Source organism: Sphingopyxis sp. Soil_C_28, assembly GCF_057657055.1.
Genome location: NZ_JBDGJE010000002.1, coordinates 978409 through 1065575, shown reverse-complemented (window position 1 = coordinate 1065575; position 87167 = coordinate 978409). Strand labels below are relative to the sequence as shown.

Here is an 87167-nt window from a genome sequence, read left to right as displayed (position 1 = left end):
GACGAAAGCGAACCCCCGAACTTGCCGACGGCAGTACGAATCGGGGCGACAATGGCGGCGCGGCGCAGGGGCATGTCTTGGGGTCTCCGGTTAGACAGAAGGGGACGGGCCGGCGTCGATCAATTCGCCGCCGCAAATTCGCGCAGCATATGCTTGGCGATCTGGAGTTGCAGGATCTGCGTCGTGCCTTCGTAGATGCGATAGATGCGCGCATCGCGGAAGAACCGTTCGGCATCATATTCGGCCAGATAGCCCGCGCCGCCATAGACCTGCACGCACGCATCGACGACCCGGCCGCACATTTCCGACGCGAAAACCTTGAACGCGGCGGCTTTGCGCAGGACATTCTCGCCCGCATCAGCGCGGCGGGTGACGTCGGTCATCATGCACTCGGCGGCGTAGATATCGATCTCGCTCTGCGCCAGCATCTGCTGGATCAGCTGGAAGTTGGCGATCGGTTCGCCGAACGCCTTGCGCTCGGTCGCATAGCGCACCGCGCTGCCGAGCGCGCGGCGCGCATAGGCCGTCGCCGCGGCGCCGACCGACATGCGACCATTGTCGAGGCTCATCATCGCATAGGCAAAACCCTTGCCCAGCTCGCCGCCGAGCAGCGCTTCGCCGCCGACGCGGACATCCTCCATGATCACGTCGGCGATATGGCTGCCCGACTGGCCCATCTTCTTGTCCGGCTTGCCGATTGTCACGCCAGCGATGTCGAGCGGGACGAGGAAGGCGGAGACATGGGCGTTCTTCGGCAGATTTTCCTTGCTCGTCCGCGCCATGATCAGGCCGATTTTCGCGAAAGGCGAGTTGGTGATGTATCGTTTCGTGCCGTTGAGCACCCAGCCATTGTCGGTCTGCACCGCCGTCGCCTGCAGCCCTGCCGAGTCCGATCCCGAGCCGGGCTCGGTCAGGCCGAAGCAGGCGATCTCGCCCGACGCGATGCGCGGCAGCCATTCGGCCTTTTGCGCATCGGTTCCGCCATTTTTCAACGCCGAGGCGACCATGCCGATGTTGATCGAGATGATCGAACGGAACGCCGGCATCGCATAGGAAAGCGTGTGGATGGTCCGGACATACTGGCTGACGTTCATGCCCGCGCCGCCGAATTCTTCGGGGATCGTCAGCCCGAACAGGCCCATGTCGCGCATTTCGGCGAGGATGTCGGCGGGAATCTGATCGGTCTCGATGATCCCCTGTTCGGCCGGGATCAGGCGATCGCGCACATAGCGTTCGAGCTGCTCGATAAACTGGTCAAAAATGTCTGCGTCCATGCCGGGATTGCTCATGGTTTTCTGATCCTCAAATCGGGTCGTAAGGAAAGACGTGCGCCGACACCTCGTCAGCCCGCGCGAAATCGGGGCGGAATGCCGGGATCAGCTCATCGGCGATCGTATCGGCCGTCCAGCCTTCAAGCTTCGCCATCGAGCGGATCGGGCGCGGCTTCGAGAAGAGAAGTATCTCGTTCTTGCGAACGCTGAATATCTGGTTCGTCACGTCTTTGGCGCGGTCGGAGGCGAGATAGGCCACGAGCGGGGCGATCTTGTCGGCCGACATTTCCTGGAGACGCTTGACGCGCTCCTGCTGCTCGGGCGTTTCGGCGGGGATCGACGAAGTCATGCGGCTCCACGCAAAGGGCGCGATACAGTTCGAGCGCACGCCGACGCGCGCCATGTCGAGCGCGATCGATTGCGACAGCGCAACGACGCCCAGCTTCGCCGCCGAATAATTGGCCTGACCCAGATTGCCGATCAGCCCGCTGGTCGAGGTGAAGTGGATGAAGCTGCCCGACTGCTGCTCGCGAAACCAGGGCGTCGCGGCCTTCGACACGTTGAAGACGCCGGTGAGGTTGACCTCGATGACGCTCTTCCAGTCCTCATAGCTCATCTTGTGCCAGATGGTGTCGCGCAGGATGCCGGCGTTGTTCACGACGGCGTCGATGCGGCCGAAGCGCTGTACCGCATCCTCGATGATGCCCGCCGCCTCCCGTGGATCGGCGACATTGCCAAAGTTCGCGGCCGCCTGGCCGCCCGCCGCGACGATATCGTCGGCGGTCTGCTGGGCCGGCGCCGCATCCCCGCCTTCGCCGGCCTGTGCTACACCCGGATCATTGACGATGATCGCCGCACCCTCGGCCGCGCAATGCAGCGCGAGTTCACGCCCGATCCCGCGGCCCGCGCCGGTGATCGCGACAACCTTGCCATCCAAAATCCCGCCCATGCGACTCTCCGTCAAATTCTTGAAACGGCAATAAACTCTCTTGGTAAAGACTTCAACATTTGGAATTGCAATTTCATATATATGAAATATGATCACAATCATGACCGGCCCGATACGTTCCGTCTCGCAAGCCTTTGCAATCCTTCGTTTGCTTGCGGATGAGGATGCGCTCACGCTGTCGGACATTGGAAGATTGATCGGAACCAGTCCGTCCAGTTGCTTCAACCTACTGAAAACGCTCGAGGCAGAGCGCGTTATCGAACGCGATCAGTACACGAAGCGGTATCGCCTCGCCCCGCTATGGCGGCATGCTGATGCCCTGCACGATACCTCGGCCGCGCGGCTGGTAGACCGGTCAGTTCCCCTGCTTGGCCACTTCGCTCAGACGAACGAGGTCGCCGTAGGCCTATGGAAAATTGTCTCCCGCGACCGCATGCAACTCGCCGCTCGCGCGGAAAGCGACGCGGGCGTGAGGCTTATTCTTGCCAATGATCAGCGCCAACCACTCGGAGCTGGCGCGGCCGGACGAGCGCTTGCAGCGGCTCAGCATGTCGACAAGGTCGAACTCGCCCGACGCTTCGGATCGGTGCGGTGGCAATCTGAACTCGCGATCGAAATCTATGCGAGCCAGGTGGACGAAGCGAAGACGAAAGGATTCGCGGTCGACCGTGGTTATGCACATCGCGGCGTCATCACGGTCGCGACGGCGCTCGCCGATATCGCGCCCGGCTTTTGCATAACTGCTTCTTTTGTCGCCGGATCGCGAAGCGAGCGCGAATTGGAAACCCTCGGCGCCGCTCTTTCCAAACTCGGCGGAGAAATAATCCTCCGGTCGGCATGATGCCACTATCGACCAGCAATGTTGGCGCACAAGCGGCTGTCGCTGGCCGAAGAATGTCGTTCCCTGCCGAATTTCGGCTTAGAGCCCAGCAAGCAGGTTCCTGAATTGGCTCTCATTCAACGGTCCATCCTCCGTCGATCACGAGACTTGTGCCGGTCATCAGAGCGGATGCACCGGACGCAAGAAAGAGAACTGCACCCATCAAATCCTCGACCGAGCCGATTCGTCCCAATGCTATCTTCGAAAGAACAGATTCTCGAAACACCGCGCTTTCGAACATCGGGTGCGTCATCGGCGTTTCAATAAACGTCGGCGCGATGGTGTTAGACCGGATACCATGCAGCGCGAGATCGAGGGCGAATGCTTTGTTCATCCCCTCCATTGCCCATTTGGACGCGCAATAGAGCGACCGATTGGGGCCGCCCACATGTCCCATCTGGCTGCTCATGTGAATCAGGCTTCCGCGGATACCCTGATCGATCATCGCGCGTGCGCAGTGCTGCGCTACGAAGAAAGCAGATTTGACGTTGAGGCCGAGCACGGCGTCATAATCGGCTTCGCTCACCTCCCACATCGGCATCGGCCGATTGGTGCCAGCATTGTTGACGAGAATATGAAAAGCTGGACGCAACGAGAAGAAGGCTGCCACCGCATCCAGATCGCTAACGTCGAGCTGCGACGCAGCCGCGCCACCGCCGATTTGCGCGGCTGCCACATCGATTTCGTCTGAAGTCCGCGCGAGCAGGACGACTTCGGCACCCGCGTCAGCGAGCGCCGTTGCAGCCGCCAGGCCGATCCCTCTGCCCGCGCCCGTCACGAGCGCGCGCCGGCCATCGAGGCGAAAACTCGGTGTCTTGGGCAGCATCACGCGACGGGCTCGGCCCGGCCCGCATAAGGGACGTCGCGACCGCCGAAGCGGCGTACCCGGATGTTCGCCTGCTCGCCGTGCCCTGCAAAGCCCTCAAGCGCACAGAGGCGGCTGCAATATTCGCCGATCATCGCCGACGCCTCGTCGGTGAGGACCTTCTGATAGGTACAGGTCTTGAGAAATTTCCCGACCCAGAGACCGCCGGTATAACGCGATGCCTTCTTCGTGGGCAGCGTATGGTTGGTGCCGATCACCTTGTCGCCAAAGGACACGTTGGTTCGCTTGCCGAGGAACAAGGCGCCATAGTTGGTCATATTGGCGAGGAAATAATCGGGATCGGCAGTCATGACCTGCACATGCTCGGATGCTATCTCGTCGGCGATGCGCACCATCTCGGCGTCGTCTTCGGCGATGATGACTTCGCCGAAGCTTTCCCAGGCGCGCCGCGCGATCTCGGCGGTCGGCAAGATACCGAGCAAGCGTTCGACTTCGCGCATCGTTTCTTCGGCGAGCGCGCGGCTGGTCGTCAGCAGCACGGCCGACGGCTGACCTCGGGCCACGCGCCGAAGGCCAGCGTCCGGTATCGCCCGAGATATTTGTAATTCATCCGCCAAAGCTTGCTTCCGTCCGGGCGAACGAGCAAAACGAGGCCGTCTCCATCGGTAAGTTTGTAGTCGCGATCAGGCGGTTTGGCGTTGGTGACAGTGGTAGCAAAGAGTCGATTCATGGGAGTATCGCCCTTCGAAAAGGGGCGGAACGACACCCTCCAGGATACCCTCTTTGTTCCCGATTGGTGCCGTATTCGCCCGGATTTGGTCGGACGACCATAGCAGGAAAAACGGCTGAAATCAGCCGTTTTTCAGACGTTCTCGGATGTCCTCGGAAGAACAAATGGTGCCCAGAAGAGGACTCGAACCTCCACGACCTTGCGATCGCCAGCACCTGAAGCTGGTGCGTCTACCAATTCCGCCATCTGGGCACGGGGTAGGAGCGGGCGCTTAGCGGGGCGTCTATCGGCTTGTCAACTGCAGTGCGGAGGCCGACGCGCATTTTATCGCAAAGCTGCGGGTTTCGCGCCCGAAAGCCGCCTTCGCCCCTTGCCCCCCTTTCCGCTTCGCGGCATGGGGAAGGCGTGCGGCGCGCCCTGCGCCCGCGAAAGAATCGATCACAGGCGGATGCAAATGCAGAAATTCGACGGACAATTGATCACGGTGCTGGGCGGCGGCGGCTTCCTCGGCCGCTATGTCGTGCAGCGACTGCTCGCGCGCGGCGCCCGGGTCCGTATCGCACAGCGCGAACCCCGCGCCGCGACCTTCCTGAAACCGCTCGGCGGGCTCGGCCAGACACAGTTCGTTGCCGTCGACGTCCGCGATCCCGCCAGCGTGGCGCGTGCGGTGCAGGGCAGCGACGCCGTGATCAACCTCGTCGGGGCATTCGACAATATGCAAGCAGTGCAGGCCGACGGCGCGGGCCATGTCGCCGCAGCGGCCAAAGCCGCCGGGGTCGCTACGCTCGTCCATGTCTCGGCAATCGGCGCCGACCGCGAAAGCGCCTCGGCCTATGGCCGTAGCAAGGGCGATGGCGAGGCGGCGGTGCGCGGCGCGTTTGCCGACGCCGCGATCCTGCGTCCCTCGATCATCTTTGGCCGCGAGGATCAGTTCATCAACCGCTTCGCCGCGATGATCCGCATGGCCCCCGTCGTCCCCGTGATCGCGCCCAACGCGAAGTTCCAGCCGGTGTATGTCGGCGATGTCGCCGATGCCGTCGTTGCGGCGCTGGGCCGCGATGCCGCGGGCAAGATTTTCGAGGTCGGCGGACCACAGGTGCTGACGATGGGCGAACTGCTCCGCTGGATCGCCAATGCGACCGGCCGTTCGCCGCTGTTCGTCGATGTACCCGACTTCGTTGCTTCGACGCTTGCTTCGGGCTTCGGCTGGGCGCCCGGGGCGCCGATCACCAAGGATCAATGGCTGATGCTGCAGCATGACAATGTCGTGGCCGGCGGTTCGCCCGGTCTGGCCGACCTCGGCATCACGCCAACCTCGCTCGCCTCGGTCGCCGATGGCTGGCTCGTCCAGTACCGGCGCCACGGCCGCTTCGCCCAGACCGCCTGATTCCGCATCATGGGTATCTGGCTGACCGCGATCATCCTCGGCATTGTCGAGGGATTGACCGAATTCCTGCCTGTCTCATCGACGGGCCACCTCATCCTCGCGACCGAGCTGCTCGGCTATGACGCGTCGCGCTGGGCGATTTTCAACATCGCAATCCAGCCCGGCGCGATCCTCGCGATCGTCGTGCTGTACCGGAAATTATTCTGGGAGATGTTCACCGGCTTTTTCCGTCGCGATCCGGTCGCGATCGCCTTTGTCCGCAATCTCCTCCTCGCCTTTTTCCCGGCGGTCATCCTCGGCCTCGCCTTTGGCGATTATATCGAGCTGTTGCTTGAGAACGCCGTCGTCGTCGCCTGGGCGCTGATCATCGGCGGCTTTGCCATCCTGCTCGTCGAGCGTTTCGCCAAGACGACGGACGTTGGCGGGGTGGCGAATGTATCGGCGCGGCAATCGATCCTCGTCGGGCTCGTCCAGTGCATCGCGATGATCCCGGGGGTCAGCCGGTCGGGCGCGACGATCCTCGGCGCGATGTCGTTCGGGGTCGATCGCAAGACCGCGGCCGAGTTCAGCTTCTTCCTCGCGCTCCCCACTCTGACCGGCGCGACGGTGCTCCAGCTGTTCAAGCATCGCGATGCGATTACGACGAATGACCTCGGCCTGATCGCTGTCGGCTCGCTCGTGTCTTTTGTCGTCGCATGGGCGGTGATCAAGGCGTTCCTCGCCGTCGTCACGCGCTACGGCTTTGCACCCTTCGCCTGGTATCGAATCATCGCAGGGGTCGCCGCGCTGATCTGGCTCGGCATGAGATAGGGCCGAAAAGATACTAATCGACGAAAGATAATTGCGCAAACCCATTTTGATCCAGATTCGACCTCCATTTTAGGTTAGTATTTCTGTCCTATCTCGCAATTTGCTCGTGACACGCCCATTTGGCCCATGCAATCCGCCCTTCCAGAAGGGGATATTGCATGGCTTCCGATCGCATGCTCCAGTTTGTGGAGCGTGAACAATCCTATCCGGACAAGCGCTCCGCCGAAGAACGCGCGCACGACTTTCGCGAGATCGCCGAGCGCTATGCGGCGCCCGACGCCGACGCGCAGGCGGCGCGCTGCTCGCAATGCGGCGTGCCCTATTGCTCGGTCCATTGCCCGCTGCACAACCATATCCCCGACTGGCTGCGCCTGACCGCCGAGGGGCGGCTGCGCGAAGCCTATGAGCTGAGCAACGCAACCTCGACGATGCCCGAGATCTGCGGCCGCATCTGCCCGCAAGATCGCCTGTGCGAAGGCAATTGCGTCATCGAATTTTCGGGCCATGGCGCGGTCACGATCGGCAGCGTCGAGAAATATATCACCGACACTGCGTGGGCCGAGGGCTGGGTCGAGCCGCTGCATCCGGGCGCCGCGACCGGCCAGTCGGTCGGCATCATCGGCGCCGGCCCCGCAGGGCTGACGGCAGCCGAATATCTGCGCGTCGCGGGGCATGAAGTCCATGTCTATGATCGCCACGATCGCGCCGGCGGGCTGCTGACCTATGGCATCCCCGGTTTCAAGCTGGAGAAGGAAGTGGTGATGCGCCGCATCGACCGTCTGGTCGAAGGCGGCATCCAGTTCCACCTCGGCTTCGATGTCGGCGGCGACGCAACGCTAGACGCGCTGCGCCAGAAGCATGACGCGCTGTTGATCGCGACCGGCGTGTACAAGGCGCGCGAAATCAATGTTCCGGGCAATGGCGCCGAGGGCGTGATCGCCGCGCTCGACTATCTGATCGCATCGAACCGCAAGAGCTTTGGCGACGCGGTTCCCGCGTTCGACGATGGCCGCCTCAATGCCGAGGGCAAACATGTCGTCGTCGTCGGCGGCGGCGACACCGCGATGGATTGCGTGCGCACCGCGGTGCGGCAGGGCGCAAAGTCGGTGAAATGCCTCTATCGCCGCGACCGCGAGAATATGCCGGGGTCGCTACGCGAAGTGTCGAACGCCGAGGAAGAAGGCGTCGAGTTCGTCTGGCTGTCGGCGCCCGAAAGCTTCACCGCCGACAAGAGCATCAAAGAGGTCGCGGTTGCGGGCATGCGCCTCGGCGCCCCCGACGCGAGCGGCCGACGTAGCCCCGAAGCCGACCCGGGCCGCAAATTCGATGTGCCCGCCGACATGGTGATCAAGGCGCTGGGCTTCGATCCCGAGGAGTTGCCGCACCTGTTCGGTTCGCCCGACCTGTCGGTGACGCGCTGGGGCACTTTGCGCGTCGATCATCAGACGATGATGACCAGCCTGCCGGGGGTTTTCGCCGCCGGCGACATCGTCCGCGGCGCCAGCCTGGTCGTCTGGGGCATCCGCGACGGCCGCGATGTCAGCGAACAAATGGCAAAGTGGTTGAAAGCCAAGGCGAAAAGCGAAAAGAAGGCGGCATGACCAACAGGGAAGGAATTTTCATGATGCCGACGTTCAAATCGATTCTGCTCGCTGGAGCGATCGCGATCGCACCTGCAAACGCTTTTGCCGCGCCGAAGGAGGCTCCGGTGGCAGAAACCGTCTCCACGCCCGCCGAAGAGCAGGCATCGAGCGAGTATGACAGCGAAGCCTCTGCCGAAGCCGCAAAGGCCAAGATGCAGAAGGAAATGGACGAGGCGATCGCGCTTGTCGAAAAGATGTTCGACACGAGCAGCCTGCCGCCGATCGAGCCCGCCCGCCTGACGCTGGCGCAAAAGACGATGGGTGCGTTGATCCCTGCCGGCAGCCTCGAGAAGATGATCGATAATCTGTACGGCAAGATGTTTAAAACGATCATGGGCGAGTTCGGCGGCCAATCCGACCTGATGCTCTCGATCCAGACCGGCGTTGAAAGCGACCAGATCGCAAAGCTGGACGAAGCGACCAAGGGGAAGGTCGCCGATATGTTCGACCCGCACCGCAAGGAACGCGAAGACCAGATCACCAAAGTGATCAAGCCGCTGATCAGCGAGGTGCTGGGCGACATGGAACCGCCGATGCGCGAAGGCATGTCGAAAGCCTATGCGCGCAAGTTCACCGCGGCGCAGCTCACCGACCTCAACGGCTTCCTCGCGACCCCGACCGGGACGCTCTATGCCAATGAATGGATGGCGTTGCAGGCCGACCCCGAAGTCATGGTTGCCGTGGTCAAGGCGGTTCCGCCGCTGATCACCAAATTCATCGACCGCGCGCCCGAACTCGAGAAGGATTTCAAGGATCTGCCGAAGGAAAAGCAGCTTTCCGACTTCGACGACAAGGAACTCGCCAAGCTCGCCAAGCTGATGAAGGTCGATGTGAAAGTGCTGAAGGAACAGCGCGACATGTGGAAGACCGACAGCGTCGAAGCAACCGACGCGGTCGCGGCCGAGGCCGCTGATGATTATGCGATCGACGCGGCGGCCGATGCGGCGACGGCAGCAGCGGACGCAGCCGACTACGCCACCGACGCGGTTGCCGATCCCGCCTATGACCGCAGCAACTGGTCGGCGGCCGATGTGAAGCGCGTCGAAGACCTCGAGACCGCGTATGAAAACGCTTCGCTCGCTGCGCAGCAAGCCGCCGAGGAGGCCGCAACCAACGCGCGCGGGCGGCTGGGCCGGCCCGACAGAACCGAATGAACAAGTGGCACCCCTTAGTGGCGTCAGCCGCCCTCGCGCTGGTATTTGCGTCGCCGTCCTTTGCTTTGGCAAAAGAGGGCGACGTGACTGTGGGGATCGACAAGAAGCAGACCCTCGCGGATCGTCTGGCAGTAATACTGAACAGCGAAAAGGCAATGATCGGCGATAGCGGCGATGACGCGAAAGCCCGTCAATTCGCGCTCGATCTTTTCGGTAGTCACGCGGAAATGGCGGAGCTGGAAGCCAGCGCGCCGGGCGTAACGACGGAACTGATCGACAAGTTGATGCCGATCATCAACCATTCGCTGCGCGTCAGATTACCCGAACTTCAACGTCGTCAGTCGGCGCTTTATGCCGAAACCTTCGACGAAGCCGATCTGGCCTTCCTGATCCGCTTTTACGAATCTTCGACGGGGCGCAAACTGGTCGCGCTGACCATCGATAACCTGCAGACCCAGAATATGGTAAAGTCAGCGAAACAGTCAGATGACTTTACGATTGCATCAGACGCCGTGGTCGCCGACCTTCAATCGACCGCGCGTGCAATCACGCCTCAGTTCGATGAATCGGACAAAGCCATGTTGCTCGAACTCGGACGATCGAGCGTCGCGCCAAAGCTGCAGGCGATAGCAAAGCGTACGCAGCAAATCGGCCTCGACTGGCAGAATGAATATCTTCCTGACGAAGAAGAACAGATCATGACCCTGATGGAATCTATTGTAGCGCGGCGATTGGAAGCAACGGAATGACCCACTACCCCACCCCCGAACACGCGCGGCTCGAAGCCGACGGCATGTATCGCCCCGATATGGAATCCGATGCCTGCGGCGTCGGCATGGTCGCGGCGACCGATGGCAAGGCCTCGCGCCGCGTCGTCGAGGCGGCGATCGAAGCGTTGCGGGCCGTCTGGCACCGCGGCGCGGTCGATGCCGACGGCAAGACGGGGGATGGGGCGGGCATCCATGTCGATCTTCCGGTCCGCTTCTTCGACGATGCGATCGCGGCGTCGGGCCACAAGGTGCGCCCGAACCGCCTCGCCGTCGGCATGGTCTTCCTGCCGCGCACCGATCTGGGCGCGCAGGAAGAATGCCGCACGATCGTCGAGGCCGAAATCATCGATGCGGGCTTTACCATCTATGGCTGGCGTCAGGTGCCGGTCGATGTGTCGGTGATCGGCGACAAGGCGCAGCGCACGCGCCCCGAGATCGAGCAGATCATGATCGCCGGCCCCCTGCCCGACGAACAGTCGCTCGCCGAGTTCGAAAAGCAGCTCTATCTCGTCCGCCGCCGCATCGAGAAAAAAGTGATCGCGGCGCAGATCGCCGACTTTTATATTTGCAGCCTGTCGGCGCGCTCGATCATCTACAAGGGCCTGTTTCTTGCCGAGAGCCTGGGCGATTTCTTCCCCGACCTCATGAACAAGCTGTTCGAAAGCCGCGTCGCGATCTTTCACCAGCGCTATTCGACCAACACCTTCCCGCAATGGTGGCTGGCGCAACCGTTCCGCTGCCTCGCCCATAATGGCGAGATCAACACGATCCGCGGCAACAAGAACTGGATGAAGAGCCACGAGATCAAGATGGCGAGCCTCGCGTTCGGCGAGCATAGCGAAGACATCAAGCCGGTGATCCCGGCAGGCGCCAGCGACACCGCCGCACTCGACGCGGTGTTCGAAGCACTGTGCCGCGCCGGCCGCGATGCGCCGACCGCCAAGCTGATCCTCGTTCCCGAGGCGTGGACGACCGAGTGCGACGTCCCCGACAACCACCGCGCGATGTACTCCTATCTCGCCAGCGTGATGGAGCCGTGGGACGGCCCCGCCGCGCTCGCGATGACCGACGGCCGCTGGGCGGTTGCGGGCATGGACCGCAACGCGCTCCGCCCGCTGCGCTACACGCTGACCGCCGACAATCTGCTCGTCGTCGGCTCCGAAAGCGGGATGGTGCTGCTGCCCGAAGCGAGCATCCGCAAGAAGGGCCGCCTCGGTCCCGGGCAGATGATCGCGGTCGATCTGGAAGAAGGCGTTTTGTACGAAGATCTCGCGATCAAGGACAAGATCGCCGACGCGCAGGATTACCGCTCGCGCGTCAAGGGTTTCCGCACGATGGCCGACCTGCCCAAGGGCGGTAAGTCGAGCCTGCCGACTTTCGAGCGCGCCGAACTGATCCGCCGTCAGGTCGCTGCTGGCCTCACCATGGAGGATATGGAGCTGATCCTCTCGCCGATGGTCGAGGACGCCAAGGAAGCGATCGGGTCGATGGGCGACGACACGCCCCTTGCGGTTATCTCCGACAAGCCGCGCCACGTCGCGCAATTCTTCCGCCAGAATTTCAGCCAGGTCACCAACCCGCCGATCGACAGCTTGCGCGAACGTCACGTGATGAGCCTGAAGACGCGCTTCGCCAACCTCGCCAATATCCTCGATGAAAAGGGGCAGAGCGACCATGTGCTCGTGATCGACAGCCCCGTGCTTGTCGGCGACGACTGGGACCGGTTGCGCGCCTATTTCGGCGACGCCGTCGCCGACATCGATTGCACCTTCCCCGTCGGCGGCGACGCCGCGACCTTGCGCGAAGCGATCGCGCGCGTGCGCCGCGAGGCAGAGGATGCCGTGCGCGCGGGACGCAGCGAATTGTTCCTGACCGACCAGTCCATCGGCGAAGGCCGCGTCGGCATGGCGATGGTGCTCGCCGCCGCCGCCGTGCACACGCACCTCGTCCGCAAGGGGCTGCGCAGCTACGCCTCGATCAACGTCCGCTCGGCCGAAGTACTCGACACACACGCATTTGCTGTGCTCGTCGGGGTCGGCGCGACGACGGTCCACGCCTATCTGGCCGAGGCCGCAATCGCCGACCGCCACGCGCGCGGATTGTTCGGCGGCGAACTGTCGCTGGGCGACTGCCATTTGCGTTTCCGCAAGGCGATTGACGACGGGCTGCTCAAGATCCTCGCCAAAATGGGGATCGCGGTGATCTCCAGCTATCGCGGCGGCTATAATTTCGAGGCGGTCGGCCTGTCGCGCGCGCTCGTCAATGACCTGTTCCCCGGCATGCCGGCGAAGATTTCGGGCGAAGGCTATCAGTCGCTGTTCATCAACGCGACCGAGAAGCATGAGGCGGCGTTCGACAAGCGCGTCACCACCCTGCCGATCGGCGGTTTCTATCGTCAACGCGCGGGCGGTGAGGCGCATGCCTATTCGGCGCAGCTGATGCACCTGCTGCAGACCGCGGTCGCGACCGACAGCTATTCGACCTATCTGCAATTCGCGCGCGGGGTCGCCGACCTGCCGCCAATCTATCTGCGCGACCTGATGGAGTTCAACTATCCGGCGCAGGGCATCCTGCTCGACAGCGTCGAGGCGATCACCGAGATCCGCAAGCGCTTCGTCACCCCCGGCATGTCGCTCGGCGCACTGTCGCCCGAAGCGCACGAAACGCTGGCGATCGCGATGAACCGCATCGGCGCGAAGGCGGTGTCGGGCGAAGGCGGCGAAGCAAACGAACGTTATCGCCCCTACCCCAACGGCGACAACGCCAACAGCAACATCAAGCAGATCGCGAGCGGCCGCTTCGGCGTCACCGCCGAATATCTCGGCGCGTGCGACGAGATCGAGATCAAGGTCGCACAGGGCGCCAAGCCCGGCGAAGGCGGCCAGCTTCCGGGCTTCAAGGTCACCGAATTCATCGCGCGCTTGCGTCACGCGACGCCCGGCGTGACACTCATCTCCCCGCCGCCGCACCACGACATCTATTCGATCGAGGATCTCGCGCAGCTCATCTATGACCTGAAGCAGATCAACCCGAAGGCGCGCGTCTGCGTGAAGCTCGTCAGCTCGGCGGGCATCGGCACCGTTGCCGCGGGCGTCGCGAAAGCGCACGCCGACGTCATCCTTGTCGCGGGCAACACCGGCGGCACCGGCGCTTCGCCCCAAACGAGCGTCAAATATGCCGGCACGCCGTGGGAAATGGGCCTGTCCGAAGTCAATCAGGTGTTGACCCTCAACGGCCTCCGCCACCGCATCCGGCTGCGCACCGACGGCGGGCTCAAGACCGGCCGCGATATCGTCATCGCGGCGATCCTCGGCGCCGAGGAATATGGCATCGGGACTTTGAGCCTCGTCGCGATGGGCTGCATCATGGTGCGCCAGTGCCACAGCAACACCTGCCCCGTCGGTGTCTGCACGCAAGACGAAAAGCTGCGCCAGAAGTTCACCGGCAGCCCCGAGAAGGTCATCAACCTGATGACCTTCATCGCCGAGGAGGTCCGCGAAATCCTCGCCAAGCTCGGCTGCCGCAGCCTCGACGAGGTGATCGGCCGCACCGAACTGCTGCGTCAGGTCAGCCGCGGCGCCGAACATCTCGACGACCTCGATTTGAACCCGATCCTCGCCAAGGTCGACGCACCCGACGACCAGCGCCGCTCGCAGGGGCCGCACTTCCGCAACCCGGTACCCGACAGTCTCGACGCGCAGATCCTGGGCGATGCGAAACCATTGTTCGAGCGCGGCGAGCGCATGCAGCTGACCTATAATGTCCGCAACACGCACCGCGCCGTCGGCACGCGCCTGTCGGCCGAGGTCACCGCGCGCTTCGGGATGAAAGGCCTCGCCGATAATCATGTGCAGGTTCGCCTGCGCGGGACTGCGGGTCAGTCGCTCGGGGCCTTCCTGTGCAGCGGAATCACGCTCGAAGTGTTCGGCGACGCCAACGACTATGTCGGCAAGGGTCTGTCGGGCGGTCGCATCATCGTGCGCCCGACCGTCTCAAGCCCGCTAGTCAGCCAGCACAACAGCATCATCGGCAACACCGTGTTGTACGGCGCGACCGCGGGCACGTTGCTCGCGGCGGGTCAGGCCGGCGAACGCTTTGCGGTCCGCAACTCGGGGGCGAAGGTCGTCGTCGAGGGCTGCGGCGCCAATGGCTGCGAATATATGACGGGCGGCACCGCGGTGATCCTTGGCCCCGTCGGATCGAATTTCGGCGCGGGCATGACCGGCGGCATGGCGTTCATCCTCGACACCGACGGCCAGTTCGAACGCCGCGCCAATGCCGAATCGATCGTCTGGCAGCGGATCGACAGCGTACACTGGGAATCGGTGGTGAAGGAACTGGTCGAAGACCATGCCAAGGCGACCGGCAGCAAATGGTCGAGCGAAGTGCTCGCCGACTGGGACCGCTGGCAGGGTCAGTTCTGGCAGGTTTGCCCGAAGGAAATGCTCACCCGCCTCGCGCATCCGTTGAGCGATGCCGAAGCCGAGGTGGTTGCGGCGGAATGACTTCATCGTGGTGGCGGTGCGGCTCGTCGCACTACCATGCGTCGTTCAGCGCAGTGAAAGCGTGACCTCTCTAGGGACGTGAGCTTTGATGAACCATGCGTCCTTTGAAAGGATGGAAGTCATGCCCCGCATTGCCCTGATCGCCCTCCCCCTTCTCGCGCTTGCCGCGCCACTCCCGGCTACCGCCGCCGATGGCGCGATGCAGGACACCGTCGCGACCCTCAACGACCCGGTGGCGCAGGACCGGATGGCCGACACGATCACGGCGATGGTCGGCGCGCTGATGCAGATGGAGGTCGGCCCGCTCGCCAAGGCCGTGGCGCAGATCGATCCCGAATCCGACGCAGCCTATATTCCGCCCGATGCGACGCTTGGCGACATGACCGGCCGCGATCCCGAATATGCCGAGCGCATGGGCGCCGACGTGCGCGCTGGAACGCGGATGGCGGGACACGCCGCCTCGGCGCTCGCGGCTTATGCGCCGGTGCTCAAGGACATGGCGCGCGACTTTGCGGCGCAATGGGAACGCGAGCGCGACGCGGCCCGCCGCTGACGCTTAATCCACAATCCTTGGGCCAGCGCGCGCCATAGCCGTTGCGCGCGGCGCCCCGCTGCCGCTATGCCGGGGGCATGTGGCAACTCTACCAATTCCCGCTCTGTCCCTTTTCGCGCAAGGTCCGCCTTTTGTTGGGCGAAAAGGGCGTCGGTTATGAATTGGTGCGCGAATCGCCATGGGAGCGCCGCGACGAATTCATCGATCTGAACCCGGCTGGCCGCACCCCGGTGATGGTCGATCAGGCGCGCGGCCAGGTGCTGATGGACAGCATGGCGATCGCCGAATATTTCGAGGAAACCGTCGAAGGCAAGGCGATGATCAACGGCACGGCCGCCAGCCGCGCCGAAATCCGTCGGCTGACTTCATGGTTCGATCATGACTTTTACTATGAAGTCACCGGGCCGCTGCTGTTCGAGCGTATGCAAAAACGCATCGTCCACCGCCAGCCGCCCGACGGCGGCGCGCTGCGCGAAGCGATGAAGGCCGCGAACAATCATCTCGACTATGTCGATTATCTGATCGACCACCGCACCTGGCTGGCCGGCGCAACGATGAGCCTCGCCGACCTGACCGCGGCGGCGCATATCTCGGTCGCCGACTATCTGGGCGGGATTGACTGGACGGGGCATGAGCAGACCAAGGGCTGGTATTCGGGCCTGAAATCACGCCCGAGCTTCCGCCCGCTGCTCGCCGAGCGGATGGAAATCGTGACGCCGCCGAAATATTATGAGGACGTCGACTTCTAACCGTCACCTTCGCGGGGGCGACAAATTACGCGGCAAAGCTCAGCGCCCCGGCCACCGCGCCGCAACCAGATAGTTGAGCGCTTCACTTCCGCCGAGCTTGAAGCCTTTCGCCGGCGACGGCGACAGGCCAGTGCGGTCTATGACCTCCAGCCCCGCGCCTTCGAGCAATTCAGTCAGTTCCTCAGGCCTCAGGAACTGGTCCCAATCGTGCGTCCCGCGCGGCACCGCGCCGACGCGCTCGGCGGCTTCGACGAGCAGCAATTTCGACAGCGCCGTACGGTTCGGGGTCGACAGGATCATCAGTCCGCCGGGCCCCAGCCGCGCCGCGAGTTCGCCGATAAAGGCCGCGGGGTCGGTGACATGCTCGACGACTTCCATCGACGTGACGAGATCGAAGGTCGCGGGCGGCAGCGCGGCGAGTTCGCCGGCGAAATATTCGATTGCCAGCCCCTGCCCCGCCGCATGGTTACGCGCGGCTGCGATATTTTCCGGCGCCGCATCAACTCCGGTGACTTGTCCGCCCATCCGCGCAAGCGGTTCCGCGAGCAGCCCCGCGCCGCACCCGACGTCGATGGCGCGGCGACCCGCCAGTGCATAACGCTCGCGCGCATCGACATGCCAATGCGCATCGATCTGCGCGCGGATATAGGCGAGGCGCACCGGATTGAGCTTGTGCAGCATCGCCGAAGACCCGTGCGGATCCCACCAGTCGGCGGCGAGCGCGCCGAAATGGGCGGCTTCGTGCGGGTTGATCGTGGCAGCACTCATGCCCTGCGATGTGGCACCGCGCCTCGCGCCATGCAAGAAATTCTATCCGCCGCATATAAAGCCGGTCTTGCCATCGCCTTCCCCCTTCCGTAACGACGCGAGCGCCGCAGAAATGCTTGGAAAAGTTGCGGCCGAAACCAGTTCAGGAAAGCGGGGCGACATGGCGCGGATCGTGATGAAATTCGGGGGCACGTCGATGGCGGGCACCGAGCGGATTCGCACCGTGGCGAAACTCGTCGCGCGCGAAGTGGCGAACGGCAACGAAGTCGCGGTCGTGGTCTCGGCAATGGCTGGCGAAACCGACCGCCTCGTCAATTTCTGCCGCGAGGCAAACCCGCGTTACGACCCCGCCGAATATGACGTTGTTGTCGCCGCGGGCGAGCAGATCACCTCGGGCCTGCTCGCGCTGACGCTGCAGGCGATGGGCACCCCGGCGCGCAGCTGGCTCGGCTGGCAGCTCCCGATCCGGACCGAGGAAGCGCACGCCCGCGCACGCATTTCTGACATCGACACCGGCGCACTGGCCGCCGCGATGGCCAAGGGCGAAGTCGCGGTGATCCCGGGCTTCCAGGGCCTGATGGACGATGGCCGCATCTCGACGCTCGGCCGCGGCGGGTCGGACACCAGCGCGGTCGCCGTGGCTGCGGCGCTGAAGGCCGATCGTTGCGACATCTACACCGACGTCGACGGCGTCTACACGACCGACCCGCGCATCGTCGCGCGCGCGCGCAAGCTCGACTATGTCACCTATGAAGAAATGCTCGAACTCGCGAGCGTCGGTGCGAAAGTGCTCCAGACCCGCTCGGTCGGGCTCGCGATGAAAGAGGGCGTGCGCGTGCAGGTCCTCTCGAGCTTCGTCGAGGGCGATGAGGCTCCCAAAAAAGGCACGATGATCGTCAGCGACGAGGAAATAGAGGAACATCAGATGGAACGGCAGCTGATCACCGGCATCGCCCATGACAAGAATGAAGCGAAGATCATCGTCACGCGCGTGCCCGACAAGCCCGGCGCGGTCGCCAATATCTTCGGCCCGCTCGCCGCGGCGGGGATCAACGTCGACATGATCATTCAGAATGTCGGCCGCGAAAAGGGCGAGACCGACGTGACCTTCACCGTTCCCGCCACCGACCTGCTGCGCTCGATCGACCTGCTCGAAGCCGCGAAGGACAAGATCGGCTTCAACCGCATCATCAGCGACGACAAGGTGGCGAAAATCAGCGTCGTCGGCGTCGGCATGAAAAGCCACGCCGGGGTCGCGAGCACGATGTTCCGCGCGCTGGCCGACCGCGGTATCAATATTCAGGCAATCTCGACCAGCGAGATCAAGGTCAGCGTGCTGATCGACGAGGACGAGACCGAACTCGCGGTGCGCGTGTTGCACACCGCTTACGGGCTCGACGCCGACTAAGCCTATTCGGCCGCCGCTGGTTGCAGCGCGCCGCCCGCGCGGCTGCGCCGTCGCGCCTGCCCGATGAAATGCACCACCGCGATGTGGACCGCGAACAGACCGAACTTCGACGCCAGCGGGAATATCCCGACGAACAGCGGCCACCAGGCGGTGAAGAAGATCGCGACGACGAGGTTGAGGCCTGCGCTGGTGAACATCAGCGCCGCCCAGATCATGCCGAACCGGTCCATGACATCGCCGACCAGCGCCAGCTGTTCGGGCAGGATATAGCGATTGAGCCAGCCGCGACGCAGCATCACCGTCCCGACCACCAGATAGACGATCGTGGGTTTGGCCATCACGAAGCGCGGGTCGCCGGTGAAGAGCGTCGCCGCGGCGGTGAGCAGAACCGATGCCAGGCTGATCCACTGCAGCGCCGCGACCTTCTTGCCGCGCAGCAGTTCATAGCCGACGACCGCGATCGCAACCACAGTGCCGGCAATCGTTGCAGGCACGATCCCCGCACCGGCGACCAGCAGCACCGCAAAGACGATGACGCCGAGCGAATCAAACAGCATCGGCCCGAGAGCATGGAGCAAGGTTTTCATCGGAATGTCCTTTCCGGCTCAATGTTTCCACTGTCAATATTGACGATCGCTCCGGGGCGAGTCAAGCCGAAATTGACAGTGGAAACATTGCGCGGTTAAGCAAGGCCATGACCAAGCCCTATCATCATGGCGATCTGCGCGCGGCGCTGCTCGTCGCGGCCGAGGATATCGTAAACCGCGACGGCGTTGCCGGCCTGACATTGCGCGGCGTGGCGCGCGAGGTCGGCGCGTCGCACGCGGCGCCCAAAAATCATTTCGACGATCTCACGGGACTGGTCAGCGAGCTGGCGGCGGTCGGCTTCGATCGCTTCGCCGATCGTATGCAGTCCGCAGCGGCGCAGCACGCCGATCCCCAGGACAAGCTCAACGCGATCGGCCGCGCTTATGTCGAATTCGCGCTCGCCGATCCGGGGCTATTCCAGCTGATGTTCCGCGGCGAGCGGCTCGACAAGACGCGCCCCGCGTTGAACGAAGCCATGTTGCGCGCCTTCGCCACGCTGACCGGATCGGTCGCGGCGACCCACGCGGGCGACCCCGACGCCGAACGCGCCACCCGCGCCCACGCCGCGCGCGCGTGGAGCATGGTCCACGGCTTTGCGATCCTGCTGCTCGACGATCGCCTCAATCCGTTGCTCGACGCCGACGCGCCGCGCAAGGACGCGCTGGCGCTGCTCGACGACATGCTGGCGATGGACTGACCTCCTAGCGCAGCCACACCTTCGCCGTCACCGACAGGCCCGGGCGCAGCTGCGTCAGCGCCGCCTGCCCCGCATCGAGCCGGATACGCACGCCGACGCGCTGGACGATCTTGGTGAAATTGCCCGATCCGGGTTCGAAGGGCAGCAAGGTGAACTCGCTCGCCGATCCGGGCGCGAGGCTTTCAATCGTCCCGGTCAGCGGATCGCCGCCCAGCGCGTCGACCTTGACCTCGACCTTCTGCCCCGGCCGCATCTCGCGCGTCTGGGTTTCCTTGAAATTGGCGACGACATAGATCGAGCGCACGGGGACGACCGAGAGCAGCCGCGAGCCCGGCTGGACATAGTCGCCGACCTGGATGCGGCGATTGCCGACGACGCCATCGATCGGCGCGACGACCAGCGTATGCCCGCGATCGAGCTTCGCGAGCGCGAGTGCGGCGCGCGCCTTTGCCGCCGCCGCTTCGGCCGCTTTTACCTGGGCCTGCAAGATCGGTCCGCGGGCGCGGGTTACCGACGCCTCTTCGATGCTGGCGCCCAGATCGGCGCGCGAGCGTTGTGCTGTCGACGCGGCGCCCACCGCGGCCGCGTCGACCCGTTCGGCATCGCGCTTCGTCACAAATCCTTCGGCGACCAGCGTGTTGTAGCGCCGTCGATCGGCGGCCGCCCGCGCGGATTCGGCATCGGCCGCCGCGATCTGCGTGTTGATCGACCGGATATGCGCCGCCGCGAGCCGCTGATCGGCACCGAGCGAAGCGAGCGTCGCGCGCGCCGTTGCAACCTGCGCATCGGCGTCGGCAACCGCTGCTTCGGCCGCCAGAACCTGCGTTTCATAGTCGCGCACGTCGATGCGCACGAGCGGATCGCCCGCCGCGACCGCCTGATTGTCGCGCACCAGCACCGCGGTCACCAGTCCGCCGACGCGCGGCGCGACTTCGCTCGCGTCGGCCTGCAGATACGCATTGTCGGTCGATTCCGACGTGCGCGGTGCGGTGAGCCACCATATGCCCGCCGCGGCGATCAACAGCGCGATCAGCCCTGCCACCCCGGCCTTGCGCGGAACCGCAAAGCGCTTCTTGACGGGCGCGTCGACCTGGATCGTCACCGGCGCGTTCACTGGCTCAGCACCAGCAGCGTCGAGGTCGCGGTGGCCAGCACACGCCCCGCCTCGTCGGTGATCTTCGCTTCAGAAAAAGCAACGCGGCTACCGATCGATATCACCCGTCCCTCGGCGCGAACCTTGCCGGTCTGGCCCGTCATCGGCTTCAAATAGCTGGTCTTGAGTTCGAGCGTCGTCATCGCCTGATCGTCGGCAAGCCGGGTCACCACCGCGATTCCGCAAGCCGAATCGAGCAAGGTCGCGGCATAACCGCCGTGGACGAAGCCCATCGGATTGAAATGTTCGGGGCCCGGAACACCCTCGAAAGCGGCCCAGCCCTCACCCGCATCGACCAGTTGGAAGCCCAGCGTCTCGCCGATCGGCGGACGGCCGCCCGAGGCGATCAGCCCCTGCACCTTTGCGAGCGTCATTGTGCGATCTCCAGTCCGTAACGCGCAACAATGCTCGCATGCGTGTCGCTCAGCATCGCGTCGGACAACCCCGGATCACCGACAGCGCGGGCCAGCGCAACGCCGCCGACGAGCTGCGCGAGCAGCGCATGCGACTCGGCTTGCGGATCGGGATAACCAAGCGTTGCCAACGGCCCCGCAAGGCGGCTCACGATCCCCTCGACCCCCGCGCCGAAACGTTCGCGCGTCGCGGGCAGCGATCGCGCAAAATCGCCCGACAGCGTCGGCAGCGGGCACCCCCGGTCGCGGCTGTCGCGATGCGTGGGCGACAGATAGAAATCGACATAGGCGCGCAGCACCGCGCGCGGATCGCCCGCCGCATCGATCCGCTCGGTGCGTTTACGCGCATCGGCGAACATCGCCCCGATCGCTTCCTTAACCAGCGCGTCTTTCGACGGAAAATGCGCGTAAAAGCCGCCGTGGGTCAGTCCCGCGCGCGCCATGATCCCCGACACCGCGACATTGTCGGGGCCCTTGGCGCGAATTTCCTTCGCCGCCTCTTTCAAAACGCGCTCACGCGTTTCTGCCTTGTGAGTTTCCGAATAGCGCACTTGTCGACTCCCTTTATATGACGCATATAATATAAAGACGACAGGAGACAAGACCCATGGCCTCCATCCCGCTTTCCCCCACTGCCGCAGACGCGCCGTTCAACCCGGCGGCGATGCCCGATGCGCGCAAATATCTGATCTTCGCGGTGATGGCGTTCGGCCAGTTCATGGCGCTGATCGATATCCAGATCGTCGCCGCATCGCTCAACGAGGTCCAGGCCGGGCTCAGCGCCGGGCCCGACGAAATCAGCTGGGTGCAGACCGCCTATCTGATGGCCGAACTCGTCATGATCCCCTTCTCGGCCTTCCTCGCGCAGGCGCTGTCGACGCGCTGGCTGTTCGCGACATCGGCGGGGCTGTTCACGATCGCCAGCATGCTCTGCGGGCTCGCGTGGAACATCGAATCGATGATCCTGTTCCGCGCGGTGCAGGGTTTCGTCGGCGGCGCGATGATTCCGACGGTATTCGCGACGGGCTATATGCTGTTCGAGGGCAAGCAGCGCGCGATGATCCCCGCGATCCTTGGCATGGTGTCGGTGCTGGCGCCGACGCTCGGCCCGACGGTCGGCGGCTGGATCACCGATGCAATGGGCTGGCGCTGGGTGTTCTTCATCAACGTCGTGCCCGGCGCCGCGGTGACGCTCGCGATCATCGCATTGGTCAAGATCGACAAGCCGAACCTGCCGATGCTGCGCCGCATCGATTGGGTCCACCTCGCCTCGATGGCGATCTTCCTCGCCGGGCTCGAATATGTGCTCGAGGAAGGACCGAAGCATGAATGGTTCAACGAACCGTCGATCGCGATCGCCGGATGGCTGTCGTTCGTCGCCTTCGGGCTGTTCCTCGAACGCTCGTTCCGCTCGGACGGGCCGATCGTGAAGCTGACGCCGTTCCGCAAGCCGACCTTCGCTTTCGCCTGCGTGTTCAACCTCGTGATCGGTTTCGGCCTCTACGCCAGCACCTATCTGGTGCCGATCTTCCTTGGCCGGGTGCAGGGATATAATGCGTCGGAAATCGGCACGACGGTCTTCGTCTCGGGGCTGGCGCAGCTGCTCGGCGTTCCGCTCGCTGCCATATTGTCGCAGCGCGTCGACCCGCGCATTGTCATCACTTTCGGGCTCAGCCTGTTCGCGGTCGGCCTCTGGATGTTCAGCTTCATGACCCCCGAATGGGGCTTTGCCGCACTGTTCTGGCCGCAGGTCGTGCGCAGTTTCGCGATCATGCTGTGCATCGTTCCCTCGGTCGGGCTCGCGCTCGGCAATTTCGAGGGGCCGGAATTGCGCTATGCCTCGGGGCTGTTCAACCTGATGCGCAACCTCGGCGGAGCGATCGGCATCGCGCTGGTCAACACCTGGCTCGGCGACGGTCTGCGATTGCACATGCTCCGCCTGTCGGAGGCGCTCGGCCGGTCGAGCGAGGCCGCGAACGAAGCCGCGGCGGGGCTCGCGCAGCATATCGGCCATTATGTCGCCGACCCGGCGCTCGCGGCGCAGATGGCGGGGTCGACCCTCGCGCACGTCATCGGTCGCGAAGCGCTGACGCTCGCTTTCGACGACGTCTTCCGCCTGATGTCCTGGATCTTCCTCGCCGCGCTGGCGATGGTACCCTTCTGCAAGCCCCCGCCGATCGGAGGGCCGGCGCCGACCGACGCGCACTAGCCCCAAAAAAGACCCGCCCCCAGGCCCATGTCCCCGGGGGCGGGTCCGCGACCCGTCGTCTGGCTATGCGCTCAGGCGAGGTCGAAACGGTCGGCGTTCATCACCTTGGTCCAGGCCTTGACGAAGTCCTTCACGAACTTCTCTTCATGGCCGCTCTCGGCATAAACCTCGGCGACCGCGCGCAGTTCCGAGTTCGAACCGAATACCAGGTCGGCGCGGGTGGCGCGCCAGGTTTCGCCGCCGCCCTTGCGGTCGGTGGCGATATATTCCTGGTCGTCCGAGCCATCGACCGCCTTCCAGACATTGGTCATGTCGAGCAGGTTGACGAAGAAGTCGTTCGTCAGCTGGCCCGAGCGTTTGGTGAAGTGGCCGTGGCCGCGTTCGCCATGATTGGCGCCGAGCACGCGCAGCCCGCCGACCAGCACGGTCATCTCGGGAACCGAGAGGCCGAGCAACGATGCCCGGTCAAGCATCATTTCCTCGGTCTTCACCGCCAGCTTCTTTTTGCCAAGATAGTTGCGAAAGGCGTCGGCCTCAGGCTCCATCACCGCAAAGCTCTCGGCATCGGTCTGCGCGTCACTCGCATCGCCGCGCCCGCCGGTGAACGGCACCGCGACATTGAAGCCCGCATCCTTGATCGCCTTTTCCAGACCGACGACGCCGCCAAGGACGATCGCATCGGCGATCGACAGATTGCCGCGCAGCCCGTCGAGCGTGCTCAGCACCTTGCCGAGGAGCGCCGGTTCGTTGACGTCCCAATCCTTTTGCGGCGCGAGGCGAACGCGGGCGCCATTGGCGCCGCCGCGGTGGTCCGACTTGCGATAGGTGCTCGCCGAAGCCCAAGCGGCTTTGATCAGCTGGCTGACGGTCAAGCCGCTATTGGCGATCTTGTCCTTTACCGCCGCAATATCGGCATCCGAAGGCGTGGTGCCGACGGGAATGGGATCCTGCCAGATCAGGTCTTCGCCGGGCACTTCGGGGCCGAGGTAGCGGACCTTGGGTCCCATGTCGCGATGGGTCAGCTTGAACCAGGCGCGCGCGAACGCATCCTTGAACGCTTCGTGATCGGTCCGGAATTTCTCGCTGACCTTGCGGAACTCGGGATCCATCTTCAGCGCCATGTCGGCGGTCGTCATCATCGTGGGAACCTTGACGTTCGGATCCCACGCCGCCGGGGCCATATCCTCCGGCTTCTGGTTGATCGGCTGCCACTGCTGCGCGCCCGCGGGCGAGTGGACGAGCTCATAATCATAGTCGAGCAGCAGGCGGAAATAATTTTCCGACCATTCGGTCGGAGTGTTGACCCACGACCCCTCGATGCCGCTCGTCACGCTATGCTCGCCGATGCCGCCGCTGTCGTGGCTGCTGACCCAGCCGAAACCCTGCGCCGCCAGATCGCCGCCCGAGGGCGCCGCGCCGAGCAGCGAAGCGTCGCCATTGCCGTGCGCCTTGCCAAAGGTATGGCCGCCCGCGGTCAGCGCGACGGTTTCCTCATGGTTCATCGCCATGCGCTCGAAGGTTTCCTTCATGTCACGCGCCGACAGAAGCGGATCGGGATTGCCGCCCGGACCCTCGGGATTGACATAGATCAGGCCCATCTGGATCGCGGCCAGCGGCCCTTCGATCTCAGCGAACCCCTTGTCGGGGTCGATGCGGGTCTGAACACCTTCGTTCACCCACTTGTCTTCGCTGCCCCAATAAATGTCACGCTCGGGCTCGAACACGTCGGCGCGGCCGCCGCCGAAGCCAAACACCGGGCCGCCCATGCTTTCGATCGCGACATTTCCGGTCAGGATGAACAGGTCGGCCCAGCTGATCTTGTTGCCGTATTTCTGCTTGATCGGCCACAGCAGGCGGCGCGCCTTGTCGAGATTGCCATTGTCGGGCCAGCTGTCGAGCGGCGCAAAACGCTGCTGCCCGCTGTTGGCGCCGCCGCGGCCGTCAGCGGTGCGATAGGTACCCGCGGCGTGCCACGCCATGCGAATAAAAAACGGACCATAATGGCCATAGTCGGCGGGCCACCACGGCTGGCTGTCGGTCATCAGGGCGGTCAGATCATTCTTCAGCGCCTGATAGTCGAGCAGCGCGAACGCCTTCGAATAGTCGAAATCATCGCCCATCGGGTTCGAAGGGCCGTTCGGGGTCAGGACTTCGGTCGCCAGCATGTCGGGCCACCAATCCTTGTTGGTGCGGCCGAGCATCGAACGCACGCCGCCGGGCTGGTGGACGGGGCAGCCGCTTCCGATGGGGGTCTGGTCGTTCATGCAGTCTCTCCTTTTATGGTTTGGGGATGCTGGCGCGACAGGGTGACGAGCACATGACGTGCGGGCGACTTCGGGGTCGCCAGATGGTTTGTCGTGCGGGCGCGTGGCGAGTCGATGCCGTCATCCTTTCGCTATGACCCATGGACGATAGGCCCCGCTTCCCAATCGACCTAAACGAATAAGCTGAATTCAGTGATTGAGTGGTCCGATTACAAACGCGGAGGCGCGGCAAACGTCGAGACGTCCATCGCGGAACAGGAACGGCCCGACGAAAGGCCGGAACATCTGACGGAACATCGAACAGGGCCGGTGGGTTGACCGGATGCCGCATCGTTAAATCACGCGGCAAAAGGAGATGGAAAGTGGCTAACACCCCCAACCAGCAGAATGAGAAGAAACCGCAGGCGGATCGCGACGAAGAGCAGCGCCGCCAGCAACAGCAGCAGGGCGGCCAGGATCGTCAGCCTGGCAGCGACCAGCGCCCCGATCAGGGTCGCCAGAACCCGCAGCAGCGCTGACGCCGTCAGCCGGCACGAGAAAGGGCCGCCCTCGCGGGCGGCCCTTTTCTTTTGGCGATTTGAAACGCGCTTAGAAGCTGAACTTGACCGTTCCACCCCAGGTTTGCGGATCGCCCGGCTGGCCGGCGATCAGGCCGACGTTGCCCGGTGCGACCTGCAGCGTCTCGATATAGTTCACATCGAACGCGTTGCGGACCCAGCCGAAAACGTCGACCCCGTCGGCCCGGAAACCGACGCGGAAGTTGGTCAACGCATAGCCTTTGACGTCGGTGTAGATCGACGGCGATGCATTGGAATTCCAGTGCGAGCGATAATTGCCGTCGACGCCCAGATAAAGCTGTCCGTCCTTCGCCAGCAGCGTGACCGGGGCGTTGGCCTCGGCACCATAGGAGAAGGCCCATTTCGATACGCCGGGCAGGTCGGCGCCGGAAATGTCGCACTGCCTCGGGCTGAGCGCACCCGGGACACCGGGCTGCGAATAGTCGGGCGTCGCGCCCACCGGCTGGAGCGTGCCACCCGAAAGCTCGGGCGGACAGGGCGCGTTGACGAACTTCTTGTACTTGGCGTCGGTGTAGGCACCATTGGCATAGGCCGTGAAGCGGTCGCTGGCGCGGATCTTGAAGTCGGCCTCGATACCTTGCGAGACAACCTTTTCGGCATTGGCCAGATAGCCGCGAACGGTGCCGAACTGGCCGCCGTTCACCGTTGCCTGGAAATTCTTGATCTCGGTGCGGAAGGCCGAGAGGTTGAACGTCGCCAGACGGTTGAAGAACGAGGTTTTGAGACCGATCTCGTAGTGGTTGACCGATTCCGGCTTCACCGTGCTGGCCGACAGTTCGGGCAGGTTGGTGGCGCTGTTGAGCGGCAGGCCATTCTGGTTGATACCGACGGTTTTGAAGGTTTTCGCATAGGTCGCATAAGCGAGAATATCCGGCGTAACCTTGTAATTCACATTGAGGTCGTAGCTGAAGTTCCAGTCGCTGACCGATGGCGACGTGCTCTGCGGCTGATAGACGCCGCACTGCGCGGCAAGCGCGCTGTTCGTTACCAGCGGCGGCGTACAGTCGAGAACCTGTCCGGCGCCATTGGTTACGACGCGCTGGTAGAAGCCGGACTTCTTGTCATAATTGACGCGAATACCCGGCTGAATGGTCAGTTCGGGCGTCAGCTTATAGCTGAGCTGACCATAGAGTGCCGCACTCGTGCTCTTCAGGAACTGCGTGTTGGTTGCGGTCAGGCCGTTGAGGATGGCGGGATTGTTCGCGCCCTGCGCCGCCGTCAGGCTCCACAGACTCGCGTTCGGACCTTGCTGCTCGGTACCCTGGGTATCGATCCGCTGCTTGAAACCGAACAGCCCGACGACGAAGTCGAGCTTGTCCCCGGAATAATTGTATCGGAATTCCTGACTGTACTGATCCTGCTGCGACGGGTTCTGCGACCGCGAGACGATCGACGCGCCGGTGAAGTCGCGGTCATTCTCTGGCTTCCAGTCCCAGAACCGCCAGGCGGTGATCGAGGTGAAGGTGCCGGGACCGACGTCCCACTTCACCTTGGCCGAAACGCCGCCGATCTTGTTGCCCGCGTTAAGGCTGGCATCGATGTCGGTCAGGCGGTCATATACGTTGCGGCTGGGCACCGTAAAGCTCTGGCCGGGATTCGCGGTATTGAGCGCCGCAATCAGCGCATCATACTGGCGGTTGAGCGCGCGCTGCGTCCTGCCGACGCGAACGAACGCCGTGCCATAACCTTCGGGATCCTGCTTGCTGTAGTCGCCCGACAGCGTGATGCTGAGATCTTCGCTGGGCTTGAACAGCAACTGGCCGCGAAGGCCGAGATTGTCCTGTTCGTTGATCCAGCGGTCGCTCGTGACATTGAAAAGCGTGCCGCGCCGGCTGGTCGCCGCGATGGCGATGCGAGCGGCGATGGTATCGGTCAGCGGACCGGAGACCGCCGCCTTGGCCTGCCGGTAATTGAGATTGCCGACGCTAAGCTCTGCCCGGCCCTCAAAATCGAATGTCGGCTGGTTGGTCGTGATGTTGATCGCGCCAGCGGTGGTGTTCTTACCGTACAGCGTGCCCTGCGGCCCGCGAAGAACCTCGACCTGATCGACATCGAGGAAATCGAAAGTCGCGGCGGCGACGCGCGAATTATAAACGTCATCGACATAAATGCCGACGCCCTGTTCGAAACCATCGCTGGTCAGGCCATACGGCACACCGAGACCGCGGATGTTGACCGATGTGTTGCGCGGGTTGGTGGTGTAGACCTGCAACGTCGGCGCGAGCTGCTGAAGCTTCACGACGTTGAAGTTGCCCGTCGCCTCGATCGAATCGCCGCGGATAACGGAAATCGCCACCGGCACTTCCTGCGCGGTTTCCTGGCGGCGGCGCGCAGTGACGATGATGATGTCGCCGCGGCTGACGTCGTCGGCCTGGTCGACAGCATCGGCTGTGCCCACCGCCGCTTCTTCGCCCGCCGCGAGCGTGGCCTCTTCGGCTGCTGCCTGCCCGGGCAGCATCAAGAGGAAAGACAGCGTCAGAATGGATGCCGGCGCTCGCCGGCGGATGGACGGATATTTCGCAGTCATGGATGATTCCTGTTGCAATAGAAAATCACCACATCCGGGGGTCCGGTCTGCGGCAGATAGGGGGAAATGCGCCCCCGTTGGGAGATGTTGAATCAGTTGGGGTAACGGTGGCGCTCGGTGACATCGACCTGCACCAGCCGTCCTTCGTGGACGGTGAGCTGAATCGCGCCGAACTTCAGCCTGTCGAGTGCTTGGAGCACCGTCTGAATGGCGCGCGGCACCTCTTCGGAGCCGCCTTTGGCGACCTCCTTGATAGCGCTCATGATAATTCCTTTCCCTTTTGGATTCGCCGCCGCACTTTATTCCAAGTGAATTAGTAGACAATAATTGATTTGCTTTCTGCGCCGAAAGGTTGGGTTGTCGCGTCAAAAGGATTCAGGCGCGCGACAGGCCGAGGGAGCCGATTATCGCAATCCATTGCGCCCGCGCCCCAGTGCTGGCAAAGGCTGGCTCAATGAGCAAAATTAACGATCTGATGGCTCGCGGGACCGAGCTTCTCGGCAGCGACTATGCCATTCTCTGCGGTGCGATGAGCTGGGTTTCCGAACGCCATCTGGTCAGCGCGATCAGCAATGCCGGCGGGTTCGGCGTGATCGCGTGCGGCGCGATGACGCCCGAGCTGCTGGACGCCGAGATAGCGGCGACCAAGGCGCTGGCGACGCGCAATTTCGGGGTGAATCTGATCACGATGCACCCGCAGCTGTTCGAGTTGATCGATGTCTGTGCAAAATATGACGTCGGTCATGTCGTGCTCGCGGGCGGGCTGCCGCCCAAGGGCAGCCTCGAGGCGATCAAGGCATCGGGCGCGAGTGTCATCTGCTTTGCGCCGACGCTGGCGATGGGCAAGAAGCTCATCCGATCGGGCGTCGATGCGCTGGTGATCGAGGGGATGGAAGCTGGCGGACACATCGGTCCGGTGTCGACGAGCGTGCTAGCGCAGGAAATCCTGCCGACGCTCGCCGACGAAGTTCCGATCTTCGTTGCCGGCGGCATCGGCCGCGGCGAGGCGATCGCCGCCTATCTGGAAATGGGCGCGTCGGGTGTTCAGCTCGGCACACGCTTCGTCTGCGCGATCGAGAGCATCGCGCACCCCAATTTCAAAAAAGCCTTCCTCCGCGCTTCGGCGCGCGAGGCAGTGGCGAGCGTTCAGATCGACCCGCGCCTGCCCGTCATCCCGGTCCGCGCGCTCAAGAATGCCGGAACCGAAGCGTTCACTGCGAAACAGCGTGAAGTCGCGAACAAGCTGGACAGCGGGCAAGTCGACATGATGCAGGCACAGCTCGAAATCGAACATTATTGGGCGGGCGCGCTGCGCCGCGCGGTGATCGATGGCGACGTCGAAAATGGTTCGTTAATGGCAGGGCAATCTGTCGGTATGGTATCCGAAGAAGAGAGTGTGGCGACAATCGTCGCATCTCTGGTGCAACAGGCCGAAGCCGCGTTGCACGCTCGGGGTTGATGCCGCATGGTGATGCGGCTGGGGAGTGGGTCATGAATTTATCGCGGAAGATCATCGTAGCAGGGTTGCTGGCGAGCGTGGCCGCCTGCGCGCCCAAACCCCCGCCGCCGCCCCCGCCACCCCCGCCGCCGGCCGTCGTCATCGTCGTGCCGCCGCGGCCTTATCCGCCCGGCAATGCCGCGGTAACGCAGATCCTGCCCGGACGCGGGATGGATGGCCGGTTCGTCACTGCGAACAGCAACATCACCGGTGACCGCGCCTTCTGGCAGCTGAAGATCGGGCTCAACGTTGCCGCGATCGGCTGCCGCGGCCTTGAGGAAACGACGCTCGTTTCAGCGTATAACAATATCATCAAGACCCACGGCAAGGTGATCAAGTCGACCGAAAAGTCGGTGATCAGCCAGCTCGGCAAGGATAACAAGAACAACGGCATTGCGCCGCGCGACCGCCTGTCGACACAGCTGTTCAATTATTTCGCGCAGCCGCCGGCGCAGCGCGCTTTCTGTGCGCGCGCCAATGAGATTGCCCAGCTGGTTTCGGCCACGCCGACCGCGCAGCTCGTCGAACAGGCCCCCGCGCATCTGGCGCGGCTCGACCAGCCGTTCCAAGAATTCTACGAAGCCTATGCCAAATATCAGTCCGACGCCGTCGCATGGGACGCCAAATATGCGCCGCCGCCGTCGATCATGAGCGCACCGGCACCGGTCGGTCCGACGGTCACGACCGGCACGACCCCTGGCACGTTGGCTGCGGTCCCGGCTGCACCAACGGGGAACCACTGACGCCGCCTTTGCGAGACGTCATAATAGATCGCACAATCGCGCGCGGGGTATTGGCGCGGATCGCATCCATCTGTTAGCAGGGATGCGATGACCAACGCCCCGCCTCCGCCCTCGTCGGCCGCCCAGTCGGCGCGCACCATCCTGACCCGGCTCCACGAGGTAATGGCATCGCGCGCGAATGCCCAGGGCAAGCTGAACCAGGTTGTCGGCATCATCGGCGAATGCCTCGATAGCGAGGTCTGCTCGATCTACCTGCTGCGCGAAGGCGCGCTCGAACTTTATGCGACGCGCGGGCTGAAACAGGAGGCCGTACACGTCACCCGCCTAGGGCTTGGCGAGGGGCTGGTCGGCATGATCGCCGATCAGATTGAGACGTTAAACCTCGACGAAGCGGCGGCGCACCCCGACTTTTCCTATCGCCCCGAAACCGGCGAGGAATTGTTCCACAGCTTTGCCGGCGTGCCGATCATCCGCCGCGAACGTGCGGTGGGCGTGCTATGCGTCCAGCACAGCGACCCGCGCCGTTATGACGACATCGAGATCGAGACGTTGCAGACCGTCGCGATGGTGCTGTCCGAACTCATTTCGAACGCCGATCTGGTCGATACCGCGGCGCGCACCGACGCCGCCGCGGCCGACCAGTCGGCGCAGCGGCTGAACGGACAGAAACTGGTCGACGGCATGGGGGCCGGGGTTGCGGTGTTCCACCAGCCGCGGATCACGATCGAGCATACCGTCGCCGACGACACCGAGGCCGAACGCCACCGCGTCTATGCCGCGTTCGACAAGATGCGCGAACAGATCGACCGCATGGCGAGCCAGGCCGATTTCGGCGTCGGCGGCGAACATGAAGAGGTCATCGAGACCTACAAGATGTTCGCCTATGACGAAGGCTGGTCGCGACGGATCAACGAAGCGATCGACAGCGGCCTGACCGCCGAGGCGGCGATCGAGCGTGTCCAGCAACGCACCCGGATGCGGATGCGCCAGATCGACGACCCGTTGCTGCGCGACCGGATGCACGATCTGGAAGATTTGTCTAACCGGCTGATCCGCATCGTGTCGGGGCAGATGGGCACCGCGGCGCAAATGGGGGGCCTGCGACAGGATTCGATCCTGATCGCGCGCAACCTCGGCCCCGCCGAGCTGCTCGAATATGACCGCCGCCGGTTGAAGGGGGTCGTGCTCGAAGAGGGCTCGCTCACAGCCCATGTCATCATCGTCGCACGCGCGATGGGGGTGCCGGTGATCGGTCGCGTCAGCGACGTTCGGGCCTCGATCCGCGAAGGCGATTTGCTGCTGCTCGATTCCGCCGCGGGGTCGGTGCATGTCCGGCCGACGCAGGCCGTGCAGGACGCCTTCGACGCCAAGCTGGAAGTGTCGCAAAAGCGCCGCGCCAACCTCGCCTCGCTGCGCGACCTGCCCGCGGTCACCAAGGACGGCGTGCCGATCGAGTTGATGATCAACGCCGGGCTGCGCGAGGATATCGCCGCGCTCGACCTGACGGGCGCGCGCGGGATCGGGCTGTTCCGCACCGAATTCCAGTTCCTTGTGTCGGCGACTTTGCCCTCGCGCGACCGTCAGCAGCGACTCTACCGCGACGTGCTCGATGCGGCGGGTGACCGGCCGGTGATCTTTCGCACCGTCGACATCGGCGGCGACAAGGCCCTGCCTTATATGAATGTCGGCGACAGCGCGCAGGAAGAGAATCCGGCGATGGGCTGGCGCGCGCTGCGCCTCGCGCTCGAACGCGAAGGCCTGTTGAAAGTACAGGCTCGGGCGTTGATGGAGGCCGCCGCCGGCCGCACGCTCAACGTCATGTTTCCGATGGTGTCGGAGCCGTGGGAATATGAAGCCGCGCGCAACCTGTTCGTCGGCCAGCGTGCATGGCTTGCGAGCCACAACAAGAAGCTGCCGGTCGCGATCCGTTACGGCGCGATGCTCGAGGTTCCGGGCCTGCTCGAAACGCTCGACCTGATGCTGCCGCACCTCGACTTCCTGTCGGTCGGGACCAACGATCTGACACAATTCCTGTTCGCCGCCGACCGCGCGCACCCACGCCTCGCCGAACGCTATGACTGGTTGTCGCCGATCGTCATGCGCTACCTTGCGCGTGTCGTCCGCACGGTATCGGGATCGAAAGTGGCGCTGGGGGTTTGCGGCGAAATGGGCGGGCGGCCGCTCGAGGCCATGGCCTTGCTGGGTGTCGGCATCGAGCGGCTGTCGATCACCCCGGCCGGCGTCGGTCCGGTCAAGGCGATGATCCGCTCGCTCGACCTCGGCGCGCTCCGCGCCGACATGGCCGCGATCCTTGCCCAACCGACCTCCAACCCGCGCGGCCAGTATCAGGCGTGGGCCGAGCAGCATCGGGTCGATCTGGGCGATTAAGGCCTTTCCGCCCCCAAATTAACCTTTCGACAGGGATGTTTTGGTTAATACACTCTTGCACCCGTTTGGGAGGCTGGAGAAAATGATGCAGTTGGTCAAACGGTCCTACGCCGGGGTCATGCAGACGATCGCGAATCTTGGCCCGATGGAAAAGCTTAGCGAAGACGCGCGACACAGCGATGAATATGGCTGGTTGCGCTGGTCGGCATCGCTGCTCGCCATCCACGACATCGAACGCATGATCGCACTGGGTCTGCCCTGGTGGAACGTCGCGGCAACGCGCGAAGTCTCAGAATTCCTCGGCGCGCGACCCAAGGCGCGGGTCTTCGAATATGGCGCCGGCGCCAGCACGATCTGGCTCGCGCGCCATGCCGCCAGCGTCGTATCCGTCGAGCATCACGCCGAATGGCACCAGCGGCTGACCAAAGAGGTCGCGCATTTCCCGAATATTCAGTTGCAGCATCGCGAGCTCGACGGCGACGATTATATCGGTGCCATCGATACGGCAGACGGTCCGTTCGACCTGATCGTCGTTGACGGACGTCGCCGCACCGAATGCCTGGCACGCGCGATCCCGCATCTGGCGCCCGGTGGCATCATCCTGCTCGATGACAGCGGTCGCGGCCGGTATCGCAGCGCCATCGAGAATTGCGGGCTCAAGGAGCGCCGCTATTTCGGTCGCTCTTATTGCGTCCCCTACCCCGATTTCACCAGCATCCTTTATGGCTGAGACCGGCGCGGCGCGGCGTCGCCCACCCCTCGACCGGATCGGACGGTGGGTCGGCGGTGCAGCGCTGGCGGGCAGCGTCGTCTTTATCGCGGAACGGTTGTGGCGCCTCGACTGGTCGACGCTCCAGCCCCATGCGTCGTGGAGCCTCGCCGGCGCATTGATCGGCGCGCCCCTGCTCTTTGCCGCCGCCGACCGTGCGCTGGCGCACGCGTGGACCGCACTGGTCGATCCCGAACATATCCATCCGCGCCGCGACATGGCGCGCATTTATGCGCGTGGCGTGTTGATGAAATATCTGCCGGGATCGGTCTTCCAATATATCAGCCGCCAGGTCGAGGGCGCGAAGACCGGCATCGCACATAAAAAGCTCGCGAAGTCGGCCTTCGTCGAAGTCGGCCTGCACCTGGTGAGCAGCATGACGGTTGCCGCCCTGTGTGTCAGCTTCGACCGCTCGCCCGCCATTGCAGGCGTTGCGGCAGGAATACTGGTCGGCGCATCGCTCGCCGCGCGGCGGCCGTTATTGACCGCATTGGCTTTTCAGATTCTTGCTTTTTCGGCCTTTGCGCTTGCGGCCGCATTGCTCGGCGCGGTGATCCTGCCTGCCGGGACGAGCCCTGCGCATTTTGCCGCGCTCTTCCTGCTGGCATGGCTTGCCGGCTTCGTCGTGCCGGTCGCCCCGGGCGGCATCGGCATTCGCGAAGCGGCGCTTCTCGCCCTCGCCGGCACCGGACTGCCAGCGGCCGCCCTGATGGCAACGACGTTGACGCTCCGCGCTTCGTCGATCACCGGCGACCTTGGATATGGCCTCTTCACGCTGGGCAGACGCCAGAAGCTTTAAACGAAAGTCCGGGGCGGGGAGGAAAAACACGCCTTCCGGAAAGCTCTGGTTTTGGGGTCAGAACGGCATGAACAGCGGGCCGCCGTCATGGGGCTGCGCCGGCGGTTTGATCCCCTTGCCCCAGATAAGCCGCGACCCCCTGTCGCCGACCGTCGATGCCCGATAGACACCGCGATCGAGGTGGACGATCTGGCCTGGCGCGGTCACGCGGTCGCCGATCACGACGCTCGCGCCTTGCACCGTGTAAGATCCGGGCACCCGGATCTGGAACGCGTAATCGCGCGCATCGACCGGAATCTCCTCGCCGGCGATCCAGAACGGGCCCCACAGATGAACGAAGGTGTCGCGAATCGCCGCGAGATCGCCGGGAAGAAAGGCGGTAACGGGGGCGGTGCCCTTCAGCGCATCCTCGAACATATAATCGTCGTTGACCAGCAACGGCACGGGCGTTGACGCCATGGTCTGCTCAAGGCTCGGAAAACCACCCGCGAGATATTGATCGATCCCCCACGGCGTCATGAAAGCATTCGCCTTCGGGAAGCTTCCCAGCATCGCACAGCTGTCGAAATAGGCCACGCCGCCGGGAAACATTCCCTCTGCCACCCGCAGCATCTGTCGTTGGCGTTCGATGGTGTTCGGCGGTTCATTGTAGAAAACGAACGCGCCTCCCAGCAACAGCAGCGCAGCAATCGATATCGAGCGATAGCGTGCGACCAGTGATGCCAGCACCACCCCGCAAGCAACCGTCACGGGCGGCAGCATATAGACGTAAAAATAGGGCGCGGTGTTATGATAGAAAAACAGGCTGAGGATCGGCAGGTAAAATCCGGTCAGCGCCAGCTTTTCCGCCCTTGATCTGGCGGCTTTCCAGATGATGGCGGGAAAGGCCAATATGACGAGCGCAAGCACCGGTGAAAGCTGCACGCCTTTCACAAGCGACAGCCAATAGGTCACATAGCCGAAATGAAACATCTTGCCGCCCGCGCGCGAAACGACGCGCATCGCTTCGACGTCGCTGTTGCCGGCGAGACTGCTCGCATGCGCGAGATAGATCAGCGCGAACGAACCAAGCGCAGCGGCAGCGATGGCGATAAGCTGAAAGAATAGCCGCCGCTTGTTGTCTGCCTCGGTCCACAGGAGCCATGCGATACCCAGAAAGACCGGCGTATAAAGGATCGTCTTGATCGTCAGCATGGCAGCGATGCCGGCAAGCAAGCCGACGAGGAGGATCCGGCCGGCGTTCAACCGAAACCGCAGCAATATCCACGCCGCCGTCATCAACAGCGCCGCGGCGGGCGCGTCGAAACGGAACGAGGTGCCGTGCTGAAGTACATATCCGGCGGTGATGTAGATAAGCGCACAAAAGGCCGCGGGAACCTTCGCGACAAAACGCGATGCCGCGCCGATGATCGCGGCGGCAACGGCGATTTCGCACAGAAACATGAAAAGCCGGATCACGATGATGTGATCGACCCCGACGCCAGGAAGATCGACGACCCAGACGAACGCGCGCGTATAGAGCGTTTGCAGCGGTTCGCTCAGCGTGCCCTGCGCCAGTTTTTGCACCTGGCTATAATGGTAGAATTCATCCCAGTTGATCGCACGCGTCAGGGCAAGATAGAGATGGCCAGCCAGCGCAACGACGATACCCGCGAGCGGCCAGAACAGCGAATTTGCGTGCGGCAGCCGCGGGCCTCTGGACGAGACTGCGGCGGGAACACCGCCAGCGGATGTCGTCACGCGACGCCTTTCCGGCGGCTTGCGGCAACAGGCTCCTGCTTTTCCACAGGGGCTGGCAGGCGCTCCTCGATCTGGCGCAGACGAACGAGGCTCATCTCGATAAGCTTGCGGTTCGCAGCGATCAGGTCGGCGAGCACGCCCATGACGGCGACGATCGTGCCCAGCACAAGCAGCGCGCCGCCGATCACGAGCGATTGCACATGGCCGTCGCCGCCGCCCTGAAGATAGAAGATCAGAAACCGGACGATCGGCACGACACCGATGAACGCAATGGCAAGGCCCAGACCGACAAAGGCGCGAAGCGGGTTATAGGTCGTGTAGGCGCGCGCCATCGTGATGCCGGTGTTGACGATGAAACGCGGGATCGATTTGAACAGGCGCGACGGGCGCGTCGTGGCATTGGTGCGGATCGGGACGCTCAGGATCGACAGGCGCTTGCGCCCCGCCTGGATCAGCATGTCGGTCGTATAGCTGAATTCGGTCGTGATGTTGATGCGCTGCGCCGCGTCGCGGCTGATCGCGCGAAAACCGCTGACCGCATCGGAAATGTCCACATTCGCGAGGCGCTGAACCAAGGCGCTGCCCAATTCCTGCAGCCGGCGTTTGACGGGGCCGAAATGCGCATTGTCGCCGACACCGCGATCGCCAACGACGATATCCGCGCGCCCGTCGAGGATCGGCGCGACGATTTTGGCGATGTCTTCGCCGACATATTGGCCGTCGGCATCGGTGTTGACGATGATATCGGCGCCGGCGGCCAGCGCCGCATCGATACCCGAACGAAAGGCGGCGGCGAGGCCGCGGTTGGTGCGGTGACGGACAATATGGTGTGCGCCCCACATGCGGGCGACCTGCGCGGTATTATCGGTGCTGCCGTCATCGATAACGAGGATCTCGATCAGGTCGATCCCCTCGATCCTGCGCGGCAGCGCCGCGAGCGTGGCGGGAAGGTCTTCGGCCTCATTCAGACAGGGAATCTGGATGACAAGCTTCATCGCTTGGCCAAATCCATGCCGATAACCGCAGCCCATCGTCCCGATGTCTGCACGTCCTGCCCGTCCTGATCCATGGAAATTCCCCAAATCCGTGTCTCTGCGACCTAGGAGCTTGTGGTTAATATCCCGCTAACATCATGCCGTCCCGGTCATTGTCAGAGCGGCTGTGTTTATGTTATGTTCTCCACTCGATTCCTCGAGGAGAGAGTGATGAGCGACCAAGCCCCCCGTGCCAGCGGACAATGCCATTGCGGTGCGATCCGCTATTCGATGAGCACCGCCGTCCAGCACCATGCGTTATGCCATTGCAAGGATTGCCGTCGCCATTCGGGCGCGCCGATGGTCGGTTGGGGGCTGGTCGGGCTCGACGAGATCGAGATCAGCGGCACGGCCAAGATTTACGCATCGTCCGAACATGGCCGGCGGCACTTCTGCGACAATTGCGGCACCGGTCTCTTCTATTCCAATGACGCGATTTTTCCTGGTCAGATCGACGTGCAGATCGCGACGCTCGACGATCCCGACCTGATCCCGGCGCAGGCGCAGATCCAGACCGCCGAACGCATCGGCTGGATGGAAAAGCTTGGCGAGCTACCGACCTTCGAGCGTTATCCGCCCTTCGAATAGGGTCAGGGCGGGCCGTCGGCGACGACCACAGCCTTGACGAGCGCCGCGATATCCAAGCGGTTCTTGTCGTCGTCATAGCCTTGACGGACGATCACCAGCGCGCGCGACGGGATGACGACGATATATTGGCCGCGGTTGCCAAAAGCACCGAAAGCGTCGGCGGGGACACCAGCCGACTTGTTCAGGAGCCAGAAGCCCGCGCCATAGCCGAAGGGGCCCTCGGGCTGCGGCCCGCTGGGCGTGGTAACGAAGGCTCGCCAGTTTTCGGGCAGCACGCGCTGACCCTGCCATTCTCCGTCGTTCTGATAGAGCAGACCGAGCCGCGCGAGATCGCGCGCGGTCGTCCAGACCTGACTCGACAGGATATAATCGCCATCCTTGTCATGTTCGGCGAAGGTGCGCGTCATGCCGAGGCGATCGAAGAAGCTTGCCGGATCGAGCGGCGCATTCAGCGAGGCTTTGAGCGAAAGCACCGCGAGCATCGTGTCGTTATTCGCATAGCGATAGCGCGTGCCCGGCGGGTTCAGCAGCGGCCATTGCACCGTCCACTGGCGCACCGAAGCGCCGCCCATATAGATGGCGTCGCTGCGGTTGCCCGCGGTGTCGCTGGTGAGGCCGCTCGCCATCCGCATCAGCTGTTCGGTGGTGATCGCGGCACGCGGATCGCCGGGCGACTGCCATTCGGCAATCTTCGCGGGCGCCGTCACGTCGATGCGGCCCTGAAACACCGCATGGCCGATCAGCGTCGCCGCCATCGACTTGGCGACCGAAAAGGTGCGCTGCGCCGTATGACGGTCATGCCCACCCCAATAGCGCTCGACCGATATCTTGCCCTTCTTGACGATCAGCAGCGAACTGGTCCGCCCGCCGAAGCTTGCTATGTTCGTACCCACCTGATCGAAAGAAGTCAGCGCCCTCGCGATCGGCCAGCTCGCATCCTTGTCACCGAGCGGCCAGGGTCGCGCATCGAGATCAGGCCGCCGTCCGGACGGGGCCGCCGCAGCCGGCTGCGCGCCGATCGGCAGGGCGACGCAGCCTTCCCGCCCGCTCCACTCCGCGATCCGCGGCGGCATGTCGTCGCGGTAGCGCACGCTCACGCGCCTCGCTTTATCATCTACATCGGCCTTGAGCGCGCGGACGTCGGCTTCGATCTCGGGATAGATGCCCGTAAGCTCGTCGCGTTCGATCGCGTCGAGCGGCTTGCCCCCGCCGTTCCACAGCGACGAACAAACGAAGCCTGCACGGTAGCCAGCCGCCCAAGCGCGGTTCAGTTCGGCATTCATTTTCGCCGCGGGCGTCTGGGCATGGGCGGGAAGCGCGCAGCCCGTCAGTGCGAGGCCGATGATCAGCCGGCGGAACAGGTCAGGGCCGCTGGCCAAAACCCTGCCGCTGGGCCTTTTTCGCGCGGTCCCACCAGGCCCGGCGAAGGACATCGGCGACCCGTTCGGGATCGTCGGAGCCGAAGCGAACGAGAAGCGCGTGCCAGCCTTGATAATGCGGGGTCTGCCAGAAGGTGTCGGGATCGGTTTCAAGCAGAATTTCCTTCTCGTCGGGCCTGCACATCACGGCGAAACTGCCCCGCTCGCGCCCCGGCGATGCGAGCGCCTTGCCATTGAGCTTGGGACAGGGCGTGCCGTAAAAGGAGAGCATTTCAACATCGGGAAGCGCACAGGCAAAGGCGACCACATCGTCCCAGCTGTCGAATTTCAGCGTCATCGTGCCGTTTGCTCAGTCTTTCAATGTCCCGGCGGTGACCTCGACGTCGCGCCCCAACGGCTGCATGGGCTGGAAGCGCAGGCGCGTCAACACCAGCCGGTCGCCCCGAATATCGAGGTCATAGAACGCATTGCCGCCGCGCGGACAACAATTGCCGTCGCCATCGCGCGCGACCGGAACGACCGCGAACATCTCGTCGAACACGAATTGGGCCGGCCCACGCAGCCGATAGCCCTTTGGCAGCATCCCGCCCCCCTGCTCCGACCAACCGGACAGATCGACCCGGCGCCATTTGGGCGCCGCCGTATCGCTTATGAACAGCGCATCGGCGTTGCCGCCGCCGCTTCCCGCCATCGTGCCGCCGACGTGGATCAGACGACGCTTGTCGCCATGGATCACCAGATCGGGCGTCCCGATCGATCCCGAACTTTCGGCGAAGCCCGCGAGCGTCGCTTTCCCCGCCTTGTCCTGCGACAACAGCACAAGCATTCGCGCTTGCGGCCCGTCGCGCGGCGCAAGAAGCATTTTTTGCCAGAATAAGGGCGTCCCGCGATCGACGCTGTTGATCCGCCCGCTCGCCTCGACAGTGCAACGCCCGCCAAAATCGTACAGGCATCGTTGCGCGATGTTCGACACGCGCGCGCGCGTCAGCGCGATCTTCGCCGTCACCTCGACGGCGGTACATGTGGTTTCGATAGTGCCGCCTGGACAGGACAGGATCGGTGTCGCTGCAGCGGCAAGGACAAGCGCCAATGCCATGATGACTACCCCAGTTCCGGCGCGACCCGACGCAGCGGAAACTATACCTGTGCGGGGTTCAGGGCAAGGCCGGCGTCAGTCTGTCGCCCGCCGCCTTTCGTCCCACCAGGCGAGGCGTTCGGCAATGCGCTTTTCGAAGCCGCGATCGACGGGGCGGTAAAAATCGACCGGCGTCATCTCGTCGGGCCAGTAATTGTCGCCCGAAAAGCCGTCAGGGGCATCATGATCATAACTATAACCCTCGCCATAACCCAGCTCTTTCATCAGCTTGGTCGGGGCGTTGAGGATATTGGCGGGGGGTGCGAGGCTGCCGGTTTCGCGTGCTGCCGACCATGCTGCCTTTTGCGCTGCATAGGCCGCGTTCGATTTCGGCGCCGTCGCGCAATAGAGGCACGCCTGCACGATCGCGAGCTCGCCTTCGGGCGAACCGAGGAACTGATAGGCGTCCTTCGCGGCGAGGCATTGCACCAGCGCCTGTGGGTCGGCGAGGCCGATATCTTCGCTCGCGAACCGGACGATTCGGCGCAAAACGTAAAGTGGCTCCTCCCCCGCGACGAGCATCCGCGCCAGCCAGTAAAGCGAGGCCTGCGGATCGGAGCCGCGCAGCGCTTTATGCAGCGCCGAGATCAGGTTATAGTGACCGTCGCGATCCTTGTCATAGACGGGCATGCGACGATGCAGAAACTGCGCGAGTTCGGCGGGGTCGAGCGGGGTATCGATCGCGGTCGCGAACAGGGTTTCGACCTGGTTGAGCAGGAAGCGGCCGTCGCCGTCGGCGCTCGAAACCAAAGCGGCTTTCGCATCATCGGTGACGGGCAGAGCACGGCCGACCTCCGCCTCGGCACGCTCGACCAGCGTTGCCAGTGCCTCTTCACCGAGCCGGTTCAGCACCAGCACTTGCGCCCGCGACAGCAGCGCCGCGTTCAGCGCGAAGCTGGGATTCTCGGTCGTCGCGCCGACAAGGACCACGGTGCCGCGTTCGACATAAGGCAGAAAGCCGTCTTGCTGGGCGCGGTTGAAGCGGTGAATCTCATCGACGAAGAGCAAGGTCCGCTTACCCGCCGCCGCCATCCTCTCGGCATCGGCAAAGGCCTGCCGCAAGTCGGCGACGCCCGAGAATACCGCCGAGAGCGGGGCGAAACGCATGCCCACCGCCTCGGCGAGCAGCCGCGCGATCGTCGTCTTGCCGGTACCGGGCGGTCCCCAGAGGATGATCGACGACAATTGCCCCGCCGCGACCATCCGGCCGATCGCGCCCTCGGGTCCGGTCAGATGTTCCTGCCCGACGACGTCACGCAGGTCACGCGGGCGCAGCCGCTCTGCTAGCGGCACGGGCCCGGTGACACCGCCCTGTTCCACCGCGGACGCATCTTCGCCGAACAGATCCCCGGCCATCGGACGCTCAGCCCCGCCGCCGCTGTTTCTGGCGGATCAAGCGAATATAGGTGTCGGCGACCGCGTGATTGATCGCATCCCATTGATAGGCGCCACTTTCGAGGACCGCTGCCGCACCATGTTCGGCGCGCAGTTGGATATCGCGGCAATAGCGCTGGAGATGGTCGGCAAAACCCGTGATCGATCCGGGGGCGACGAGATAACCAGTCTGGCCGTGCTTGACGATGCTGGCGCTGCCGGTCGCGCGCGCCGCGACCACCGGCAGGCCGCACGCCATGGCTTCGAGGGTGACATTGCCGAAGGTTTCGGTGACCGACGGGTTAAAGAAGATATCGCACGAGGCGAGGGCATGGGCGAGATCTTCGCCCCCCTGGAAGCCGACGAAGCTGGCGTTCGGCAGGCGCGATTCGAACCATTCGCCCGCGGGCCCTTCACCGATCACGACGACCTTGTGCGGCACGCCGCGCCGCGCAAGCACATCGATCGCATCGGCGAACACGTCGAGCCCTTTTTCCATCACCAGCCGGCCGAGGAAGGCGATGGCGGGCACGCCGTCTTCGATGCCAAGCGAACGCCGCCATTCCATGTCGCGGCGACCGGGGTTGAAAACCCCCTGCTCGACGCCGCGGGTCCAGATGCCGATGTCGTAATTCATCCGCTGGTCGCGGAGCACCTGCGCAAAGCTTTCCGACGGCGCGATCAGCGCGTCGCACTTGCGGTATAGCTTGCGCAGCCAGGCCACGACGAGGGGTTCAAGGAAGGACAGGTTATAGTAGCGGAAATAGGTTTCGAAACGTGTGTGCACCGAACAGGCGACGGGCAGGCGACGTCGCCGCGCCCATGCCGCCGCCTGGCGCGACACGCGGTCGGGGCTGGAAATATGGACGATATTGGGCGCGAACGCGGCAATGTCCTCACGCACACGCGACGAAAAGGACACGGGAATACGATATTCGCTGCGGCCCGGAATTGCGAACGACGGCACGCTCACCAGATCGCCGGTCGGTTCGAAATCGGGGTTGGCGACGGTGGGCGAATAGACGCGCACCGCCGCGCCATGCGCCAGAAGATAGCCGACAAGGCGGTTCAGCGCCTTGTTCGCGCCATCGGTCGTCATGTTATAATTGCCGCTGAACAGGGCGATGCGAAGGTCGGAAACGTCCATCGCGCCTGCGCTAGTCCTTTGGACGGACAAAGGCAATTGCGTCAGAACTCGTCGGACCGGTCCGATGAAGCCTCAAGGTCGACGACCACCGGCGGATGGAGCCGCAGACGGTGAACGCGGCGCTCATCGGCCTCGGTCACCTCGATCCGCCAGCCGCTCGGGTGGAGCAGGATTTCGCCGACCTCTGGCACATGGCCAGCGAGCACCGCGGCGAGACCGCCCAGCGTATCGACATCCTCCTCGATCTCGGCAAGCCGCGGGTCGATCGCTTCGCCGATATCGTCGAGTTCGGCGCGCGCGTCGGCTTCCCAACAGCCTCCGTCACCCGGCGCGAACAGCGCGGTCGGCTCGTCGTCATGCTCGTCCTCGATCTCGCCGACGATTTCTTCGACCAGATCCTCGATCGTCAGCAAGCCTTCGGTGCCCGAATATTCGTCGATGACGATCGCGAGGTGCGTGCGTTTCGCGCGCATTTCGGCGAGCAGGTCGAGCACGCCCATCGACTGCGGGACGTAAAGTGGCTGGCGGATGAGGTCGAGTAGCGGCGGCGGCGGCCGCCCCTCGGCAAGCACCGCGAAAACATCCTTGACGTGGATCATGCCGACCACTTCGTCGAGGTTTTCGCGGTAGACCGGCAGGCGACTGTGTCCAGCTTCGGCAAATTGCGCGACGATTTCGTCAAAGCTGGCGCTTTCGGGGATCGCGATGATGTCGGCGCGCGGCACCGCGACATCGTCGACGGTCTGCTCACCGAAATGGAGCAGGTTGCGCAGCATCTTGCGCTCGATCGGCGAGAGATCGCCGACGACGCTGCTACCGCGCCGCTCCTGGCCCTCTTCCTCGGCCTCGTCGATGACGTCTTCGATCTGCTCACGCAGCGACGGCTCGTTGTTGCCGCCAAATAGCAATGTCCGGATTCCGGCCCAGAGGCCGGATCTACTGTCCTCTTCCGATCGGGTCGAAGATCCCTGGTCGTCGGGCATATGCGTGTCGTTTCCTGTGTTAATCGAGGTCCGCATATGGATTGGCGATGCCCAGCGATGCAAGCGCTTTCACCTCTAGCGCCTCCATCGCGCCCGCGCTGGCATCGTCCATATGGTCGTAACCGACGAGATGCAGCGTGCCGTGGACGATCAAATGGGTGGCGTGATCGATGATCGAGACCCCCTTTTCGTCGGCTTCACGCGCACAGGTTTCGCGCGCGAGCACGATGTCACCAAGCAGAATTTCGCCGTCGTCGCTGTTCGCGAGACCGTCGAGCAGGTCATCCTGCACCTGCGGGAAGGACAGCACGTTCGTAGGCTTGTCACGCCCACGAAAATCACGGTTGAGCGTATGGACCTCTGCATCGTCGGTCAGCCGCACCGCGACCTCGACCAACGGCGCCGCATCGGCAAGCGAGGCATAGGGCGTCAACGCCAACGCCGCCGCCACCGCCTCCCCTGCCCGCGCTTCCCAATCGAGCGCGTCGGGCCAAGGCGTCGCGGCATGGGTCTCAACGCTCAGCACGCAAGGTCTCGCGACAGAAAAGCGACCGAAAACTGCGCAACTTCACTCGGAAATCGTACGGCTTGGATATCGGAAGAACCGGGTAAATGCTCGATGCTGGTCATGGTCCGACGCTATAGCGGCGGCGCGATGTAGGACAGCGAAAAAACTGTCCACCAGCCGGACGCCGATAGGGCCGTACTGGTTTAGGCGTTCAAGGCGGCGTGCCAGTTTCAGCCAAACGCCATACCAAATCGCCGCGGGGTCCGTCTCGCTTGACGCCAGCGATGGTGTGTGGCTATGGTAATACACAGCATCAGCCACGACCCACCTCCAACTTTGGATCACCGAATAATGCTCAATAGATATTCTGCCGCAATCGGCCTGATTGCGGTTATGGGTGGACTTGCGAACAGCGCAAATGCCCAAACGCCAATTGTCGCGAATGCCAAAAGCAAAGCCATTGCAATCGAACAGCTGATCCAAAGCGAAATGGCTGCCCGCGATATTCCCGGGCTGCAAATGGCGATAGTGCAGGATGGCAGGATCGTCTTCACGGGTGCCTATGGTCTGGCCAACAGGGAAACATCTGCCCCCGTCACGAACAAAACCATTTTCCGCATCAATTCGATCAGCAAGGCCGTTACCGGTGTTGCGGCAATGCAGCTTGTCGAAGCGGGCAAGCTTGATCTTGATGCGCCAATCTCGACCTATCTCGAAAAGCTTCCGGAAGCATGGAGCGGCGTCACCGTTCGGCAGGCTCTCACCCATACATCGGGGCTGCCCGAAATTGTGGACGATAATACCCGGCCGATTGATGGTCTTGTTGACCCGGATGCCGCCTGGGCAAGGGTGCAGCAAAATCCCCTGATGTTCGCGCCCGGGGCGGGGTATCGATATAATCAGACCAACTATGTCGCGATGGGGAAAATCATCGCGAAGCTTTCAGGGAAATCCTTTTCCGACTTCGTTCGCGACCGGCAGTTTAATAAAGTGGGCATGAAGCAGACACGCTTTGCCTATCCAATTTCGGCCAAGCCTGACCTGGCTGAACTCTATACGCATTTGACGCTGAAGTTTGACGGGATGAGAACGGTGGGCGCTGATCGCAGTGAAACGGCGTTTGTGCGTCAGGAGGCTTGGACGTCCGCGCAGTTGCTCCCGATCGGTGGCATCCAATCCACGGCCGTGGATTTGGCGAAATGGGTCATCGCGATCCAGAAATTGCAACTCGTCAACAAGACCAGCCTTGAAGAACTGTGGAAACCACAGCCGCAAAAGGATGGCAGCTATCGCGGCTTCAACGCTTTCATCAATGGCTATGGCTTGGGCTGGCCATCGGTACGACGCGCCGAACATCCCGCCCTTGCCCTGACTGGCGGAGCGCGCGCCACCGTCTTCATTTATCCCAAGGACGACCTTAGCGTTGTGGTCCTGACGAACCTGATGGGCGCTTCGCCCGAGAAGTTCGCCGACAAGATTGCGGCGCTGTATATCCCCGGCCTCGCCGTCGAAAAGTGACCGCGGCGCCTCCCTCGACACGAGGGAGGCTGCCATTCAATGCACATGCCCCAGCTTGTCGGGGTTGCGCATCACATAGATGCCGACGATCTTGCCGTGCTCGATCTCCAGCGCGGTGGTCTGCAACTCGCCGTCGGCCTCGCGGGTGACGAAGCCTGGCAGGCCGTTGATCGTGCCGGTGTGGACAAGCGTCGAGCCATATTTGCCGAACAGCACCGCCAGGCTGCGATGCAGCTTGAGCACGATGTCGTAACCGAACACCGGCTCGGTCACCGCCGGACGCTTGCCGCCGCCGTCGGACCATAGGCCGACATCGGCCGCGAGCAACGCGCCGAGTGCGCCCATATCGCCGCTGCGCGATGCCGCGAAAAAGGCATTGGCGATCTGGAGCCCCTGTTCCTTCTCGAGCTTGTATCGCGGGCGCGCATCGCGGACGTGGCTACGGGCACGCGCCGCGAGCTGGCGCGTCGCGGCGGGATCGCGGTCGATCGTCTTCGCGACCTCTTCGAACTCAACGCCGAAGACGTCGTGAAGCAGAAAGGCGGCGCGTTCGAGCGGCGACAGGCGTTCGAGCGCGAGCATCAGCGGCAGCGTGACATCGTCCTCCTCTTCCTCCTCGACCAGCGGGTCGGGGAGCCAGGGGCCGACATAAGTTTCGCGTTGATGGCGCGCCGATTTGATCTGGTCGAGGCAGAGCCGCGTCACGGTGCGGCGGAGGAAAGCCGCGGGCTCGCACACTTCGTTGCGATCGGTGCCGAGCCAGCGGATGAAAGCATCCTGCACCACATCCTCGGCGTCGGCGACCGAACCGAGCATGCGATAGGCGACGCGGATGAGGAGCGGACGCAGCGGGTCGAAACTGACCGCCGCGTCAGCCGCCGCATCGATTTCGCCGCGGATGCCCTCGGGGGTCATCAGGCGGCTTTCACCAGCGCACCGTTTTCATACCAGAGGTCGAAGCCGACCGCGATGCGGTTCCAGCCATTGATGACATTGATCATCACGGTCAGATTCACCTGTTCCTCCGGCATGAAATGCGTTTCGAGCGCATCCTTTGCAGCCTTTTGTGTGTGCCCTTCCGAGAGGCGGGTCAAGGCGTCGGTCCAGGCGAGCGCGGCGCGTTCGCGGGGCGTGTAGACGGGCGCTTCGTGCCAGGCCGAGAGCAGGTAGATGCGCTGTTCGGTCTCGCCCTTTGCGCGGGCTTCGACGGTGTGCATGTTGATGCAGTTGGCGCAGCCGTTCAGGATCGACGAGCGGATCTTCACCAGTTCGATCAGGCTCGGCTCGAGGCTCTTTTCCGCGGCGAGGCTGACGGCCATCCACTGCTTCATCAGCTGCGGGGCGGCGGCATAGGGGTCGGTTACCTTGGTCATATCATGTCTCCTTCGTGGGGGTTGTACGGATATGACGAGACAGGATCGGCGGGTGTAACATGGCGCGCGAAAAAATTTCGCGTCCGCTGAAAAATCCGTTAGCCTGCCAGCATCGACAATCAAATTTGGGGGGCCAATCATGAAGTTTCTCGATGACCACGGCGACCGCGCCTATGCGCTCCTTCGCATCGTTTCGGGCCTTTTGTTCCTTGCCCATGGCGTGCAAAAATTCTTCAATTTCCCGACGGCCTTTCCCTATCCGCTCAACCCGATGTTCTACGCGGCGGGGACAATCGAGATCGTCGCCGGGATTTTGATCGTGATTGGTCTGTTCACCCGCCCCGCCGCCTTCATCGCCAGCGGCATGTCGGCGGTCGGTTACTGGGTCGCACACGGCACGCAGAGTCCCTACCCGATCGTCAATCAAGGCGAGACGATCATCCTGTACTGCTTCATCTTCCTGTTCATCGCGACGCGCGGCGCGGGTATCTGGAGCGTCGACGGAGCGAGGAAGAAATAGGCGGTTGCGCTATTATCTCGACGCCGAGTTCAACGGGTTTGGCGGCGCGCTGATTTCGATCGCGCTGGTTCCTGAAAGCGAAGGTGCGACGCCCTTTTACGGTGCGGTCGAGTGCCGCGACCCGACGCCATGGGTCGCGGCGCATGTCATTCCGGCGCTCGACGTCGAGCCCATGTCCTATGACGAGTTGCAATGGGCCTTTGCGGATTATCTGGCGACCGATGCGGAACCGGTGCTGATCGCCGACTGGCCCGAGGACATCGTTCACGCCGCGCGACTGCTGGCAACCGACGACGGGCGGCGGCTGATCGTGTCGGCGGTGCGGTTCGAACTGGCCGAGGTCGTGAATTTCTCGACCGCCGAACTCAGCCATGTTCCGCACAATGCCTGGCATGACGCGGTCGCGCTGCGGACATTCTGCATGGCGCGGGGGCACGTCCCGACAAAATAGGGGGCGGCCCTCGCGAGCCGCCCCCAGTTCGGGCTTCAATCTTCAAAGCTTGCGCGTGTTCGTTTCGATCAGCTTCTTCGCCTCGGCGATCGCCTTGGCGGTGGTCAGCTTCTTTTCCTGAACCTCGTCGGCCATTTCGAGCAGGCGGCCGCTGATCACGGTGCCGGTCTGTGCTTCCTCGTTGATCGCGATACCGCCCTTGGCGGCGGCGACACGGTCCCATTCGGCGCGCACGGCGGCCCAGTACTCCTTGGTCGCGGCCCAATAATCGTCGGCCGCTCTCACATCATACTGGTCATATTTGATATAGGTGTTGAGGACATATTCCTGGACGATCGGCACCAGCTTGCCGTCCTTCGTCCCCATCTTGGTATTGTCCTGCCAGTGGACCCAGCCGTCGGGCGAGGGCTGGTGGCGGTTGATCGACAGGTAGCGGTCGTAGACCGGATTGCGCACGGCATCGCGGCGCGCGAGCGGGCGCCACGTCCAGTTGGAGCGCCAGCGGCGAACGCCGCCCTGCGTCTCGAACTGGCCCCAGCCGCCGTAACGCGGGCTGTCGTCGACCTGATAGACCGTCTGCGACCAGCGGCCCGTGCGCATCTTTTCGGGGACGTCTTCCCACGTCCACGCATTGCGATCCGAATAGACGAGCACCTTCGCGGGCTCATATTCCCAGTCCTGCCGCCAATGCTTGATGATCATGCTCTTGTCGTCGTCGCCGGTGATGACGAGCATATGCTGCAGGCTGATCTTGCGGCCGCTATCCTCGATTACGCGCACGACCTCGTTGCCGCCCGAACGCTTGGGCTCGAGGATTTCATAGTTCTGATCCCAGCGCGTCGATTCCTGCATGTTGAAGCTGACGCGATAATTGCCCGCCATCGCGAGGATGTCGGCGCGGTCCTGTTCGAAATTGGCGGCCGCAGCCTCAGTGGCGATCGGCGGATGGGCTGGCGCCGCAACGGGCAGCGCGGTGGTGAGCAGCAACAGGCTGGCGGCAAGCTTGCGATAGGTTTTCATCGGTGCAGTCCTTCTGTTTTCTTTTAGAAGCGGAAGCTGAGCGACACGCTCGCGTTGCGGCCGGGCTGGGTATAGGCGTCGGCGATCACCTCGATCGGGAATGTGCGACCGCCGATGACCGTCGTATTGGCAAGCCCGCGCGCGTCGCTCCACCAGCTGTATTTCTTGTCGAGGATGTTGAAGACGCCGCCGCGCAGCGTCAGCCCATCGGTAACGCGAAGATAGGCCGTCGCATCGAGGATGGTGAAATCGTCGGGCCGGTAGCCGCCGTTGGTACGCGATGCTTCCTTGCGCGCGCTGTGCGTCATGATGATCTGACCGCCGAAACGCCCCCGCGGCTGGCGGTAACCGACGCCGGCGACGAGCTTGAACGGGTCGGTCGATTCGAGCGGCGAACGTATGCCGTCGGGATCGATGATGTCCCCCTTCGCATAGGATAGGGCGAGCGTCGTATACAGGCCGGACGACGCTCGCCCCTCGAACCGCGCCTCGGCGCCTTTGACGCGGACACGATCGAGATTCACGAATTGGAAGATAGCGGGATCGGCGGGCGTGAAGCTGCCGTCGACCTGCTCCTGGCTGATGAAATCCTTGTAGCGCGCCGAAAAGCCCGTGACGTCGAGGCTGATCGCATCGCTCGAAAAGCGGATGCCGCCCTCAAAGCTTTCGCTGCGTTCGGGACCGAGATCGGGGTTCGGGATCGAGGTGTAGCCCGACGCGAGGTTCGAGAAGAACTGGTTCACCTGTCCCGGCTCGGGCGCCTTGAAGCCGGTCGCATAGTTGGCGAACAGGCGGACCTCGTCGGTGATTTTCCACACCGCGCCGAATTTCGGCGAGACGCGCGATCCGTCCTGCTTCGCGCCGGCAAAGGTCGGGAGCAGCGGGTCGTTGTCGGGCGACAGGTCGTACCAGTCGAAGCGCAGTGCCGGATAGAGAAGCAGGCGCCCTCCGGCGACCGAGATTTCGTCGCCGACGAACAGGCCGGCGCGGGTGAAGTCGGTGGTCGGGAAGGCGCGCGTCGGATAGGTCTCGCCGAACGGCGGCACCGTGCCGCCGCGCAGGCCGCGCTGGCGTGTCTTGCTGATGTCGCCGCCGAAGACGAGGCGGTGGGTGATCGCGCCGGTCGCAAAGTCGGCGCGCGCATCGGCCGAGGCGCCGATCACGCGGTTTTCAAAGGTGTTGAGGCGCGAGCGGTCGGCAGCGGGAGTGCGATCCTCTTCGGTATATTGATTGTCTTCGCCGTCCTGCCAGTAGAGCGCGATGCGCGCGAAATCGATCGCCCCCTCGCCTTCCCAGCTCCAGTCGAGCGATACGCGTTTACGCTCGCCGCTGTCCCAGGCTTCGAGCCGGTCGACACTGGAGGTAACGACGCCCAACGCGTTGCGCGTGGCAGTCACGCCGGTCAGGCCGTTGGTGTAGAGATCAGTGTCGAGATATTCGCCGGTCAGGCGGATTTTGTGGCCATTGGCAGGATCATAGACGATCCGCGCCAGTGCGGCGTTCGAACGGCCGTCCTGCGGATTGGGCAGCGTACGGAGCGGACCGGTGTTCGCGTCCTTGCCCGAGGTGCCGGCAACACCGTCGACATAGATGCCGCCCGCGACGTTGCCCTTGTTGTCGAGCTCCTTGTAATCGCGGCGGGTGTAGGCGGCCATGATCGACCAGTCGCCGCTGCGCCCCGCAAGGATCGCGGTTTCGCTGAATTCCTCGTCCGCGCTGCTGTAGGCGGCGCGGAGCAGGCCGCCGACATTGTTGCCGGGTTCGAGGAAATCGACCGGGTCGGAGGTGATGAAGCTGACCGCGCCGGCGAGGCCGTCGCTGCCGTAGAGCGCCGACGACGGCCCGCGCAGGATTTCGACCGATTTCACGAGGCCAAGGTCGACATAATCGCCGCGGCCCGATGCCTGCGCGCCGAAGGTGAAGCCGTCGGGAACGCGGACGCCGTCGACCTGGACGAGCACGCGGTTGCCGCCGATGCCGCGGATGTTGAAGCTGTCGTTGCCCGCACGCCCCGTCGTGCCGAGCGCGGCGCCGAAGCGGGCGGGCTGACGCTGGACGCTGACGCCGGGTTCGAAGCGGACAAGGTCGCGGATGTCGGTGACAAGTTCGTCGGCGATCTGCTCGTCGCTCTTCACCGTGACGGTGACCGGAATATCCTCGGCCTTCACCGCGGTGCGCGTCGCGGTGACGACGATGCGGTTCTTGAGCGACACCCAATATTCGCCGTCATTGTCCTGCGCAACGGCCGGCGAGGCGGTCGCGGCGAGCGCGAGGCCCAGCGCGCTGCCTGCGACAAGGCGGGATATCGACGGACGACGCTGGATGTTCAATTTTCTTCCCCTGAATGATTGCAACTGATTCGCAATAGCGGCCATCTAGGCAGGGAAGATCCGGGGGTCAAGCGTTATGCTATTGCGAGTCAGTCGCTAGTTGCACGCTGAGCGATGTGGTGGATCTGGAGGCCCGCGACCAAGCGAGCGTATGAAGCGAATACAAGGTCGGAAACGGCTGCATTCCGGGGTCAATTCGAACCCGTCTCTGCGAGGATAATCCCTCACTTCCCCTATTCTCGAGCGCCATTCGAACAGAATGATGTCGAAGGAGAGGATGATTATGGCGCGTCAATCCGTGGAATTGGGCTGGATGAATTTGCCGCCGTGCACGAAGGTAGAATGGACACCCACGAGCATTCCGGGCATATCAACCCCCACCGTCAAGTCGGCAGAACAGCGGCTCACAGCCTATGCCGAGATCGATTCCGAGAACATGCGCGAGGAAGCGCTGGAGGCTGTGAAGGAATGCGCGCTCGCGGCCTTGGGCGCGGCTGGCGGCATCGGCGCCGTCACATCGAATCCGGCGGCGGCGGCAGCGGCATTCAAAACCGCATTCCTCGCCTGTTTTTCGGCCAAATTCGGCGACATCGCGATCAGCGGCGTCGAGCTCCATACCGATACGACATGCCGATGGTAGAGCTCTGCCGTCAGGCACCCGGCCCTTCATAGGCATCGACGATCCGTCCGACGATCGGATGGCGGACAACGTCGGCGCTGGTGAAATAGCTGACGTTGATGCCTTCCACACCCTGCAGCCGGTTCACCGCGTCGGCGAGCCCCGAACTGGCGGGGATCGGCAGATCGACCTGCTTCGGATCGCCGCACACGACCATGCGGCTGTTCGCGCCGAAACGCGTCAGGAACATCTTCATCTGCGGGATCGTCGTGTTCTGCGCCTCGTCGAGGATGATGAAAGCGTCAGCGAGCGTGCGCCCCCGCATGAAGGCGAGCGGCGCAATCTCGATCTCCCCGCTCGCGATGCGGCGCTCGACCTGTTCGGCCGGCAGGCAATCATGGAGCGCGTCGTAGAGCGGACGCAGATAGGGATCGACCTTTTCCTTCATGTCGCCGGGGAGGAAGCCGAGCTTCTCACCCGCCTCGACCGCCGGACGCGAGAGGATCAGACGCTGGACGCTGCCGGTGATGAGCTGTGCGACCGCCTGCGCCACCGCGAGATAGGTTTTGCCGGTACCCGCCGGGCCGAGCGCGAAGATGATGTCTTCGCGCGCGAGCGCCTGCATATAGGGAACCTGCGACGGTGCGCGCGGGACGATGGTCTTTTTGCGCGTGCGGATCATGATCGGCGGCGCTTCGCTGGCGTCGTGGCGGATGATGCCTTCGAGCGTCGGTTGCGCCGACAGCGCGATCACCCCGTCGACCATGCCGCTGTCGACCTCCTGCCCCTGTTCGATGCGATTGTAGAGATCGACGAGTACGTCGCGCGCGCGAGCGGCGGATTCGGCTTCGCCCTCGATCTGCACGCGGTTGCCGCGGGCGGAAATATAAACCCCGAGGCGGTTTTCGATCGCAACAAGATTGCGGTCGAACTCCCCGAACAAAATGCCCAAAAGCTGCGTTCGCTCAAACTCCGCGGTCAGTCGGACACGGTCGCCGGGTTCGGCGGGAGTGGAGGCGATCAGCGGGCGTTTGGACATATAAGCAAGGCTCCTTCAATCGAGACCATGACTGTACTCCCGCCAATACGGGAGTCCATCACTTGCAGGCTGCGAATGCGACGGAAGGAGACGGAGTGTGTCTTCGGGGAGACAGCTTCCGCCAACCGCACTAGGCGACCTCTTCCATAAGAGCTTCGGCGCCAACGCTGTTGGCACCGGCCGACACGATGCGCACATCGACCATATCGCCGATCTTGAGCCCCGGCGCGGTGACATGCACCGACTGGAGCCATGGCGACTTGCCGATGAGCTGGCCGTCGAGCTTGCCCTTGCGTTCGAGGAGCAGGCGCGTCGTGCGGCCGACGGTCGCTTCGTTGAACGCCTGTTGCTGTTCGTTGAGCAACGCCTGGAGGCGCTGGAGGCGATCATTCAGTACCGCTTCGTCGATCTGGTCGCCCATCGTTGCGGCGGGGGTCCCGGGGCGGCGCGAATATTTGAAGCTGTACGCCATCGCATAATTGGTGGCGCGAACGATATCGAGCGTTGCCGCGAAGTCTTCTTCGGTCTCGCCGGGGAAGCCGACGATGAAGTCGCCCGAGATCGCGATATCGGGGCGCACCGCACGGACGCGCTCGATGATGCGCAGGTAGCTGTCGGCGCTGTGGCTGCGATTCATCGCGGCAAGAATCCGATCGCTGCCCGCCTGTACCGGCAGGTGGAGGAAGGGCATCAGCTTGTCGATCTCGCCATGCGCCGCGATCAGCCCTTCGGTCATGTCGTTCGGGTGGCTGGTCATGTAACGGATGCGTTCGAGCCCGTCCTCGCGCGCGAGTTCGCGGATCAGGCCATCGAGTCCGATCGCCCGCCCCTTGTCATCCTCACCGTCCCACGCGTTGACGTTCTGGCCGAGCAGAGTGATCTCGCGGACACCGCCCGCGACGAGGGCGCGCGCCTCGGCGATCAGGTCGGCGAAGGGGCGGCTGATCTCGGCCCCGCGCGTATAGGGCACGACGCAATAGGTGCAAAATTTGTCGCAGCCTTCCTGCACGGTCAGGAAACCGGTCGGGCGCTGGCCGCCGGCGCGTTTCGGCAGCGCGCCAAACTTGCTCTCGGCCGGCATGTCGAGGTCGACCGCTTTCTCGCCGCGGGCGGCGCGGGCGATCAGGTCGGGCAGACGGTGATAGGCCTGCGGGCCGACGACGACGTCGACGGTCGGCGCGCGGCGCGCGATTTCCGCGCCCTCGGCCTGCGCGACGCAGCCGGCGACGGCGATCGTGGGGCGGCTGCCGTCGGCACGTTTCAGCCGGCCGATGTCCGAATAGACTTTCTCGGCGGCTTTTTCGCGAATGTGACAGGTGTTGAGGACCACGAGATCCGCGTCGGCGCCAGCGGCGGCGGCGACATAGCCTTCGGCGCCCAGCATCTCGGCCATCCGCTCGCCGTCATAGACATTCATCTGGCAACCGAAGGATTTGACGTGGAATGTCTTGGGAGGATTTGGGGGAGAGTCGGATTTCATCAGCGCGCTATAGGCGATGCGCAGCGCCGGCGGAAGGGCGCGCAACGCTGTCCATCCGGTCCGCGATCATGACGCGCGCGGCCTCCGCGAGGATCTTGCGGTCGCTCTCGACGATATCGGGCAAGGGGTCGAGATAATGGATCGTGAGATGGATCGGGCGTTTGCGCGCGAGCAGGCGCTTGAAATTGCCGAGCCCCGATTCGGGATCGAGCCAGGCGATATCATTCGCCTCGGGCCCGTAATCGAGAAAGACGGGCTGGACCCGAAGATTGGGCGGCGTCGGAACGATCGCCTGAAACAGCGAGGCGCGGAAGGGCAAAAGGCCGTCGCCGGGACCTGTCGTGCCTTCGGGAAACAGCGTCACCGGGCGGCCGCGCGCAAGCGCGGCGCGCAGGCTATCGGCCTGGTTGTGGATATCGCGGCGTGCTTCGCGCTGGACATAGATGGTGCGGTTCTGGTCGGCGAGCCAGCCGACCAGCGGCGTCGTTCCAACCTCGGCCTTCGACACGAAGGCCGAGCGCGCGGCGCCGCCGAGTGCGAGAATATCGAGCCAGCTGACATGGTTCGACACGAACAGCACATCGCGCCGCAGCCGTGTGCCGATCGTCCGGATACGCAAGCCCGCAATCCAGCCGGCGGCGTTGAGAAAGGCCATGACCATCGGCGACGGGCGGCCCACAGCACGATAGAGAAGGTGGGGAACGATCAGGAACAGCAACGCCATCACCAGCAAGGTGAGACGGGCGATCGTCCGCCAGGTAACCGAGGCGCGATCAGTCGCGCTTGCGATCGATGGCGACACCATAGAGCTCCATGCGATGGTCGACGAGGCGGAAGCCCAGTCGTTCGGCGATGACTTTCTGCAACGCCTCGAGCTCAGGATCGACGAATTCGATCACCTTGCCCGTTTCGACGTCGATCAGATGATCGTGATGCGCCTCGGGCGCCGCTTCGTAGCGCGACCGACCGTCGCCGAAATCGTGGCGATCGAGAATGCCCGCCTCTTCGAACAGGCGCACGGTGCGGTAGACGGTGGCAATCGATATGCCGCTGTCGACCTTGGACGCGCGTTCATAGAGCGTCTCGACGTCGGGATGATCCTCCGAATCCGAGATAACGCGCGCGATAATGCGACGCTGCTCTGTGATGCGCAGCCCTTTTTCGTGGCACAATGCTTCAAGATCGATGTTACCGGACATGCGGGCCTTTCCTGCAGATGCAGCCGTGTCTTTGTTATGACAAGTGTATAGGGTCGCACCGCGGATAGGACAAGGGCGGCGCCCTGTGACGCCGCCCTTCCCTGCCCGTTCAGGCGATCATTTGCAAAGCGTCACGCTTTGGTCTTGGGCTTCGGCTTGCGTCCGCCGCCACGGCCTTTGGTGCCAAGGCCGATTTCCTTCGCCAGCGCGCGGCGCTTTTCGGCGTAGTTCGGCGCGACCATCGGATAGTCGGCGGGAAGTCCCCATTTGGCGCGATAGTCGTCGGGGGTCATGCCATAGTGCGTCATCAAATGGCGGCGCAGCATCTTCAACTTCTTGCCATCTTCAAGGCAGGTGATGAAGTCGGGCTTGACCGATGTGCGGATCGAAACCGCCGGCACCAGCTTTTCTTCGATGACCGGCTCTGTGCCGAGACCGGACAGCGCGGCGTGCACATTATTGATGAGCAGAGAGAGATCTGAGAGGGCGACGCTGTTGTTGCTGACATGCGCCGCGACGATGTCGGCAGTCAGCGTAACGAGCATCTCGTTGGTATCGGCTTGGTCGGACATGAGACTATTCCTTGATTTTTATTACCCAGAAGTATGCCGGCAAATATTGGATTTGTTCTTTCGCCGTCAGGATTACTGCCACTTTGGATGGAATTCCGCAATATCGGATCAGTCGGCGCTGGCCTCGCGAACCGATTTGCGCATCGTTATTGCGTCGCGAACTAGCCCATCGTTGCCGCGATAATAAGCAGGCCGTCGGCCACACTCCGAAAAACCCGCGCGCTCATAAAGATGAACCGCGTCATTATCCGCTCGCATTTCAAGGAAATAGTCTTCTGCACCCTGTTCGCTGGCCCAAGCGCGCCAGTCATCGATCAATAACGCGCCAATACCGCGGCCGCGGAACGAAGGGTCGACCGCAAGCAGCAATAATTCGCTCTCCGGCCCGGCGATGCGGGCAGCGGAAAACCCGCACGCCTGCTCGCCGTCCCAGGCGAGGCACACGCGTGCCGAGGGCAGCGCGAACAATGTCAGCAGCTGTGCGCCGCTCCATGCCTCGCCATAGGCGGGCTCAAATGCCGCATCCATCACGCGCATCACAGCCGCGAGATCGCCGACGCGCGCGGTAGCGAGGCGGATCGGGCCCGTCATGCCGGCGTCATTGGCCTGGCATCGGGCGCACGGCCGTAAATCGGGCTGGGCCGGTCGATCAGCGCCGCGGGCGGCAGGCGAAGAAAAGCGCGCGCGTCGGGCAACATCGTCAAAGCGCGCCCCGAACCGCGGCGTGCGACAAAAGGCTCCGCCCGATTGCCAACGATGAGTTCGCCATCAAGCAGGACGGCCTCTTCGGGCAGGAGCGATCGGAGTTCCGCGCGCGGCGAAAGATCGGCGGCAAAGCGCTGGACGAACCATTGGCCATGCCCGCCCTCCGTCACCACCAACGCGCCGCCCGCCGCCGCGATGTCGTCGGCCGCGGCCGCCGCAACGAGCGCGAGCGTCGAAAAGCCACGAACCGGCACCTGCCAGCCGAGCGCGAGCGCGCGCGCCGCAGCGACGCCGATGCGCACGCCGGCAAAACTGCCCGGACCGCATCCCGCGACGATGAGGTCGGCACGGCCGCCGCCCGCAAGCTCGGCGATCAGCGGAACCAGCCGTTCGGCGTGGCCGCGCCCGATGATTTCGTGGCGATAGTCAACGACCGCCCCATCCTCGATCAGCGCCACCGAACAGGCCTCGCTCGCCGAATCGATGACCAGATGCCGCATGGATGGAGGCCGGACCGGCTCAGGCGATGCGGTTGAAGCGTGCGAAGTCCGGACGCGGGCTGCGTTCGAAGATCGTCGCCGGATCGCCATAACCCAGGGTGCTGATGAAGTTGCTCTTCACCCGGGGCTGGTCGGCGAAAAAGGCCTCATCGACCCCCGCATTGTTGAAGCCCGACATCGGCCCGGTGTCGAGCCCGAGCGCACGCGCGGCGAGGATGAAATAGGCCCCCTGCAGGCTGGAATTGCGGAAGGCGGTCGCTTTCGCATGCTCTTCGTTGCCCGCGAACCAGCTGCGAGCATCGGTGTGCGGGAAGAGTTCGGGCAGAAGATCGTAAAACGCTTCATCCATCGCGATGATCGCGGTGACCGGCGCACTCAGGATTTTTTCGGCATTGCCGGGAATAGCGAGCGCGGCAAGCTTCGCCTTTGCCTCGTCGGTTACGCACCAGACGATCCGCGCCGGCAGGCTGTTGGCGCTGGTCGGGCCGAACTTCACCAGATCCCAGATAGCATGCAGCTGCGCTTCGGACACCGGCTGATCGGTATAGCCGTTATAAGTGCGCGCGGTACGGAACAGCTGGTCGAGAGCGCTGTCGGAAAGCGGCTCGCTCATGGGTTCACTCCTCGGAAGAAAATGGTCAGACGGCGTGAACTGCCGTTACCTCAGGCACATAATGTTTCAAGAGGGACTCGATGCCATTCTTCAAAGTCGCGCTCGACGACGGGCATCCGGCGCAGGCGCCCTGCATCTTGAGATACACATTGCCCTTGTCGAAACCGCGATAGACGATGTCGCCACCGTCGTTCGCGACCGCCGGGCGGACGCGGGTTTCGATCAATTCCTTGATCTGGTCGATGATGTCGGCGTCGGCGGGATCGTCGGAAAAACCCGCTTCATCCTCGGCCGGCACCGCAAAGCCTGCGCTCGCGGCGTTGAACAGCGGCACGTCGGCGAGAAAATGGTCCATGACTATGCCGAGCACATCGGGCTTGACGTCGCTCCATTCAGAGCCAGGCGCGATCGTCACCGATACGAAATCGCGACCGAAGAAGACGCCCGTTATATCACCGAGCGAGAAAAGCGCACTCGCGAGCGGCGACGCTTCGGCTTCTTCGGGACTGGCAAAGTCGCGGGTCCCCGTCTCCATCACCGCCCGGCCGGGCAGGAATTTGAGCGTCGCGGGGTTGGGCGTCGATTCGGTTTCGATCAGCATGCGGTGCATGTGGGGCGGAGCGAGGCTTTGTGCAAGATGACTTGCATGCGCTAAGGCCCACCGATGCGCCGCTTTTCCCATTTTGCCGCCCTCGACTGGTCGGGCGCCCGCGGCGAACGGCAACGCGGGATCGCGCTGGCGGTCGCGAGCGGCGCGGCGGCGCCCGCGCTGGTACGGCCGGGGCACATATGGTCGCGCGCCGAGATTCTTGCATGGCTGGAGGATGTTGCGGCGGCCGGCGAGGACATGCTGATCGGTTTCGATTTTTCGGCGGCCTTCGCTTTTGCCGATCGGGGCCGCTATTTCCCCGAGTGGCGCGAAAGCCCGCCCGATATGCACGCGCTGTGGGCGCTGGTCGAGCGGCTGGCGGGCGACGATCCGCATTATGAGCCGGGCGGTTTTCTCGCGCATCCCGAAGCGAGCCGGCATTTCCGCCAGCGCGGCGCGGCCGGCGACCTGTTCGAAGCGGGCGCGGGACGGCTGCGCGTCGTCGAGCGGCATCAGCGGATGACCAAACAGGCGGCGAGCGTCAGCAATTTCAACCTCGTCGGCGCGGCGCAGGTCGGCAAGGCCAGCCTGTCGGGGATGCGACTGCTTCATCGGCTGGCGGGCCGCATCCCGCTCTGGCCCGGCAATCCGGTGCCCGCGACGGGGCCGATGCTGGTCGAAATCTACACCAGTCTTGCTGCGCGGGCGGCTGGGCTGCCGCCGGGACGCAGCAAGATCCGCGATGGCGCGGCGCTCGACGTGGCGCTCGCGGCTCTCGGGTCGCCGCCCTGTCGTCTGGCAGGCCCGGTCAGCGACCATGCGAGCGACGCACTGCTTACAGCAGCTTGGCTCCGTGCCATCGCCTCCGGCACGGCGCCATGGGCCCCCGCGCCGCTGACCGATACGATCGCGAAAACCGAAGGCTGGACCTTTGGCATCATTTGAAATCCACTATCTGCTGCATTTTCTGTCGCCGGATATTTCCATCCGGCTCAAAAATGCCTAGGGGACAGCCAGTGCCGGCTTAGCTCAGTTGGTAGAGCACCTGATTTGTAATCAGGGGGCCACGGGTTCGAATCCTGTAGCCGGCACCATTTCCTATTCCGCTATCACGTCGATCTCGCGCTGCTGACGGATGTCCGCCGAGGACGATCCGGCCATGATCCGGTAGCGGCCCGGCACGACGCGCCACTCGCCGCGTTCGGCGTCGAACTGCGAGAACGCCCGGGGATCGAGCGTGACGGTGACCGTCCGGCGCCCGCCCGGTGCGAGATCGACTTTCGCGAAGCCACGGAGTGCGATCGGCGGATCGCCCGCCGCGGGGGTTACCGGCGCAACGTAGATTTGCACCACTTCCTTGCCGGCGCGTTTGCCGTCGTTGCGGAGAGTGAGTTTGACCGAAAGCGCTTCGCCGCCCGTGGCGCGTGGGGGCACCGACAGCGCCGAATAGGCGAAGCTGGTGTAGCTGAGGCCGTGGCCGAACGCGAAGAGCGGCTTGACGCCTTTCGCAACATAACCGCGATAACCGACGAGCAATCCTTCGGAATAGGGCGTCTTGGCACCCTTGAGGTTGATATTGTCATCTTCGGTCCGTGCCGGAAAAGTGACGGGCAGCTTGCCCGACGGATTGACCTTGCCGGTCAGGACGTTCGCGAGCGCCGCCGCCCCGCCCTCACCCGGCAGCCACATGTCGACAATCGCCGGTGCCTTATCGTGCCACGGCATCGTCATTGCGGCGCCGGCGTTGACGACGACGACGGTCTTTGGATTGGCTGCAAGGATCGCCTCGACCAGCTTGTTCTGGTTACCGGGCAGGTCGAGCGACGTGCGGTCATAGCCCTCGCCTTCGGTCGTCGACGACGAGCCCACGAACACCACCGCCGCATCGGCAGCGCGCGCCGCCGCGACGGCTTCGTCGAACGACGGCAGCGGTTCGCGGATGCCGAAGCTCAGATATTCATAGGGCGTCTGTCCGGTGACATAATCGATGCGGATCGGATAGCTGCGCCCTGCCTCGAGCTGGACCGCAACAGTGCGTCGCGGGATGGGGAAGCCGAGCACGTCGCGGATGTCGGGGGTCGATGCGCTCGCCTTGCTAAGCACCGGCTTGCCGTCGAGGGTGATCGTCGCATTGCCGGTGCCGCGGGTGCTGAATTCATAGGTGCCGCTCTTGTCGGGCCAGAACTGCCCCTCCCAGCTAAACGCGGCATAGCCGGTGACCTGCGGCCCGGCGATATTGCCGCTGATCCGCTTGAGAAAGCTGGTCGCGGTTTCGCGCTTCACCGGTTCGCCGCTCATGTCGGCGTTGGCGTAATAGGTTGCCGCGAGGCCGGTTACGCTGCGGTCGGCCGTGGGGCTGAACAACTTGGGATTGGCGCCAGGCGGCGTTTCTTCGTTATCGACGCCGCGCGCGTAATCGATCTTCACGCCTGGCAGCGCTGCCTTGAGCGCGGCGAGCGGCGTGCTCGTCTCGAACGGCACGACGGCCGAGCTACCGCCGCCCTGAATGCGCACGACGTCGGCGTTGGGACCGATCACCGCGAGCGACTTGATCGACGAAGGAAGCGGCAGGACGCCGCTGTTCTTGAGCAGCACGATCGCTTCCTCGGCCGCGCTCTGCGCAAGCGTTGCGTTGCGCGGCATCTCCTTGGCAATCGGGCGGGCAACACCGCGCTCGATCGCGCCGCTGCGCACGATCAGGCGCACCATGCGGCGAGCGTTGTCGTCGATCTGCGCCGTCGTGACCTTGCCGTCCTCGACCGCCTTCTTGAGCTTGGGTCCGAAATGGTTCGGCGGCCCCGGCATCTCGAGATCCATGCCGGCATTGACCGTGGTCGCGGTCGAATGGACCGCGCCCCAGTCGGACACGACAAAGCCCTTATAGCCCCACTCGGTCTTGAGCAGATCGGTGAGCAGCCAGCGGTTTTCGGCCGCATGGGTGCCGTTGATCTTGTTGTACGACGCCATCACCGACCAGGGATCGCCCCCTTTGATCACCGTCTCGAACGCCGGGAGATAGATCTCGCGCAACGTCCGCGGATCGACCACGGAATCGACGATGAAGCGGTTGGTTTCCTGATTGTTCGCGGCGAAATGCTTGAGCGACACACCGATGCCCGCGCCCTGCGCGCCCTTCACATATCCGAGGCCGATCTGGCCGGCGAGATACGGGTCCTCGGAATAGGTTTCGAAATTGCGGCCCCAGCGCGGGGTGCGGACGATATTGACCGTTGGCGCAAGCAGCACGTCGGCGCCATGCGCGAGCGTTTCCTTGCCGATCGCCGCACCGACCTTTGCCGTCAGCTCGGGGTTCCACGTTGCCGCCATCGCAACGCCGACAGGAAAGACCGTCGCGGGCTTGCCATCTGGCGAGCGCACACCCGTCGGTCCATCGGTCATGCGGATCGGCGGAATGCCGAGCCGTTCGATCGGGTTCAGCGTCATCGACGATTCCCCCGCGAGCAACAGGATCTTCTCGTCGAGCGTCAGCCGCACCATCAGATCGTCGACGCGCGCTTCGAGCGGGGCGGTCTTGTCCTTGTAGATCATATCCTGCGCCTGTGCGCCGGACAGCGCCACCGTGGAAGACAGCAATGTTGCCGCCAGATAGGCTGTCCGGCTCTTCATCACTTGATCTCCGCCAGATCTTTGGCCGTCGCCGCGAGCATCTCGTCGGTGATCTTGCCATTCGAATAGGGCTGAAGCTGCGACAGGCTGATCGCCTTGAACATCTCATATTCGGGCAGCGCGATCATGCCGGGGAAATGCTTTTCGATGACCGCCTTGCCCTTTTCGTCGGCGACGATGTCCTGCAGCGGGGTGTCGAGATTATATTTCGCATCGCTCGCGAGCGCGGGCGTCGCGGGTTCCGGAGCGGCGGCGGGAGCGAGCACTGGCGCGGCGGTATCCTGGGCAAAAGCGGGAGCGGCGGCCATCAGCGCCGCAACAAATATGGCAGTTTTTTTCATGCTTCTTCCTTTCCGAGATCGGCGACCATCGCCTCTCTGATCAGATATTTCTGGACCTTACCCGTCACCGTGGTGGGGAATTCGCCGACGATACGCACGTAACGCGGGACTTTATAGTGGGCGATCTGGCCGCGGCAGAATTCGCGGATCGCATCGGCATCGACGTCAGCATCGGACTTCAATCGCACCCACGCGCACAGTTCCTCGCCCATGCGTTCGTCGGGGATGCCGACGACCGCGACATCCTCGACCGCGGGGTGGCGATAGAGATAATCCTCGACCTCGCGCGGGTAGATATTCTCGCCGCCGCGGATCACCATGTCCTTGAGTCGCCCGACGATATTGCCATAGCCTTGGGCATCGATCGTCGCGAGATCGCCCGAGTGCATCCAGCCGTCGGCATCGATCGATTCCGCGGTGCGCTGGGGTTCGTCCCAATAACCGATCATCACCGAATAGCCGCGGGTGCAAAGCTCGCCGGGTTCGCCGGAGGCTACGATGTTACCGTCCGTATCGACGATCTTGCATTCGAGATGCGGCTGGACGCGGCCGATCGAACCGACGCGGCGCTCGAAGGGATCGTCGGGCGCGGTCTGAAAGCTGACCGGGCTGGTTTCGGTCATCCCGTAAGCGATCGTCACATCGCGCATGTTGAGGCGCTCGACCACCTGCCGCATCAGCGGTTCGGGACAGATCGCGCCCGCCATGCAGCCGGTGCGCAGCGACGAGACGTCGAACTTATCGAAATCGGGATGCGCGAGCACGGCAATGAACATCGTCGGCACGCCATAGAGTGCAGTGCAGCGTTCGGCCTCGACCGCGCGCAGCACCGCCTCGGGATCGAAGCCTTCGGACGGATAGACCATCGCGGCGCCGTGGGTGAGGCTGGCGAGGTTGCCCATCACCATGCCGAAGCAATGATAGAGCGGCACCGGGATGCAGATGCGGTCCCCCGCAACCAGCCCCTGCGTGCGGCCGACGAAATAGCCGTTGTTGAGGATGTTGCGATGGCTGAGCGTCGCGCCCTTGGGCAGGCCGGTGGTGCCGCTGGTGAACTGGATATTGATCGCGTCGTTCGGGTCGAGAGTCGGGCCGATATCGGCGAGGCGCTGGCGGTCGGCGTCGGTCGCAAGCGTCGCCGTGTCGTCGAAGCCGAGCCAGCCGGGCCGCGCATCGCCGCCGATCAGGATCAGCGAGCGCAGTGTCGGCAGGCGCCCGGCCCGAAGCTGCCCCGGCATACTGGCGGCGATTTCGGGAGCGAGCTCCTCGATCATCCCCGGATAGTCGCTCGTCTTGAAACGGGTCGCGGCGACGAGTGCGGACAGCCCGACCTTGTTGATCGTATATTCGACCTCGGACAGGCGATAGGCGGGGTTGATCGTGACAAGGATCAGCCCCGCGCGCGCGGCGGCGAACTGGGTCAGCGTCCATTCGACACAATTGGGTGCCCAGATGCCGATCCGATCGCCGGGGTTCAGGCCGAGTGCCAATAGCCCCGCCGCGAAGGCGTCGGACCGTTCGAGCAGTTCGGCGAAATTCCACCTTATGCCCTGCCCGACCGAGACCAGCGCATCGCGGCTGCCCCACCGCTCGGCGGCAAGTGCCAGCGCTTCACCGATCGTATGTTCGATCAGCGGCGGCTCGGTCGCGCCTGTAACATGACTGGTCATTTTCCGGGCGCCTCGCATACGAAGCTCGCGGCATCGTCGGGCGAGCCCTTGCCGTCCCACTTCGCGACTTTCGGGAACGGACAAAGCGGCCGCGTCCGCCCGGCTTTCGCGGGCAGGCCGATATAGGCGAACAGGTCATTGTCATATTTGGTGGCGATGATCCGCTCGGGCGCAGGACCACCTTGCCGCCAGCCATCGAGCGCGGTCAACGGATCGAAATTATTGGGCCCCGGACCCGCGAGGCAGTGCGACATGCCGGGCACCATGAACAGACGCACCGACGTCGCCGCAGCGCGCGGATTGGCGGCGACAAGACGCTCGTAATAATCGAGCGTATTCTGCGCCGGGATGCCGGCATCGTTCCAGCCATGATAGAGGATCAGCTTGCCGCCGCGTTTGTAGAAGGCATTGAGGTCGGTGCGGTCGGCGTCGAGATCGCCGCCCACGCGCGCCTTCGCCAAGGCATAATCGCGGTCGAGGTTGAAATCGGACAACTGCCATTCGGGATTGCCGTGCACAAAATAACGGAAGAATTGCGTGCCGAATTTCACATGCTGCGAATTGCTGCCCGTCAGCCACATCGCCCAGGTCCCCGCCTCGGCTTCCGCACCCGGCGCAAAGCCGGGGTAGAAGCTTTTGCCGTCGGCGGTCTTCGGGCCTTCGTAGAAGAGTTTCGCGGTCGCGGCTTCACCCGCCGTCAGGCAATCGGCGCCATCGGCGCCCTTGCACGCGAGCTTGGCAAGGTCGACGCGGCAGGCGCGCGGATCGTCGATCACGCCGTCCTTGACCCCGTCGAGACCGTCGCATTGCCCAAGCGAAGCTGTCTGGAGCAGCTTCAGCTTCGCCATCGACAGATCGCCGCCGGGCTTGTTCGCGGCAATGGCATTGCTGGTAAAGGCGCTGGCCATGCGCGTCCACGGCATCGCGGGAGCGCCCGCGATGATCGCGTCATAATCGGCGGGATAACGCTGCGCGAGGGTCAGCGCCTGCCGCCCGCCATCCGAACAGCCGTGGAAATAACTCGCCGCGAGCGGGTTTTCGTAGAAGGCCGCGATCACCTGCTTGGCGGTCTCCGCGCCGACATGGTTGGCGCGCCAGCCATAGTCGCGAATCTTTTCGGGCGCATTCAATGCCCAGCTTGCGTCAACGTCGCTTTCACCGAAGTGCCCCATGTCGGTGCCGACTGCAGCATAGCCCTTTTGCACCGCACCGCGCATCAACAGCGACGGGAGCAGCATGTTCGCGCCAAAGCCGCCGTTACCCGCGCCGAGCAGCTTGCCATTCCAACCGGCGCGTTCGGGCAGCCACACCTCGACCTTGATCGACGATCCCGGCACCGGCGAGAGCGTCGCCTGCACGCGGCAGAAAGCGGCGGGCGCCGGAAGGCCGGGTTTGCCCGCCTCCAGATTGACCGTCGCACCGCCCGCGAGCGAAGTCGCGGCGTCGACCTTGCCGTCTTTCAGCGCCAGACCGGTCAGCCCTTCGCAGCTATCGACCTTTTGCGCGGTCGGCGTCGAAGTGGGCGCGGGTTCATTGGCGGTGCAGGCCGCAAGCAGCGATCCACCGGCGAGGACGAGAAGCGATGCGGCCCTCATTTGCCGATCAGCCCCTGCGTGCGCATCCAGTCGGCCATCGCGCCGGTCCATGCGTCGCTCGCTTTGCCGCTCTTTTTCATGCCGAAGCCATGGCCTCCGTTTTCATAAGTGACGACCGTGCTGCTCGCTCCCGCTTTTTTCCAGGCTGCGGCAAGGCGGATGCTGTCATCGTGCGCCAGCTTGTCGTCCCTGGCGACCGCGACGAAGAGCGGCGGCGCTTTCTTCGGCACCATGACCGTGTCGGGCAACAGGCCCGGATAAATGGCGATGGCGAAGTCCGGCCGGTTGGCAGGCTTGTTCGCCGCCAGCGTCCACACCGTCACCGCACCGCCGGCCGAAAAGCCCATCAGCCCGACGCGGTTCGATTTGATGCCATAGCGCCCCGCATTCCTGCGCACCCACTTCACCGCATTCTCGCCATCGGCGGTCGCGAGCGGGCGCAGCGGTTCGACGGCGGTGCGCAACGAGCCGAGATTGCCGAGATAGCGCATCATCTGGAGCGGAAAGTCGACACCGGTTTCGAGCAGCCGATATTTGAGGACAAACGCCGTCACGCCAAGACTATTGAGCCATTGGGCGACCGCCTCGCCCTCATTCTCGATCGACAGCATGTGGAACGCGCCGCCGGGAGCGACAATCACCGCGGTGCCGTTGGGCGTGTCGGAGACATAGGGCGTGAGCGTCGCGTCCGAAACGTTGCGCACGATCGTACCGAAGGGGCCTGTCTCGCGCACCTCCTTCGAGATCGCGGGCACGGGGTCCGACGACAGACGGATCGCTTCCCACGCGCAGGCAGGGATCGCAACGACTGCAAGCGCGCCGGCAATCAGGGCGGAAAGGCGCATGGTCATATCTTTCATTTCTTTGCGTCCCGTGCAGCGGCAATGGCGGTGAGCGCCGGGCTGCCCGCAGGCGCCATCGCGGTCGCGGTGACGCCGATCGACAAGAGCTTCGGCGCCTCAGGGTCGAGCGGCGACCAGACGGGCAGTCCGCCGCCGTTCGGATCGCCGGTCTTCGCGAAATTGGTCCAGTAATCGCCGATCAGCTTCGCCGCCGCGCGATCGGCGGCGGTGGCATCGGGAGCAAGATTGCCAAACTGAAACGCGACGTCCGACGCATGGACCGCGCCGATATCGGGCTTGCGCTGGGCCTCGGCGACATAGCCAAAGCGATAGAGGAAGGTCGGTGCTCCGGCACGTGCCTGCAACAAGCCGAATGCCAGCGCGGGTTCGGCGAAGATCACATCGCCGCCAAGCCGCCGGTTCGCCTCGCCCTCGCCAGCATAGGCGGCTTTTACCCCGGCCGTAGCAGCGCCAAGCTCCTTTTCGATCGGGCTATTGACCATCGCGCGGAACGGCGCGGGGATGAAGCCCAGCTCGTCGTCGTTGCTGCCAATGATATAGGGAATGCGCGCCTGCTTGCTCGCCGCGAAAATCGCGTCGGCATGCGCGGGAACGATCGTCCCGTCGGTGATCGGCCCCGAATAGCGATCCTCTTCCTTGCTCATCAGCGCAAGGCTTCCCAGCACCTTGTCGGCAGGGAGAGCGCGCAATGCCGCGGCGTCGGCGGCGCCAGCGCGCGCGCCAAATACCTGCCCTTTCACCTGCGCTTCGGCGAGGGTCGGCCAGTCATCGCGGCCGCCGCCCGACGCGACTATGGCGCGCGCGAACAGGCCTTTCGCCGCGGGTGACGCCATCAGGCGCAAGACCGATTCCCCTCCGGCGCTCTCGCCAAAGATCGTGACCTTTGCCGGGTCGCCGCCGAAGGAAGCGATATTACGCTGAACCCATTTGAGCGCCGAGATCTGGTCCATCAGCCCCCAATTGCCGTCTTTGCCGAGCGCCGGGTGAGCGAAGAAGCCGAAACGGCCCAGACGATAGTTGAAGCTGACGATCACGACATCGCGCTTTGCGAGCAGGCCCCCATCGGTTTCGGGCAAACTGCCCGACCCGCCGACAAATCCGCCGCCGTGGATCCAGACCATCACCGGCAGTTTCGCGCCCTTCGCGGGTTTCGGGGTCCAGAGGTTGAGGGTCAGGCAATCTTCGCTCATCGGTCGCGATCCGGGCTGGATGCCCGGCAGCGGGTTTTGCATGCAGTCGGGGCCGTAAGCAGTCGCGTCGCGCGGTGTGCTCCATGGTGCGACGGGCGCGGGTGCGCTCCACCGGCCCGCGCCGACGGGCGGCGCGGCAAAGGGAATGCCCTTGAACGATGCGATGCCATCGGCGGTCGCGCCCGTGACGGCGCCGCTGTCGATGTCCACCTGCTGCGCGATGGCGGGAGACGCCAGTGAAGAGACGGCGATGAATGTCAGAATGCTGCGGATCATTGCGCGCCTCCGGAGGTAAAGATGAAACGGCCGGGGCCGGTGCGATAGATCGAATAGCCAGCCGCCTGCCGCACAGCTTCAGTCCCGGCGGGCGCGGCGATGGTCCCGAAACGCGTCGGCACCCAGATTTCGCCTGCGGTGTTCGACGGAACCTCGGCCGTCAATGTCAGCTTGCCGGTTTCGACCTGCCAACCCGAAAAGGCCCGGCCATGGACCGTATCCATCGCCGCCTCGGCACTGGCGAGGCCGTCAGGGATCGCGGGCTTGACCAGCACGACCTTGTATCCCGGCGCGCCGGGGCGCAGACCGGCGAGCCGTTGCCGCATCCAGTCGGCAATAGAGGCGAAATAATGATGGTCACGCGAGCGACTGTTCAGGCTCCACGTCTCGAACATCGTCGAGTGGCCGTTCTTAATCCACCAGCCCCAGCTCGGTTCGTCGGTGCGCGTTGCGACGCGGTAGGCAAGGTCGGCATGGCCATAGTCGCTGAGGATTTCGAGCAGGTAGCGTGCGCCATAGACGCCGGTGCGCAGGCCCTGCTTGTCGACGTCGCGCGCGATGGCGTCGGCGATGCCCTGTTCTCTGCCCGCGGGCGCCATCCCGAACGCGAGCGGCAGGATATTCTGCACCTGCGTCGGTCGGCCGACCGCGCCCTTGCTGTCGATGGTGCGATACCAGCCCATGGCTCCGTTCCAGTAACGCGCATTATAGGCGGCGCGAATGTCGGCAGCGAGCTTTGCATAGCGCGCCGCATCATCAGTCTTGCCGATGATCGCCGACGATTTGGCGAGCAAATCGGCCTGGTGAAAGAAATAGGCCGTCGTCACCGCGTCGATGCCGCCGCCGCGCGCATTGCTGTAATCCATCCCGCCCGCCGACGCCCATTCGGACAGCCCCGCCGTGCGCTGGTAATCGGGCGCCTTGATGAAGGTCGCGGTGTAATCGACCAGCCGCCGCTGCATGTCCTGATTCTCGGCGAGGATCCGCGTGTCGCCATAGGTGGCGTATAGTTCCCACGGCAGGATCATCGCCGCGGCGTCCCACGGGGTCGTCGGCCCCCAGATCACGTTCCAGCCCGGCGTATTCTCATAACCATAGAAGGGCGTCGTCGGCGCGATTTCGGGGACCTCGCCCTTGTCCGATTGCGCATCGCGAAAATCGGCGAGCCATTTGGTCCAGACGCGCGCGACGTCGAGGCTGCGCGCCGCGGCGCCCGCCGACGCCTGCGCATCGCCGGTCCAGCCGTTTTTCTCATAAGTCGGCGTGTCGGTCTGAAAGCCGTGGAGATTGTTGAGGATCGAGTTGATCGCTGCGGCGTCGATCTGGTTCAGCAGCGGATTGGCGCTGGTGAAGCTGCCGGTGCGCGCCACCGCCGAATGGACGATGCGCGCGGTGAGCGCGCCTTCGGGCGGCGTGCCCGGAAAACCCTCAACCTGTACATAGCGAAAGCCGCGATAGCCGAAGCGCGGTTCCCACGTCTCTTCGCCATTGCCCGCGAGCGTATAGCGGTCGGTCTGGAGCTGCGCATCGATCAGCCCGGCGGCAGGCACGACCTTGCCATCGTCGGCGAGGCGTTCGCTCGCGACCATCGACACCGTCGTGCCGCGCGGTCCGCTGAGTTTCAGCACCGGCCAGCCGGAAACGATGCGGCCGAAGTCGTAGACCTGGATGCCGGGCGCGATCGCTTTCACCGCCACGGGGGCGATGGTGTCGACGGGCTCGATCGCCTCCGAATTGGCGGCGACAAGCTGCCCCGCCGGGCCGGAGACGACGGGCGCCATCGGCCACTTGCGGTCGCGGAAGCCGGCGCGATCCCAGCCTTCGGGCGCCAGCCTTGCGTCATGGCGCTCGCCGCGGTGCACCGAGTCATTGAGCGTCGGGCCGGACACGCTGCGCCAGCTGCCATCGGTCCCGACCGTTTCGCGCGTGCCGTCGTTGTACGTCACCTCGAGCTGCGCCTTCAGCGCCGGTTCGGCGTGCCAGGGCGCGGCATGGAAATACCATTCATTCGGGTCGGTCAGACCGTACCAGCCGCGTCCCAGTTCGGCGCCGATGACATTTTCGCCGCGGCGCAGCAGACCGGTCACGTCATAGGCATAGCTGAGCGCGCGCTTGTCATAGGCGGTATAGCCCGCGCCGAGCGACGAGCCGACGACGGTGCCGTTGATCAGCAAGCGCGGCATGCCCGCGCCCGCCGAATAGAGCCGCGCACTGGCGACGGGCTTGCTCAGGCGGAAGGCGCGGCGCACGAGCGGCGCTGGCGCCTCGATCGGAAGCACGAGGTCGACGCCGGGAACGCCGCTGGCGACGACGAGCCCGTCCTTCGACACGCTGCCGCCGGTGAAGGGATTGTCGCCCCCGGCGAAATCATAGGCGACGGCGGGGCTTTGATCACCCCGCACGCTGACCTTGTGGATGATCGCCGCCGCGGCTTCCTTGCCCGCGAACCCGATCGTCCCATGCTTGTGCGCGTCATTGTCGATCGTTGCGACCACGGCACCATCGATGCGCGTCACGACCTGGCTCCCCTCGGCGCGGATCGACAGGGCGATACGGCGCCCCTTGATTGGCGCGGCCAGCTTGACCTGCGCCAGCCGCTCCATCTTAATCGCCGAACTCGTGCCGCCGGGATAACGACGGACGGTCTGGATCAGCTCGGGGCCATTCTTGTCGTCGACCAGCGTCCAGACATAGGCGTCGCCATAGCTCTTCCCATTCGGAAGCGCACGGAACAGGATATCGACGCTCTTGCCCGTCAGCGTCAGATCGGCGTCGAGGGTCAGGTCGCCCCAGTCATGGTCGCGCCGCTGCGGCCCCGAAATCCATTTCGCCTGCCAGTCGGATGTGCCGAGCAGCCCCATTTCCCACCAGGCCGGAGCGCTCCACCCCGTGACGTTGCCCACGGCATCCCACACCTGCACCTGCCACCAATAACGCTGGCGCGACGCGAGCGCCGGCCCCGCATAGGCGATCTGGACATTAGCGTCGGATAAGACCTTGCCGCTGTCCCAGAACAGCTCGCTCCGCGCCAGCGCTTCGCGCGACGTCGCGACTTTCAGCCGGTACGCGGCCTGCTTCGTGACTGGCGACTGCCACGCGAGACGCGGCATCGGGGTATCGAGGCCCAGAGGGGCCCGGCTGTATTCGGCGCGCAGATCGGTGGGAGCGGTGTCGTCGGCCGCGCGGGCCACGCCGATGCTGAGCGACAGCGCGAGAAAGAAGCCAGCGGCGGGACCGATGCTTCCTCCCGCGAAATTCCGCCACTGTTTCAACACCACGCTCGTCCTCAGAATTTGGTGCGGACACCAAAGGAAATGAACCGCCCCAGCGTACCGCCATTCGTATAGCCGGTCTGACCGTCAAAGAAGGGCGGATCTTCGTCGAACAGATTGTCGACATTCATCGTCAGCGACGTGTTCGGCAACAAGGCTTTGAGGTCGTAGCTGAAGAACAGATCGACCGTGTTGAACGACGAGATGCGATCCTGTGTCGTGGCGACAATCGGGAAACCGCCGCGATGGTTGAGCGAGGCATGTGCGGTGAAATCGCCGACGCTTCCGCCAAGTCCGGCGACGAAGAAGAACCGGCCGGTGCCGTTCTTCAGATTGTCGGTGGTCGCCCCGCCCGCCACCGCCTGCGTATCGCGGTTGAGGGTATAAGTGCCGGCAAAGCTCGCGTTGATCGAACCGAACCCGGTCTGGCGGACATAGGACAGGTCGAAATCGATGCCGTCGGTCTTCACGCGGCCCAGATTGTTACGCCGTGCGTCGATCAATATATAGGGCGAGGTACCCGCATAAAGGCTGCCGAGGCTGGGCGCGCCATTGAGCAACAGGCTGCCCACGGCCGCCTGCGACTGAGCAAGCGTCGGGTTCAATATATAGAAACTCGCATAATTCTGGTCGGTAAAGAGGGTCGGCGACAGGAAAGGCGCGAGGCCGATCGCGTCTTTGAACTTGACGTTCCAGTATGTCGCGCTGGCGCGCAGCCCCGGCACGGCTTCGGGTTTCCAGTCGAAACCGAGCGACCATGTGTCGGCGCGCTCGGGCTTCAGGTTGGGGTTGCCGCCGGCGAGGATGATCGTCGGCCGAAGGAAATTGAGCAGGCTGTCGCCGGGCCGGATGAAAAAGCTGTTGAGCAAGATCTGCGCGCGCGAATCCGCGGTGCTGGTCGTGTCGGCCAGGCTGGGCGCATGAAAGGACGTGCCCCAATTGCCGCGGATCGTCAGATCGTTGAACGGCTTGTAGTTGAACCCGATCTTGGGATTGGTCGTGCCGCCGACGTCGTTGTAATCGTCATGGCGGATCGAGCCCGAGAGTTGCAGCCCGCGAAGGCCGGGCGAGCCATTGTCCGCGCCAACGATCGGCACCAACAACTCGCCATAGATCGACTTCACCTTGCGCGAGACGTCCGAGTTGACCGCATTGGTAAAGACGTTGCGGCGATCGAGCGAGATGCGCGAAACGAGATCTTCGTAATGATATTCGGCACCGACGGCGAGGCGGATATCGCCGCCTGGAATCGTAACGAGCGTTCCGTCGAGCACTAGCCGTGCCTCGGCCAGCCCCTGCTTCGCTTCGCCGAAATTCTCGAAATCCTGGATCAGCGCGAGCACAGCCGGATTGGTCGCCGACGGATTATAGGGATTGAGCGCGGTGGCGATCGTCGTGCCGGCAAGCGCGGCCGTCGCGGCGCTGGCGTTGATCGCGCCTTCGCGCACGAGGTTATAGCTGTGCCCATAATTGCCCTCGGCGCGCAGATTCCAGCCGCCGCCCAGTTTGAAGTCAAAGCTGGGCGTCACGCCCCACGAATCGAACCGCTGGTTGCTGATCAGGCTGTCGCCGAACACGTCGGCGAACGAGATCGCGATGTTCTGCGCCGGCGAAAAACTCAGCGGCCGGAAATAGGGGTTGAGTGCCGTGATCGTGCCCGTAAAACCCGCCTGCGCCTGGCGGATCTCGGTGTCACGCCGCGACCAATAAGCAGTCATGTTGAACTCGACATTTTCGCTGAGTTCCTGATTGAGGCCGGCAAACACCGAATGTCGCGTTTCGCGGGGATAGATGTCGGCAAAATCGGTCTGATCGCACTTGTTCACCACCCCCGGCGTAAAGCCCGGCAGCGCATAGCTGATGTTGGGAAGCAGAGGCGAGATCAGCGATTGCAGATCGGTGACATTGCCCGGCGCGCAGGTCGTCTGACGGAAATCGGTGCCCCCACGCGCGGTGTTGTCGGCGGTCGAATAGTCGCGGTCGATGCCCTGTATATTGTCATGCCATGCATAGGCATAAGAAACGAACAGCGATCCGCTGCCCCAGTCCTTGCCTGCGGTCACATTGCCGTCGAAGCTTTTGTAGTCGTCGGCGAAGCCGTAGCGCGCATTGGCGCCGATCCCGTTGAAACTCTTGCGCGTTATGAAGTTGATCACGCCCCCGATCGCATCCGAGCCATAGATTGCCGACCCCCCATCGGGAACGACCTCGACGCGTTCGATGACATCGGGCGGAATGATCGACGGATCGGCGGTGGTCTGAAGGATGCCCGCGCCGACAAGACGGTGGCCGTTCATCAGCACCAGCGTCGTCGCGCCGCCCGACGAACCGAGATTGCGAATATTGGGACGGACGAGCGGCGCGCCGAACTGGCCAGTGCCGACGGGCTGGGTCATAAAATTGCCGACCTGGGGAATCGAGGCGAGCAGGTCGTTGGCATTGGCCGCGCCCGACACCAGCACATCCTCGCGGGTCACGCCGACCAAATTAGTGCCTGTCGGCGCCACGCCGCGCAGCAGCGTTCCGGTGACGACGATGTCGGCATCGGTCGGTGCGTCGGAATCGGCCTCTTGGGCATAGGCCCCGTTAGCGCCAAGCAGCGCGCCCGCGCACGCCAGCACCGAAATTCCCCGCCGCCATGCGCTCCGCTGCGCAGCAAAATCCAGACCTGCAGTGATCATCGCCTTCATCGCATCCTCCCATGCCCGCTTTGGCGGGCTGTCCCTTTTGGCGGAGGCGGCGCGTGCGGCCCTGTTCTTCCTCCGATGCAATGCTTCGTCAGAGCATTTTTGCATCAATGGTCATTATTTGTCTTTAACAATCACGTCAACGATCAAATTCAATCATTCTTACCCGAACGCGACGGCGCGGCGCGGTTTTTCTTGCAACGGCTTTCGAAAATTCAGGCGATGACGACGCGGATGCCGGCGGCTTCCATCATTGTGACATGGCGCGGCTCGATCGCGGTATCGGTGACGACGACATCGATCTCGTCGAGCGAGCAGACGACATTTCCAGACGGACCGGAGAATTTCGAGCTGTCGACGAGCACGATGATCTCGTCGGCGCGCTCGATCAGGCGGCGTTCGGCGGCAACGAGGATCACATCGGCCTGCATCAGCCCCGCCGGCCCCATCGACGCCGCCCCCATGAACAGTTTCGGCGCATGGAAACGCGGCATGCCGTCGTCGCCGGCTGCCGACAGCACGATATTCTGTTCGCGGAACACCTGTCCCGACGGCACGAGGATGCGCGTTGTCGGCTGCGGCAACAGCGCGCTGACGATATGCAGCGAGTTGGTCAGAACCTGAAGCGCGAGGCCGTCGAGGTGCGGACACATCTGCAGTGTCGTCGAACCGCCATCGATCATGACGCCCTCGCCCGGGATACAGAATTGCGCGGCTGCGCGCCCGATCGCTTCCTTGGCGCTGCGGTTGCGCCCTATATTCTCATGGAAGGGAATGCCCGACAGCCCCTCATCGGGCGCCGTCGTCGCGCCGTCACCCTGCCCGGCGCGTTTCGCTCCACCGCGCACGCGCGTGATGACGCCCGATTCTTCGAGCCGGTCGAGGTCGCGGCGAATGGTGGCGGGGGAGGCCGCGACACGGCTCTCGAGGTCGCGGAACGAGACGAAGCCACTATCGCCGAGGCTATCGAGGATCATTTTTTCGCGTTCGGCTGCGTGCATAGGGGTCCCTGTCCTGATGTGCCTATTTGACGGGAACTGCGCCGAGTTGCAATCGATTGATTAGACGATGCCCGCCGTCGTCCCCGCAGCTTTGCGTTCCTGCGCCTTGCGGGTCCGCCAGCCGCTCGCGCGATAGGCGGCGATTGCGTCGATCGCCCCGCCCGCCTCGGCGCGCGCCGCGGCGAGGATGGGCGTGACGTCGGTGCGATACGCCGCGCGCAAAGCCTGAAACGCCATCATCGTATCATTGGCTTCCTGCGCCGCGAGCAGAGCCTCGCGATCGACCAGCAATGCCTTGGCATAGGCGCCGACGATCGCTTCGGCCGACGACAGCATGCTCTCGATCGGATCGGTCACATTGTGCGACTGGTCGATCATATAGGCGGGGCGGAAGTCGCCGCGCGGGTTCATCTCGGCCTCGATCAGTTCGTTGAAGACGAGAAACAGCTGGTGCGGGTTGATCGATCCGCTGTCGAGATCATCGTCGCCATATTTGCTGTCGTTGAAGTGAAAGCCGCCGAGCTTGTCGAAGCGATGGAGCCGCGCGACGATCTGTTCGATGTTCACGTTCGGCGCGTGATGGCCAAGGTCGACGAGACACTTCGCCTTGTCGCCGAGTTCCTGCGCGACGAGGATCGAGCTGCCCCAGTCCGAGATCACAGTGGAGTAGAAGGCGGGCTCGAACATCTTGTGCTCGATCAGCATCCGCCAGTCGCCGGGGAGCGCAGCATAGACCTCTGCCGCCGCATCGAGATAACGGTCGAGCGACCGACCAAGATCCTGCTGCCCCGGGAAATTGGTGCCGTCGCCTACCCACACGGTCAGGTCGGTCACCCCGAGCTGCTGGCCGATCTCGATACATTCGATGTTGTGCGCCACCGCCTGCTCGCGCACGTCGGCGCGGGTCGAGGAGAGCGAGCCCGTGGCATAGCTCACCGCCTGCCCCGGCTGATCCTGAAAGGTGTTGCTGTTGACCGCGTCGAAACCGAGACCAAGCGCCGCGGCTTCCTCACGCAGCGCGCGATAGTCGCCGACCTTGTCCCACGGGAAGTGCGGACTGACGCGCGGCGTGGCGCGGCCGAGCTGCTGGATGACCGCGCAATCCTCCAGCTTTTCGTGGATATTGGTCGGTTCGCCCGCGATCGGGAATTTGGCGAAGCGCGTGCCGCCGCGTCCCGCGCCCCAGCTCGGCACCGCAACCGAGAAACCAGCGACCTTTGCCTTCACCGCGCCGATATCGATCCCACGGCGGCCAAGCTGGCGGCCGAGGCTGCCATAATCATCGTCGAGCGCATCGGTCAGACCGGCGTTCAGACGCTCGATATCATCCTGTGCGAGCGGCAAGTCACCAGCCATAACGTCTCCCGAACCTTCAATTTTATCGTGTAAATGCCTGCGCGTTGCCCGCGTCGACGTTGATCATGTTGCCGGTCGACTTTGACGACATATCGCCGCTGAGGAAATAGACGGCTTCGGCGACATCCTCGGGTAGCACATCGCGCTTGAGCATCGAGCGATTGCGATAATGCTCCTCAAGCTCGCTGCCCGAATCGATCCCGTGCGCGCCCGCGCGTTCGCGGCGCCAGTCGCCGTCCCAGATGCGCGATCCCTTGATCACCGCGTCGGGATTGACCGTGTTGACGCGGATGCCGAAGGGTGCGCCTTCGAGCGCGAGGCAGCGCGCGAGGTGCAGCGCCGCCGCTTTCGCCGAAGCATAGGCCGAGGCGTTGGTCGCGGCGGCAATGCCGTTCTTCGACCCGATGAAGACGATCGAGCCGCCTTCCTGCGCCTTCATCAACGGGAAAGCCGCGCGCGCGGTGAGGAAATAGCCCTGCGCGAGCACGTCATAATTGCGCTGCCACAGCTCGAGCGTCGTATCCTCGATCGGCGCCGACGAGGCGATGCCGGCGTTGGCGACGAGGATGTCGAGCCCGCCAAACTCGCGCGCGCACGTCGCAAATGCCGCAGCCACCTGCCCCTCGTCGGTCACGTCGCATACCGCCGAGCGGATGCGGTCGCGGCCGAAACGGCCTTCGAGTTCGTACGCGGCCTTGGTCAGCGCGTCGGCGTCCCGGTCAACGAGCAGCACACAGGCATCATCGGCGGCGAGGCGTTCGGCGGTCGCGGCACCGATGCCGCCCGCGCCGCCGGTGACGAGCGCGATGCGGCCCGCGAGCGGCCTGGGTTTCGGCATGCGCTGGAGCTTCGCTTCCTCGAGCAGCCAATATTCGATGTCGAAGGCTTCCTGTTCGTCGAGCCCGACATAGGCGCCGATCGCCTCGGCCCCGCGCATCACATTGATCGCATTGGCATAGAATTCGCCCGCGAGCCGCGCGGTCGTCTTGTCGCCGGCAAAAGTCATGCGCCCGATGCCGGGGACGAGCACGACGACGGGATTGGGGTCGCGCATCGCAGGCGAGTTCGGGCGAGCACAGCGCTGATAATAAGCGGCATAATCGGCGCGATACGCCTCGATCCGCTCAGCAAGATACGCGCTGTCATCGATCCTTTCGGGGGCGAGGACGAGCGGCGCGATCTTGGTGCGCAGGAAATGATCGGGGCACGACGTGCCAATCGCGGCGAGCTTCGCAAAATCGCGGCTACCAGTGAATTCGAGCGTTTCGGCATCGTCGGCAAAATGGCCGACGCGGCGACCGCCCATCAGGCCGCGGAGCAACGGCATCAGCTTTGCGGCCGCCGCGGCGCGGTCGGCAGCGGGACGCGACGCGACAACTTCGCCGCCAAATGCCGGCCCATCGACGAGCTTCGCGTTCAGATAGCTCGCCGCATCGGTAATCAGCTCCACCGTATTTTCATAACAGCCCTTGGCGCTGTCACCCCAGCAGATGATGCCGTGCCCCGCGAGCATCACGCCGCGCAGTCCCGCGTGGGCCGCGACATAATCGCGCAGTTTTAGACCGAGATCGAAGCCCGGACGCTGCCAGGGAAGCCAGCCGACCGCGCCGCCCCAGATCGCGCGCGTAACAGCCTCTCCCTCGCTCGAGGCCGCGAGTGCGATGATCGCGTCAGGGTGAACATGGTCGACATGGGCAAAGGGCAAATAACTATGGAGCGGGGTATCGATCGACGCCGCGCGCGGATTGAGCGCGAAGGTACAGTGCGGCAGGTAACCGACCATCTCGTCCTCGTGCGCAAGTCCGCGATAGAGTTTTTCGAGCCCGAGCAGTTTGGCCTGATACAGCGTTGAAAACCCATCGAGCTTCATCGAGCCGATATCGCCGCCCGATCCCTTGACCCACAGCACCGAAACCGTTTCACCGGTCAGCGGATCGCGCGCATCGAGCTTGGCCGAGGTGTTGCCGCCGCCGAAATTGGTGACGGTCAGGTCGGAACCGAGACGGTTCGAGCGATAGAGGAGCAGATCTTCGGGCGACTTCCCCAGCGCCTCGTCATCCGACCAGCGATTCGCCGGGATGGCGAACAGCAGCGCGGCAGCATTGGATTGGGGCGTGACGTCCAGAAGATCGGGCATGAAGGAAACTCGTTGTTTCGACTATGCGAGGACATGTATCGAAATCGCTGGCATCCCGCAATCAGTTTCGATAAAGTTCGATCAAATTCGGTCGCAACGAAGCAAAAGGGAGAAGGATGAAGGGTCGCGCCACCATAATCCTCGATATCGGAAAAACCTTGGCAAAGCTGAGCCTGTGGTCTTCCGACGGGGCGATGATCGAACGCCGTGTGCGCGCCAACCTGCGTGTCGATACGGGTCGGTATACCGCGCTCGACGCCGGGGGAATTGAGGCGTGGGTCGCCGAAACGTTCCGCGATTTTGCTAGGCTAGCCGATGTCGGGGCGATCATGCCGGTCGGACATGGCGCGGCGGCCGCACTTATTCGCGGCAACCGCCTCGCCTGCCCGCCGCTCGATTATGAAGACGCGATGCCCGCGGGCCTGCGCGCAAGCTACGAAGCCGAGCGCGACGCCTTTTCGAACACCGGTTCTCCCGCCCTTCCCGATGGCCTCAATCTCGGCGGGCAGATTTTCCGCCTTGAGGCGCTCGACCCCGATCTCGCCCAAGGCACACAAATTCTCCCTTGGGCGCAATATTGGAGCTGGTTGTTGAGCCGGGTAGCGGCGTCCGAAGTAACGAGCCTTGGATGTCATACCGACCTCTGGAATCCGGCGACAGGCAAACCGTCCGGGCTTGCCGAACGGCGCGGATGGGCCACGCGGCTGGCGCCGCTGCGCCGAGCCGACGAGGTGCTCGGCACGCTGACACCTTTATGGGCCCAGCGTACCGGCCTGCCCGCCGACACCGAAGTTCATTGCGGGCTTCATGATTCAAATGCGGCGCTGCTCGCGGCGCGCGGTTTTGCCGAGATTGCCGAAAAGGAATCGACCGTGCTTTCGACGGGCACCTGGTTCGTCGCGATGCGATCGCCCAAGGACGCCGAGTCAATGGATACGAGCCGCCTCGACGAAGCGCGCGACTGCCTGATCAACGTCGATGCGTTCGGCAAGCCGATCCCGTCGGCGCGCTTCATGGGCGGGCGCGAGATCGAGACGCTGATCGGGCTCGACACCCGGCAGATCGATATCGCGGCCGACCAGCCTGCACTGCTCGCGGCGCTCCCCGATGTGCTTGCGAGCGGCGCGATGGTGCTGCCGAGCTTCGCGCCGGGGTTCGGCCCCTTCCCTCACGCTAGCGGGCGATGGATCGCACGGCCCGACGATCATGCCGCGCGCCGCGCGGCGGTCTCGCTCTATGCCGCGCTCATGACCATAACATCGCTCGACCTCATCGGCACGCAGGACCGGTTGCTGATCGAGGGACGTTTTGCCGAAGGACAGGTCTTCGTCCGCGCGCTGGCCGCGCTTCGCCCCGATCTTCGGGTCTATATCGGCAAGGCACACAACGACGTTTCCTATGGTGCGCTGCGCCTGCTCGATACGGCGTTGCCCCCCGCCGCACCGCTCGAACTCGTCGTACCGCTCGACGTCGATCTTGCGCCTTATCGCGCGCGATGGCTGCAGGAAATCGAGCGGATGGAGGCCACCGCGTGAAGCCTGCCTCGATCGGCGATTACCGTGAAGCCGCGCGGCGGCGCCTGCCCCATTTCCTCTTCGAGTATTTCGACGGCGGTTCCTATGCCGAGCGCACGCTGCGCGCGAATATCGAGGATCTGCAGGACATTTCGCTGCGCCAGCGGGTACTGAACGACGTGTCGGCGATCGACCTGTCGACGTCGCTGTTCGGTCAGGAGCTGGCGATGCCCGTCGCGCTTGGCCCGATCGGGCTTGCGGGCATCGCGGCGCGGCGCGGTGAAGTGCAGGCCGCGCGTGCGGCAGCGGCGAAGGGCGTGCCGTTTACGCTGTCGACCGTTTCAGCATGCTCGCTCGCGGAAGTCGCGCGGGGCTGTCCGACGCCCTTCTGGTTCCAGCTTTATATGGTGCGCGACCGCGGCTTCATGCGGTCCCTGCTCGACCAGGCGAACACAGCCCACTGCCCCGTTCTGATCTTTACCGTCGACATGCCCATGCCCGGCGCGCGCTATCGCGACCTCCGGTCGGGACTTTCGGGCGCGGCGAACTTGCGCGGACGGGCGCGGCGTGTCGGTCAGGCCATGACGCGCCCGGGCTGGGCATGGGACGTCGGCGTTCACGGTCGCCCGCACCAGCTCGGCAATGTCGCGCCGCTTCTCGGCCCCAAATCGGGGCTCGAGGATTTCCTTGGCTGGATGAAGGATAATTTCGATCCGGGCGTGACCTGGGCCGACCTCGATTTTGTGCGCGATAACTGGAAGGGGCCGATCGTCATCAAGGGCATATTGGACGCCGACGATGCGCGGCGCGCCGCCGCAACGGGCGTCGACGGGATCATCGTGTCGAACCATGGCGGGCGCCAGCTCGACGGCGTGCCGTCGGTTGCGCGCGCACTGCCCCGCATCGCCGATGCGGTAGGCGACCAACTCACCATTCTCGCCGATGGCGGGGTGCGATCGGGGCTCGACGTCGTGCGCATGCTCGCGCTCGGCGCGAAGGGCGTGCTGCTCGGCCGCGCATGGGCGTTCGCGCTTGCGGCGGCCGGCGAAGCAGGCGTGCGCCATATGCTCGACCTGATCGAAGCCGAAATGCGCGTTGCGATGGCGCTCACGGGCGCGACCGGGGTGGACAAAATCGGGCCGGAGACATTAGCCGCCTGACGAGGGACGAGGGGAGAAATTTATGGATGCGAACCCGCTGCTTGGCGTGTTCTTTCACTGGCTGGGCGGGCTGTCGTCCGCGAGCTTCTATGTGCCGTACAAGCGCATCCGCGCTTGGTCGTGGGAGATTTTCTGGATCACCGGTGGCATTTTTTCCTGGCTGCTCGCGCCTTGGCTGTTCGCGTCGATCCAGACGCGTGACCTGATCGGCGTGCTGAGCCGGACGCCGGGCGATATCTGGTTCTGGTGCTGGTTCTGGGGCGCGATGTGGGGACTTGGCGGGCTTACCTTCGGGCTCACCATGCGCTACCTCGGCCTCTCGCTCGGCATGGCAGTCGCGCTCGGCCTGACGACCGTCATCGGCACGATGGGGCCGCCGATCTTTCGCGGCACCTTGGGCGATCTGTTCGCGACGACCAGCGGCCAGACGGTATTTCTTGGCATCGCGATCACCCTGGTCGGGATCGTCATCGTCGCACAGGCGGGGCGCCGCAAGGAACGCGAGATGGATGGCGCGATCGCGGAGGCCGACAAGTCCGAGTTCAACTTGCGCAAGGGGCTCGCGATCGCGGTTTTCTCGGGCATCATGTCGGGCTGCTTTGCCTGGGGCCTAGACGCCGGCGCGCCGATCCGCGAGTCGACGCTCGCCGCCGGGACCGATCCGCTATGGCAGGGGCTGCCCGTGCTCTGCGTCGTGCTACTCGGCGGGCTCACCACCAACCTGATCTGGTGCGCGATCCTGATCGCGCGCAACCGCAGCGTGCGCCAGTTTGTCGGCGAGGCCGCGCCCGGCGCAACCGAAAAACCACCGCTCGCGCTCAACTATGGCCTTGCCGCGCTCGGCGGGACTTTGTGGTATTTCCAGTTCTTCTTCTACACGATGGGCGAAAGCCAGATGGGGCGCTTCGGCTTTTCGAGCTGGACGCTGCACATGGCGAGCATCATCCTCTTCTCGACCCTATGGGGCTTTGCGCTCAAGGAATGGGCGCCCGCGGGTCGGCGCACCCGCGCTCTCGTGTGGCTCGGGATCGCGGTACTGATGGCCTCGACCGTCGTGATCGGCCTTGGCAACAGCCTCGCCTGAGGTCTTCTAGGCAGGCGTGGCGGCGAGTTCGCCGCGCGCCTGCCTGAACACCTCGATGCTGCCCCAGATCGCGAGCGCCGCCATGATCGCTGCGACCGCGAGGTCGGGCCAGCTTTTCCCGGTACCGAAGACGCCGAGCGCAGCCCCCATCACCGCGACATTGCCGATCGCGTCATTGCGCGAGCATATCCACACCGAGCGCATGTTCGCATCACCCGTACGATAGCGATAAAGCATCAGTGCGACCGCGACATTGGCGGCGAGCGCGAGCGCGCCGATCAACCCCATCGTCTCCGCATGCGGCGCCGATCCGCCGACGAAGCCCCAGACCGCCGATCCGAACACCCATAGGCCGAAGGCGAGCATCGTCGCAGCCTTCAGCAAGGCGGCGCGCGCACGCCAGGCGAGCGCCATGCCCGCAACGCCAAGGCTGATCGCATAATTGGCGCTGTCGCCGAGGAAATCGAGCGCGTCCGCCTGAAGCGCACGCGAGTCTGCCGCGACGCCCGCGACGATCTCGACGCCGAACATCGTGGCGTTGATCAGCAGCGCGATCCACAGGACACGCCGCCACTTGGGGTCATTGAGTGCGGTCTTGCCACTTTTTCCCGCACAGCATTGATCGGCCACGTCGAAAGCTCCTTTCATCTTCGAGTCGGCAACCTATATGCACCCTGTAGCAACTACAGGGTCAAGCGATGAAAATCGGCGAACTGTCGCGGGCGACCGGGACCAATATCGAAACCATCCGCTATTATGAGCGGATCGGGCTGCTTCCCGCGCCCGATCGAACCGCGGCGAACTATCGCAGCTATAGCGACGCGCACCGTTCGCGGCTGAGCTTCGTGCGCCATTCGCGCGACCTCGGCTTCACGATCGAGGAAATCCGCTCGCTGCTCGACCTGTCAGACGATCCGGCGCGCGACTGCAGCGAGGCCGACCGGATCGCGACCGCGCATCTGGAACAGGTCGAGGAAAAAATCGCGCAGCTAACCCTGCTGCGCGAGGAACTCACGCGCATCGTCGGGCGCTGTCGCGGCGGTGTCGCGGCCGATTGCCGGGTCATCGAGGCGCTCGGCGACCATAGTCGTTGCGAGAGCACACATTGATCGGTGATTGTAAGGAAAGGTGGGACGATTCTGTTGCCCGGCTCGTCCCCAGCCGCTGGTATCCGATTCTGTTGCCCGGTTCGGTCCGAACCGCGCTCTCTTTGAATAACTTTCGGCCGTGAGGCCTAAAGGTTACGCAGCCAGAGCGAGTGCTTCGTTATCGTTAGCACCTATTGGTTTTGAGCCTTGAACGGGTTACTCAGCCCGGGCAAAAATATCGTCTTTGAACACACGTCGATCCTGGTTCGGCCCCCTCAGAAACCCGCGCACCCATCAAGAAGCGCGAGTTTGTGGTGGAGCCGCCGGGTACTGCCCCCGGGTCCGCTGTGTCTATTCCACGACACCATTTATCACCATAGTCGGCCGAAACCGACCTGATCGATATAGGGTGTCCGCGCGCCGATGGAAAGGGCGCGCGTGCATTTCATCGCGGATAGATCACGCCTTCTTTCTCAGCTCGTCTCGGATTTCAGTAAGGATATCAATCTCGGTCGGGCCCGCCGGCGCCTCTTCGGCCGGCTTGATGAATTTGCTCGCTTGCCGCACCAGCAGGAAAACGACGAACGCGAGCAGCAGGAAGTTGATCACCGCGGTGACGAAGCTGCCGAGCGCCATCACGTTCGCGCCAGACGCCTTCGCCGCCGCGAGCGTCATGCCCGCGGTCACTTTCTCGCTGCCCGACAACACCAGATACTGGTTGGTGAAATCGACCCCACCGCCGGTGACGAAGCCGATGAAGGGCATCAGCACATCGTCTGTCAGCGACTTGACGATCGTCCCGAACGCCGCACCGATGATGACGCCGACGGCGAGGCCCATCACATTGCCCTGGTTCAGGAAAGCCTTGAAATCTTTGATCATGTACCAACCCCTTTGGTCGCTGCGCCTGTCATTCCAGAGTGCATGACACGATTATCCGCGTCAATGATTGCGGGGACCGAAGCGTCTTACTATATTAAATCAGTTGGCGCGGCGCCGTGCCGCGCGGAGGGAGTGTCCGACCATGAATTTGCGTTCCGCCCGTTGGTTGATTGTGCCCGTCGCGGCGATGTCGCTGGCCGCTTGCGGCATCAACAGCGTTCCCACCAAGGAGGAAGCCGCCAAGGCCAAATGGGCCAATGTCGAAGCCGCGTATCAGCGGCGTGCCGACCTGATCCCCAATCTGGTTGAAACAGCAAAAGGTGCCTCGCAGATCGAGCAATCGACGCTCGAAGGCGTCATGCAGGCGCGCGCGTCGGCAACTCAAATCAAGCTCAGCACAGACGACCTCAACAGCCCAGAAAAGGTGCAGGCGTTCCAGCAGGCGCAGGGGCAGGTAACGGGTGCGCTCGGCCGGTTGATGGCTACCGTCGAAGCTTATCCGACCCTTGCCAGCCAGGCGCGCTTTGCCGACCTGATGACCCAGCTGGAGGGCACCGAAAACCGGATCAACGTCTCGGTTCAGGACTATAATGGCGCGGTACAGGATTATAACACGACGATCCGCACCTTCCCCGACATCATCGGGGCAAAGATCGTCCATGGCGCGCAGCCGATGACGCCGTACAAGGCAATCACGCCGAACGCCAACCAGGCGCCAAAGGTCGACTTCGGGAAGTAAGGTGGGCCTGCCCACGCTTTTCCGTCCGCTGGCAACGGCAGCCCTGACGGGGCTGCTGTTGCTGTCGGCGTCTCCCGCCGGCGCACAAAGCTTTCCGAAACTCGCCGGTAACCCGGTGGTCGATCAGGCCGACATCATCCCCGCTGCCGAAGAGGCGGCGCTCAATACGCAGCTGCTCGATCTGGAAAAAAAGACCGGCCACCAGTTCGTCGTCGCGACGGTCAACGACCTCGAGGGCAACGACATTGCCGACTATGGCTACAAGCTGGGCCGCGCGTGGGGGATCGGCGACGAAGCCAGGGACGACGGTGTCGTTTTCCTGATCGCGCCGAACGAGCGGCGGATGAACATCTCGGTCGGCCTCGGCCTCGAACCGGTGCTCACCGACGCTTTGTCGGGGCGGATCATCCGCGATGTCGTGACGCCGAAATTCAAGGCGGGCGACATGCCCGGCGGCATTCAGGACGGCGTCAACGCGATCGCGCAGCAGATTCAGCTGACCCCCGAGGAAGCTGCAGCCCGCGCCGCGGCGGCCGACAAGGCCGAGCGCGAACGCGCGGGCGACGGCAATTTCGGCGGGCTGTTCTTCATCGGCTTCATCTTCTTCATATTTTTCGTGATCCCCTGGCTGTCGAGCCGTTCGCGGCGCGGCAAGAAGCGGAACAAGGATCGGCCGTGGGATGCACCGATCATCATCTGGGGCGGCGACGACGACGACCATTGGGGTGGCGGCTGGGGCGGCGGCGGCGGATCCTCGTGGGGCGGCGGCGGAGGTGGCGGCTTTGGCGGATTTTCGGGCGGCGGCGGATCCTTCGGGGGCGGCGGCGCCTCCGGCGGCTGGTAGGGGCGAAGGATATGCCACATAAAGTCAGCCATGTGAGCGAGGCCGATCACGACATCGTCACCGCGGCGGTTGCGAGCGCAGAGGCGCAGACGAGCGGCGAAATCGTCGCCGTCGTGGCGGCGAAGTCGAACGATTATGACGATGTCGCGCTGGTGTGGGCGAGCATCGTCGCCTTTCTTGCGATGTCTGTGATTGCGCTGTTCCCTCAATTCTACCGCGGCCTCTATGACTGGCTGACGGGTGGCTGGGGGCATGAACTGACCGCAAACGCGTGGCTTGGCACGGTGATTGCGATTGGCGTGATCAAATGGATCGGTATGTGGTTGATCCTGCTGTGGCGGCCGCTGCGCATGGCGCTGACCCCGCGCAGCATCAAGGCGCAGCGTGTTCGCGCAC

At 63.9% G+C, this 87167-nt stretch carries 79 protein-coding genes, 2 tRNA genes and 1 other RNA gene (1 of these 82 running past the window's edge); 32 read left to right on the top strand and 50 right to left on the bottom strand.

Going from position 1 to position 87167, the window contains the following annotated elements; all coding sequences use genetic code 11:
- Positions 1–119: 119 nt before the first annotated feature.
- Together AC3A43_RS13405 and AC3A43_RS13400 are read right to left on the bottom strand one after the other, a co-directional pair.
- Positions 120–1289 carry an acyl-CoA dehydrogenase family protein gene (locus tag AC3A43_RS13405; RefSeq protein WP_487793022.1) on the bottom strand — a complete coding sequence of 390 codons (1170 nt, stop codon included), beginning with the start codon at positions 1287–1289 and terminating at the stop codon, positions 120–122.
- A 13-nt stretch (positions 1290–1302) separates the two neighbouring features.
- Complete coding sequence (locus AC3A43_RS13400) at positions 1303–2220, bottom strand: SDR family NAD(P)-dependent oxidoreductase (protein WP_487793021.1); 918 nt, start codon at positions 2218–2220, stop codon at positions 1303–1305.
- A gap of 100 nt (positions 2221–2320) precedes the next feature.
- Here AC3A43_RS13400 and AC3A43_RS13395 point away from each other — a divergent pair, with 100 nt between their 5' ends.
- A complete protein-coding gene (locus tag AC3A43_RS13395) occupies positions 2321–3061 on the top strand; it encodes a helix-turn-helix domain-containing protein (protein ID WP_487793020.1) in 741 nt (246 codons plus the stop codon).
- Between the two features lie 112 nt (positions 3062–3173).
- On the opposite strand, the gene AC3A43_RS13390 is transcribed toward AC3A43_RS13395, so the two are convergent.
- The 4 genes from AC3A43_RS13390 to AC3A43_RS13375 form a co-directional block, all read right to left on the bottom strand.
- A complete protein-coding gene (locus AC3A43_RS13390; protein WP_487793019.1) occupies positions 3174–3929 on the bottom strand; it encodes an SDR family NAD(P)-dependent oxidoreductase in 756 nt (251 codons plus the stop codon).
- Positions 3926–4489 (bottom strand): histidinol dehydrogenase, encoded by a 564-nt coding sequence (locus AC3A43_RS13385; protein ID WP_487793018.1) that lies wholly within the window; start codon positions 4487–4489, stop codon positions 3926–3928. Before AC3A43_RS13385 ends, AC3A43_RS13390 begins: the two co-directional genes overlap by 4 nt.
- Positions 4456–4656 carry an Arm DNA-binding domain-containing protein gene (locus tag AC3A43_RS13380; protein ID WP_487793017.1) on the bottom strand — a complete coding sequence of 67 codons (201 nt, stop codon included), beginning with the start codon at positions 4654–4656 and terminating at the stop codon, positions 4456–4458. The genes AC3A43_RS13385 and AC3A43_RS13380 overlap by 34 nt, the downstream gene beginning before the upstream one ends.
- Positions 4657–4821: 165 nt before the next feature.
- Positions 4822–4908 (bottom strand) — tRNA-Leu (locus tag AC3A43_RS13375).
- A 202-nt stretch (positions 4909–5110) separates the two neighbouring features.
- Between AC3A43_RS13375 and AC3A43_RS13370 the strand changes: the two genes are divergently transcribed.
- The 8 genes from AC3A43_RS13370 to AC3A43_RS13335 all read left to right on the top strand — a co-directional run bounded on the left by AC3A43_RS13370 (position 5111) and on the right by AC3A43_RS13335 (position 16227).
- Positions 5111–6043 carry a complex I NDUFA9 subunit family protein gene (locus AC3A43_RS13370; protein WP_487793016.1) on the top strand — a complete coding sequence of 311 codons (933 nt, stop codon included), beginning with the start codon at positions 5111–5113 and terminating at the stop codon, positions 6041–6043.
- 9 nt (positions 6044–6052) lie between these two features.
- Entirely contained in the window at positions 6053–6853 is an 801-nt protein-coding gene (locus tag AC3A43_RS13365) for an undecaprenyl-diphosphate phosphatase (protein ID WP_487793015.1), read from the top strand.
- Between the two features lie 158 nt (positions 6854–7011).
- Entirely contained in the window at positions 7012–8454 is a 1443-nt protein-coding gene (locus AC3A43_RS13360) for an NAD(P)-dependent oxidoreductase (protein ID WP_487793014.1), read from the top strand.
- Positions 8451–9650 carry a DUF2059 domain-containing protein gene (locus tag AC3A43_RS13355; protein ID WP_487793013.1) on the top strand — a complete coding sequence of 400 codons (1200 nt, stop codon included), beginning with the start codon at positions 8451–8453 and terminating at the stop codon, positions 9648–9650. Before AC3A43_RS13360 ends, AC3A43_RS13355 begins: the two co-directional genes overlap by 4 nt.
- Positions 9647–10399 carry a DUF2059 domain-containing protein gene (locus AC3A43_RS13350; RefSeq protein ID WP_487793012.1) on the top strand — a complete coding sequence of 251 codons (753 nt, stop codon included), beginning with the start codon at positions 9647–9649 and terminating at the stop codon, positions 10397–10399. Before AC3A43_RS13355 ends, AC3A43_RS13350 begins: the two co-directional genes overlap by 4 nt.
- A complete protein-coding gene (gene gltB, locus AC3A43_RS13345) occupies positions 10396–14925 on the top strand; it encodes a glutamate synthase large subunit (protein ID WP_487793011.1) in 4530 nt (1509 codons plus the stop codon). Before AC3A43_RS13350 ends, gltB begins: the two co-directional genes overlap by 4 nt.
- Before the next feature lie 121 nt (positions 14926–15046).
- Positions 15047–15478 (top strand): hypothetical protein, encoded by a 432-nt coding sequence (locus AC3A43_RS13340; protein ID WP_487793010.1) that lies wholly within the window; start codon positions 15047–15049, stop codon positions 15476–15478.
- A 77-nt stretch (positions 15479–15555) separates the two neighbouring features.
- The gene (locus tag AC3A43_RS13335) at positions 15556–16227 is read left to right on the top strand and encodes a glutathione S-transferase family protein (protein ID WP_248459872.1); all 672 of its coding nucleotides are present in this window, start codon (positions 15556–15558) and stop codon (positions 16225–16227) included.
- Positions 16228–16266: 39 nt separating this feature from the next.
- Here AC3A43_RS13335 and ubiG read toward each other — a convergent pair whose 3' ends face one another.
- Positions 16267–16995: a bifunctional 2-polyprenyl-6-hydroxyphenol methylase/3-demethylubiquinol 3-O-methyltransferase UbiG gene (gene ubiG, locus AC3A43_RS13330; protein WP_487793009.1), complete on the bottom strand. Its 729-nt coding sequence runs from the start codon at positions 16993–16995 to the stop codon at positions 16267–16269.
- 160 nt (positions 16996–17155) lie between these two features.
- Between ubiG and AC3A43_RS13325 the strand changes: the two genes are divergently transcribed.
- Entirely contained in the window at positions 17156–18403 is a 1248-nt protein-coding gene (locus AC3A43_RS13325) for an aspartate kinase (protein WP_487793008.1), read from the top strand.
- 2 nt (positions 18404–18405) lie between these two features.
- Here the strand turns inward: AC3A43_RS13325 and AC3A43_RS13320 are convergent, their stop codons facing one another.
- A complete protein-coding gene (locus AC3A43_RS13320) occupies positions 18406–18990 on the bottom strand; it encodes an inner membrane-spanning protein YciB (RefSeq protein WP_487793007.1) in 585 nt (194 codons plus the stop codon).
- A gap of 107 nt (positions 18991–19097) precedes the next feature.
- On the opposite strand from AC3A43_RS13320, the gene AC3A43_RS13315 reads away from it, so the two are divergent.
- On the top strand, positions 19098–19688 hold the full coding sequence (locus AC3A43_RS13315; protein ID WP_487793006.1) for a TetR/AcrR family transcriptional regulator: 591 nt from the start codon (positions 19098–19100) through the stop codon (positions 19686–19688).
- Between the two features lie 4 nt (positions 19689–19692).
- Here AC3A43_RS13315 and AC3A43_RS13310 read toward each other — a convergent pair whose 3' ends face one another.
- From AC3A43_RS13310 to AC3A43_RS13300, 3 genes are read right to left on the bottom strand one after another with little or no spacing between them, the layout of a single operon-like run.
- On the bottom strand, positions 19693–20790 hold the full coding sequence (locus AC3A43_RS13310; RefSeq protein WP_487793005.1) for an HlyD family secretion protein: 1098 nt from the start codon (positions 20788–20790) through the stop codon (positions 19693–19695).
- Between the two features lie 8 nt (positions 20791–20798).
- Positions 20799–21215, bottom strand: coding sequence for a PaaI family thioesterase (locus tag AC3A43_RS13305; protein WP_487793004.1), 417 nt, complete (start codon positions 21213–21215; stop codon positions 20799–20801).
- Positions 21212–21805 (bottom strand): TetR/AcrR family transcriptional regulator, encoded by a 594-nt coding sequence (locus AC3A43_RS13300; protein WP_487793003.1) that lies wholly within the window; start codon positions 21803–21805, stop codon positions 21212–21214. The genes AC3A43_RS13305 and AC3A43_RS13300 overlap by 4 nt, the downstream gene beginning before the upstream one ends.
- A 56-nt stretch (positions 21806–21861) precedes the next feature.
- Between AC3A43_RS13300 and AC3A43_RS13295 the strand changes: the two genes are divergently transcribed.
- The gene (locus AC3A43_RS13295) at positions 21862–23463 is read left to right on the top strand and encodes a DHA2 family efflux MFS transporter permease subunit (RefSeq protein ID WP_487793002.1); all 1602 of its coding nucleotides are present in this window, start codon (positions 21862–21864) and stop codon (positions 23461–23463) included.
- Between the two features lie 71 nt (positions 23464–23534).
- Here AC3A43_RS13295 and katG read toward each other — a convergent pair whose 3' ends face one another.
- On the bottom strand, positions 23535–25727 hold the full coding sequence (gene katG, locus AC3A43_RS13290; RefSeq protein ID WP_487793001.1) for a catalase/peroxidase HPI: 2193 nt from the start codon (positions 25725–25727) through the stop codon (positions 23535–23537).
- Between the two features lie 362 nt (positions 25728–26089).
- Here katG and AC3A43_RS13285 point away from each other — a divergent pair, with 362 nt between their 5' ends.
- Positions 26090–26245, top strand: coding sequence for a hypothetical protein (locus tag AC3A43_RS13285; RefSeq protein WP_487793000.1), 156 nt, complete (start codon positions 26090–26092; stop codon positions 26243–26245).
- A 70-nt stretch (positions 26246–26315) separates the two neighbouring features.
- On the opposite strand, the gene AC3A43_RS13280 is transcribed toward AC3A43_RS13285, so the two are convergent.
- Together AC3A43_RS13280 and AC3A43_RS13275 are read right to left on the bottom strand one after the other, a co-directional pair.
- Entirely contained in the window at positions 26316–28763 is a 2448-nt protein-coding gene (locus AC3A43_RS13280) for a TonB-dependent receptor (protein WP_487793054.1), read from the bottom strand.
- Positions 28764–28924: 161 nt separating this feature from the next.
- Positions 28925–29095 (bottom strand): YezD family protein, encoded by a 171-nt coding sequence (locus tag AC3A43_RS13275; RefSeq protein ID WP_487792999.1) that lies wholly within the window; start codon positions 29093–29095, stop codon positions 28925–28927.
- A 191-nt stretch (positions 29096–29286) separates the two neighbouring features.
- Here AC3A43_RS13275 and AC3A43_RS13270 point away from each other — a divergent pair, with 191 nt between their 5' ends.
- From AC3A43_RS13270 to AC3A43_RS13250, 5 genes are all read left to right on the top strand, one after another.
- The gene (locus tag AC3A43_RS13270) at positions 29287–30291 is read left to right on the top strand and encodes an NAD(P)H-dependent flavin oxidoreductase (RefSeq protein ID WP_487792998.1); all 1005 of its coding nucleotides are present in this window, start codon (positions 29287–29289) and stop codon (positions 30289–30291) included.
- A gap of 32 nt (positions 30292–30323) precedes the next feature.
- A complete protein-coding gene (locus AC3A43_RS13265; protein WP_487792997.1) occupies positions 30324–31073 on the top strand; it encodes a hypothetical protein in 750 nt (249 codons plus the stop codon).
- Between the two features lie 87 nt (positions 31074–31160).
- Positions 31161–33461, top strand: a complete 2301-nt coding sequence (ptsP, locus tag AC3A43_RS13260; protein WP_487792996.1) for a phosphoenolpyruvate--protein phosphotransferase — start codon at positions 31161–31163, stop codon at positions 33459–33461.
- An 82-nt stretch (positions 33462–33543) separates the two neighbouring features.
- Positions 33544–34191: a class I SAM-dependent methyltransferase gene (locus AC3A43_RS13255; protein ID WP_487792995.1), complete on the top strand. Its 648-nt coding sequence runs from the start codon at positions 33544–33546 to the stop codon at positions 34189–34191.
- Positions 34184–35029, top strand: a complete 846-nt coding sequence (locus AC3A43_RS13250; protein ID WP_487792994.1) for a hypothetical protein — start codon at positions 34184–34186, stop codon at positions 35027–35029. The genes AC3A43_RS13255 and AC3A43_RS13250 overlap by 8 nt, the downstream gene beginning before the upstream one ends.
- A gap of 57 nt (positions 35030–35086) precedes the next feature.
- Here the strand turns inward: AC3A43_RS13250 and AC3A43_RS13245 are convergent, their stop codons facing one another.
- Positions 35087–36769 (bottom strand): hypothetical protein, encoded by a 1683-nt coding sequence (locus AC3A43_RS13245; protein WP_487792993.1) that lies wholly within the window; start codon positions 36767–36769, stop codon positions 35087–35089.
- Entirely contained in the window at positions 36766–37764 is a 999-nt protein-coding gene (locus AC3A43_RS13240; RefSeq protein ID WP_487792992.1) for a glycosyltransferase family 2 protein, read from the bottom strand. The genes AC3A43_RS13245 and AC3A43_RS13240 overlap by 4 nt, the downstream gene beginning before the upstream one ends.
- A 210-nt stretch (positions 37765–37974) precedes the next feature.
- Between AC3A43_RS13240 and AC3A43_RS13235 the strand changes: the two genes are divergently transcribed.
- Positions 37975–38391 (top strand): GFA family protein, encoded by a 417-nt coding sequence (locus AC3A43_RS13235; protein ID WP_487792991.1) that lies wholly within the window; start codon positions 37975–37977, stop codon positions 38389–38391.
- 2 nt (positions 38392–38393) lie between these two features.
- Here the strand turns inward: AC3A43_RS13235 and AC3A43_RS13230 are convergent, their stop codons facing one another.
- The 7 genes from AC3A43_RS13230 to ybeY form a co-directional block, all read right to left on the bottom strand.
- Positions 38394–39770 (bottom strand): serine hydrolase domain-containing protein, encoded by a 1377-nt coding sequence (locus tag AC3A43_RS13230; RefSeq protein WP_487792990.1) that lies wholly within the window; start codon positions 39768–39770, stop codon positions 38394–38396.
- On the bottom strand, positions 39754–40107 hold the full coding sequence (locus AC3A43_RS13225; RefSeq protein WP_487792989.1) for an MmcQ/YjbR family DNA-binding protein: 354 nt from the start codon (positions 40105–40107) through the stop codon (positions 39754–39756). Before AC3A43_RS13225 ends, AC3A43_RS13230 begins: the two co-directional genes overlap by 17 nt.
- Positions 40108–40119: 12 nt before the next feature.
- Positions 40120–40866 carry a hypothetical protein gene (locus tag AC3A43_RS13220; protein WP_487792988.1) on the bottom strand — a complete coding sequence of 249 codons (747 nt, stop codon included), beginning with the start codon at positions 40864–40866 and terminating at the stop codon, positions 40120–40122.
- A gap of 75 nt (positions 40867–40941) precedes the next feature.
- Entirely contained in the window at positions 40942–42261 is a 1320-nt protein-coding gene (locus AC3A43_RS13215; RefSeq protein ID WP_487792987.1) for a replication-associated recombination protein A, read from the bottom strand.
- A gap of 7 nt (positions 42262–42268) precedes the next feature.
- Positions 42269–43426 carry a glycosyltransferase family 4 protein gene (locus tag AC3A43_RS13210; RefSeq protein ID WP_487792986.1) on the bottom strand — a complete coding sequence of 386 codons (1158 nt, stop codon included), beginning with the start codon at positions 43424–43426 and terminating at the stop codon, positions 42269–42271.
- A 41-nt stretch (positions 43427–43467) separates the two neighbouring features.
- Positions 43468–44409, bottom strand: coding sequence for a hemolysin family protein (locus tag AC3A43_RS13205; protein ID WP_487792985.1), 942 nt, complete (start codon positions 44407–44409; stop codon positions 43468–43470).
- Between the two features lie 19 nt (positions 44410–44428).
- Complete coding sequence (gene ybeY, locus AC3A43_RS13200) at positions 44429–44935, bottom strand: rRNA maturation RNase YbeY (RefSeq protein WP_487792984.1); 507 nt, start codon at positions 44933–44935, stop codon at positions 44429–44431.
- Positions 44936–45268: 333 nt separating this feature from the next.
- Between ybeY and AC3A43_RS13195 the strand changes: the two genes are divergently transcribed.
- Complete coding sequence (locus AC3A43_RS13195; RefSeq protein ID WP_487792983.1) at positions 45269–46435, top strand: serine hydrolase domain-containing protein; 1167 nt, start codon at positions 45269–45271, stop codon at positions 46433–46435.
- A gap of 36 nt (positions 46436–46471) precedes the next feature.
- Here the strand turns inward: AC3A43_RS13195 and AC3A43_RS13190 are convergent, their stop codons facing one another.
- Entirely contained in the window at positions 46472–47350 is an 879-nt protein-coding gene (locus AC3A43_RS13190; RefSeq protein ID WP_487792982.1) for a sigma-70 family RNA polymerase sigma factor, read from the bottom strand.
- Positions 47350–47808: a carboxymuconolactone decarboxylase family protein gene (locus AC3A43_RS13185; RefSeq protein WP_487792981.1), complete on the bottom strand. Its 459-nt coding sequence runs from the start codon at positions 47806–47808 to the stop codon at positions 47350–47352. The genes AC3A43_RS13190 and AC3A43_RS13185 overlap by 1 nt, the downstream gene beginning before the upstream one ends.
- Positions 47809–47947: 139 nt before the next feature.
- Between AC3A43_RS13185 and AC3A43_RS13180 the strand changes: the two genes are divergently transcribed.
- Positions 47948–48328, top strand: a complete 381-nt coding sequence (locus AC3A43_RS13180) for a DoxX family protein (protein WP_487792980.1) — start codon at positions 47948–47950, stop codon at positions 48326–48328.
- A 4-nt stretch (positions 48329–48332) separates the two neighbouring features.
- Positions 48333–48779 (top strand): hypothetical protein, encoded by a 447-nt coding sequence (locus AC3A43_RS13175; protein WP_487792979.1) that lies wholly within the window; start codon positions 48333–48335, stop codon positions 48777–48779.
- Between the two features lie 42 nt (positions 48780–48821).
- Here AC3A43_RS13175 and AC3A43_RS13170 read toward each other — a convergent pair whose 3' ends face one another.
- Both AC3A43_RS13170 and AC3A43_RS13165 read right to left on the bottom strand, forming a co-directional pair.
- Positions 48822–49799: a DUF6607 family protein gene (locus tag AC3A43_RS13170; protein ID WP_487792978.1), complete on the bottom strand. Its 978-nt coding sequence runs from the start codon at positions 49797–49799 to the stop codon at positions 48822–48824.
- A gap of 23 nt (positions 49800–49822) precedes the next feature.
- Positions 49823–52129 (bottom strand): TonB-dependent hemoglobin/transferrin/lactoferrin family receptor, encoded by a 2307-nt coding sequence (locus tag AC3A43_RS13165; RefSeq protein ID WP_487792977.1) that lies wholly within the window; start codon positions 52127–52129, stop codon positions 49823–49825.
- A gap of 277 nt (positions 52130–52406) precedes the next feature.
- Here AC3A43_RS13165 and AC3A43_RS13160 point away from each other — a divergent pair, with 277 nt between their 5' ends.
- Positions 52407–52769, top strand: a complete 363-nt coding sequence (locus tag AC3A43_RS13160) for a hypothetical protein (protein ID WP_487792976.1) — start codon at positions 52407–52409, stop codon at positions 52767–52769.
- Positions 52770–52779: 10 nt separating this feature from the next.
- Here AC3A43_RS13160 and AC3A43_RS13155 read toward each other — a convergent pair whose 3' ends face one another.
- The 9 genes from AC3A43_RS13155 to AC3A43_RS13115 form a co-directional block, all read right to left on the bottom strand.
- A complete protein-coding gene (locus AC3A43_RS13155) occupies positions 52780–53787 on the bottom strand; it encodes a PhoH family protein (RefSeq protein WP_487792975.1) in 1008 nt (335 codons plus the stop codon).
- A gap of 130 nt (positions 53788–53917) precedes the next feature.
- A complete protein-coding gene (gene miaB / locus AC3A43_RS13150; RefSeq protein WP_487793053.1) occupies positions 53918–55267 on the bottom strand; it encodes a tRNA (N6-isopentenyl adenosine(37)-C2)-methylthiotransferase MiaB in 1350 nt (449 codons plus the stop codon).
- Between the two features lie 7 nt (positions 55268–55274).
- Positions 55275–56072 (bottom strand): lysophospholipid acyltransferase family protein, encoded by a 798-nt coding sequence (locus AC3A43_RS13145; RefSeq protein ID WP_487792974.1) that lies wholly within the window; start codon positions 56070–56072, stop codon positions 55275–55277.
- Complete coding sequence (locus tag AC3A43_RS13140) at positions 56041–56466, bottom strand: Fur family transcriptional regulator (protein WP_056369183.1); 426 nt, start codon at positions 56464–56466, stop codon at positions 56041–56043. Before AC3A43_RS13140 ends, AC3A43_RS13145 begins: the two co-directional genes overlap by 32 nt.
- Positions 56467–56597: 131 nt before the next feature.
- Complete coding sequence (locus AC3A43_RS13135; RefSeq protein ID WP_487792973.1) at positions 56598–57038, bottom strand: Ros/MucR family transcriptional regulator; 441 nt, start codon at positions 57036–57038, stop codon at positions 56598–56600.
- Positions 57039–57146: 108 nt separating this feature from the next.
- The gene (locus AC3A43_RS13130) at positions 57147–57629 is read right to left on the bottom strand and encodes a GNAT family N-acetyltransferase (RefSeq protein WP_487792972.1); all 483 of its coding nucleotides are present in this window, start codon (positions 57627–57629) and stop codon (positions 57147–57149) included.
- A complete protein-coding gene (gene tsaB, locus AC3A43_RS13125) occupies positions 57626–58243 on the bottom strand; it encodes a tRNA (adenosine(37)-N6)-threonylcarbamoyltransferase complex dimerization subunit type 1 TsaB (protein ID WP_487792971.1) in 618 nt (205 codons plus the stop codon). The genes AC3A43_RS13130 and tsaB overlap by 4 nt, the downstream gene beginning before the upstream one ends.
- Positions 58244–58262: 19 nt before the next feature.
- Positions 58263–58856 carry a malonic semialdehyde reductase gene (locus AC3A43_RS13120; protein WP_487792970.1) on the bottom strand — a complete coding sequence of 198 codons (594 nt, stop codon included), beginning with the start codon at positions 58854–58856 and terminating at the stop codon, positions 58263–58265.
- A 25-nt stretch (positions 58857–58881) separates the two neighbouring features.
- Positions 58882–59457: a NifU family protein gene (locus AC3A43_RS13115; RefSeq protein WP_487792969.1), complete on the bottom strand. Its 576-nt coding sequence runs from the start codon at positions 59455–59457 to the stop codon at positions 58882–58884.
- Positions 59458–59520: 63 nt separating this feature from the next.
- On the opposite strand from AC3A43_RS13115, the gene AC3A43_RS13110 reads away from it, so the two are divergent.
- Both AC3A43_RS13110 and AC3A43_RS13105 read left to right on the top strand, forming a co-directional pair.
- The gene (locus AC3A43_RS13110) at positions 59521–60390 is read left to right on the top strand and encodes a hypothetical protein (RefSeq protein WP_487792968.1); all 870 of its coding nucleotides are present in this window, start codon (positions 59521–59523) and stop codon (positions 60388–60390) included.
- Between the two features lie 73 nt (positions 60391–60463).
- A tRNA-Thr gene (locus tag AC3A43_RS13105) sits at positions 60464–60539 on the top strand.
- Between the two features lie 4 nt (positions 60540–60543).
- Here AC3A43_RS13105 and AC3A43_RS13100 read toward each other — a convergent pair.
- The 11 genes from AC3A43_RS13100 to AC3A43_RS13050 form a co-directional block, all read right to left on the bottom strand.
- The gene (locus tag AC3A43_RS13100) at positions 60544–63072 is read right to left on the bottom strand and encodes a beta-glucosidase (RefSeq protein WP_487792967.1); all 2529 of its coding nucleotides are present in this window, start codon (positions 63070–63072) and stop codon (positions 60544–60546) included.
- On the bottom strand, positions 63072–63413 hold the full coding sequence (locus tag AC3A43_RS13095; protein ID WP_487792966.1) for a hypothetical protein: 342 nt from the start codon (positions 63411–63413) through the stop codon (positions 63072–63074). The genes AC3A43_RS13100 and AC3A43_RS13095 overlap by 1 nt, the downstream gene beginning before the upstream one ends.
- Positions 63410–65083, bottom strand: coding sequence for an AMP-binding protein (locus AC3A43_RS13090; protein ID WP_487792965.1), 1674 nt, complete (start codon positions 65081–65083; stop codon positions 63410–63412). The genes AC3A43_RS13095 and AC3A43_RS13090 overlap by 4 nt, the downstream gene beginning before the upstream one ends.
- Positions 65080–66678 (bottom strand): tannase/feruloyl esterase family alpha/beta hydrolase, encoded by a 1599-nt coding sequence (locus AC3A43_RS13085; protein ID WP_487792964.1) that lies wholly within the window; start codon positions 66676–66678, stop codon positions 65080–65082. Before AC3A43_RS13085 ends, AC3A43_RS13090 begins: the two co-directional genes overlap by 4 nt.
- Positions 66675–67523, bottom strand: a complete 849-nt coding sequence (locus AC3A43_RS13080; RefSeq protein WP_487792963.1) for an alpha/beta hydrolase — start codon at positions 67521–67523, stop codon at positions 66675–66677. The genes AC3A43_RS13085 and AC3A43_RS13080 overlap by 4 nt, the downstream gene beginning before the upstream one ends.
- Positions 67524–67534: 11 nt before the next feature.
- Complete coding sequence (locus AC3A43_RS13075; RefSeq protein ID WP_487792962.1) at positions 67535–69007, bottom strand: carboxylesterase/lipase family protein; 1473 nt, start codon at positions 69005–69007, stop codon at positions 67535–67537.
- The gene (locus tag AC3A43_RS13070) at positions 69004–72282 is read right to left on the bottom strand and encodes a family 78 glycoside hydrolase catalytic domain (RefSeq protein ID WP_487792961.1); all 3279 of its coding nucleotides are present in this window, start codon (positions 72280–72282) and stop codon (positions 69004–69006) included. The genes AC3A43_RS13075 and AC3A43_RS13070 overlap by 4 nt, the downstream gene beginning before the upstream one ends.
- An 11-nt stretch (positions 72283–72293) precedes the next feature.
- On the bottom strand, positions 72294–74969 hold the full coding sequence (locus AC3A43_RS13065; protein ID WP_487792960.1) for a TonB-dependent receptor domain-containing protein: 2676 nt from the start codon (positions 74967–74969) through the stop codon (positions 72294–72296).
- A 212-nt stretch (positions 74970–75181) separates the two neighbouring features.
- Complete coding sequence (locus tag AC3A43_RS13060; RefSeq protein ID WP_487792959.1) at positions 75182–75943, bottom strand: DeoR/GlpR family DNA-binding transcription regulator; 762 nt, start codon at positions 75941–75943, stop codon at positions 75182–75184.
- A gap of 84 nt (positions 75944–76027) precedes the next feature.
- Complete coding sequence (rhaI, locus tag AC3A43_RS13055; RefSeq protein WP_487792958.1) at positions 76028–77323, bottom strand: L-rhamnose catabolism isomerase; 1296 nt, start codon at positions 77321–77323, stop codon at positions 76028–76030.
- Between the two features lie 22 nt (positions 77324–77345).
- Entirely contained in the window at positions 77346–79460 is a 2115-nt protein-coding gene (locus tag AC3A43_RS13050; protein ID WP_487792957.1) for a bifunctional rhamnulose-1-phosphate aldolase/short-chain dehydrogenase, read from the bottom strand.
- Between the two features lie 116 nt (positions 79461–79576).
- On the opposite strand from AC3A43_RS13050, the gene AC3A43_RS13045 reads away from it, so the two are divergent.
- The 3 genes from AC3A43_RS13045 to rhaT are packed head-to-tail and all read left to right on the top strand — an operon-like array spanning position 79577 to position 83218.
- Complete coding sequence (locus AC3A43_RS13045) at positions 79577–80995, top strand: FGGY-family carbohydrate kinase (RefSeq protein WP_487792956.1); 1419 nt, start codon at positions 79577–79579, stop codon at positions 80993–80995.
- On the top strand, positions 80992–82134 hold the full coding sequence (lldD, locus tag AC3A43_RS13040; protein ID WP_487792955.1) for an FMN-dependent L-lactate dehydrogenase LldD: 1143 nt from the start codon (positions 80992–80994) through the stop codon (positions 82132–82134). The genes AC3A43_RS13045 and lldD overlap by 4 nt, the downstream gene beginning before the upstream one ends.
- A gap of 22 nt (positions 82135–82156) precedes the next feature.
- Positions 82157–83218, top strand: a complete 1062-nt coding sequence (rhaT, locus tag AC3A43_RS13035) for an L-rhamnose/proton symporter RhaT (RefSeq protein ID WP_487792954.1) — start codon at positions 82157–82159, stop codon at positions 83216–83218.
- Between the two features lie 6 nt (positions 83219–83224).
- Here the strand turns inward: rhaT and AC3A43_RS13030 are convergent, their stop codons facing one another.
- On the bottom strand, positions 83225–83848 hold the full coding sequence (locus AC3A43_RS13030) for a cation efflux transmembrane domain-containing protein (RefSeq protein ID WP_487792953.1): 624 nt from the start codon (positions 83846–83848) through the stop codon (positions 83225–83227).
- 68 nt (positions 83849–83916) lie between these two features.
- Here AC3A43_RS13030 and AC3A43_RS13025 point away from each other — a divergent pair, with 68 nt between their 5' ends.
- Positions 83917–84327, top strand: coding sequence for a MerR family transcriptional regulator (locus tag AC3A43_RS13025; RefSeq protein ID WP_487792952.1), 411 nt, complete (start codon positions 83917–83919; stop codon positions 84325–84327).
- 57 nt (positions 84328–84384) lie between these two features.
- Here AC3A43_RS13025 and ssrA read toward each other — a convergent pair.
- Positions 84385–84740: a transfer-messenger RNA gene (gene ssrA, locus AC3A43_RS13020) on the bottom strand.
- A gap of 25 nt (positions 84741–84765) precedes the next feature.
- Entirely contained in the window at positions 84766–85188 is a 423-nt protein-coding gene (gene mscL, locus AC3A43_RS13015) for a large conductance mechanosensitive channel protein MscL (RefSeq protein WP_487792951.1), read from the bottom strand.
- 142 nt (positions 85189–85330) lie between these two features.
- Here mscL and AC3A43_RS13010 point away from each other — a divergent pair, with 142 nt between their 5' ends.
- The 3 genes in view from AC3A43_RS13010 to AC3A43_RS13000 are tightly spaced (at most 11 nt apart) and all read left to right on the top strand, a layout consistent with a single transcriptional unit that may run on beyond the window.
- Positions 85331–85927 carry a LemA family protein gene (locus tag AC3A43_RS13010; protein ID WP_487792950.1) on the top strand — a complete coding sequence of 199 codons (597 nt, stop codon included), beginning with the start codon at positions 85331–85333 and terminating at the stop codon, positions 85925–85927.
- A gap of 1 nt (position 85928) precedes the next feature.
- A complete protein-coding gene (locus tag AC3A43_RS13005) occupies positions 85929–86771 on the top strand; it encodes a TPM domain-containing protein (RefSeq protein ID WP_487792949.1) in 843 nt (280 codons plus the stop codon).
- A gap of 11 nt (positions 86772–86782) precedes the next feature.
- Positions 86783–87167, top strand: partial view of a TPM domain-containing protein gene (locus AC3A43_RS13000; protein WP_487792948.1) — the 5' portion only. Its footprint extends 302 nt past the window's final position; 385 of the gene's 687 nt are visible here — the first part of the coding sequence; it begins with the start codon at positions 86783–86785; its stop codon lies off the right edge, out of view.

Coding starts and splice junctions, on each gene's coding strand:
- AC3A43_RS13130 (WP_487792972.1), bottom strand. CDS start 57,629: ATGACGGGCCCGATCCGCCTCGCTACCGCGCGCGTCGGCGATCTCGCG.
- AC3A43_RS13405 (WP_487793022.1), bottom strand. CDS start 1,289: ATGAGCAATCCCGGCATGGACGCAGACATTTTTGACCAGTTTATCGAG.
- katG (WP_487793001.1), bottom strand. CDS start 25,727: ATGAACGACCAGACCCCCATCGGAAGCGGCTGCCCCGTCCACCAGCCC.
- AC3A43_RS13065 (WP_487792960.1), bottom strand. CDS start 74,969: ATGAAGGCGATGATCACTGCAGGTCTGGATTTTGCTGCGCAGCGGAGC.
- AC3A43_RS13090 (WP_487792965.1), bottom strand. CDS start 65,083: ATGACCAGTCATGTTACAGGCGCGACCGAGCCGCCGCTGATCGAACAT.
- AC3A43_RS13365 (WP_487793015.1), top strand. CDS start 6,053: ATGGGTATCTGGCTGACCGCGATCATCCTCGGCATTGTCGAGGGATTG.
- ubiG (WP_487793009.1), bottom strand. CDS start 16,995: ATGAGTGCTGCCACGATCAACCCGCACGAAGCCGCCCATTTCGGCGCG.
- AC3A43_RS13115 (WP_487792969.1), bottom strand. CDS start 59,457: ATGCTGATCGAAACCGAATCGACGCCCAACCCCGCGACGCTCAAATTC.
- AC3A43_RS13025 (WP_487792952.1), top strand. CDS start 83,917: ATGAAAATCGGCGAACTGTCGCGGGCGACCGGGACCAATATCGAAACC.
- AC3A43_RS13350 (WP_487793012.1), top strand. CDS start 9,647: ATGAACAAGTGGCACCCCTTAGTGGCGTCAGCCGCCCTCGCGCTGGTA.
- AC3A43_RS13220 (WP_487792988.1), bottom strand. CDS start 40,866: ATGGCATTGGCGCTTGTCCTTGCCGCTGCAGCGACACCGATCCTGTCC.
- AC3A43_RS13320 (WP_487793007.1), bottom strand. CDS start 18,990: ATGAAAACCTTGCTCCATGCTCTCGGGCCGATGCTGTTTGATTCGCTC.
- miaB (WP_487793053.1), bottom strand. CDS start 55,267: ATGAAATCCGACTCTCCCCCAAATCCTCCCAAGACATTCCACGTCAAA.
- AC3A43_RS13010 (WP_487792950.1), top strand. CDS start 85,331: ATGAATTTGCGTTCCGCCCGTTGGTTGATTGTGCCCGTCGCGGCGATG.
- AC3A43_RS13140 (WP_056369183.1), bottom strand. CDS start 56,466: ATGTCCGGTAACATCGATCTTGAAGCATTGTGCCACGAAAAAGGGCTG.
- AC3A43_RS13340 (WP_487793010.1), top strand. CDS start 15,047: ATGCCCCGCATTGCCCTGATCGCCCTCCCCCTTCTCGCGCTTGCCGCG.
- AC3A43_RS13275 (WP_487792999.1), bottom strand. CDS start 29,095: ATGAGCGCTATCAAGGAGGTCGCCAAAGGCGGCTCCGAAGAGGTGCCG.
- mscL (WP_487792951.1), bottom strand. CDS start 85,188: ATGATCAAAGATTTCAAGGCTTTCCTGAACCAGGGCAATGTGATGGGC.
- AC3A43_RS13315 (WP_487793006.1), top strand. CDS start 19,098: ATGACCAAGCCCTATCATCATGGCGATCTGCGCGCGGCGCTGCTCGTC.
- AC3A43_RS13250 (WP_487792994.1), top strand. CDS start 34,184: ATGGCTGAGACCGGCGCGGCGCGGCGTCGCCCACCCCTCGACCGGATC.
- AC3A43_RS13160 (WP_487792976.1), top strand. CDS start 52,407: ATGATTATGGCGCGTCAATCCGTGGAATTGGGCTGGATGAATTTGCCG.
- AC3A43_RS13085 (WP_487792964.1), bottom strand. CDS start 66,678: ATGAGGGCCGCATCGCTTCTCGTCCTCGCCGGTGGATCGCTGCTTGCG.
- AC3A43_RS13100 (WP_487792967.1), bottom strand. CDS start 63,072: ATGAAGAGCCGGACAGCCTATCTGGCGGCAACATTGCTGTCTTCCACG.
- AC3A43_RS13295 (WP_487793002.1), top strand. CDS start 21,862: ATGGCCTCCATCCCGCTTTCCCCCACTGCCGCAGACGCGCCGTTCAAC.
- AC3A43_RS13305 (WP_487793004.1), bottom strand. CDS start 21,215: ATGACGCTCGCAAAGGTGCAGGGGCTGATCGCCTCGGGCGGCCGTCCG.
- AC3A43_RS13360 (WP_487793014.1), top strand. CDS start 7,012: ATGGCTTCCGATCGCATGCTCCAGTTTGTGGAGCGTGAACAATCCTAT.
- gltB (WP_487793011.1), top strand. CDS start 10,396: ATGACCCACTACCCCACCCCCGAACACGCGCGGCTCGAAGCCGACGGC.
- AC3A43_RS13225 (WP_487792989.1), bottom strand. CDS start 40,107: ATGACGCTGAAATTCGACAGCTGGGACGATGTGGTCGCCTTTGCCTGT.
- ptsP (WP_487792996.1), top strand. CDS start 31,161: ATGACCAACGCCCCGCCTCCGCCCTCGTCGGCCGCCCAGTCGGCGCGC.
- rhaI (WP_487792958.1), bottom strand. CDS start 77,323: ATGGCTGGTGACTTGCCGCTCGCACAGGATGATATCGAGCGTCTGAAC.
- AC3A43_RS13370 (WP_487793016.1), top strand. CDS start 5,111: ATGCAGAAATTCGACGGACAATTGATCACGGTGCTGGGCGGCGGCGGC.
- AC3A43_RS13060 (WP_487792959.1), bottom strand. CDS start 75,943: ATGATCCTCGATAGCCTCGGCGATAGTGGCTTCGTCTCGTTCCGCGAC.
- AC3A43_RS13235 (WP_487792991.1), top strand. CDS start 37,975: ATGAGCGACCAAGCCCCCCGTGCCAGCGGACAATGCCATTGCGGTGCG.
- rhaT (WP_487792954.1), top strand. CDS start 82,157: ATGGATGCGAACCCGCTGCTTGGCGTGTTCTTTCACTGGCTGGGCGGG.
- AC3A43_RS13215 (WP_487792987.1), bottom strand. CDS start 42,261: ATGGCCGGGGATCTGTTCGGCGAAGATGCGTCCGCGGTGGAACAGGGC.
- AC3A43_RS13050 (WP_487792957.1), bottom strand. CDS start 79,460: ATGCCCGATCTTCTGGACGTCACGCCCCAATCCAATGCTGCCGCGCTG.
- AC3A43_RS13045 (WP_487792956.1), top strand. CDS start 79,577: ATGAAGGGTCGCGCCACCATAATCCTCGATATCGGAAAAACCTTGGCA.
- AC3A43_RS13170 (WP_487792978.1), bottom strand. CDS start 49,799: ATGAAAACCTATCGCAAGCTTGCCGCCAGCCTGTTGCTGCTCACCACC.
- AC3A43_RS13205 (WP_487792985.1), bottom strand. CDS start 44,409: ATGCCCGACGACCAGGGATCTTCGACCCGATCGGAAGAGGACAGTAGA.
- AC3A43_RS13190 (WP_487792982.1), bottom strand. CDS start 47,350: ATGACCCCCGAGGGCATCCGCGGCGAAATCGATGCGGCGGCTGACGCG.
- AC3A43_RS13280 (WP_487793054.1), bottom strand. CDS start 28,763: ATGCTGCCCGGGCAGGCAGCAGCCGAAGAGGCCACGCTCGCGGCGGGC.
- AC3A43_RS13400 (WP_487793021.1), bottom strand. CDS start 2,220: ATGGGCGGGATTTTGGATGGCAAGGTTGTCGCGATCACCGGCGCGGGC.
- AC3A43_RS13355 (WP_487793013.1), top strand. CDS start 8,451: ATGACCAACAGGGAAGGAATTTTCATGATGCCGACGTTCAAATCGATT.
- AC3A43_RS13335 (WP_248459872.1), top strand. CDS start 15,556: ATGTGGCAACTCTACCAATTCCCGCTCTGTCCCTTTTCGCGCAAGGTC.
- AC3A43_RS13075 (WP_487792962.1), bottom strand. CDS start 69,007: ATGATCCGCAGCATTCTGACATTCATCGCCGTCTCTTCACTGGCGTCT.
- AC3A43_RS13135 (WP_487792973.1), bottom strand. CDS start 57,038: ATGTCCGACCAAGCCGATACCAACGAGATGCTCGTTACGCTGACTGCC.
- AC3A43_RS13185 (WP_487792981.1), bottom strand. CDS start 47,808: ATGACCAAGGTAACCGACCCCTATGCCGCCGCCCCGCAGCTGATGAAG.
- tsaB (WP_487792971.1), bottom strand. CDS start 58,243: ATGCGGCATCTGGTCATCGATTCGGCGAGCGAGGCCTGTTCGGTGGCG.
- AC3A43_RS13155 (WP_487792975.1), bottom strand. CDS start 53,787: ATGTCCAAACGCCCGCTGATCGCCTCCACTCCCGCCGAACCCGGCGAC.
- AC3A43_RS13255 (WP_487792995.1), top strand. CDS start 33,544: ATGATGCAGTTGGTCAAACGGTCCTACGCCGGGGTCATGCAGACGATC.
- AC3A43_RS13395 (WP_487793020.1), top strand. CDS start 2,321: ATGACCGGCCCGATACGTTCCGTCTCGCAAGCCTTTGCAATCCTTCGT.
- AC3A43_RS13195 (WP_487792983.1), top strand. CDS start 45,269: ATGCTCAATAGATATTCTGCCGCAATCGGCCTGATTGCGGTTATGGGT.
- AC3A43_RS13095 (WP_487792966.1), bottom strand. CDS start 63,413: ATGAAAAAAACTGCCATATTTGTTGCGGCGCTGATGGCCGCCGCTCCC.
- AC3A43_RS13120 (WP_487792970.1), bottom strand. CDS start 58,856: ATGAGCGAGCCGCTTTCCGACAGCGCTCTCGACCAGCTGTTCCGTACC.
- AC3A43_RS13380 (WP_487793017.1), bottom strand. CDS start 4,656: ATGAATCGACTCTTTGCTACCACTGTCACCAACGCCAAACCGCCTGAT.
- AC3A43_RS13210 (WP_487792986.1), bottom strand. CDS start 43,426: ATGGACGTTTCCGACCTTCGCATCGCCCTGTTCAGCGGCAATTATAAC.
- AC3A43_RS13110 (WP_487792968.1), top strand. CDS start 59,521: ATGCGCCGCTTTTCCCATTTTGCCGCCCTCGACTGGTCGGGCGCCCGC.
- AC3A43_RS13145 (WP_487792974.1), bottom strand. CDS start 56,072: ATGGTGTCGCCATCGATCGCAAGCGCGACTGATCGCGCCTCGGTTACC.
- AC3A43_RS13080 (WP_487792963.1), bottom strand. CDS start 67,523: ATGCGCCTTTCCGCCCTGATTGCCGGCGCGCTTGCAGTCGTTGCGATC.
- AC3A43_RS13270 (WP_487792998.1), top strand. CDS start 29,287: ATGAGCAAAATTAACGATCTGATGGCTCGCGGGACCGAGCTTCTCGGC.
- AC3A43_RS13325 (WP_487793008.1), top strand. CDS start 17,156: ATGGCGCGGATCGTGATGAAATTCGGGGGCACGTCGATGGCGGGCACC.
- AC3A43_RS13265 (WP_487792997.1), top strand. CDS start 30,324: ATGAATTTATCGCGGAAGATCATCGTAGCAGGGTTGCTGGCGAGCGTG.
- AC3A43_RS13180 (WP_487792980.1), top strand. CDS start 47,948: ATGAAGTTTCTCGATGACCACGGCGACCGCGCCTATGCGCTCCTTCGC.
- AC3A43_RS13240 (WP_487792992.1), bottom strand. CDS start 37,764: ATGAAGCTTGTCATCCAGATTCCCTGTCTGAATGAGGCCGAAGACCTT.